The sequence below is a fragment of the Rhizobium sp. YJ-22 genome (genome assembly GCF_029601685.1).
In the GTDB taxonomy this organism is placed as follows: domain Bacteria; phylum Pseudomonadota; class Alphaproteobacteria; order Rhizobiales; family Rhizobiaceae; genus Metarhizobium.
In genome coordinates, this window is the sequence record NZ_JARRIR010000002.1 from 99616 (window position 1) to 210224 (window position 110609).

At 62.9% G+C, this 110609-nt stretch carries 115 protein-coding genes, 1 tRNA gene, 1 other RNA gene and 1 riboswitch (2 of these 118 only partly in view); of the genes, 42 read left to right on the forward strand and 75 right to left on the reverse strand.

Annotation, left to right across the window (positions count from 1 at the left end; translation table 11 throughout):
* Window positions 1–4, forward strand: the final stretch of a protein-coding gene (locus P7F60_RS05040) for a fumarylacetoacetate hydrolase family protein (RefSeq protein WP_277916622.1). It extends 692 nt beyond the left edge of the window; only the last 4 of its 696 coding nucleotides appear in the window; the start codon falls outside the window, past its left edge; the stop codon is at window positions 2–4.
* A gap of 9 nt (window positions 5–13) precedes the next feature.
* Entirely contained in the window at window positions 14–565 is a 552-nt protein-coding gene (locus tag P7F60_RS05045) for a gamma carbonic anhydrase family protein (RefSeq protein WP_277916623.1), read from the forward strand.
* A gap of 77 nt (window positions 566–642) precedes the next feature.
* Here P7F60_RS05045 and P7F60_RS05050 read toward each other — a convergent pair whose 3' ends face one another.
* The 3 genes from P7F60_RS05050 to znuC are packed head-to-tail and all read right to left on the reverse strand — an operon-like array spanning window position 643 to window position 2748.
* Window positions 643–1041, reverse strand: a complete 399-nt coding sequence (locus P7F60_RS05050) for a Fur family transcriptional regulator (protein ID WP_277916624.1) — start codon at window positions 1039–1041, stop codon at window positions 643–645.
* Window positions 1038–1850, reverse strand: coding sequence for a metal ABC transporter permease (locus P7F60_RS05055; protein WP_277917183.1), 813 nt, complete (start codon window positions 1848–1850; stop codon window positions 1038–1040). The genes P7F60_RS05050 and P7F60_RS05055 overlap by 4 nt, the downstream gene beginning before the upstream one ends.
* Window positions 1843–2748 (reverse strand): zinc ABC transporter ATP-binding protein ZnuC, encoded by a 906-nt coding sequence (gene znuC, locus P7F60_RS05060; protein ID WP_277916625.1) that lies wholly within the window; start codon window positions 2746–2748, stop codon window positions 1843–1845. Before znuC ends, P7F60_RS05055 begins: the two co-directional genes overlap by 8 nt.
* A 101-nt stretch (window positions 2749–2849) precedes the next feature.
* Here znuC and P7F60_RS05065 point away from each other — a divergent pair, with 101 nt between their 5' ends.
* Window positions 2850–3788, forward strand: a complete 939-nt coding sequence (locus tag P7F60_RS05065) for a zinc ABC transporter substrate-binding protein (protein ID WP_277916626.1) — start codon at window positions 2850–2852, stop codon at window positions 3786–3788.
* A gap of 56 nt (window positions 3789–3844) precedes the next feature.
* On the opposite strand, the gene P7F60_RS05070 is transcribed toward P7F60_RS05065, so the two are convergent.
* The 9 genes from P7F60_RS05070 to P7F60_RS05110 form a co-directional block, all read right to left on the reverse strand.
* Window positions 3845–4156 (reverse strand): RcnB family protein, encoded by a 312-nt coding sequence (locus P7F60_RS05070; RefSeq protein ID WP_277916627.1) that lies wholly within the window; start codon window positions 4154–4156, stop codon window positions 3845–3847.
* 199 nt (window positions 4157–4355) lie between these two features.
* Window positions 4356–5390 carry an L-glyceraldehyde 3-phosphate reductase gene (mgrA, locus tag P7F60_RS05075; RefSeq protein WP_277916628.1) on the reverse strand — a complete coding sequence of 345 codons (1035 nt, stop codon included), beginning with the start codon at window positions 5388–5390 and terminating at the stop codon, window positions 4356–4358.
* A 127-nt stretch (window positions 5391–5517) separates the two neighbouring features.
* Window positions 5518–6651 carry a Gfo/Idh/MocA family oxidoreductase gene (locus P7F60_RS05080; protein ID WP_277916629.1) on the reverse strand — a complete coding sequence of 378 codons (1134 nt, stop codon included), beginning with the start codon at window positions 6649–6651 and terminating at the stop codon, window positions 5518–5520.
* A gap of 13 nt (window positions 6652–6664) precedes the next feature.
* A complete protein-coding gene (locus tag P7F60_RS05085) occupies window positions 6665–7426 on the reverse strand; it encodes a sugar phosphate isomerase/epimerase (RefSeq protein ID WP_277916630.1) in 762 nt (253 codons plus the stop codon).
* 56 nt (window positions 7427–7482) lie between these two features.
* Entirely contained in the window at window positions 7483–9927 is a 2445-nt protein-coding gene (locus tag P7F60_RS05090; protein WP_277916631.1) for a glycoside hydrolase family 2 protein, read from the reverse strand.
* 10 nt (window positions 9928–9937) lie between these two features.
* The gene (locus P7F60_RS05095) at window positions 9938–11023 is read right to left on the reverse strand and encodes an ABC transporter ATP-binding protein (RefSeq protein ID WP_277916632.1); all 1086 of its coding nucleotides are present in this window, start codon (window positions 11021–11023) and stop codon (window positions 9938–9940) included.
* 5 nt (window positions 11024–11028) lie between these two features.
* The gene (locus tag P7F60_RS05100; protein WP_277917184.1) at window positions 11029–11856 is read right to left on the reverse strand and encodes a carbohydrate ABC transporter permease; all 828 of its coding nucleotides are present in this window, start codon (window positions 11854–11856) and stop codon (window positions 11029–11031) included.
* A gap of 91 nt (window positions 11857–11947) precedes the next feature.
* Entirely contained in the window at window positions 11948–12850 is a 903-nt protein-coding gene (locus tag P7F60_RS05105; protein WP_277916633.1) for a sugar ABC transporter permease, read from the reverse strand.
* Between the two features lie 387 nt (window positions 12851–13237).
* Entirely contained in the window at window positions 13238–14473 is a 1236-nt protein-coding gene (locus tag P7F60_RS05110; RefSeq protein ID WP_277916634.1) for an ABC transporter substrate-binding protein, read from the reverse strand.
* A 435-nt stretch (window positions 14474–14908) separates the two neighbouring features.
* Between P7F60_RS05110 and P7F60_RS05115 the strand changes: the two genes are divergently transcribed.
* Window positions 14909–15940 (forward strand): LacI family transcriptional regulator, encoded by a 1032-nt coding sequence (locus P7F60_RS05115; RefSeq protein WP_277916635.1) that lies wholly within the window; start codon window positions 14909–14911, stop codon window positions 15938–15940.
* 72 nt (window positions 15941–16012) lie between these two features.
* Here the strand turns inward: P7F60_RS05115 and gndA are convergent, their stop codons facing one another.
* Window positions 16013–17449 carry an NADP-dependent phosphogluconate dehydrogenase gene (gndA, locus tag P7F60_RS05120; protein WP_277916636.1) on the reverse strand — a complete coding sequence of 479 codons (1437 nt, stop codon included), beginning with the start codon at window positions 17447–17449 and terminating at the stop codon, window positions 16013–16015.
* A 134-nt stretch (window positions 17450–17583) separates the two neighbouring features.
* On the opposite strand from gndA, the gene P7F60_RS05125 reads away from it, so the two are divergent.
* Window positions 17584–17994 carry an SRPBCC family protein gene (locus P7F60_RS05125; RefSeq protein WP_277916637.1) on the forward strand — a complete coding sequence of 137 codons (411 nt, stop codon included), beginning with the start codon at window positions 17584–17586 and terminating at the stop codon, window positions 17992–17994.
* A 3-nt stretch (window positions 17995–17997) separates the two neighbouring features.
* Here the strand turns inward: P7F60_RS05125 and P7F60_RS05130 are convergent, their stop codons facing one another.
* From P7F60_RS05130 to P7F60_RS05205, 16 genes are all read right to left on the reverse strand, one after another.
* On the reverse strand, window positions 17998–18699 hold the full coding sequence (locus P7F60_RS05130) for a PAS domain-containing protein (RefSeq protein ID WP_277916638.1): 702 nt from the start codon (window positions 18697–18699) through the stop codon (window positions 17998–18000).
* Between the two features lie 258 nt (window positions 18700–18957).
* Complete coding sequence (locus P7F60_RS05135; protein ID WP_277916639.1) at window positions 18958–19680, reverse strand: PAS domain-containing protein; 723 nt, start codon at window positions 19678–19680, stop codon at window positions 18958–18960.
* A gap of 231 nt (window positions 19681–19911) precedes the next feature.
* A complete protein-coding gene (locus P7F60_RS05140; RefSeq protein ID WP_277916640.1) occupies window positions 19912–20841 on the reverse strand; it encodes a lipid A biosynthesis lauroyl acyltransferase in 930 nt (309 codons plus the stop codon).
* A 4-nt stretch (window positions 20842–20845) separates the two neighbouring features.
* Window positions 20846–21874, reverse strand: a complete 1029-nt coding sequence (locus P7F60_RS05145) for a zinc-binding dehydrogenase (RefSeq protein ID WP_277916641.1) — start codon at window positions 21872–21874, stop codon at window positions 20846–20848.
* 52 nt (window positions 21875–21926) lie between these two features.
* Entirely contained in the window at window positions 21927–23213 is a 1287-nt protein-coding gene (locus tag P7F60_RS05150) for a beta-ketoacyl-ACP synthase (protein ID WP_277916642.1), read from the reverse strand.
* 14 nt (window positions 23214–23227) lie between these two features.
* On the reverse strand, window positions 23228–24430 hold the full coding sequence (locus P7F60_RS05155; protein WP_277916643.1) for a beta-ketoacyl-ACP synthase: 1203 nt from the start codon (window positions 24428–24430) through the stop codon (window positions 23228–23230).
* 126 nt (window positions 24431–24556) lie between these two features.
* Window positions 24557–25033 carry a 3-hydroxyacyl-ACP dehydratase FabZ family protein gene (locus P7F60_RS05160; protein WP_277916644.1) on the reverse strand — a complete coding sequence of 159 codons (477 nt, stop codon included), beginning with the start codon at window positions 25031–25033 and terminating at the stop codon, window positions 24557–24559.
* Window positions 25034–25050: 17 nt separating this feature from the next.
* Entirely contained in the window at window positions 25051–25329 is a 279-nt protein-coding gene (locus P7F60_RS05165) for an acyl carrier protein (protein WP_277916645.1), read from the reverse strand.
* Window positions 25330–25511: 182 nt separating this feature from the next.
* On the reverse strand, window positions 25512–25940 hold the full coding sequence (locus P7F60_RS05170) for a L,D-transpeptidase (protein WP_277916646.1): 429 nt from the start codon (window positions 25938–25940) through the stop codon (window positions 25512–25514).
* 146 nt (window positions 25941–26086) lie between these two features.
* Window positions 26087–26326 carry a hypothetical protein gene (locus P7F60_RS05175; RefSeq protein WP_277916647.1) on the reverse strand — a complete coding sequence of 80 codons (240 nt, stop codon included), beginning with the start codon at window positions 26324–26326 and terminating at the stop codon, window positions 26087–26089.
* Between the two features lie 83 nt (window positions 26327–26409).
* On the reverse strand, window positions 26410–27390 hold the full coding sequence (gene cbiB, locus P7F60_RS05180; RefSeq protein WP_277916648.1) for an adenosylcobinamide-phosphate synthase CbiB: 981 nt from the start codon (window positions 27388–27390) through the stop codon (window positions 26410–26412).
* Between the two features lie 100 nt (window positions 27391–27490).
* Window positions 27491–28489, reverse strand: coding sequence for a threonine-phosphate decarboxylase CobD (gene cobD, locus P7F60_RS05185; protein WP_277916649.1), 999 nt, complete (start codon window positions 28487–28489; stop codon window positions 27491–27493).
* Window positions 28486–29790 (reverse strand): cobyrinate a,c-diamide synthase, encoded by a 1305-nt coding sequence (locus P7F60_RS05190; protein ID WP_277916650.1) that lies wholly within the window; start codon window positions 29788–29790, stop codon window positions 28486–28488. The genes cobD and P7F60_RS05190 overlap by 4 nt, the downstream gene beginning before the upstream one ends.
* Complete coding sequence (gene cobA / locus P7F60_RS05195) at window positions 29787–30626, reverse strand: uroporphyrinogen-III C-methyltransferase (protein WP_277916651.1); 840 nt, start codon at window positions 30624–30626, stop codon at window positions 29787–29789. The genes P7F60_RS05190 and cobA overlap by 4 nt, the downstream gene beginning before the upstream one ends.
* Before the next feature lie 250 nt (window positions 30627–30876).
* The gene (locus P7F60_RS05200; protein WP_277916652.1) at window positions 30877–31839 is read right to left on the reverse strand and encodes a nucleoside hydrolase; all 963 of its coding nucleotides are present in this window, start codon (window positions 31837–31839) and stop codon (window positions 30877–30879) included.
* 101 nt (window positions 31840–31940) lie between these two features.
* Window positions 31941–32360, reverse strand: a complete 420-nt coding sequence (locus tag P7F60_RS05205) for a cobalamin biosynthesis protein (protein WP_277916653.1) — start codon at window positions 32358–32360, stop codon at window positions 31941–31943.
* Between the two features lie 128 nt (window positions 32361–32488).
* Between P7F60_RS05205 and P7F60_RS05210 the strand changes: the two genes are divergently transcribed.
* A complete protein-coding gene (locus P7F60_RS05210) occupies window positions 32489–33274 on the forward strand; it encodes a TSUP family transporter (protein ID WP_277916654.1) in 786 nt (261 codons plus the stop codon).
* On the opposite strand, the gene P7F60_RS05215 is transcribed toward P7F60_RS05210, so the two are convergent.
* From P7F60_RS05215 to P7F60_RS05245, 7 genes are all read right to left on the reverse strand, one after another.
* On the reverse strand, window positions 33271–33696 hold the full coding sequence (locus P7F60_RS05215) for an EamA family transporter (protein ID WP_277916655.1): 426 nt from the start codon (window positions 33694–33696) through the stop codon (window positions 33271–33273). The genes P7F60_RS05210 and P7F60_RS05215 overlap by 4 nt on opposite strands.
* A complete protein-coding gene (gene cobO, locus P7F60_RS05220) occupies window positions 33696–34325 on the reverse strand; it encodes a cob(I)yrinic acid a,c-diamide adenosyltransferase (RefSeq protein ID WP_277916656.1) in 630 nt (209 codons plus the stop codon). Before cobO ends, P7F60_RS05215 begins: the two co-directional genes overlap by 1 nt.
* A 79-nt stretch (window positions 34326–34404) precedes the next feature.
* A complete protein-coding gene (cobN, locus tag P7F60_RS05225; RefSeq protein ID WP_277916657.1) occupies window positions 34405–38166 on the reverse strand; it encodes a cobaltochelatase subunit CobN in 3762 nt (1253 codons plus the stop codon).
* A gap of 13 nt (window positions 38167–38179) precedes the next feature.
* The gene (gene cobW / locus P7F60_RS05230; RefSeq protein WP_277916658.1) at window positions 38180–39223 is read right to left on the reverse strand and encodes a cobalamin biosynthesis protein CobW; all 1044 of its coding nucleotides are present in this window, start codon (window positions 39221–39223) and stop codon (window positions 38180–38182) included.
* A gap of 4 nt (window positions 39224–39227) precedes the next feature.
* Complete coding sequence (gene cobU, locus P7F60_RS05235) at window positions 39228–39767, reverse strand: bifunctional adenosylcobinamide kinase/adenosylcobinamide-phosphate guanylyltransferase (RefSeq protein ID WP_277916659.1); 540 nt, start codon at window positions 39765–39767, stop codon at window positions 39228–39230.
* A 4-nt stretch (window positions 39768–39771) separates the two neighbouring features.
* The gene (locus P7F60_RS05240; protein ID WP_277916660.1) at window positions 39772–39927 is read right to left on the reverse strand and encodes a hypothetical protein; all 156 of its coding nucleotides are present in this window, start codon (window positions 39925–39927) and stop codon (window positions 39772–39774) included.
* 53 nt (window positions 39928–39980) lie between these two features.
* A riboswitch (cobalamin riboswitch) is annotated at window positions 39981–40343 on the reverse strand.
* A gap of 64 nt (window positions 40344–40407) precedes the next feature.
* Window positions 40408–41862 carry a cobyric acid synthase gene (locus P7F60_RS05245; RefSeq protein WP_277916661.1) on the reverse strand — a complete coding sequence of 485 codons (1455 nt, stop codon included), beginning with the start codon at window positions 41860–41862 and terminating at the stop codon, window positions 40408–40410.
* Window positions 41863–42105: 243 nt separating this feature from the next.
* Between P7F60_RS05245 and P7F60_RS05250 the strand changes: the two genes are divergently transcribed.
* Window positions 42106–42249, forward strand: coding sequence for a hypothetical protein (locus tag P7F60_RS05250; RefSeq protein WP_277916662.1), 144 nt, complete (start codon window positions 42106–42108; stop codon window positions 42247–42249).
* A 291-nt stretch (window positions 42250–42540) separates the two neighbouring features.
* Here P7F60_RS05250 and P7F60_RS05255 read toward each other — a convergent pair whose 3' ends face one another.
* A complete protein-coding gene (locus P7F60_RS05255; protein WP_277916663.1) occupies window positions 42541–42909 on the reverse strand; it encodes a hypothetical protein in 369 nt (122 codons plus the stop codon).
* Window positions 42910–43027: 118 nt separating this feature from the next.
* Here P7F60_RS05255 and P7F60_RS05260 point away from each other — a divergent pair, with 118 nt between their 5' ends.
* The 6 genes from P7F60_RS05260 (at window position 43028) to P7F60_RS05285 (ending at window position 49584) form a co-directional block, all read left to right on the forward strand.
* The gene (locus P7F60_RS05260) at window positions 43028–44023 is read left to right on the forward strand and encodes an ABC transporter substrate-binding protein (RefSeq protein ID WP_277916664.1); all 996 of its coding nucleotides are present in this window, start codon (window positions 43028–43030) and stop codon (window positions 44021–44023) included.
* 230 nt (window positions 44024–44253) lie between these two features.
* Window positions 44254–45165 carry a proline/glycine betaine ABC transporter permease gene (locus tag P7F60_RS05265; RefSeq protein WP_277916665.1) on the forward strand — a complete coding sequence of 304 codons (912 nt, stop codon included), beginning with the start codon at window positions 44254–44256 and terminating at the stop codon, window positions 45163–45165.
* The gene (locus P7F60_RS05270) at window positions 45158–46204 is read left to right on the forward strand and encodes a glycine betaine/L-proline ABC transporter ATP-binding protein (protein WP_277916666.1); all 1047 of its coding nucleotides are present in this window, start codon (window positions 45158–45160) and stop codon (window positions 46202–46204) included. Before P7F60_RS05265 ends, P7F60_RS05270 begins: the two co-directional genes overlap by 8 nt.
* Window positions 46205–46340: 136 nt before the next feature.
* A complete protein-coding gene (gene bmt / locus P7F60_RS05275) occupies window positions 46341–47357 on the forward strand; it encodes a betaine--homocysteine S-methyltransferase (protein ID WP_277916667.1) in 1017 nt (338 codons plus the stop codon).
* A gap of 81 nt (window positions 47358–47438) precedes the next feature.
* Window positions 47439–49172, forward strand: coding sequence for a hypothetical protein (locus P7F60_RS05280; protein WP_277916668.1), 1734 nt, complete (start codon window positions 47439–47441; stop codon window positions 49170–49172).
* 22 nt (window positions 49173–49194) lie between these two features.
* On the forward strand, window positions 49195–49584 hold the full coding sequence (locus P7F60_RS05285) for a hypothetical protein (RefSeq protein ID WP_277916669.1): 390 nt from the start codon (window positions 49195–49197) through the stop codon (window positions 49582–49584).
* Window position 49585: 1 nt separating this feature from the next.
* Here the strand turns inward: P7F60_RS05285 and P7F60_RS05290 are convergent, their stop codons facing one another.
* The 3 genes from P7F60_RS05290 to P7F60_RS05300 all read right to left on the reverse strand — a co-directional run bounded on the left by P7F60_RS05290 (window position 49586) and on the right by P7F60_RS05300 (window position 52831).
* Window positions 49586–50275 (reverse strand): phosphodiester glycosidase family protein, encoded by a 690-nt coding sequence (locus tag P7F60_RS05290; RefSeq protein WP_277916670.1) that lies wholly within the window; start codon window positions 50273–50275, stop codon window positions 49586–49588.
* Between the two features lie 199 nt (window positions 50276–50474).
* The gene (locus P7F60_RS05295) at window positions 50475–51152 is read right to left on the reverse strand and encodes a ferredoxin (protein ID WP_277916671.1); all 678 of its coding nucleotides are present in this window, start codon (window positions 51150–51152) and stop codon (window positions 50475–50477) included.
* A 101-nt stretch (window positions 51153–51253) separates the two neighbouring features.
* Window positions 51254–52831, reverse strand: coding sequence for a trimethylamine methyltransferase family protein (locus P7F60_RS05300; RefSeq protein ID WP_277916672.1), 1578 nt, complete (start codon window positions 52829–52831; stop codon window positions 51254–51256).
* Between the two features lie 372 nt (window positions 52832–53203).
* Here P7F60_RS05300 and P7F60_RS05305 point away from each other — a divergent pair, with 372 nt between their 5' ends.
* Complete coding sequence (locus tag P7F60_RS05305; protein ID WP_277916673.1) at window positions 53204–53905, forward strand: B12-binding domain-containing protein; 702 nt, start codon at window positions 53204–53206, stop codon at window positions 53903–53905.
* Window positions 53906–53959: 54 nt separating this feature from the next.
* On the opposite strand, the gene P7F60_RS05310 is transcribed toward P7F60_RS05305, so the two are convergent.
* Complete coding sequence (locus P7F60_RS05310) at window positions 53960–54121, reverse strand: entericidin (RefSeq protein ID WP_277916674.1); 162 nt, start codon at window positions 54119–54121, stop codon at window positions 53960–53962.
* 16 nt (window positions 54122–54137) lie between these two features.
* On the opposite strand from P7F60_RS05310, the gene P7F60_RS05315 reads away from it, so the two are divergent.
* From P7F60_RS05315 to P7F60_RS05350, 8 genes are all read left to right on the forward strand, one after another.
* A complete protein-coding gene (locus P7F60_RS05315; RefSeq protein WP_277916675.1) occupies window positions 54138–54794 on the forward strand; it encodes a DUF1638 domain-containing protein in 657 nt (218 codons plus the stop codon).
* Between the two features lie 89 nt (window positions 54795–54883).
* The gene (locus tag P7F60_RS05320; RefSeq protein ID WP_277916676.1) at window positions 54884–55672 is read left to right on the forward strand and encodes a formyl transferase; all 789 of its coding nucleotides are present in this window, start codon (window positions 54884–54886) and stop codon (window positions 55670–55672) included.
* 99 nt (window positions 55673–55771) lie between these two features.
* Entirely contained in the window at window positions 55772–56074 is a 303-nt protein-coding gene (locus tag P7F60_RS05325) for a virulence factor (protein WP_277916677.1), read from the forward strand.
* The gene (locus P7F60_RS05330; protein ID WP_277916678.1) at window positions 56067–56645 is read left to right on the forward strand and encodes a methylenetetrahydrofolate reductase C-terminal domain-containing protein; all 579 of its coding nucleotides are present in this window, start codon (window positions 56067–56069) and stop codon (window positions 56643–56645) included. The genes P7F60_RS05325 and P7F60_RS05330 overlap by 8 nt, the downstream gene beginning before the upstream one ends.
* Window positions 56645–57736, forward strand: coding sequence for a methylenetetrahydrofolate reductase (locus P7F60_RS05335; protein WP_277916679.1), 1092 nt, complete (start codon window positions 56645–56647; stop codon window positions 57734–57736). Before P7F60_RS05330 ends, P7F60_RS05335 begins: the two co-directional genes overlap by 1 nt.
* A gap of 97 nt (window positions 57737–57833) precedes the next feature.
* Window positions 57834–58802: a methyltetrahydrofolate cobalamin methyltransferase gene (locus tag P7F60_RS05340; protein ID WP_277916680.1), complete on the forward strand. Its 969-nt coding sequence runs from the start codon at window positions 57834–57836 to the stop codon at window positions 58800–58802.
* Window position 58803: 1 nt separating this feature from the next.
* Complete coding sequence (locus P7F60_RS05345; protein WP_277916681.1) at window positions 58804–59127, forward strand: hypothetical protein; 324 nt, start codon at window positions 58804–58806, stop codon at window positions 59125–59127.
* Window positions 59128–59183: 56 nt separating this feature from the next.
* Window positions 59184–61226, forward strand: coding sequence for an ASKHA domain-containing protein (locus P7F60_RS05350; RefSeq protein ID WP_277916682.1), 2043 nt, complete (start codon window positions 59184–59186; stop codon window positions 61224–61226).
* 149 nt (window positions 61227–61375) lie between these two features.
* On the opposite strand, the gene P7F60_RS05355 is transcribed toward P7F60_RS05350, so the two are convergent.
* Window positions 61376–62785, reverse strand: coding sequence for a PLP-dependent aminotransferase family protein (locus tag P7F60_RS05355; protein WP_277916683.1), 1410 nt, complete (start codon window positions 62783–62785; stop codon window positions 61376–61378).
* A gap of 65 nt (window positions 62786–62850) precedes the next feature.
* Here P7F60_RS05355 and P7F60_RS05360 point away from each other — a divergent pair, with 65 nt between their 5' ends.
* A complete protein-coding gene (locus tag P7F60_RS05360) occupies window positions 62851–63576 on the forward strand; it encodes a pyridoxamine 5'-phosphate oxidase family protein (RefSeq protein WP_277916684.1) in 726 nt (241 codons plus the stop codon).
* 6 nt (window positions 63577–63582) lie between these two features.
* Here the strand turns inward: P7F60_RS05360 and P7F60_RS05365 are convergent, their stop codons facing one another.
* On the reverse strand, window positions 63583–64521 hold the full coding sequence (locus P7F60_RS05365; protein WP_277916685.1) for a LysR family transcriptional regulator: 939 nt from the start codon (window positions 64519–64521) through the stop codon (window positions 63583–63585).
* Between the two features lie 78 nt (window positions 64522–64599).
* On the opposite strand from P7F60_RS05365, the gene P7F60_RS05370 reads away from it, so the two are divergent.
* The 3 genes from P7F60_RS05370 to P7F60_RS05380 all read left to right on the forward strand — a co-directional run bounded on the left by P7F60_RS05370 (window position 64600) and on the right by P7F60_RS05380 (window position 66420).
* Complete coding sequence (locus tag P7F60_RS05370; RefSeq protein ID WP_277916686.1) at window positions 64600–64806, forward strand: hypothetical protein; 207 nt, start codon at window positions 64600–64602, stop codon at window positions 64804–64806.
* 108 nt (window positions 64807–64914) lie between these two features.
* Window positions 64915–65127 carry a hypothetical protein gene (locus tag P7F60_RS05375; RefSeq protein ID WP_277916687.1) on the forward strand — a complete coding sequence of 71 codons (213 nt, stop codon included), beginning with the start codon at window positions 64915–64917 and terminating at the stop codon, window positions 65125–65127.
* Window positions 65128–65385: 258 nt separating this feature from the next.
* On the forward strand, window positions 65386–66420 hold the full coding sequence (locus P7F60_RS05380) for a GlxA family transcriptional regulator (protein WP_277916688.1): 1035 nt from the start codon (window positions 65386–65388) through the stop codon (window positions 66418–66420).
* Between the two features lie 46 nt (window positions 66421–66466).
* On the opposite strand, the gene P7F60_RS05385 is transcribed toward P7F60_RS05380, so the two are convergent.
* The 7 genes from P7F60_RS05385 to P7F60_RS05415 form a co-directional block, all read right to left on the reverse strand.
* Window positions 66467–67297 carry a response regulator gene (locus P7F60_RS05385; RefSeq protein WP_277916689.1) on the reverse strand — a complete coding sequence of 277 codons (831 nt, stop codon included), beginning with the start codon at window positions 67295–67297 and terminating at the stop codon, window positions 66467–66469.
* 175 nt (window positions 67298–67472) lie between these two features.
* Window positions 67473–67736 carry a hypothetical protein gene (locus tag P7F60_RS05390; RefSeq protein WP_277916690.1) on the reverse strand — a complete coding sequence of 88 codons (264 nt, stop codon included), beginning with the start codon at window positions 67734–67736 and terminating at the stop codon, window positions 67473–67475.
* Between the two features lie 169 nt (window positions 67737–67905).
* Window positions 67906–70473 (reverse strand): mechanosensitive ion channel family protein, encoded by a 2568-nt coding sequence (locus tag P7F60_RS05395; RefSeq protein ID WP_277916691.1) that lies wholly within the window; start codon window positions 70471–70473, stop codon window positions 67906–67908.
* Window positions 70474–70600: 127 nt separating this feature from the next.
* Entirely contained in the window at window positions 70601–71155 is a 555-nt protein-coding gene (locus P7F60_RS05400) for a DUF924 family protein (protein WP_277916692.1), read from the reverse strand.
* Window positions 71156–71167: 12 nt separating this feature from the next.
* Window positions 71168–72205 carry a histidine kinase dimerization/phosphoacceptor domain -containing protein gene (locus P7F60_RS05405; protein WP_277916693.1) on the reverse strand — a complete coding sequence of 346 codons (1038 nt, stop codon included), beginning with the start codon at window positions 72203–72205 and terminating at the stop codon, window positions 71168–71170.
* The gene (locus P7F60_RS05410; protein ID WP_277916694.1) at window positions 72205–72642 is read right to left on the reverse strand and encodes a response regulator; all 438 of its coding nucleotides are present in this window, start codon (window positions 72640–72642) and stop codon (window positions 72205–72207) included. The genes P7F60_RS05405 and P7F60_RS05410 overlap by 1 nt, the downstream gene beginning before the upstream one ends.
* Window positions 72639–74150: a CHASE3 domain-containing protein gene (locus P7F60_RS05415; protein WP_277916695.1), complete on the reverse strand. Its 1512-nt coding sequence runs from the start codon at window positions 74148–74150 to the stop codon at window positions 72639–72641. The genes P7F60_RS05410 and P7F60_RS05415 overlap by 4 nt, the downstream gene beginning before the upstream one ends.
* Window positions 74151–74413: 263 nt before the next feature.
* Here P7F60_RS05415 and P7F60_RS05420 point away from each other — a divergent pair, with 263 nt between their 5' ends.
* Window positions 74414–74656 (forward strand): DUF982 domain-containing protein, encoded by a 243-nt coding sequence (locus P7F60_RS05420; RefSeq protein ID WP_277916696.1) that lies wholly within the window; start codon window positions 74414–74416, stop codon window positions 74654–74656.
* Between the two features lie 489 nt (window positions 74657–75145).
* On the opposite strand, the gene P7F60_RS05425 is transcribed toward P7F60_RS05420, so the two are convergent.
* The 4 genes from P7F60_RS05425 to P7F60_RS05440 all read right to left on the reverse strand — a co-directional run bounded on the left by P7F60_RS05425 (window position 75146) and on the right by P7F60_RS05440 (window position 78229).
* Window positions 75146–75221: transfer RNA gene (locus tag P7F60_RS05425), tRNA-Lys, on the reverse strand.
* 186 nt (window positions 75222–75407) lie between these two features.
* Window positions 75408–76319 carry a PhzF family phenazine biosynthesis protein gene (locus P7F60_RS05430; RefSeq protein WP_277916697.1) on the reverse strand — a complete coding sequence of 304 codons (912 nt, stop codon included), beginning with the start codon at window positions 76317–76319 and terminating at the stop codon, window positions 75408–75410.
* A 54-nt stretch (window positions 76320–76373) separates the two neighbouring features.
* Complete coding sequence (locus P7F60_RS05435) at window positions 76374–77126, reverse strand: NUDIX hydrolase (protein WP_277916698.1); 753 nt, start codon at window positions 77124–77126, stop codon at window positions 76374–76376.
* Window positions 77123–78229 (reverse strand): endonuclease/exonuclease/phosphatase family protein, encoded by a 1107-nt coding sequence (locus P7F60_RS05440; RefSeq protein ID WP_277916699.1) that lies wholly within the window; start codon window positions 78227–78229, stop codon window positions 77123–77125. Before P7F60_RS05440 ends, P7F60_RS05435 begins: the two co-directional genes overlap by 4 nt.
* 385 nt (window positions 78230–78614) lie before the next feature.
* Between P7F60_RS05440 and P7F60_RS05445 the strand changes: the two genes are divergently transcribed.
* Complete coding sequence (locus P7F60_RS05445; protein ID WP_277916700.1) at window positions 78615–78989, forward strand: DUF4189 domain-containing protein; 375 nt, start codon at window positions 78615–78617, stop codon at window positions 78987–78989.
* 31 nt (window positions 78990–79020) lie between these two features.
* Here the strand turns inward: P7F60_RS05445 and P7F60_RS05450 are convergent, their stop codons facing one another.
* On the reverse strand, window positions 79021–80250 hold the full coding sequence (locus P7F60_RS05450; protein WP_277916701.1) for a PLP-dependent aminotransferase family protein: 1230 nt from the start codon (window positions 80248–80250) through the stop codon (window positions 79021–79023).
* A 304-nt stretch (window positions 80251–80554) separates the two neighbouring features.
* Between P7F60_RS05450 and P7F60_RS05455 the strand changes: the two genes are divergently transcribed.
* Window positions 80555–81061, forward strand: a complete 507-nt coding sequence (locus P7F60_RS05455) for a thermonuclease family protein (protein WP_277916702.1) — start codon at window positions 80555–80557, stop codon at window positions 81059–81061.
* A 57-nt stretch (window positions 81062–81118) separates the two neighbouring features.
* On the opposite strand, the gene ilvC is transcribed toward P7F60_RS05455, so the two are convergent.
* Window positions 81119–82138 carry a ketol-acid reductoisomerase gene (ilvC, locus tag P7F60_RS05460; RefSeq protein WP_277916703.1) on the reverse strand — a complete coding sequence of 340 codons (1020 nt, stop codon included), beginning with the start codon at window positions 82136–82138 and terminating at the stop codon, window positions 81119–81121.
* A gap of 50 nt (window positions 82139–82188) precedes the next feature.
* On the reverse strand, window positions 82189–82842 hold the full coding sequence (locus tag P7F60_RS05465) for a TetR/AcrR family transcriptional regulator (RefSeq protein ID WP_277916704.1): 654 nt from the start codon (window positions 82840–82842) through the stop codon (window positions 82189–82191).
* Window positions 82843–83064: 222 nt separating this feature from the next.
* On the opposite strand from P7F60_RS05465, the gene P7F60_RS05470 reads away from it, so the two are divergent.
* A complete protein-coding gene (locus P7F60_RS05470) occupies window positions 83065–83376 on the forward strand; it encodes a hypothetical protein (RefSeq protein ID WP_277916705.1) in 312 nt (103 codons plus the stop codon).
* Between the two features lie 19 nt (window positions 83377–83395).
* Here the strand turns inward: P7F60_RS05470 and P7F60_RS05475 are convergent, their stop codons facing one another.
* A complete protein-coding gene (locus P7F60_RS05475) occupies window positions 83396–84256 on the reverse strand; it encodes a LysR family transcriptional regulator (protein WP_277916706.1) in 861 nt (286 codons plus the stop codon).
* 164 nt (window positions 84257–84420) lie between these two features.
* On the opposite strand from P7F60_RS05475, the gene P7F60_RS05480 reads away from it, so the two are divergent.
* Window positions 84421–84636: a hypothetical protein gene (locus P7F60_RS05480; RefSeq protein ID WP_277916707.1), complete on the forward strand. Its 216-nt coding sequence runs from the start codon at window positions 84421–84423 to the stop codon at window positions 84634–84636.
* A gap of 5 nt (window positions 84637–84641) precedes the next feature.
* On the opposite strand, the gene P7F60_RS05485 is transcribed toward P7F60_RS05480, so the two are convergent.
* Window positions 84642–85061, reverse strand: coding sequence for a helix-turn-helix domain-containing protein (locus P7F60_RS05485; protein WP_277916708.1), 420 nt, complete (start codon window positions 85059–85061; stop codon window positions 84642–84644).
* Window positions 85062–85258: 197 nt separating this feature from the next.
* Between P7F60_RS05485 and P7F60_RS05490 the strand changes: the two genes are divergently transcribed.
* Window positions 85259–86149: an SDR family oxidoreductase gene (locus tag P7F60_RS05490; RefSeq protein ID WP_277916709.1), complete on the forward strand. Its 891-nt coding sequence runs from the start codon at window positions 85259–85261 to the stop codon at window positions 86147–86149.
* 6 nt (window positions 86150–86155) lie between these two features.
* Here the strand turns inward: P7F60_RS05490 and P7F60_RS05495 are convergent, their stop codons facing one another.
* Complete coding sequence (locus P7F60_RS05495; RefSeq protein ID WP_277916710.1) at window positions 86156–86908, reverse strand: pyridoxine 5'-phosphate synthase; 753 nt, start codon at window positions 86906–86908, stop codon at window positions 86156–86158.
* Between the two features lie 237 nt (window positions 86909–87145).
* Between P7F60_RS05495 and P7F60_RS05500 the strand changes: the two genes are divergently transcribed.
* On the forward strand, window positions 87146–88312 hold the full coding sequence (locus tag P7F60_RS05500; RefSeq protein ID WP_277916711.1) for a hypothetical protein: 1167 nt from the start codon (window positions 87146–87148) through the stop codon (window positions 88310–88312).
* 308 nt (window positions 88313–88620) lie between these two features.
* Entirely contained in the window at window positions 88621–89328 is a 708-nt protein-coding gene (locus tag P7F60_RS05505) for a MerR family transcriptional regulator (protein WP_277916712.1), read from the forward strand.
* Between the two features lie 4 nt (window positions 89329–89332).
* Here the strand turns inward: P7F60_RS05505 and P7F60_RS05510 are convergent, their stop codons facing one another.
* The 5 genes from P7F60_RS05510 to P7F60_RS05530 all read right to left on the reverse strand — a co-directional run bounded on the left by P7F60_RS05510 (window position 89333) and on the right by P7F60_RS05530 (window position 92880).
* Window positions 89333–90460 (reverse strand): ATP-dependent RecD-like DNA helicase, encoded by a 1128-nt coding sequence (locus P7F60_RS05510; RefSeq protein ID WP_277916713.1) that lies wholly within the window; start codon window positions 90458–90460, stop codon window positions 89333–89335.
* Between the two features lie 59 nt (window positions 90461–90519).
* Window positions 90520–90873 (reverse strand): nitrile hydratase accessory protein, encoded by a 354-nt coding sequence (locus P7F60_RS05515; protein ID WP_277916714.1) that lies wholly within the window; start codon window positions 90871–90873, stop codon window positions 90520–90522.
* 70 nt (window positions 90874–90943) lie between these two features.
* Window positions 90944–91603, reverse strand: a complete 660-nt coding sequence (nthB, locus tag P7F60_RS05520) for a nitrile hydratase subunit beta (protein ID WP_277916715.1) — start codon at window positions 91601–91603, stop codon at window positions 90944–90946.
* Window positions 91600–92256: a nitrile hydratase subunit alpha gene (nthA, locus tag P7F60_RS05525; RefSeq protein ID WP_277916716.1), complete on the reverse strand. Its 657-nt coding sequence runs from the start codon at window positions 92254–92256 to the stop codon at window positions 91600–91602. The genes nthB and nthA overlap by 4 nt, the downstream gene beginning before the upstream one ends.
* 30 nt (window positions 92257–92286) lie before the next feature.
* Entirely contained in the window at window positions 92287–92880 is a 594-nt protein-coding gene (locus tag P7F60_RS05530) for a LysE family translocator (protein WP_277916717.1), read from the reverse strand.
* Between the two features lie 118 nt (window positions 92881–92998).
* Between P7F60_RS05530 and P7F60_RS05535 the strand changes: the two genes are divergently transcribed.
* On the forward strand, window positions 92999–93844 hold the full coding sequence (locus P7F60_RS05535) for an aldo/keto reductase (protein ID WP_277916718.1): 846 nt from the start codon (window positions 92999–93001) through the stop codon (window positions 93842–93844).
* Between the two features lie 36 nt (window positions 93845–93880).
* Here the strand turns inward: P7F60_RS05535 and ilvN are convergent, their stop codons facing one another.
* Both ilvN and P7F60_RS05545 read right to left on the reverse strand, forming a co-directional pair.
* On the reverse strand, window positions 93881–94453 hold the full coding sequence (gene ilvN / locus P7F60_RS05540; protein WP_277916719.1) for an acetolactate synthase small subunit: 573 nt from the start codon (window positions 94451–94453) through the stop codon (window positions 93881–93883).
* An 81-nt stretch (window positions 94454–94534) separates the two neighbouring features.
* Window positions 94535–96313: an acetolactate synthase 3 large subunit gene (locus P7F60_RS05545; protein WP_277916720.1), complete on the reverse strand. Its 1779-nt coding sequence runs from the start codon at window positions 96311–96313 to the stop codon at window positions 94535–94537.
* A 379-nt stretch (window positions 96314–96692) separates the two neighbouring features.
* Here P7F60_RS05545 and P7F60_RS05550 point away from each other — a divergent pair, with 379 nt between their 5' ends.
* Window positions 96693–98759: a DUF87 domain-containing protein gene (locus P7F60_RS05550; RefSeq protein ID WP_277916721.1), complete on the forward strand. Its 2067-nt coding sequence runs from the start codon at window positions 96693–96695 to the stop codon at window positions 98757–98759.
* Between the two features lie 55 nt (window positions 98760–98814).
* Here the strand turns inward: P7F60_RS05550 and miaA are convergent, their stop codons facing one another.
* Window positions 98815–99714: a tRNA (adenosine(37)-N6)-dimethylallyltransferase MiaA gene (gene miaA, locus P7F60_RS05555; protein WP_277917185.1), complete on the reverse strand. Its 900-nt coding sequence runs from the start codon at window positions 99712–99714 to the stop codon at window positions 98815–98817.
* A 1-nt stretch (window position 99715) separates the two neighbouring features.
* On the opposite strand from miaA, the gene serB reads away from it, so the two are divergent.
* Window positions 99716–100606, forward strand: a complete 891-nt coding sequence (serB, locus tag P7F60_RS05560) for a phosphoserine phosphatase SerB (protein WP_277916722.1) — start codon at window positions 99716–99718, stop codon at window positions 100604–100606.
* Between the two features lie 6 nt (window positions 100607–100612).
* Window positions 100613–101194 carry a GNAT family N-acetyltransferase gene (locus P7F60_RS05565; protein WP_277916723.1) on the forward strand — a complete coding sequence of 194 codons (582 nt, stop codon included), beginning with the start codon at window positions 100613–100615 and terminating at the stop codon, window positions 101192–101194.
* A 9-nt stretch (window positions 101195–101203) separates the two neighbouring features.
* On the opposite strand, the gene P7F60_RS05570 is transcribed toward P7F60_RS05565, so the two are convergent.
* The 6 genes from P7F60_RS05570 to P7F60_RS05595 all read right to left on the reverse strand — a co-directional run bounded on the left by P7F60_RS05570 (window position 101204) and on the right by P7F60_RS05595 (window position 106955).
* The gene (locus P7F60_RS05570) at window positions 101204–102760 is read right to left on the reverse strand and encodes a Do family serine endopeptidase (protein WP_277916724.1); all 1557 of its coding nucleotides are present in this window, start codon (window positions 102758–102760) and stop codon (window positions 101204–101206) included.
* 274 nt (window positions 102761–103034) lie between these two features.
* The gene (locus P7F60_RS05575) at window positions 103035–103973 is read right to left on the reverse strand and encodes a protease modulator HflC (RefSeq protein WP_277916725.1); all 939 of its coding nucleotides are present in this window, start codon (window positions 103971–103973) and stop codon (window positions 103035–103037) included.
* A complete protein-coding gene (hflK, locus tag P7F60_RS05580) occupies window positions 103973–105067 on the reverse strand; it encodes an FtsH protease activity modulator HflK (RefSeq protein ID WP_277916726.1) in 1095 nt (364 codons plus the stop codon). The genes P7F60_RS05575 and hflK overlap by 1 nt, the downstream gene beginning before the upstream one ends.
* A gap of 133 nt (window positions 105068–105200) precedes the next feature.
* Entirely contained in the window at window positions 105201–105731 is a 531-nt protein-coding gene (locus P7F60_RS05585) for a dihydrofolate reductase (RefSeq protein WP_277916727.1), read from the reverse strand.
* Window positions 105728–106522, reverse strand: a complete 795-nt coding sequence (locus tag P7F60_RS05590) for a thymidylate synthase (RefSeq protein WP_277916728.1) — start codon at window positions 106520–106522, stop codon at window positions 105728–105730. The genes P7F60_RS05585 and P7F60_RS05590 overlap by 4 nt, the downstream gene beginning before the upstream one ends.
* Before the next feature lie 121 nt (window positions 106523–106643).
* Entirely contained in the window at window positions 106644–106955 is a 312-nt protein-coding gene (locus P7F60_RS05595) for a DUF2853 family protein (protein ID WP_277916729.1), read from the reverse strand.
* Window positions 106956–107054: 99 nt separating this feature from the next.
* Between P7F60_RS05595 and ssrA the strand changes: the two genes are divergently transcribed.
* The 4 genes from ssrA to P7F60_RS05615 all read left to right on the forward strand — a co-directional run bounded on the left by ssrA (window position 107055) and on the right by P7F60_RS05615 (window position 108544).
* Window positions 107055–107430: a transfer-messenger RNA gene (gene ssrA / locus P7F60_RS05600) on the forward strand.
* A 118-nt stretch (window positions 107431–107548) separates the two neighbouring features.
* Window positions 107549–108049 carry an SspB family protein gene (locus tag P7F60_RS05605; RefSeq protein WP_277916730.1) on the forward strand — a complete coding sequence of 167 codons (501 nt, stop codon included), beginning with the start codon at window positions 107549–107551 and terminating at the stop codon, window positions 108047–108049.
* An 18-nt stretch (window positions 108050–108067) separates the two neighbouring features.
* Entirely contained in the window at window positions 108068–108265 is a 198-nt protein-coding gene (locus tag P7F60_RS05610) for a DUF4169 family protein (RefSeq protein WP_277916731.1), read from the forward strand.
* Between the two features lie 54 nt (window positions 108266–108319).
* Window positions 108320–108544 (forward strand): ribbon-helix-helix domain-containing protein, encoded by a 225-nt coding sequence (locus P7F60_RS05615; protein ID WP_277916732.1) that lies wholly within the window; start codon window positions 108320–108322, stop codon window positions 108542–108544.
* On the opposite strand, the gene P7F60_RS05620 is transcribed toward P7F60_RS05615, so the two are convergent.
* On the reverse strand, window positions 108538–110609 hold the 3' portion of the coding sequence (locus tag P7F60_RS05620) for an AsmA-like C-terminal region-containing protein (RefSeq protein ID WP_277916733.1). 1720 nt of this gene lie beyond the right edge of the window; only the last 2072 of its 3792 coding nucleotides appear in the window; the start codon falls outside the window, past its right edge; it ends in the stop codon at window positions 108538–108540. The genes P7F60_RS05615 and P7F60_RS05620 overlap by 7 nt on opposite strands.

Consider the following 110609-nt stretch of genomic DNA (forward strand, 5'->3'; position numbering starts at 1 on the left):
TTGAGGAACCGTCATGCCGCTTTACTCGCTCGATAAACTGACGCCGAAAACGCCTGCACACGACCGTTACTGGGTCGCGCCCGATGCCCATGTCATCGGTCAGGTGGAGATCGGCGACGAGGTCGGCATCTGGTTCGGCGCGGTCCTGCGCGGCGACAACGAGCCGATCCGCCTCGGCGACGGCACCAATGTCCAGGAAGGCGTGATGATCCACACCGACCCCGGCCATCCGGTCACCATCGGCAAGGGCTGTACGCTCGGCCACCATGCCATCATTCATGGCTGCACCATCGGCGACAATTCGCTGGTCGGCATGGGCGCAACGGTGCTGAACGGCGCGAAAATCGGCAATAACTGCCTCATCGGCGCCAATGCGCTGGTGACCGAGGGCAAAGAATTTCCCGACAATTCACTGATCGTCGGTTCTCCCGCCCGCGCCATCCGCACGCTCGACGACAAGGGCGTCGAAGGGCTGAAGCGCTCGGCGGCCAGCTACATCGCCAACTGGCGTCGCTTCGCCGGTGGCCTCAAACGTATTGATGAGGGCATAATCCAACCGGAGTGAAACGAGGGTCGACAAGATTATGTTTCAGACAAAAGAGCTTGGAGCGCCGATCTGATTGAAGCAGGTCGAACAGCGTTCTACGCCGCACAGGCCGCGCATAGTCCGCGAATTTCGATCGTCGTCTTTTCCGGCTTGAACCGGCGCGCCTTGGTAAAGGCTTCCAGGCGATGATCGACCTCGTGGTCGTGAAACTCGTCGACATGGCCGCAGCTATTGCAGATGGCGAAAGCCACCGTGCCGTGGCGGCAGCAGCTTTCGGCCGGATGGGCGCAGGCAACGAAGGCGTTCAGGCTTTCCAGCCGGTGGACCAGTCCGAATTCCAGCAACTTGTCGAGCGCGCGATAGACCTGCAACGGTGCGCGAAACCCTTGGTCGCGCAGCTTGTCGAGGATGGTATAGGCGCTGACCGGCTGCTCCGAACGACGCAGCACATCGAAGACGAGGCCCTGGTTTTTCGTCAGTTGCGGCAAGTTCATCGTAAACCTCCTTCCGCCTCGCCGTGCCGCCGGAGCGGCACGAGGCTGAACACGAACAAGACAAGTGCGGCGACGACGATGGACGGGCCGGACGGCGTATCGAAATGCAGCGAGCCGAACAGCCCGCCGATAACGGCGACTGCACCGATCACCGATGCCAGCACCGCCATGATTTCCGGCGTAGACGAAAAGCGCCGCGCCGTCGCCGCCGGAATGATCAGCAGCGAGGTGATCAGCATGATGCCGACGATCTTCATGGCAATGGCGATCACCAGCGCCATCAGCAGCATGAAAAACAGCCGGGCCCGCTCGGGCCGCAAGCTTTCGGCTTCCGCCAGATCGGGATTGACCGTCGAGGCCAGGAGCGGTCGCCACAGATAGACGATGGCGAACAGCACCAGGATGCCACCACCCCAGATCAGGTCGATATCCTGCTCCGTCACTGCCAGAATGTCGCCGAACAGGAAGGAGACGAGATCGATCCGCACCCAGGTCATGAAGGCAACCATGACGAGGCCGATCGCCAGCGTCGCATGCGAGAGAATGCCCAGCAGCGCATCCGCCGACAGCCCGCCCCGCCGCTGCAACAGCATGAGCAGCACGGATACGGCAGCGGCGACGAGGAAGACGCTGAGGATCAGATTGAACTGCATCAGCAGCGACAGCGCCACGCCCAGCAAAGCCGAATGCGCCATGGTATCACCGAAATAGGCCATTCGCCGCCAGACGATGAAGCAGCCGAGCGGCCCGGTGGTCAACGCGAGCCCGACGCCGGCGATCAGCGCGCGCAGGAAGAAATCGTCAAGCACGGCCCGCCCCCAGCTTCGCATCCGCCGGCGCAGGATGGTGGTGGTTATGGCCATGATCGTGGGCGCAATCCGGTCCATGCACATGGCCGTGCTCATGATGATGATGCCCGTCCTCGGGATGGCAATGATCGGTGATCGAGCCGTCGGCATGCTGCACCCGCCCATCCGGCAGATGGGTATGGTCGTGATGGTGGCTGTAGACCGCCAGTGTCTCGGCCGCGCGCGCTCCAAAGAGGCGGCGGTATTCGGCGCTGCGGCTGACCGCCTGCGGCGTGCCACGACAGCAGACATGGCCGTTCAGGCAGATGACGGTATCCGTCTCTGCCATCACCACATGCAGGTCGTGGGAAATCAGCAGAATGCCGCAGCCGGTGGAATTGCGAATCGACTTGATGAGATCGTAAAGCGCAATCTCGCCGGAAAAATCGACGCCCTGCACCGGCTCGTCGAGCACCAGCAGATCCGGCTTGCGGGCGACTGCGCGAGCCAGCAGCGCCCGCTGGAATTCGCCGCCGGAGAGATGCTGCACCTCCGCCTTGGCCAGATGCGCGATACCGACCGCATCGAGCGCAGAAGCAATCTCCCGCTCTGGCAAGGACCCCGTCAGCGTCATCAGCCGGCGCACGGTCAGCGGCAGCGTCCAGTCGACAGTGATCTTTTGCGGCACATAACCGACCTTCAGCCCAGCCTTGCGCTCCACCCGGCCCTCGTCCGGCTTCAATACGCCGATAGCCGCCTTGGCGCTGGTGGATTTGCCCGAGCCGTTCGGCCCAATCAGCGTCACGATCTCCCCCGGTAAGACGCCAAAATCGACGCCGCGCACCAGCCAGCGACCATTGCGGCGCACGCCGACATCATGCAGCGAAACAAGCGGACGGGCAGCGGTGGCATTCAGCATGAATTTTTTCCGGAACACTGTTGCAGGATGCTATGGCACACGTTATAGCATAACGCAATTGATGTAATAACATTACAAATCTCTTCAAGTGGAGATACCAGATGAAAGTTGCAGGATTGCACCTCCTCGCCACCACCGCATGGCTGCTTGCCGGTGCTGCCCATGCCGAGACGCCAAAGGTGGTGGCGTCGATCAAGCCGATCCACTCGCTGGTCGCGGCGATCATGAAAGGCGTCGGTGAGCCGGGGCTGATCGTCGAGGGCGCAAACTCGCCACATACCTTCAACATGAAGCCTTCCAGCGCCAAAAAGCTGCAGGATGCCGATCTCGTCTTCTGGGTCGGCCACGGGCTGGAAGCCTTCCTCGAAAAGCCGTTGGAGGCGCTCGGCAACAAGGCGACCGTGGTCGAACTGGACGACGCCCCCGGCCTGACCAAATTGAAATTCCGCGAAGGCGGCGCCTTCGAACCGCATGACGACGGCGATGCCGACGAGGCGGCCGAGGGGCATCACCACGACGAGGGCGAATTTGACATGCACCTCTGGCTCGATCCCGCCAATGCCAAGGCGATGGCGGCCGAGATCGAAAAGACGCTGGTCAAGGCCGATCCCCACAATGCCCAGACTTACGCCGCCAATGCCAAGGCCTTGGACGAAAAGCTCGACGCCCTCGACAAGGAACTGGCGGCCAGCGTCGCGCCGATCAAGGACAAGCCCTTCATCGTCTTCCACGACGCCTATCAATATTTTGAAAACCGCTACCACATCCGCGTCGCCGGCTCGATCACCGTCAGCCCGGAAACCCTGCCCGGCGCCGACCGCATCTCGCAAATCCACAAAAAGGTCACCGAACTCGGCGCCACCTGTGTCTTCTCCGAACCGCAATTCGAACCGAAATTGATCAACGTCGTCCTCGAAGGCACGCCGGCCAAAGCCGGCACCCTCGACCCCGAAGCCGCAACCCTGACCGAAGGTCCTAACCTCTATTTCGACCTGATGCGCGGGATCGCGACATCGCTGACGGATTGCCTGAAGGGGTAAAACGCAAAGGGAGGGCGCACGGATGCGCCCTCCCTTGTTCAACAATGTCCGGCGAATTACCGCGCGGCCGCGAGGCCGACGATCAGGCCGGTGGCGGCGCTGATCAGCAGGAACTGGTTGTCGACGCGCACCCATTGTTCGCCCCGGCGCGGCTGCGACAGGCGATAGCGGCGATAATCGCGGGCGTTGACGATATTGCGGCGCTCGGCGCGCGACAGGCGGGCGCCCCGGTCCCAACGGTGCTTGTGAATGACGACAGGCCTGTCGAAGCGCTTTTCGATCACCTTATGACGAAACTGGTCGGCCGAGGCGGCCAGCGGCGTAGCGAGAAACGAAGCGGCGACAAGAGCGGCAAGAAGCTTTTTCATCGGGGTATCCTTTCCTGTGAAGACACCCTGACCTTATCGCCGCAGATATGAACCGAAGATGAAACGGAAAATTACATTTCCGTAATGATTTCCGCCGCTTAAAGCAGGAAATTCAGACGGTGATTTCGCTAAAATGCTAAGCTTTTCATAGCAATAACAGGAGGCGGCAAAGGCGCCGCCTCCTGTTCGGACAGAAAACTCAACCGTCGAGTTCGGCCGATTTCGTCCAGAGGTTGACGTCAGCCTCGCGGGCATAGAGATCGATTTCCGAAAGCTCGGCATCGGTGAAATCGGGATTGTCGAGCGCACGCACGCAATCGACGATCTGCGCGGCGCGGCTGGCGCCGATCAGGGCAGAGGTGACGCGACCGCCGCGCAGCACCCAGGCGAGCGCTAGCTGCGCCAGCGTCTGGCCGCGCTTTTCGGCAATTTCGTTGAGCTTGCGGACATTCTCGATCACGGAAGGGCGAATGGAATCGCGCTTGAGGAAATGATTCTGCGCCGCACGGCTGTCTTCGGGCACGCCGTTCAGATATTTCGAAGTCAGCATGCCCTGCGCCAAGGGCGTGAAGACGATGGAACCCATGCCGAGTTCGTCGAGCGTGTCCAGAAGGCCGTCCTCTTCGATCCAGCGGTTGAGCATGGAATAGCTCGGCTGGTGGATGACGCAGGGCGTTCCCAACGCCTTCAAAATCGCGGCAGCCTCACGGGTGCGGTGCGAATTATAGGAGGAAATGCCGACATAAAGCGCCCGGCCGGAGCGGACGATATGATCCAGCGCGCCGCAGGTTTCCTCCAGCGGCGTATCCGGGTCGAAGCGGTGCGAATAGAAGATATCGACATAGTCGAGACCCATGCGCTTCAGGCTCTGGTCGCAGGAGGCGATCAGGTATTTGCGGCTGCCCCATTCGCCGTAAGGGCCGGGCCACATGTCGTAACCGGCCTTGGAAGAGATGATCAGCTCGTCGCGCAGGCCGGCGAAATCGCTGCGCAGGATCTCGCCGAAGGCGGTTTCGGCGCTGCCGGGCGGCGGGCCGTAATTGTTGGCGAGGTCGAAATGGGTTATGCCGAGGTCGAAGGCGGTGCGGCACATCTCGACCTTGCGCTGGTGCGGCGTGTCCTCGCCGAAATTATGCCAGAGGCCGAGCGAAATCGCCGGCAGCTTCAGGCCGGAGCGTCCCACCCGATTGTATTTCATCTTGCTGTATCGATCGTCAGCCGGGGTCCAGCTCATAGGAAAATCCTCTTTATTGAAATGCGCGGGCAGTTTTTCTTATCGCATTTCCGAACGGAAAACCGGTATCCACTTTTCCTGGAAATGCTTTAGCACCGCCCGCGCGGGACCATACCCGAAGGCGGGCTTACTTCAAGAGCGCCCGCGCCTCTTCGATACCGAGCGCCGCCGGCTGGGTGCAGGTCGTCGAAAGCGCGACGAAGCGGCGTTCCTCACCGGATTTGAGGATCGAGGTCATGACATCGACGGCATGCAGCGCCCGGTCGAGCGAGCAGCGGGCATCGCGCCCCTCGATCAGCGCCATCGCCATATCGGCGAGGCCCGCCGTGCGGTAATTGGCGACCATGGCATGCGGATGCTCCTGGTTGTCGATGCCGAAGGGATGGTCCCAGCCTTCCAGCGCCCGGATATCCTTGTCGCGGCCGCTGACTTCCACCGGCCCGCCGAAGAAATTCGGATCGGGCACGTAGATCGAGCCTTCCGTGCCGTAAAGCTCCATATTGGCATGGCGATGCGACCAGACATCCCAGCTTGCCGAGAGCGTCACCGTCGCACCGCTTTCGAATTCCAGCAGCGCCTGCACCGTCGTCGGCGTCTTCACCTCGATTGTCTCGCCGCTGCGCGGCTGGCTGGAGATGGTGCGGGTGGCGGTGGCCATCGAGGTCATGGCGCCGACGCGCTTCACCGGGCCGATGAGGTTGATGAGATTGGCGATGTAATACGGCCCCATGTCGAGGATCGGGCCGCCGCCGGGCAGGAAGAAGAAATCGGGATTGGGATGCCACATCTCCATACCCGGCCCCATGACATAGCAGGCGCCGGAGGTGATGCGGCCAATGCCGCCTCTGTCGATGTAATCGCGGGCAAGCTGGTGCGCGCCGCCGAGGAAGGTATCCGGCGCGCAGCCCACCGAAAGGCCCTTTTCGCGGGCGATGCGGCGTAGTTCCTCGCCCTCTTCCAGCGAAAGCACCAGCGGCTTTTCGGAATAGACATGCTTGCCGGCTTCGAGGATCGCCCTGGAAACAGCGTAGTGCGCAGCCGGGATCGTCAGGTTGACGATGACGTCGATCTCGTCATCGGCGAGCAGTTCCTCGACGGTCTCGGCGCGCACGTTGAATTCTGCGGCCTTCGCCTCAGCCGCATTGACATTGATGTCGGCGCAGGCGCGCACCTCGATGCCCTTGAACAGCGGCGCGAGCGAGAAATAGGTGGTGGAGATATTGCCGCATCCGAGGATGCCGACGCCAAGTTCTCTGGTCATGGGTCAGGTCCGTTCAATAGGTCTTGAGCGATGCGATCGAGCGGCGCACCAGGCGGCCGAGATCGTTCGGATTGTCGTGTTCGACGATGAAATGGCGGGCGGGCGTGTTGCGCATCACCGGCAACAGCTTGTCCCACGGCACGGTGCCGTGGCCGACATCGGCCCAGCCGTCCTCATCGGTGTTTTCGCCAGCGGGGGCGATGTCCTTGACGTGGACGGACGTGATACGCGGGCCATATTTTTCGATCCACATGAAAGGATCGGCCTTGCCGCGCACCACCCAGGCGATATCCGCCTCCCAGCTCAGCGACGGGCCGCCGGCGAAAATCTGGTCGAGCGGCATGGAGCCGTCTTCGAGCGGGAAGAACTCGAAATCATGGTTGTGCCAGCCGAAATCGAAGCCGGCCTCGCGGATCGGCTTGCCAGCCTTTTCCAGCCGGGCGCCAAGCGCATGCCAGCCTGCGACATCGGTCGGGCGCTCTTCCGGCATCAGCCAGGGGCAATAGACCGAGCGCATGCCGAGCGTGCGGGCAATCGCCAGCGCCCGCTGCGGATCGTTTTCGAGAAGCTCGATGCTGAAATGCCCGGTCGGCATGGAAAGCCCCCGGGCATCCAGCTCCGCCTTCAGGGCGTCAAGCCCAGCCTGGTCGAGATCGCCGTAAACGCCGGCAAAGCCTTCGACCTGTTTGTAGCCGGCATCGGCGAGCAGCGCGTAGACGTCGGAATAGGGCGGATAGTTGCGGGCGCTGTAAAGCTGGAAACTGAAATCGGTCATCTCTTGTCCTCCTGCGGCCGGCGGCCGCGCTGTTTGCTGTGGTGTTTCGCCGGGCCTCAGGCCTGGGCGAGATGAAGATCGGTCACGCGAAACTGCGGAACCGCGCCGGGCGGCAGGGCCGCCGTCGGCGTGAAGCGGATGCGGCGGCTTTCGCCGCCGGCGAGGTCGAAAAGATTATCGGCATAGCGGCCGTCGGTTTCGCTCTCGATCATCACGAACAATGCAAGGCCTTCGGCTGTGACGGCGATTTCCCATTGACCGTCCTCGGCGGCGGTCACGGAATGCGTCAGGCCTGACGGTTTCAGGTCCAGCGCCTTGTAGGTATCGGGCACGATATGGCCCTCGCCCGCCATGCCGTTGGAAGCCGTGAAGCGCCAGGCGAGTACCGATTGCGGCGGCACCTCGCTACGCGGAATCTCGAAGAGCTTTTCCGCGCGGTCGGGGCTGCATGGCCCGGAAAGGCGATGCAGCGGAGTTCGTTCACCGGTCAGCGATAGCAGGAAAAACTCCGCCTCGATCCCGACCGCATCGGCGGTATCGTTGACCGCCGACACCGCGAATGCCTCCCCCTCTGGAATGACGGCCAGCGTCACCGGCTGGAAGAAGCGCCGCGCCAGATAGTGCATTGCCTTCCAGCGCCCGCCATGATCGAGGCTCGCCCAGGAGGCGACCGGCCATGTGTCGTTGAGCTGCCAGTAGAGCGTGCCCATGCAATGCGGTTTGAGCGAGCGCCAGTAATCCACCGCCGTGCGGATCGCCAGCGCCTGCTGCACCTGGCTGAGATAGACGAAGCCGGCAAAGCTGGTGGGAAAGCGGAAATAACGGAACATCGTGCCGGCGATGCGTTCGTTGCCGCCGACATTCTTCTGGTGCAGCTCCATGACCGGCGAGGCGATATTGAGATCGCCCTCGCCCGCGAAGGAGCGGATCACCGGCAGCGAGGTATAGGACTGGAAGCCGAATTCCGAGCAGAAGCGCGGGCGTACGGAGCGGTATTCGTCGAAGGACTTGTTCTCGTGCCAGACGGACCAGTAATGCATGTCGCCGGAACCGTCCGCATGCCAGGCATCGCCGTAATCGAGATAGCCGGAGGCCGGGCTCGACGGCCACCAGAGGCCATCCGGCGCGGCCTTCTTCATCTGCTGCTCGATCACCCGGTTCAGCCGGTCATAGGCGACGAGATAGCGGTCGCGATTGGTGCGCGATTCCGGAAACCAGGTGAGCGCGCCCACCAGCTCGTTATCGCCGCACCACAGCGTTATCGAGGGATGGCTTGATAGCCGCTTGACTTGATACTCGACCTCATGGGCGACATTTTCGAGGAAATCCTCGGTGCAGGGATAAAGGTTGCAGGCGAACATGAAATCCTGCCAGACCATCAGCCCCATGCGGTCGCAGAGATCGTAGAACCAGTCCTGCTCGTAAAAGCCGCCGCCCCAGACGCGGATCATGTTCATATGCGCATCGACGGCCGATTGCAGCAGCGCTTCCGTCCGCTCCGGCGAGCTGCGTGAAAACAGGGCGTCGGCCGGTATCCAGTTGGCGCCGCGGCAGAAGATTTCGCGGCCGTTGACGCGGAAAGCGAAGCGGCTGCCCGCCGCATCCGGCGTCGTTAGCAGCTCGACCTGCCTCAGGCCGATGCGTTTCGTCACACGCTCCGAAGGCACCTCGACGGACAGCATGTACAACACCTGCTCGCCGCTGCCGACCGGCCACCACAGCCGCGGCGAATCGAGGTGGAAAAGATGCGTGACGGTGTTTTCGCCCGGCCGCATGCCGCAATCGAGCCTGAGCGCCTCGTCGCCGAAGGCGAGATGCAGCGGCACGATGCAGGGGTCGGCCGCATGCAGCGTCACCGTCACCTCGACATCAACGCTGCCGTCGTCGTTGTGATGCTGGCGCGTCGTCACATGCTCGATGCGGGCATCGTCCAGCCGCTTCAGCGCAATCGTGCCATAGAGGCCGAGAGGGGCGAGCGCGATGTTCCAGTCCCAGCCGAAATGGCATTGCGGCTTGCGCAGCATGTTGCCGTTGGGGATCGGCGAATTGCCGGTCGAATAGGGCACGTAGAAAGGCTGCGCCGCCTGCCGCTCGGCACCGGCCCTGATCGACGAATGAATGACGATCCGCAGGCTGTTAGGCCCGATCTTAAGGGCTTTCGAGACGTCGGGGCGAAAGCGGCGGAAACAGTTGTCGGCCGAGAGCACCTCGATGTCGTTGACGAAGACGGTGGCGACCGTATCGAGGTAGTCGATATCGAGATACCAGCGGCCGGAGGCGTCGGTCAGCTCGAATTCGCGTTCGAGCACCCAGTCCTCATGCGCCACCCATTGCACCAGCTCTTCGTTTCGCCCGGCATAGGGATCGGGAATGATGCCCGCCTGCTGCAGGGCGGAATGAACGTCGCCGGGAATGGAGATCGCCGTGGAGTGACTCCCGTCGGCAGTCGCCACCTGCCAGCAGCCGGCGAGATCAAGCATATCGTCCTGCACGTCGGCCATCATCGCCTCCTCAGATCCGCAATTCTGTTTCGGCATCGAACAACGAGGCGAGCGACGGATCGAAACCGAGCCGCACCTTGCTTCCCGCCGCAAACCGCCGCGCGCCGTTGACGCGCACCGAAATCGTCTGTCCCGCATATTTCAGCCAAAGCAGGTTGTCGGCACCCATTGGCTCCTCGATATCGACCACCGCCTCATGTCGTTCGGCCGTCTCGCCATTGACGGCGATATGTTCCGGCCGCACGCCGAGAACCGCCCTGCGCCCCGGCTGCAACGGTTCCGCCGCCCTGTAACCCTCAAGCGAAAACCGCACAGTGTTGGACACGAAGATCGGCCCGGTATCGGAGGCCGCGATCTCACCCTTCAAAAAGTTCATGGAGGGCGAGCCGATGAAGCCGGCGACGAACAGATTGCGCGGCGCGTTGTAGATCGTATCAGGGCTGTCGAGCTGCTGGATGACGCCGTTCTTCATGATGGCAATGCGATCAGCCAGCGTCATCGCCTCGATCTGGTCGTGGGTGACATAAATCATCGTATTCTTCAGCGACTGGTGCAGCCGTTTGATTTCGACGCGCAGCTCCGAGCGCAGCTTGGCATCGAGGTTCGACAAGGGTTCATCGAACAGGAAGACATCGACATCGCGCACCAGCGCCCGGCCGATAGCGACGCGCTGGCGCTGGCCGCCGGAAAGCTCGGCCGGCTTGCGTTTCAAGAGCGGCTGGATTTGCAGGATCTCGGCGGCGCGGGCGATGCGCTTGTCGATATCGGCCTGCGGCAGCTTGGCGACCTTGAGCCCGAAGGACAGGTTCTTTTCCACCGACATCTGCGGATAGAGCGCATAGGACTGGAACACCATGCCGATGCCACGATCCTTGGGTTCCTCCCAGGTGACGTTGCGGTCCTTGATGAAGATCTGCCCCTCGCTGATTTCCAGCAGCCCGGCGATGCAGTTCAGCAGCGTGGACTTGCCGCAGCCGGAAGAGCCGAGCAGCACCAGGAACTCACCGTCGTGGATATCCAGATTGAGATTGCGCAGCACGCTGACGGCGCCGAAATTCAGCGATAAGTCCTTGATGGAAACGCTGGTATTGGTCATGGGGATCACCCTTTCACGGCGCCGGCGGCGATGCCGCGCACGAACAGACGGCCGGAGACGAAATAGACGATGAGGGGAACGGCGCCGGTCAGGATGGTGGCGGCCATGTTGACGTTGTATTCCTTCACGCCCTGCACCGAATTGACGATGTTGTTGAGCTGCACGGTCATCGGGTAATATTCCGGCCGGGTGAACACGACGCCGAACAGGAAGTCGTTCCAGATGCCGGTGATCTGCAGGATCATCGCCACGACGAAGATCGGCAGCGACATCGGCGCCATGATGCGCAGATAGATCGCCCAGAAGCCGGCCCCGTCGATGCGCGCCGCCTTGAACAATTCCTCCGGCAGGCCGGCGAAATAATTGCGGAACAAGAGCGTCAGGATCGGCATGCCGAAGATGGTGTGGACGATGATCAGACCGGTCAGCGTGCCGTAGATGCCGAGTTCCCGCAACACGATGACGATGGGATAGATCATCACCTGATAGGGAATGAAGGCGCCGACGATCAGGATGGTGAAGAACACCTCCGATCCCTTGAAGCGCCAGTTGGCCAGCGCGTAGCCGTTGACCGATGCGACCGCGATCGAGATCAGCGTCGAGGGAATGGTGATCAGCACCGAATTCCAGAAACCGCGCGACAACCCGTCACAATTGAGGCCGGTGCAGGCCTGTGACCAGGCTTTCACCCAGGGCTCGAAGGTGATTTCCAGCGGCGGCGAGAAGATATTGCCGAGCCGCACCTCCGGCATACCCTTGAGCGAGGTGACGACCATCACATAGAGCGGGATGAGGTAATAGATCGCCGCGACCAGCAACGTGCCGTACAGCATGATATTGCGCGGCGAGAGCACGCGGCGCGGCTTGCGGCCGGCAGGACCGGGTTGCAACCGCGAGGCGGATGCGGCGATAAGTGAGGACCGATCAGACACGCTTGCGCCCTCCGCCGAATTCCAGATATGCCCAGGGAACGATGATGATGGCGACCGTGATCAGCATCATGGTCGAGGCGGCAAAGCCCTGCCCCAGGTTCTGGGCGAGGAACATGTAATCGTAGACATATTTCGCCGGCACTTCTGAGGCGATGCCCGGCCCGCCGCTGGTCTGGGCGACGACGAGGTCGTAGACCTTGACGATCCCGGAGGCGATGATGACAAGCGTGGTGACGAAGACGCCGCGCATCATCGGCACGATGATGAACAGGTAAGTCTTCCACGCCGGAATGCCATCGACCCGCGCCGCCTTCCAGATATCCTCGTCAATGCCGCGCAATCCCGCCAGCATCAGGCACATGACCAGCCCCGTGCCCTGCCAGAGAGCGGCGATCAGCACACCATAGATGACGATGCTCGACGTATAGAGCGGATCGAAGGTGAAGGTGCTCCAACCGAGCGAGCGCACCACCGACTGCACCCCGAATTCCGGATTGAGGATCCACTGCCACACAAGCCCGGTGACGATGAAGGACAGCGCGAAGGGATAAAGGAAGATCGTGCGAAACGTGTTTTCGAAGCGGATCTTCTGGTCCATCAGCACCGCCAGCAGAAAGCCGATGCCGAGGCTGAAGATCAGCGAAAACACGCCGTAGATCGCCAGATTCTGGATCGACACGATCCAGCGCGGCGCGGCCCAGAGACGCTCATACTGGTCGAAGCCGACAAAGCTCAGGCGCGGCAGCAATTTGGAATTGGTGAAGGAATAGACCACCGTCCAGACCGTTCCCCCTAAGAAAATGACGAGCGCCGTCAGGATCATGGGGATGGAAGCGATCTTTGCCGGTATGTTGCGCAGCAACCGGGAGGGCCTGCGCGCGGCGCGCGAGTCCATATGTAGGTCTCCTGTCTTTGAAGGTGGCGCAGGAAGCGCGGATGAGATTTCAACCGCGATCCGTCTCGCAAACACCTTTCCCGTAACCGGCTAGGCAATCGAATATGGAATGGGACCTTGTCCCAAGCCCCGCCCTCCCTGTGTGAGGGAGACAGGCAAGCGATAGCGGGATGAGGAGGATGTCGAAGGCAAGAAGGCCAGGCATTCCATGCGCTTCGCATCCCCCTCATTCGGCCTGTCGGCCACTTTCTCCCCAAGGGGAGAAGGGGTTTTCAGCGCCCGACGTGCCTCATATTCCATTGCCATGCCGTAACCGGCAGAGGCTGGGCCAAGAAGAAAACAAACCTTCCGCCTCTTGGCCCAAACACCCCTACGTTTCCGGTCCGATCAATCCGCCGAAGCGATGATATCGACGAAGCGCTTCTGCGCGTCCGCGACCGTCATCGACGGATTGGCGAAGAATTCGGAGAACAGGTCTTCCTTCTGCTTCTGGCTGTCGGCCGAAAGAAGCTGGTCGGTCCACTGGATGACCTCACCCTTCTTGAGGATTTCGAGGCCCTTGCGCATGCAGTCGTTGGCGGTGGCAAGGTCGACGTCCCCGCGCACCGGCAGCGAGCCCTTCTTGAGATTGAAGGCAACCTGCGTTGCCGGCGCCAGCAGCGTCGAGGCCAGCACTTCCTGCGCCTTGGACTTGGCTTCGTCCTTCAGCAGCGGGAAGTAGAAGGCGTCGCCGCCAGTGGCGATGACTTCGGTGACGCCGAGACCCGGAAGGCAGGTATAATCGGTGCCGGCCTTCTTGCCGGCCAGCGCGAATTCGCCCTGCGCCCAGTCGCCCATGATCTGGCCGCCGGCCTTGCCGGTGATGACCATGTTGGTCGCCTGGTTCCAGTCCTGGACATTGGTGCCCTTGGACATGCGGCGCGCATCCTCGGCGGCTTTAAAGACCTTGGCGATCTCGGGACCAGCCGCCGCTTCAGCATTCTTTTCGCCGAACACCTTCAGGAAGGTATCCTTGCCGCCGATGGCGAGCATCAGCACGTCGAAGGCGCCCGACGCCTGCCACGGCTGGCCGCCGATGGCGAGCGGTACGATGCCGGCCTTTTCGAGCGCCGGTGCGGCAGCGACGAACTCATCCCAGTTCTTCGGCACGTCGACGTCGGCCTTCTTGAAGGCGTCGTTCGACAGCCACAGCCACTGCCAGGAATGGATATTGACCGGCGCGCAATAGATCTTGCCGTCGATGGTGCAGGAATCCAGCAGGCTTGCCGGCTTGACGATGTCCTTCCACTTCTCCTTGGTGGCGACGTCCGTCAGGTCGCGCATCAACCCTGCCTGCACCAGCTCCTCCGCCTGGCGGCCGTGGTTGAATTGCGTGGCGCCCATGGGATCGCCGCCGGTGATGCGGCTGATCATGATCGGGCGCGCCGTGCCGCCGGAGCCGGCGATGGCGCCATCCACCCAATGATTGCCGGTGGCGTCGAAGGCCTTGGCCAGCTCGGCGACGGCCGCGGCCTCGCCGCCCGAGGTCCACCAATGGGTGACTTCCAGATCGGTCGCGCTCGCCCCTCCGGCAAGCAGGGCCACGGATGCGGCAAAAGCAGCAGTCAGCAAACGTTGTGTCACGAGTTCCTCCCTCACTGTAACGTTTCCGTAAAAAAGTTATCGCAAACGAAACCTTTCTGCAACAGCCAACCGCCGCGAAATTCACAGGCGCTCAAAATGCAATCATAAGACGCATTTTGAAATGGTGAAAATTCATCCCAAATAGATGCAAAAGCGTTGGATTTGTCAAATTTCCTGCAATAACCACGCCAACTTAATCGAATTTCCTGGCTCGTAGGCCTTCAACTTCGCACCTGCAACCCTCCGTCGCCCCTCGCCTGTGGATACCGGCACGTCTATTTAAAATTGTCGGCGCGCCGCCGTTCTTTTCTGTTTTCCAAACGAGCGAGAAACTGTATCGTTTCAGTAAGCGGGATGATGCGGAGGAGACGCTTTTCTTCGGCTCCCGCTTGAGGCAGTGCAAACGTGGAAGACGGCAACGGGAACGGCAGGCCCATGGACAGCGAGAAAAAACGCGGCGGCGGGGAGAACCCGGGACCGGAGCGCCCGACCCTGAAGACGATTGCCTTCATGACCGGCCTCGGCGTGACCACGGTGTCACGGGCGCTGAAGGACGCGCCCGATATCGGCGCGGAAACCAAGGAGCGGGTGCGCATGGTGGCGCGCCAGCTCGGCTACCAGCCAAACCGCGCCGGCGTGCGCCTGCGCACCGGCAAGACCAATGTCATCGCGCTGGTGCTGTCCATCGACGAGGAGATCATGGGCTTTACCAGCCAGATGGTCTTCGGCATTTCAGAGGTGCTGAACGGCACGCCCTATCACCTGGTCGTCACGCCGCATTCGCACAATCGCGACCCGATGGTGCCGGTGCGTTATATCCTCGACACCGGTTCGGCCGATGGCGTCATCATCTCGCGCATCGAGCCGGACGATGCGCGCGTGCGCCTCATGCATGAGCGCAACATGCCCTTCGCCACCCATGGCCGCAGCGATATGGGCATCGTCCATCCCTATCACGATTTCGACAACGAGGCTTTCGCCTACCAGGCGGTGCGCCATCTGGTGGAGCGCGGGCGCCGGCGCATCGCGCTGTTGCAGCCGCCGAGTCGCCTCTCCTTCTACACCCATACCCGCATCGGCTTTCAGACCGGCCTGCATGATTTCGGTGCCGAGGAAGTGCCGCTGCGCGTCACTATCGACACGGCGCTCAACGAGATCCGCGATGCGGTCGAGATGCTGATGCGCTCGCCGAACCCGCCTGACGGCATCGTCTCCTCGGCCGGCAGCGGCGCCATCGCCATCAATGCCGGCATCGAGGCGGCCGGCAAGCGGCTGGGCGTCGATATCGACATGGTCTCGAAACAATCCTCGGCGATCCTCAACTGGATCCGCCCGGAAATCATCACCATCGACGAAGACGTGCGCCTCGCCGGCAAGGAACTGGCCAAGGCCGTCATCGCCCGCATCGAGGGCCGCCCGCCCGAGGAACTGCAAAGCCTTAGCGGCCCCGAATGGCCGCAGTCCTGAAGCAGCTCTTTCGAAACGAAAAAGCCCGCCGCGAAATTCTCGCGGCGGGCTTTTTCAATCCATGGAAAAATCTCAGCGCTCAGCGCCGGCGCCACTGCCCCAGGGGCCATGATGGGAATCGGCGCCGTCGAGGCGGTCGAAACCATGGGCGCCGAAGAAATCGCGCTGCGCCTGGACGAGGTTCGCCGTGCCGCGGCCGCGACGATAGGCATCGAAATAACCCAGCGCCGAGGCCAGCGCCGGCACCGGCAGGCCGCCGAGCACCGCATAGGAGACGGCGCGGCGCAGCGCCCCATCGGTTTCCTTGACCATCGCCGAGAAGGCCGGCGTCACGATCAGGTTGGCGACATGCGGGTCTTTGGTGAAGGCCGAGGTGATCTCATCGAGGAACTGCGAACGGATGATGCAGCCGGCGCGCCAGATCTTGGCAATGGTCGGCATCGGCAGGTTCCAGTTGAACTCCTTCGAGGCAGCGGCCATGACCGCGAAGCCTTGCGCATAAGCGCCGATCTTCGCGGCCAGCAGCGCGCTTTCGAGATCGGCGATGAAGGCCTTGCGGTCGGCAATGGCCGGCGGGGTCGCGGCCGGCAGGCCGAGGATCTTTTCGGCCGCTTCACGCTCGCTTTTCTGCGAAGACAGGATGCGCGCCGCGACGGCCGCCTCGATGGCGGTTGCCGCGACACCCATGTTCTGCGCCTCGATCACCGACCATTTGCCGGTGCCCTTCTGGCCGGCCTGGTCGAGGATCATGTCGACCATCGGCCCGCCGGAGATCGGGTCGCTGGCGCGCAGCACCTTCTCGGTGATCTCGATCAGGTAGGAATTCAGCCGGCCCTTGTTCCACGCACCAAAAACGTCGGCGATTTCGACGGCGCTCATCTTCAACCCGTCGCGCAGGATGCCGTAGATTTCGGCGATCATCTGCATGTCGGCATATTCGATGCCGTTATGGATCGTCTTGACGAAATGGCCGGCACCGTTTTCGCCGAGCCAGTCGACGCAGGGCTCGCCATTATACTTGGCGGCAATCGAGGTCAGCACCGGCTTGACGCGCTCCCAGCTTTCCTCGGTGCCACCGACCATGATCGACGGACCATGGCGCGCGCCCTCCTCGCCGCCGGAAACGCCCATGCCGATAAAGGTCAGGCCGCTGTCTTTCAGAGTGTCGAAGCGGCGCATCGTATCGCGGAAATTGGCATTGCCCGCGTCGATCATGATGTCGCCCTTCGAGAGATAGGGCTTCAAATGCTCCATCTGCTGGTCGACGGCGTCGCCTGCCTTGATCATGATGATGATCGGCCGCGGCGGACGAATCGCCGCAACGAATTCCTCGATCGTCTTGCAGGGAATGATCTGGCTGCGCAGATCGCCGGCGCTGGCAACGAACTCGTCGGTCTTCTCCGGCGTCCGGTTGAAAACGGCGATCTTGTTGCCCTTCTCCGCGATGTTGAGCGCGAGATTCGAGCCCATCACACCGAGCCCGATCAATCCGATTTCTGCTTGTTCCACGACGGCCTCCGGTCAATATAGTATGGCTTCACATTGCCCGTTGTTGTGGCATCCAAATCCGCTATCGGCAAGGCGCAATGGTTCAAACCGATTGAATTTCACAATTTGCCGATCAAATCTTCAGGAGCAAGGTGATGTCGACATATCCGGCCCACATCGTCCATCTCTCCATCGACCGCCCATGGAACGAGGTTTATCGCTTTGCAGCCGATCCCCTGAGGATGCCGCGCTGGGCGACCGGTCTCGGCGCCGGCATCCGGCGGAGCGGCGAAGACTGGGTGGTGGATGGCGGACCGATCGGCGAGGTGCGGGTGCGTTTCGCCATCGACAACGCCTTCGGCGTCATAGACCATGCCGTGACGCTGCCGGACGGGACAATGGTTCACAACGCCTTGCGCATCGTCCCGAACGGCGACGGCGCGGAAGCGATGTTCATGCTTCTGAAGTTGCCCGGCACTGACGATACCGCCTTCGAGGCCGATGCGCGCAATGTGATGGCCGATCTGAAACGGCTGAAGGAATTGCTGGAAGCCGGCGCGAACTGATACTCAACTCGCCAGCGACCGCGTCTCGTTGACGACCAGCAGCGCGCCGAGTATGCCGTCGCCTTCCCCGCGCAGCGGCGTCGTCCGTCCGATGACCAGCAAGCCGCCATTCTTACTGACCGTATAGCAAAAACAGCGCTCCTCGCCCCGGAAACACAGGGCCAGATCGTCGCGCAGCCCGCTCTCGAAACATTCCTCGCCGACGATCTCGGCGATATGACAGCCGACGAGTTCGACCGGCTTGCATCGGAAAGGTTTCGCATACGCCCGGTTGGCATAGAGAACCCGGCAATCGCAGGTCAGCACCGCGACCCGTTCGGAAAGGCTGTCGAGCAGCATGTCGCTGAACAACCGCCCCGGCGCGATCGCATTCGGCACGCCGGCCGCTGCCGACGCATGCGCGCCATTTTCTTCAGCGTGGTAACGGTCGATGAGAGTCGACAGTGCGTTCGCATGGCGAAGCACGCTGGCCCTGTCCTCCGCCTCCTCCCGGATCAGCGTGTTGACAAAACCCAATTGCCGGCGGATTCCGGCCGATGTCTCCGCCCGGTGGTCCACAATGGCATGGATCAGCGGTTCGATCTCGCGGTCCAGAATGGCGACTAGCGCGTCGTCACCGAGGAAAACGGCGCGCCGCAACTGCGCCGTCTTCGTATCGAAAGCCTCCAAAAGCGACAAAAGCTCCATTTCGGCTTTCTCAGGCATGGGTAGCACTCAAGTTATGCACGGCGACGTAGAAGACGTGCTGCACTTTCGATCCGGCGATGACGTCATCCATAACCAATCGAGTCTTTAGCGACAAGTATTGAGGGAACAGGCAACTGTGCCAAAATTGCACAATGTCAATTTTGGCACAACAAAACCCCTGAAAACCTTGGGGCCTTCGTTGCGGAATTACAAAATCGGGACAACCCGTATGGGAAAAATCGGCTTTTCCATGTGACCCGGGCTGTCAGCGCCGCATCAGGCGGCGCGATTCCCCGGCTGGCGACGGTCGGCGATCTCTTCCATCAGCACCAGTGCGCCGATCACCCGTGAGGACGGCGAGCGATAGGGCGACAGGCGGCACCGCAGCACGCGCGTTCGCTCACCGACTGCTTCGGCAAAGGTATAGTCGACGGTCTCGCCGAGGAAGGTATTGTCCAGCCTCTCCTTGAAACCCTGCGAGAAACGGTGCAGACCGATGACTTCGCCGATATGCACGCCGTTTAGTTCCTCCGGCCGCCGGTCCCAACTGCGCGCATCGTTTTCATTGCAGTAGAGATAGCGATAATCGGTGGAAATCACGCAGACACGATTCGGCAGGCGATCCAGCATGGTGATGTCGAGCAGGCCGCGTTCGGCACGGCTGCGAGAGGTCACCGTTACCGGCGCGGCGTCCACGACATGATGGTAAAGATCGCTGATCGGGCGCGGGCGCAGATGACGCTCGACAATGCGTTGCAGATTGTCGGCATGGCGCAGCACGCAGGAGCGATCTTCGGCCTCGACCTTCAGCAATTCGATGGCAAGGCCCACTTGCATCTGCACTTCGATGGCGTTGGTCGCCTTATGCTCGAAAATCGCCTCCAGCAAGGATTCAACATCCCGATCGATTCCGCCCAGCATCTGCTCGTCGCCAGCGGCGACGGCGCGCTTCAAACGCGCATACCGGGTCCAAAAAAGATCGATCAAGTCCTTCAACATCGGCTCTCCTGCCTATTTCCCGCAACGCCCCACAAGCGTCCGAACTTCAACGCGCACGCATGTCCAGACGGGCCCTACCCTCAAGGCACCCGCTTGCGACATCCCATCCGCGCGACGGGAGCGACACTCTAAGACACGCGCGACCGCGTTCAATTGCAGGATATTGCAGGCTCAAACTTGGGCGAAGCTGGGCGGTTTTGCCCAGATATGAGCAATTGACCAAACAAACCGTCAGAGCGTGTGCTTGATGTTCCAGCGATCATGATACCACAACCATTGGTCGGGGTATTCCCGCACCCAGGCCTCGACCCGATCGTTGAGAAGCTGGGCGGTGGCCGTCACGTCGAGACGCCCCTTTTCGTCGCGCGGCAGCGTGATCGCGGGTTCCAGTTCCAGCCGGTAGCGGTTGCCGGGCAGGCGGATGCAGCGGGCGGGATAGACCTCGCAGCCGAACTGCCGCACCAGCTTGGCGAGCAGCGGATTGGTCTGTACCGGCTGCCCGAAGAACCGCGTCTCGACGCCGCGCGTGAATTTCTGGTCGACAAGCACGCCGACGCTGCCGCCCGCCTCCAGCGTCCGCGCCAGCGCAAAGGACGAGCCGGCATGCGACGGCACCAGATGGCCCATGCGGGCAGCGCGGAACTGAAACACCTTTTCGGCGATATATGGATTGTTCGGCGGCCGGAACAACACGGTCACGTCGACGCCGAAGGCAGCGCCGGCCACCGGCAGCAGCTCGAAATTCGCCGTATGCGCCGTGAAGACGATGAAGGGTCGCGGATTGTCGCGCAGATCCATGAAGATCGGAATGCCCGAGACCTCGACACGGCCCGGCTTGTCCTGTGCCGGATCGAAATCGAAAAGCTGGTCGAGGAAGACATATTCCGCCGCCAGCCGCCCCATATTGCCCCAGCTATTGAGGGCAATGGTTTCGATTTCCGCCTCGGATTTCTCCGGAAAGGCATTGCGCAGGTTGCGCAACATCAGCTTGTGGCGGCGCAGGCGCGGCCCGATGGCCCGCGTCAGCCGGTCGGCGAAATTGATCGCCGTATCGGCCGGCAGCAGTTTCAGGATGTTGAGAAACCCGAAGGCGAGCTGCGCCACCAGCCATTGCCGGAAGTTGCGAAAGCCCAGGACGAGCCGGGTGATGACCATCCGCACTGAATCAGTCCATCCGCAGAATGATCTTGCCGAAAATCTGGCGGCTTTCCATGCGCTCCAACGCCCGGCCGATATCCTCGAAGCTGACTTCGGTGTCGATGACCGAATGCACAAGGCCGCGTGCCATCTTCTGCATGGCATCTGCCATGTTTTCCATGCGGCAACCGAAGGAGCCGAGCAGCTTCAGTTGCTGCTGGAACAGCATCATCAGGTTGAGGTCGGTTGATACGCCAGACGTCGAGCCGCAGGTGACTAGGCGGCCGCCGCGCTTCAGGCAGAGCATCGAGCCCGCCCAGGTGTCCTTGCCGACATGTTCGAAGACGACGTCGACGCCCTTCTTCTTCGTCAGCTTGCGCACCACGCCCTCGAAACGATCCGTGCGATAATTGATGACGTGATCGGCGCCCAGCGCCCTGGCCTTCTCGATCTTGTCGTCGGAGCCGACGGTCGTGATGACCGTGCAGCCCATCTTGTGGGCAAGCTGAATCGCCGCCGTGCCGATACCCGAACCGCCGGCATGGACGAGGATCGTCTCGCCGGGCTCCAGCTTGGCATTGTCGAACAGCATATGCTCGACGGTGCCGAAGGTCACCGGCGCAAGTGCGGCATCGATGGCCGAGACGCCGGGCGGGGCCGGAACCAGCAGGCGGGCCGGCAGGTTGACCTTCTCCTGGGCGAAACCATCGAGATGGAAACCATGGACGCCGCCGACATGTTCGCAGAGATTGTCGCGGCCTTCACGGCAGGGACGGCAGAGGCCGCAGGTGCGCGCGCCATAGATCGAGACGAGCTGTCCGGGCAGCACATTGGCGACGCCGGGGCCGAGAGTTTCGACCACGCCGGAGGCCTCCGCACCGATGACCAGCGGCATCTTGCGCTTGGCGAACGCCATGCCGCGCCAGCCCCAGACGTCGATATGGTTGAGCGCCACTGCCTTGACGCGCAGCGTCACCTCTCCGGGACCGGGCGCTTCCGGCTCGGGCAGGTCGACGGTTTCAAGCCGGCGGTCTTCGATCAGTTGCAGCGCGCGCATATCATATCCCCCGCGCCCGAGGCGCATTCACAAAATTTCGAGTTGCCGGCAATTAAGCCGGTTCAAGCGTCATGACAAGGCTGGCATTCTGTCCGCCGAAGCCGAAGGAGTTGGACAGAACTGCGCGAACCTGCGCCTCCCGCTTCACATTCGGCACCACATCGAGCGCAATCGCCGGATCGGGGTTACTGTAGTTGATGGTCGGCGGCAGGGTGCCGGTCAGCATGGTCTGCAGCGAGAACACCGCCTCGACCGCGCCGGCCGCCGTCAGCGTATGGCCGATCATCGACTTGTTGGACGAGACCGGGATGGAGGACAGCTTGTCGCCGAAGACGGCGAGCATCGCGCCATATTCCATCTTGTCGTTTTCCGGCGTCGAAGTGCCGTGGGCGTTGACGTAACCAATATCATCCTCGCCAAGCCCCGCATCGGCGAGCGCCGCGCGGATCGTGGCAATTGCCGGGCCGCCATCCGGCGAGGAGCGGGTGCGGTGGAAATGATCGGCCTTTTCGCCGCAGCCGGTCATGATGCCGAGCACCTTGGCGCCGCGCGAAATGGCCGCTTCCAGCGACTCCAGCACCAGCGTCGCGGCACCCTCGGCGATGACGAAGCCGTCGCGATCCTTGCTGAACGGTTTGGAGGCCTTTTCCGGCGGATCGTTCTGGGTCGAAAGCGCAGAGAGCAGCGAAAAACGGATCAGAGCCTCGGCGCTGACCGACCCGTCGGTCGCGACCGTCAAGGCGCGCTCGGTGCGACCCTGGCGGATCGCCTCGACCCCGAGCTGGATGGCGGTGGCGCCCGAGGCGCAGGCGGTCGACAGCGTCACCGGTAGGCCGCGCGTGCCGAACTTGTCGGCGAGGCGCTCGGAAATCGAGCCGAACTGCGCCGCTTCCATGAACACCGGATCGGGCCGCTCGCGCATGGCGGCGAGGAAACGGTCATAGGCGTCACCCTCTCGCACCGCCGGCGGCGCGCGGTCGGCCAGCGCAAAACGGTCGCTCCATTCCGGCTCGACCGGCGGGGCGGCCAGGAACAGCGGTCCGTCGAAATCGCCGGAAATGCCGGCTTGCGCCAACGCCTCGATGGTCGTTTCGCGAGCGAAGGCAAAGGAGCGCTCGACGGAATTGCTGCGCGGCGGATCGATGAAATCCACGGTGCCGCTGATGCGTGTCGAAAGCCCCTCGGTCGGGAAACGGGTGATGGCATGAATGCCGGACGTGCCCGATGTCAGCGCCGCCCAGTTGTCGGCAAGCCCTTGACCGAGCGAGGTAATGACGCCCATGCCGGTGACGGCGACGATCGGACGACCCAGATGATCCTTGAAGCTGGAATTGGCCATGACCGGCAGTTCCTTCATGCGTTGGCGCGCAGAAGGGCCATGCCTTCGCCGCGCGTATAACCGACCGTGGTGACCAGGGCCTGCTGTGCCGCCCCGCTCATCGCCCTTTCGCCTTCGGCATTGAACACCGGAACGGCCGCACCCGCATCGACGGCAAGCGCCGCAAGCGCGAGCCCCAGCGGAAACTGCGCTTCCATGCCATGCCCGGCCACACCGCCATAGCCACGCAGGGCCGCCTTCGGAAACGCGCCTTCGAGAAACGCCTTTTCGCGGGCGGCGAGATCGTGCAGGCCGCTGCTGCCGGAGAAGACCACAAGATCGGAAACGCCCTCGCCGGCCATCGCCGCCATGCGCCCGAGCCGTTTTTCAAGGCGGCCCTCGTCACGACTGCCGCGATCACCTTCTATGGCGTCGACAATCGCATAGATATGGGCGCCCCGCGCCTGCGCATGTTCGCGCGATTCGAGCACCAGGAAGGCGCCGACCGAGCCCATGACCATGCCGCCGCCGGCACTGTCCTCGCGCGACCACAAAGGTTGCCAGTCACCGGTCAGATGGGCGCGGATGCCCTCGACCAGCAGGATGATATCCGCGCGCTCGGCGACAAAGGCGCCACCGACCAGCGTATGTGTCGACTGCCCGGCGGAAATGCGCGCAAAAGCGGTTTCGATGGCGGAAATGCCGGCGGCTTCCTCGCCCATGAAGGTGCGCGACGAGCCCGTCACCTTGTGAACGATGGAGATATTGCCGGCCATCAGGTTGGAAAGCTGGGCGAGGAACAGCGTCGGTCGCAGTTCGGTCTTCAGTTTCTCGTTGAGCATGACCTCGCGGTCGTTGCGCTTCAGGCTCTCGTCGACGATCATCGAATCGACGGCGATATCGCGCTCGCCGCCACCGGCGGCGACGATCATGTCCATCGTGCCGCAAAGCTCGGCATCGTCCTTCAGCCCGGCATCGTCGAGCGCAAGTCCGGCGGCGAAAACGCCGAGGCGCTGCCAGTTTTCCATCTGCCGCTGATCGCCGCGCTTCGGGATCTGCGCCGACCAGTCGATCTCCGGCATCGGATGGATGGGATAAGGCTTGAATTTTTCCGTTTCGAGAACCGCTTGCGGTCTCTCCTCAGACGTCAAAAGCGCCAGATGCGGCGCTTTTCCGACCCCGAGCGATGTGACGATGCCGACGCCGGTGACGACGACATCCCTATCCGACCTGCTCATGCGCTCAGTCCCCTGTGCCTGACAGCGCCGCGCGTCATCGATGGTGCGCGCTGGACGCTGCGATAAATCAAATTGAGTCGTTCAGGCTGCGTAACCTATCCCCGAATCGTCCGGCATTCGAAGGAATTATGCAGTCGCGGCGGCCATGGCCCGAAGAAGCCCGACATCTTCGGCCCGCTTACGCACGATATCGCCGATCGGCACCTTGTCGAATGGAAGCGTGCGCAGCTTCAATTGCGCATCGCAGATCTTGCCGGAGGCAGCCGATATCCTCGCCTTGGTCACGGCAAAACCCGATCCGTCATGCTCCAGGTGCGCCTCGATCTCCAGTTCGGCGCCGGGCTCGACGAAATTGCGGATCTTGGCGCCATCGACCGACATCAGCAGGGGCATGGCCGAAAAACCGTTACGGGCGAGCACCAGAAAACCGGAGGCCTGAGCCATTGTTTCGATCAGCAACACGCCGGGAACAAGCGGCATGCCGGGAAAATGTCCTTCGAAGACCGGACTTGCGTCCGGCACCTTCGAACGCGCCGTAAGCCGGTCCGCCTCCGCAGAGACGGACTCGACGGCATCGATCATCTGAAAATATTCGAGCAGCATCGAACGAATCCCGGCTTTTAAGCCTTGGCGGCCCGCAATTCGTCGATCTTCGCACAGAGGTTCTTGAGAACGAAGTATTCCTCGGTGGAAACTTTGCCCTCGTTGACATCCTGCGTCCACTTTTCCAGCGGAATCTTGATGCCGAATTCCTTGTCGATGGCGAAGACGATATCGAGGAAGTCGAGGCTGTCGATGCCCAGGTCATCGATCGTATGGCTTTCCGGGGTAATCGACTCGCGATCGATCTCGCTCGTCTCCGCGATAATATCGGCAACCTTGTCAAATGTAGCAGTCACGCCAACAACCTCATAAATGTCTGATCTCAATCTTCCTCATAGCAAAGATCGCCGAAAAGCCAATGGCAAGATGGTGCAATGCGGCACCACCCGGCGGGATTCGCAATCCTTGCGCCCTTCCATGACGCCGTGGACACGGCGAAAACAAGGCGGAGCCGAAGAGAATAGCGGTGGAGCCCCCCCTATTGAGCGATGACGATACGGGTATTGCCGAGGCCGTTGGCCGTTGCCATCGCGAAGAATTGCGCGGCATTGTCCGGATGCAGGCGCACGCAGCCATGCGAAGCCGGGCGCCCCAGCCGCTTCAGGTCGAAAGTGGCGTGGACGGCATAGCCACCGTTGAAGAAGATCGCATACGGCATCGGCGCGTTGTCGTATTTGCGCGAGCGGTGGTTGCGAGAAGCCCATTTGGCGCTGTAGCTGCCGGTCGGCGTCACATAGCCCTGACGAGCGGTCGAGACCTTCCAGCGATATTTGACGATGCCGTTCTGCGTCACGGTCATCGTCTGGCTCGACAGATTGACCTTGGCCACCAGATTGGCGGCATTCGATCCGACGGCTGCAAATTGTACGGCCAAAAACGTCGCCGCGGCTGCAATAAGTATTCTCATACTCGCCCCTTTTTACGCATGTCACAAGTTTTGTGGCCAAGAATTGACAGTGAAAGCGAGAATAAGGCGAAAAGAATGATGTTCGATTAAGTGCAAGAGTAATCAGAAAAGGAAGAAGAATGGTTAATAAACTGTCTCGTCCGACGCTATGCCCGCCGGCCGCTTCGTCTGCCGAAGAAATGAGAAAGGATAAACACCAGAATCAACACCGGCCAGACAATGGACAGCGCCACACCCAGCACTTTCCAGCGATCCCATGGGGCGTCGCTCCTGATGATTTCGAGCATTGTTTCCAGGAGGCAAAGCATGACGATCAGGCCATAAGCCATCAGAAGAACGATATGGACCAGATTGGCCACACCGTATGATATGATATCCGTTGACATAGCACCCCCGCCTTCACCCTTTTGGTATCGCATGGACGGGTGGCCTGCTTCATCACCCAAACGGGTGGCGCCGCGGAGATTTTTTAAACGACGAGCAGAATGACGAAGGCGACAAGTGCGATGGCGGCAAGTGCCGAGCAGGCATGCTTGAAGACGGCGACACCGGCTTCGATATCGAAGACGGACGCATCCTGTCGGCCAGCCGCATTCATCATCGGCTCGCGCACCTGCACGCCACCATAAACGCGCGGGCCGGCAAGCGCGAGATCGAGCGCGCCCGCCATCGCCGCCTCCGGCCAGCCGGAATTCGGCGAGCGATGCAGGCCGTGATCGCGCAGACCGAGGTCGATCGCAGCCCGCGCCGCAGCGCTTCCGCGATGAACCCAGGCGCCGGCGGCAATCAGCAGCATCGACAGGCGCGCGGCCGGCCAGTTGGCGAGATCGTCGAGCCTGGCCGCGGCCCAGCCGAAATCAGCGTATTTTTCCGAGAGATGGCCGATCATCGAATCGGCGGTGTTGAGCATCTTGTAGGCCAGCAGCCCCGGCAGGCCGAGCGCCGCATACCAGAAGGCGGGCGCGACGACGCCATCGGAAAAATTCTCCGCCAGGCTTTCCAGCGCCGCCCGGGAAATGCCGGCTTCGTCCAGCGTTTCCGGATCGCGCCCGACGATCATGCTGACGGCGCGACGCCCTCCCGAAAGACCCTCGCGCTTCAAACCCTCCGCCACGGCCAGCACATGATCGGACAGGCTTTTCTGCGCGAAAAAGACAGCGGCGATCGCCACCTCAATAAGGATGCCGAGCGGCCCGAGGCCCGCCAGCAGCAGATGCAGGCCGCAGCCGAAGGCGACGCTCAGGACCAGAAGCACGGCAATGGCGATGACGCCGTTGCGCCGCCGCTGCGCCGGCGGCAGGGCACGGCGGTTGAGGCGCGTATCGGCAAAGGCGATGGCCTTGCCGAACAGCACCACCGGATGCGGAACGTGCCGCCACAGCGCCGGGGGATCGCCGACGATGCGGTCGAGCAGCAGCGCCAGAAGCAGGATGAGAAAATGTTCGGTCATCGGGAAAATCCGGCTAGAGCAATTCCTGCAAAAGTGAAAACCGGTTTCCGTCCGGAATTGCGAAAAGGCGAAAGAGATAAAGCATTGGAGGTGACCCTTGTCACCGGAAATGCTTTAGCGCTTCGGCCAGGCGGCGGTCGCCCGCCGCATCCGGCGCCAGCCCGAAACGCAGCCATGTCGGCTCGTAATCGAATTTACGCACCAGGATGTGCGCCCGGCAAAGATGCTCGTGCAGCCGCCCGGCAGCCGCATCCTCGACCAGCGCGAACAGCGATGCCCCGCCGCGTACCCTCAGCCCGGCCTCGGCGAGGACATCGAGCAGGCCACGCTTGCGCGCCGCGATTGCCGCGCGCAACGGCGCGGGATCGGCCTCCAGCAACGATGCCGCCACCGACAGCGCCGGGCCGGAGACCGCCCAGGGACCGAGCCAGCTTTCCAAGCGCGCCAGCAGACCGGCGTTCGCAACGACGAAGCCAAGGCGCACGCCAGCCATGCCGAAAAACTTGCCGAAGGAACGGAAGACGATCAAGCCATCTTGCGCGCCGGCCTGGCCCACCAGCGAGCCCATCGCCTCGCCATCGCAGAAGGCTTCGTCCACGACCAGAAAGCCGCCCCGCGCCGCCATCCGCCCCGCGAGCTCCAGCAGGGTTTCGGAAGCATGGACCCGTCCATCGGGATTGTTGGGATTGACGACGACGGCGAGCTTATGTTGCGGGCCAATGTCGTCCAGCGTGGCGACGGCATCGACCGGATGCCCGGCAAGCGTGAAGGCGCGGGCATATTCGCCATAGGTCGGCGACAGGATCGCAACCGGCGCGGCCGGGGAAACGAGGCGCGGCAGCAACTGGATGACCGATTGCGTGCCGGGGACGGCAAGCGGCATCACAGGCCCGCTGCCGTAATAGCCCGCCGCAGCGGCTTGCGCCCTCTCCACAAGATAACGATCCGGAAGGCGATGCCAGGCGCGCGGTTCGATGGCCGGCAAATCCGGCGGGCATGGATTGATTCCGGTGGAGAGATCGAGCCAATCCTCCACCCGCCCGCCATGCAGCGCGGCGGCGGCGGTGATGCCGCCGCCATGGATAATGGCGCCGCTCATGCCGCCTCGCCCGCGAGGTCGATCAGATGCATGAACGAGCCGGAGACCGTACCGCGTCGGAGCCCGACCGTGCCGAGATCGACGCCGACCGCATCGCGTGCTGCAAACAGCCGGTCTGCTTCGCCTTCGGAAACGATGGTTGCATAGTGAAATTCATGCGCCCGCATCGGCTCGGTGAAGCAACTGCCCGGCAGCGGCCGCACTATGCGGTAGCCGAGATGCCGGCGGCGGGTGGCAAAGGACGTCACGAGCGGCAATAGGCCGAGCATGCGGTGACTCCTGCCTTCCGCATCGATGACCGCCTCCCCCAGCGTCATGTAGCCGCCGCACTCGCCGAAAATCCGCGCGCCGCGCTCCGCGGCGGCCCGCATGCCGTTACGGAACGTTTCCGCTACGGCAAGCTTTTCGCCATGCAGTTCGGGATAGCCGCCCGGCAGGTAGACCGCATCGGCATCCACCGCCGGCGCCTCGTCGGAAAGCGGCGAAAACAGCGTGATATCAGCGCCCGCCATGCGCCAGCCGGCCAACAGATGCTCGTAGCGAAAGGCATAGGCCATATCGCTGGCCACGGCGATTCGCTGCCCCAACGGCGGCAGGCGCGCAGGGCTGTTGCGCAAATCCGCCGCGCGCGGCGCACCGGCGACCTGGATCAGCGCTTCCAGATCCATCCGCTGCGAGACGGCCGCCGCAGCGCGGTCGATAAACTCTTCCAGGCCCGCATGTTCGCCGGCCTGCACGAGGCCCAGATGCCGCTCCGGCAAGGCAAGCCCGGCATCGGCGCGCAGCACGGCCAGAACCGGCACCCCGACAGGGGTAAGCGCATCGCGCAGCATCATCTCATGCCGGTCGCTGCCGACCCGGTTGAGGATGACGCCGACAACACGGATATCGTCGCGAAACCGTGCATATCCACTGACCAGCGCCGCCACCGATTGCGACATGCGGGCGCAATCGACCACCAGCACGACGGCGAGATCCAGCGCCGCCGCCAGATCGGCCGGCGCGCCGGAACCATCGGCGGCACCGTCGAACAGGCCCATCATCGCCTCGATCACCAGCATCCGCCCCGCTCCATGCAAGCCGGCATTCGCGAGTAGCAATTCCTGCCGCATGCCCCAGGGATCGAAATTCAGGCAGGGCGCGCCGCTGGCGGCGGCATGAAAGGCGGGATCGATGTAATCGGGCCCGGCCTTGCCGGGCGCGACGGCAAGGCCGCGCCGGCTCAACGCCCGCAACAGGCCGAGCGTCACCGTCGTCTTGCCGGCGCCCGAGGACGGGGCGGCGATCAGCAGTCCGCTCATGCGGTCTCCCTTCGCCCTTGCGCGAAAGGATCGGGCAGCAATTGCCGGCCGTCGAGCGCGCCGAGCCAATCGAGCGACGGGCGCAGCCGCACCACCTGGCCGACGACGACGATGGCCGGCGGCTCGATGCCGGCGGCCTCGACATCCGACTCGGCCCGGCCGAGCGTCGTTTCCAGCACCGTCTGCTGCGGCGTCGCGGCATTGCAGACAAAGGCCATGGGTTCGTCGGCGGAGCGGCCGGCGGCGATAAGGTTGGCGGCGATCTGGCCGATATGCTTCATCGCCATATACATGACGATGACGGGCGAGCCCCGGCCGATGGCTTCCCAGTCGATCCGGTCGGGCACGATACCGGACGAATCATGGCCGGTGAGGAAGGTGACGCTGTGGTTGATCTCGCGATGCGTCGCGGGAATGCCGGCATAGGCAAGGCCACCGATGCCGGCGGTGATCCCCGGCACGATACGGAAGGGGATGCCATGCTCGACCAGCGTCAAGGCCTCTTCGCCGCCACGCCCGAAAACGAAGGGATCGCCGCCTTTCAACCGCAACACCCGATTTCCCGCGCGCGCCAGTTCCACCAGCCTGAGCGAAATATCGCGCTGGCGAGCGGAGGGCTTGCCGCCACGTTTCCCGGCATATTCCAGCGCAGCACCCGGGCGCACGAATTTCAGGCAATCCTCATTGACCAGCGCATCATGGACGATGACATCGGCCTGCCCAAGCGCCTTCACCGCCAGCAGCGTCAGAAGCCCGGGATCGCCGGGGCCAGCGCCCGCCAGCCAGACCGAGCCCGGAGCCAAATCCGGCAGAGAGGAAAAAACGTGTTCAAACATTGCATTGCCCTGGAACAATCCCGACGTCGGAATTGCGATAAACTGAAAGCGCATGAAGCGGGAGTGTCAATCTAGCAGCAAACGGACGGAACCATAAGCCGGCTTGCGATGCGCGGTTTTCCGCAGGCGACAGTGAAATGTCTTGAATCGGCCTGTGAACGTCCCGATTCGAATCCTGAGAAACAGCCGCCATGGCCTTTGAAAGATTCGACAATCGCCATGGGGCGGCCACCGCCCCATGGCGTCGGCATCAGAGCCGTTTACCGTCCACCAGCGCGGCGCGAATGACGTTCAGCACGCCTTCGGGCTGGACATCGATGCAGACAAGCTGGCTCGGCAGCCCGTCCCAGGCGCTCGGGCCGAAATGACGGTCTTCCGCCTTCTGAATCGTCTGGCCATCGGCGATACCACCGCAGACCACCCGCACGCCGCCGCTGCGGGTGGCGAACAGCTCCGGCGCGACGACATAGACGCCGGCGCAGCTATCATGCACCGCCATGCCCTCGCGTCCGGCGCGATCCTTGTAGAAATCGATATAGAACTGCGAGATATTCGCGAGCAGCTTGATATCGGCGCGGCCCGAGGCCGCCATCCCGGCCAGGAAGTCGCGGGTCATCATCGTCTTCATGGTCACGTCGAGACCAACGATCACCACCTTCCATGGCGCTGTGAATACCAGATCGGCCGCTTCCGGATCGCCATGGATATTGGCTTCGGCGGCGGGCGTCACATTGCCAGAGACATCGAAGGCGCCGCCCATGACCACGACCTGTCTGACGAGGCCGATGATGTCGGGATCCTCCCGTAGCGCGAGCGCCAGATTGGTCATGCGCCCGACCGCCACCAGCGTCACCTCGCCCGGATGGGCGCGCACGGTGTCGATGATGAAGCGATGCGCCGAACGGCCGTCTTCTGGCAGGTCGATGGTTTCGGGCACACCGATATTGCCCAAGCCGTCATCGCCATGGATGAAGGTCGGCCAGCCGATGTCCTGCCGGTCAGGGTCGATCGTCTGGCTGGCCCCGCGCGCTACCGGTGCCGAAATGCCCCATTCGCGCTTCAGGAACAGTGCATTGCGGGTGGTCGTGTCGATCGAGGCATTGCCGAACACAGTGGTGATGCCGATCAGGTCGATATCGGGGTGGCGATGCAGAAACAGCAGCGCCATGGCATCGTCGACGCCGGGATCGGTATCGTAGATAACCTTATGCATAAATTATCCTCTTGTTCTTCTTGTTGGATTCTTCGCGAAACAGCTTTCGGCCAAAAGCCGGAACACCGACACAATAGTGCCTGCGCGTCGATCCGCAATCGTCACGTGCCGGAATCGACAAGCGCGATCGCCGCAGTCAGCCCACCCGAGCCAATCTTCGGCAACGCCAGCCGCGCGGACGGCCCGGCCGCGGCAAGCGCCGCCGCCTCCGCCACGCCATGGCAGCCGACGGCGCGAAACACGTTTTCCGAAGGATTGGCAAGGCGCGGCGTTTCGCGCTCCAGCGTTCCCGCATCGAAATACACCGCGCGGACACCGAGCCGCGCGGCGACGGCATCGATAACGCCCGATTCGGCGCGCCGGTCGAGCGACGCGACGGCCGACAGCCGCCCCGCCATCATCCCGGCCCGCGCCAGCGCTTCGCCGGCCAGGCTCAGCAACTCCTCAGTTGTCGCCGAGGAGCGGCAGCCGAGCCCGAGAATGGCGCGGCCCGGCGGCGCGGATGCGGAAAAATCAGTCATGGCGTCCTGCTTCGTTGGCATCGCTCCCTTGACGGGAGCGGATGGAATTGCCCATGAGGATGACCTGTCTTGTCACGATTGCAAGATGGGCAGGCCATGATTCGCCGCCCTCTCCCAGGACTTCCGCCTTGCTCGACCTCAGCTTCCAGATCCTCGCCTTCCTGTTCCTGGCCGCCTTCGTCGCCGGCTTCATCGATTCGATTGCCGGTGGTGGGGGGTTGATCACGGTGCCGGCTATGCTGATCGCCGGCCTGCCGCCCTTGGAAACGCTGGGCACCAACAAGCTGCAATCGCTGTTCGGCTCTGCCTCGGCCAGCATCGCCTATGCCCGCAGGGGCCATGTGAAGCTTTCCGAACAGGTGCCAATGGCGCTGATGTCGGCATTGGGCGCCGCCGGCGGTGCTATTCTCGCGACGATCATCCCGGCGGATACGCTGGAAGCGATCCTGCCCTTCCTGCTGGTCGCTATCGCGCTTTATTTCGCGGTGAAGCCGAACCTGCACGACGAGGATCGCCATCGCCGCATCACGCCATTCCTGTTCGGCCTGACCTTCGTTCCGGCGGTCGGTTTTTACGACGGGCTGTTTGGCCCCGGGGCCGGCTCCTTCTTCATGCTGTCCTTCGTCACCATGGCCGGCTTCGGCGTGCTGAAGGCCACGGCGCACACGAAATTCCTGAATTTCGGCTCGAATATCGGTGCCTTCACCGTTTTCGTGCTGAATGGCGTGGTGCTGTGGAAGGTCGGCATCGTCATGGGGTTCGGCCAGTTCCTCGGCGCGCAGGCCGGCTCGCGACTGGCGATGCGCAGCGGCGCGAAAATCATCAAGCCGCTGCTGGTGATCACCTGCGTGGCGCTGGCGTTGAAGCTGCTCTCGGACCCGGCACATCCGCTGCGGATCTGGCTCGGTTTCTAGAAGATGGCGAGGATGATGGCCCCCGCCGCGATCATCCCGACCGCAAACCAGTGCAGCAGCGACAGTTTTTCGCCAAGAAAGACCACTCCGAAAATCGCGACCAGCACGATGGACAGCTTGTCGACCGGGGCGACGCGGGCGGCGTCCCCCAGCTTCAGCGCCCGGAAATAGGCGGCCCAGGAAGCGCCCGTCGCAAGGCCGGAGAGGCCGAGAAACAGCCAGGACCGGCCGGAAATCGACATAGGTGATTGCCACTGCCCGGTGATGACGACGATAACCGAGAGCACCACAAGGATAATGCAGGTGCGGATCAAGGTCGCCAGATCGGAGGGCACGCCGGCGACGCCGACCTTGGCGAATACAGCCGTCAACGCCGCAAAGGCGGCCGAAAGCAGCGCCCAGAAGGCCCAGCCCTGCACCATCAGAATTCGACGCCGGCCTGCGCCTTGATGCCCGAGCGGAAGGGATGCTTGAGCAGTTCCATTTCGGTGGCAAGGTCGGCGATCTCGATCAGTTCCTCCTTGGCGTTGCGACCGGTGAGGACGACATGGGTCATGTAGGGCTTGTGTTCCCTCAGGAAGGAAATCACCTCGTTGACGTCGAGATAATCGTAGCGCAGCGCGATGTTGATCTCGTCGAGCAGCACCATGGAATTGCGCTCGTCGAGAATCAATTCCTTTGCCTTTTCCCAGGCGGCCTGCGCGGTGGCGACATCGCGGCCGCGATCCTGCGTTTCCCAGGTAAAGCCCTCGCCCATGGTGTGGAATTCGCAGAGATCGGCGAAATGCCGGTCGATCAGGTCGCGCTCGCCGGTCGCCATCGCGCCCTTGATGAACTGCACGACGGCGCAATGCTTGCCATGGGCGATATGGCGGAAGATCATGCCGAAGGCGGCGGAAGACTTGCCCTTGCCCTTGCCGGTATGAACGACGATCAGACCCTTCTCGTCGGTCTTGGTCGCCATGATCTTTTCGCGCGCGGCCTTTTTCTTGGCCATCTTCTCGGCGTGGCGGGCGTCGTCCTTGCCGGTTTCGATTGTGTCTTCGCTCATCGTCTCTCTTCCCTCGTCATTCAAGCCTGCCGTACTCATTTAGAAGAGCGGCGGCTTCTTCTCTTTGTCCCGGCGCAAATCAGGATACCGGGTTCGCGCTCTGCCGCGACGGCTGCAGCGAAAAACGGGCGGAGTTGGAGCGCGGTGTCCACAGGCCGCGATCCATCGCCTCCGTCAGCTTCGCCTTGATATCCTCAAGCGCATGCGGATTCTTCTCTTCCAGAAAATCGCGCACCGCCTCGTCCATCACATAGGCGTCGTAGATCGCCTCGAAATGATGGTTGCCGACCATGCCGGTGGTGGCGGCATAAGCGAAGAGGAAATCGACGGTCGCCGCCATCTCCGCCCCGCCCTTGTAGCCATGGCGCATCACGCCGGCGATCCATTTCGGATTAACGGCGCGGGCGCGCACCACCCGGCCGATTTCCTCTTCGAGCGAACGCACCACCGGCTTTTCCGGCCGCGAATGGTCGTTGTGATAGACTGGTAGCGCCTTGCCCGACAGCAGTTCGGCAGCAGCGAACATGCCGCCCTCGAACTGGTAATAATCGTCGCTGTCGAGAATATCATGCTCGCGATTGTCTTGATTGTGGACCACGGCCTCGATGGAGCGCAGCCGCTCCTCGAACAATCCGCGCGCCGCATGGCCCTCTTCATCGGCGCCATAGGCATAGCCGCCCCAGACAAGATAGGCTTCGGCAAGATCAGCCCGCTGCCGCCAACCCTTGTCGTCGATCAACGCCTGCAACCCCGCCCCGTAAGCGCCGGGCTTGGAACCGAAAACGCGGTAGCCGGCGCGGCGCGAAGCCGCCTTGGTATCCAATCCTTCGGCAATCAACCGCGCCGTCTCGCCTTTCATGCGCCGGGCGATGGGATTGTCGAATGCATCCTCGTCCAGAGCGCCGACGGCGCGGATCGCCTTGTCGAACAAAGCGATCTGTTCCGGGAAGGCATCGCGGAAGAAACCGGAAATGCGCAGCGTCACATCGACACGCGGCCGGCCGAGCATCGCCTGCGGAATGATCTCGAAACCGGTGACACGGCGCGAGGCCATGTCCCAGAGCGGCTTGACGCCGATCAGCGCCAGCGCCTGGGCAATATCGTCGCCGCCGGTGCGCATGTTGGAGGTGCCCCAGGCAGTGAGGCCAAAACTCTGCGGCCAGTCGCCGTGATCCTGCACATAGCGGCGGACCAGCAATTCGGCCGACTTGCGCCCCAGCTCATAGGCCGCCGGCGTCGGCACGGCGCGGCTGTCGACGGAATAGAAATTGCGCCCCGTGGGCAAGACATCCGGCCGCCCGCGCGTCGGCGCGCCGGAGGGTCCGGGGGCGACGAAACGGCCGGCAAGCCCGGCCATCAGCCCGGCGATTTCCGCCTGCCCCGACGCCATCACCGCCGGCTTCAGCCGCGCCTCGATTTCGGCGAGCACGGCTTGCGTATGCGCCCATTCCGCCGGGCAAGCCGCCTCGCCCGAAACCAGCCGCATCGCCAGCAATTCGATGCGCTCGACGGTATCGCCATTCGAGCGCCAAGGGTCGTCGCTGACCTCGGCCAACACCGGCTGCCGTGGTCCACCCCACGCGGCGCCCATATCGCAATCCAAGGGATCGAACAATACGCCATCGGCCGCCAACCCGGCATCCTCGGCAATCGCCCGCTGCAGGCTGCGGTCACCGCCTTCGCCGAGACCGCGCGGCACGCGGGCCAGCGCCACCGTCAAGTCGGTCAGCATCCGGCCGGAAGGGGAAACGCCGAAAATGTGCAAGCCGTCGCGGATCTGCATTTCCTTGAGATCGCAGAGATAGGCGTCGAGCTTTTCCAGCGCCTTGTCTTCCGATTCGCCCTTCTCGATGCCGGCGTCACGGTCGAGGCCGATATAGGCGACGAGATCGAGGATCTGCTTGCGCAGCAGCCGCAGCCGGCGCGGATCGCCACCCGAAGCCTCGTAATATTCATCGACCAGCGCTTCCAGGTCCTTGAGCGGCCCATAGCTCTCCGCCCGCGTCAGCGGCGGCGTCAGGTGGCCGATGATGACGGCACCGCTGCGGCGCTTGGCTTGGCTGCCCTCACCTGGATCATTGACGATGAAAGGATAGAGGTGCGGCGTCGGGCCGAACACGGCTTCGGGATAGCAGGTCTCCGACAACGCCAGCGCCTTGCCCGGCAGCCATTCCATATTGCCATGCTTGCCCATATGCACGATGGCATGGGCGCCGAAGACCTGGCGGATATAGGCATAAAAGGCGAAGTAACCGTGCGGCGGCACGAGATCGGGAGAGTGGTAACTTTCCTTGGGATCGATCTGGTAACCGCGCGCCGGCTGGATGCCGACCAGCGTCTCGCCGAGCTTCATCAGCGACAGGGCAAAACCATCGCCGATGAAGAACGGATCGGCCTCCGGCCTACCCCAGTGCGCCGTCACTTCATCCTGAATCGAAACAGGAAGAGACGCGAAGAACGCCTTGTATTGACTCAGGGAAAGCGTTTCACGGATGACGCGGCCGTCATGGGCGGCATTGGTCGGGCCTTCCATCAGCCGGGCGATCAGCGTATCGCCATCCTCAGGCAGATCGGCGACGGCATAGCCCGCCGCCGCCATCGCCTTCAGCGCCTCGACCGTGCCGGCCGGCGTATCGAGGCCGACACCATTGCCGAGACGACCATCGCGATTGGGATAATTGGCGAGCACGATGGCGATGCGGCGCTCCGCCGCCTCCAGCCGCCGCAGCCGCGCCCAATTGGCCGCCAGCCGCGCAACGAATCCCATGCGCCCCGCATCCGGCTGGTGCGAAACGATATTGGCCTGCACCTTCTCATCGAAACGCAGCGCCGCCTTGAACGAAACGGCGCGAGAGAGAACGCGCCCATCAACCTCCGGCAGCGACACGTTCATGCCAAGATCGCGCGCCGAAAGCCCCTGCGAGGATGCCTCCCACGCCTCACGTGACGAGGCGGAAAAGATCGCCTGCAACACGACGGCGTCGCTGGCCTCCAGCACCGTCGGCTTGCGGGCGGCACCGGGCGCGGAAATGGCAAAGCCTGTCGTATTGACCACCACATCCGGCGATAGTTCGCGGAAGATTGCACCAACCGCCTCGATGCAATCGGCATCTTTAAAGCTATAGGCAAAGACCGGCAGCGGCCTCAAACCCTCGGACCGCAAGGCCTCAATCATCGCCGCGACTGGACGCGTCTCGCCGCTCGGCACCAGCGCGCGATAGAAAGAGATCGCCGCAATCGGCGCATCCGCCGCCAGCCCGACTTCCTGTTGCCATTCCTCGATCGACACCACACCCCGCCCCGGCCACCAGATGCCGGCCTTGGCGAGCGGCGCGGCCGCACCCGGCTTGTCGCCGCCGGAAACGAGCGCCCCGGCATAATCGAGGAAGGCGCGGTAATTCTCCGCGCCACCTTCGATCAGATAGGCCCAGAGCGCATTGAGGTCATCGGCCGCAACCGTCGAGAACGGCGCAATCCCCGGATCGGCCTTGGAATCGCCGGGAAGCACGGCAATCAGCGCACCGGTCGATTGCGCGCAGGCGTGCAACGCCTCCAGCGCATATTGGAAATAGCTTGCCCCACCCAGCGCCCGCACGACGATCAGCTTCGCATGCCGCGCCGTGCGCTCGACATAGGTATCGACCGACATCGGATGCTTGAGGCTGATCAGGCTTGCGACGCGCAGGCTGGGACCATCGGGCGATGCGGCATGGGCGGCGGCAATCGCCGCCATCTCGGTATCCGCCGCCGACAGGAACAGGATGTCGCCCGGCGACTGGCCGAGGTCTATGGCCTCGTCGCCTTCCGAAATCGAGCCCTTTTGCGCCAGCAGCAGATGCATGAGAAAGGCCTCCTTACGCCAGGGCCGCGATGGCGTCGCGGACGGCGGCTTCGTCCATGTCATGCAGGCCGATGACGACGAGGCGGGTGGCGCGGGGCTCGCCCGACGTCCAGGCGCGGTCGAAATACTGATCGATGCGGCTGCCGACGGCCTGGATCTGCAAACGCATCGGCTTGGCCGGCACGTCGACGAAACCCTTGAGGCGCAGGATGTCATGTTCCGCGATCACGCCCTTCAGCTTCTCGACGAAACCGGCGGGATCGGCGACCGGGCCGAGTTCGACGACAAAGCTGTCGAATTCGTCATGGCTGTGCTCCTCGCCGCTTTCATGCTCCAGCTCGTGATGCGACTTGCGGGCTTCGAGATCGCTCTCGGTGCCGACGCCGAGACCGAGCAGCACGGCGCTCGGCACATCGCCGTTCTTCGCCGCGATCATCGTCGGCTTGCGAGCGATGCGCGAGGCGACTTCGGCCTTGACGCTTTCGAGACCGGCGGCGTCGATCAGGTCGCTCTTGTTGAGCACGATCAGATCGGCGCAGGTGAGCTGGTCCTCGAACAGTTCCTCGATCGGGCTTTCGTGGTCGAGCGATTCGTCCTGAACGCGGGCGGCGTCGACCTTGTCGTGATCGTCGGCAAAGCGGCCGGCGGCGACGGCGGCGCTATCGACCACCGTCACGACGCCGTCCACCGTCACCTGGGTGCGGATATCCGGCCAGTTGAAGGCGGCGACCAGCGGCTGCGGCAAGGCAAGGCCGGAGGTTTCGATGACGATATGATCCGGGCGATTCTCACGCTCCAGCAGCTTGGTCATGGTCGGGATGAAATCGTCGGCGACGGTGCAGCAGATGCAGCCATTGGTCAGTTCGATGATGTCGTCCTCGGTGCAGGCTTCCGCGCCACAGCCCTTGAGCACGTCGCCATCGACGCCGAGATCGCCGAATTCATTGATGATCAGCGCGATTTTCCTGCCGCCTGCGTTGGAGAGCAGGTTGCGGATCATCGTCGTCTTGCCGGCGCCGAGAAAGCCGGTAATGACGGTTGCCGGAATCTTCTGCATGAATTTATCCCTTCATTTTCAGCGGCAGTCCCGCCGCGATAAAATAGACCTCGTCGGCTTTCGCCGCGATTTTCTGGTGCAGACGGCCGGCATGGTCGCGAAATTCGCGCGCCATGCGGTTTTCCGGCACGATGCCGAGACCGACTTCATTGGAAACGAGAATCAACCGGCCTTTGACGGACCCAAGCATATCGGCCAGCGCATCTCCGGCCGCGTCGATATCGTGGCTTTCCATCATCAGGTTGGTGATCCACAGCGTCAGGCAATCGACGAGCAGCACACGGTCGGCCGCATTGGCGGCGGTAATGCTGCCGATCAGATCCAGCGGCTCCTCATGCGTCGTCCAGCCATCGCCGGCGCGATCCTCTTTATGTTTGGCGATGCGGGTACGCATCTCGTCATCGAAGGCGCGGCCGGTGGCGATGTAGTGGCGCGCGAGCCCACTCTCGATGGCGCTGGCCTCGGCAAAACGCGACTTGCCCGAACGCGCGCCGCCAAGCACGAGAACAGTTCGGGGGGATGTCTGGAGGTCGCCGGATTGCATGGGTTCAGATCGCCCCGGCAGGCGCCAGAGCATTTCCAGCAAAAGTGCGAAGCGGTTTTGCGTCCGCAAATGCGGTACGATAAAGAGACGGGATGTTTTCGCGTTTCGAAGAAAAGCGGAAGCGCCCCAAGCCCGGACGGGCCGATACGATCGTTGCCATGACAACCTCCGTGCTGGCGCGGGGTGGATTCCCCGAAATGGGTCGCGCCTGATGGGCGTCCCGACCGGCACGGCAGGTCTCCTGGCTCGCGGCGCTCGGCAAAAATGCCGGCGGGACATGCTCGCCTTCCCGGATGACACTGGCAAAAGGCGGACGATTCGTAGATAAGGAGGCGTCCAGCCCGGTTGATTGCAGCGCCATTTCCAGTGGCTTTTCGATGGATGCCCCGTCCGCCCTGGAGCCTGCACCATCGCGAGCCGTCAGGACAAGATGCGTCCGCCGATGCATGTCCCTGACCGCTCTACAGTCGCGGGGTCGGCTGCGATTGAAACGCCCGGATTGGGTCCGTCCCGTCGCATTCCCTTTTCATTTCTCTCCGCTTTCGCGAAGGGAAAACCATGCTTGTTGTAAGCGGGATTTAAGCACTCCGACACTCCAAGTCAATTGCGCCCCTCGCCGCCGCCTGTCGCAAACGCGCCATCATCCGAGAAGCTGCGCCAGCCAATTCCGGTCGAGCAGGTTTTCCAGTTCCGCCGCCACCTCGTCCAGCGCCGTATCGACGCGCTGGCGGTAGCTTTCGCGTGAGCCGGTGATGCCGAAACTTTCCAGCAGCCGGGCCCGATAGGCATCGCTGCCGAACAGCCCATGCAGATAGGTTCCGGCCACCCGCCCGTCGCCGGAGATCGCCCCGTCCGGCCGTCCGTCGATGGTCACGAACGGTCGGGCGCAATCATTGCCGGAGGTGACGCCGAGATGGATTTCATAGCCTGACAGCGCGACGTCGTAAGGCACCGACCAGGCCGCGCTGTTGCACACCGTCTTTTCCGGCGCCATTTCCGTCTCGATGTCGAGCAGGCCAAGCCCCTCGATTTCGGTCGTGCTGCCTTCGATCCCGAGCGGATCGTAGACTTTCCGGCCAAGCATCTGGTAACCGCCGCAGAGACCGATGACTCGTCCGCCCCGACGCACATGCCGCTCCAGATCACGATCCCAGCCCTGCGCGCGAAAATCGGCAAGGTCGCCGATGGTCGATTTCGAGCCGGGCAACACCACAAGGCCGGCATCGCCCGGCAGCGCCTCGCCCGGCCGGACGAACACCAGATCGACCTCCGGCTCGGCCGCCAGCGGATCGAGATCGTCGAAATTGGCGATCCGCGCCAGCATCGGCACCGCGACCTTCAAGGCGCCGCTTCCCGAGCGCGACAGCCGTTCCAGCACCACCGAATCCTCCGCAGGCAATCTTACCGCCGCCTTCAGCCACGGAACGACGCCGAAACAGGGCCAGCCGGTAAAGCCCTCGACTGCCTTGATGCCGTCATCGAACAGGCTGACGTCGCCCCGGAACTTGTTGATGATATAGCCCGATATCATCCGCCGGTCCTCCTCCGGCAGGATGGTATGGGTGCCGACCAGCGAGGCGATAACGCCGCCGCGATCGATATCGCCGACCAGCACCACCGGCACGCCGGCACGCGTCGCAAATCCCATATTGGCGATATCGCCGGCCCGCAGGTTGATTTCCGCCGGCGATCCCGCCCCCTCGACGATGACCAGATCGGCTTGCTTCCCGACGATGGAAAAGCTCTCCAGCACGGCATCCAGCAATTGCGGTTTCAGTCGCTGGTAATCGCGCCCGCGCGCCTGCCCCCAGACCTTGCCCTGCAACACGATCTGGCTGCCGACATCCGATTGCGGCTTGAGCAGCACCGGGTTCATATGGACGGAAGACGGCATGCGCGCCGCCCATGCCTGTAGCCATTGTGCCCGGCCGATCTCGCCGCCGTCGTCGGAAACGGCGGCGTTGTTGGACATGTTCTGCGGCTTGAACGGCGCGACCTTCAGCCCCCGGTTGGCGGCAAGGCGGCACAGACCGGCCACCAATACCGTTTTTCCGACATCCGACCCCGTTCCCTGCAGCATGATCGCCCGTGCCATCGGCCGCCTTTCCCTTTTCCCCGACGGGCCATACGCCCTTATGTTCCAGTGGTTTTGCCGCGAATTCGCCGCAATTGCCAGGGGCATTTGTGCGTCGCGAAAAGCGTCCATTCGCAAAACGCAAAAATATGTCTTTTTGCGACATTCCGCGACGACTTTGATCGTTGCGAAACCCAGGCCCCACGCCTATATATCCACTCAGTTCAAACGAACAGCCAGAGCCCTGGCACCAAGGACAAACCGATGCTCTACATCTTCAAGAAGAAGAACGCCGTCCAGATCGCCTGGGGCTCGACCGCTCCGCGCAACGAACTCGATACCCGCCTGCAGCAGCTCGACACCACGTTCGGCGCGCTCGGCTTCATCCGTACCCGCAACGCCGGCTGAGCCGGACAGGCGCCAGGCGCAGCCACGGCAGCGCACCGGCGTTTTTGACACATTTTGGCAAATGCAAACAACCGCCATGCGCGACAGCGCGTGGCGGTTTTGTTTTATGCTTGGAAGATAGGTGACCGGGAGGTGCGAAAGTCGCGTGGAACCGATCCTTCCACGCGACTTGCCAAACAACGGCCGCCTTAAAAAACACACACAAAGGCGCGCTTGCCTCCGATACGCACTACCTGATCCGGAGGTTTGTGACTGTACTCGCGTCACAGCCAGACATTTAGCCAAACATCCTTACCGGTCGGTTATCAAGGTCTTAATCAATGGTGAATTTTCATTTTTTCGCAAAAAAACGAAAAAAATCTTCGTATGAAGATTCGGCGCGGACAGGATAGAATTCGTCTCAATCGAGCGTGCGTCTGAGCCATAAAAATATCTCAGGCCAATCATAAGAAAAAAATGGGGCAAAAATTGCCAGAAACGGCCGCGGCACCCGCCTATTTTATGCGCAGGCGCCCCGCCTTTTGGCCAGACCGTCGACATGCGTCGCGAACAGGCGGTTGATTTCTGCAATGAAAGCCGTAGGGTTACGCCCAGCCGGTGAAAAATTGCCCAGATAAAAAACGGAACACGCCGGCACAACGCCTGATCGGTTGCCTGCATGGAGGGCTCCCGTCGCGCGGCGCACAACCTCGCTCCTAGAGTGGCCGGGATGCTCGCAGTGATCCGGTCCATTGTCGAACGAAAACACTGCATCACAAGACTGGGAGGTCTTAAGATTATGAAGAAGCTGATCGCTTCAACTTTCCTCGCCGGTGGTCTGTTCGCGCTCGCCGGCACGGCTCATGCCGATTGCGGCGACGTCTCGATCGCGGAAATGAACTGGGCCTCCGCCGGCGTGGCAGCCCATGTGGACAAGATGATCCTGGAGAACGGCTACGGCTGCAAGGTGACGCTGGTCGCCGGCGACACCATGCCGACCTTCACCTCGATGAACGAGAAGTCCGAACCGGACATGGCCCCGGAATTCTGGGTCAACTCGGTGCGGACCGCGCTCGATGCGGCGATTGCCGAAGGCCGCATCATCCAGGCTGCGCCGCTGCTCAGCGACGGCGGCGTCGAAGGCTGGTGGATTCCGAAATTCCTCGCAGACGCCCATCCGGATATCAAGACGGTGCAGGATGCTCTGAAGCATCCGGAGCTGTTCCCGGCGCCGGAAGATCCGTCCAAGGCCGCCGTCATCAACTGCCCGTCCGGCTGGAACTGCCAGGTGTCGACCGCCAACCTCTACAAGGCGCTCAACGCCGAGAAGGACGGCTTCCAGCTCGTCGATAGCGGTTCGGCCGCCGGCCTCGACGGCTCGATCGCCAACGCCTTCGAGAAGAAGACCGGTTGGCTCGGCTACTACTGGGCGCCGACCGCCATCCTCGGCAAATATGAGATGACCAAGCTTAGCTTCGGCGTCGAGCACGACAAGAAGGAATGGGATGCCTGCACTGCGGTTCCCGATTGCGCCAATCCGAAGGTCAACGCCTACCCGACCTCCGACGTCTACACCATCGTGACCAAGCAGTTCTCCGAAAAGGCGGGCGTAGCGATGGATTACGTCAAGACGCGCAAGTGGGACAACCAGACGGTCGGCAAGGTTCTCGCCTGGATGACCGACAACCAGGGCACGAACGAGGACGCCGCCAAGTATTTCCTGCAGACCTATCCCGACATGTGGACCAAGTGGGTCGCGCCGGATGTCGCCGAAAAGGTGAAGGCAGCCCTCTGACGGCGGGATGACCGGTTTCCGGTCGATACGCCAGCCTTTTGCCCGGCCGCCCGTTGCGGCCGGGGTTTCTCCACCCTTTCCCCCCGAGGCGGCGAAGGGCATATCGTGGGAGATGTGCAACCATAAGGTCGCAAACAGACCGGAGTCCTGCACATCGATCCTTCAAGAATGCGTCGCCAAGCGTGCGCATCTCAAGACCGGCAGCAAAGCCGGCGAACAAAGGGGAACAAATGGCAATACAATGCACCATACTGCCCGACCTTCTCTGTAATTTTCCGGCCATCGGCGATACGTCGATCCGTGCGGCGCGCAAGACGATCGATGACGGCTTCCGCAATCTGGTTCGCGCCAACAGCGACCTCATCTCCGTCGTCGTGCGTCCATTGCAACTGTTCCTGAATTTTCTGGAAGACCTCTTCGTCTCCACTCCGTGGATCGTGGTCCTGCTGATCATGATGGCGATCGTCTATGCAGCCAGCCGCAATATCCGCATCACCCTCGGCACCGCGGTGTCGATGATGCTGATCGGCGCGGTCGGCCTATGGAACGACACGATGGTGACGCTGGCGATCGTCACGGTCGCGACCCTGATCGCCATCCTGGTCGGCCTGCCGATCGGCATTCTCATGGCGCGCTCCGACCGGCTGCAAAGCATCGTCAACCCGATCCTCGACGTGATGCAGACCATGCCGAGCTTCGTCTACCTCATTCCGGTCGTCGTCATCTTCGGTATCGGCAAGGTGCCGGGCCTGATCGCCGTGGTCATCTATGCCGTCCCGCCGATGATTCGCCTGACAAATCTCGGCATAAGGCTCGTCGACAAGGAAGTTCTGGAGGCGGCCGACGCCTTCGGCTCGTCCAGCCGCCAAAAGCTGCGCAACGTGCAGATACCCCTGGCGCTGCCGACGATCATGGCCGGCATCAATCAGACGATCATGATGTCGCTCGCCATGGTGGTCGTCGCCTCGATGGTCGGCGTCGGCGGCCTCGGCAAGAACGTCCTGCAGGCCATCAACAATCAGTTCTTCACGATCGGGTTCCTGAACGGCTTTGCGCTCGTCGTCATCGCCATCATCTTCGATCGCACCAGCCAGGCTTTCGGCCGGCGCCTGCAAAAACACTCGGAGGTCATACATGGCTAGTCACGGCATCGAGGTCAAAAACCTCTACAAGATTTTCGGACCGCGTGGGCGCGATTACATCGACGCCGTCAAGGGCGGCCTGAGCAAGCAGGAACTGAACGAAAAATACGGCCATGTGCTCGGCCTGCAGGATATCAACGTCTCGATGCCGGGCGGCGGCATCACGGTCGTCATGGGCCTGTCCGGTTCGGGCAAGTCGACGCTGATCCGCCACATCAACCGCCTGATCGATCCCACTGCCGGCGAAGTGCTCTATGACGGTGTCGACGTCTGCCGGATGAACGAGAACGACCTGCGCGCCTTCCGCCGCCACAAGACGGCGATGGTGTTCCAGAAATTCGCGCTGCTGCCGCATCGCACCGTGCTCGACAACGCCGTCTACGGCCTGGAAATCCAGGGCGTCGACCGCAATGAAAGCGTCAAGCGCGCCAGCCAGTGGATCGAACGCGTCGGCCTCAGGGGCTTCGAGCGGCATTATCCAAACCAGCTTTCGGGCGGCATGCAGCAGCGCGTCGGCCTGGCCCGGGCGCTGACCAACGATGCCGACATCCTGCTGATGGACGAAGCCTATTCGGCGCTCGATCCGCTGATCCGCGTCGACATGCAGACGGTCCTGCTCGAACTGCAGAAGGAGCTGAAGAAGACCGTCGTCTTCATCACCCACGATCTCGATGAGGCCCTGCGGCTCGGCGACACCATCGCCATCCTGCGTGATGGCCGCGTCGTCCAGCAGGGCACCGGCCAGCAGATCGTGCTGACACCGGCCGACGAATACATCACCGCCTTCGTCAAGGAGGTGAACCGCGGCCGCGTCATCCAGGCCAAGACGGTGATGAAACCGCTCGCCGGAACGCCCGAGGGCATGCCGATCCCGCATGACATGATCCTGGAAACCGTCGCCAAGTCCCTGACGGAGAACGGACAGACCCAGGCGCATGTTGTCGATGCCGCCGGCCAGCCCATCGGACGCATCGACCTGCCGATCGTCATCACCGCCATGGTGACGCCGACCAGCCACCTGCAGCAACAGGCGGCCTGACGCCGGGCTCCATCTTTCGCTATCTGCCGAGACGCCGCCCACCGGGCGGCGTTTTGCCGTTGGTTCCACATCGATAGTTGCAATGATATAAAGATATGTTTATATCTTTCTGAAATTCAGTTCGAGAGGATAAACGATGACCGCGACCGCCAACCCGCTTCAGGAGCTTCTCGCCGAGAAAGGTGTGCTGCTCGCAGATGGCGCCACCGGCACCAACCTGTTCGCCATGGGGCTGGAAGCGGGCGAAGCGCCGGAACTCTGGCTGGAGAGTCAGCCGGAAAAGATCGTCAAGCTGCATCAGGATTTCGTCGATGCCGGCGCGGACATCATCCTCACCAACAGCTTTGGCGGCACCCGCCACCGGCTGAAGCTGCACCATGCGGCCGACCGCGTCTTCGAACTCAACAAAAAGGCCGCTCAAATCGCCCGCGAGGTCGCCGACAAGGCGGGCCGCCGGGTGATCGTCGCCGGCTCGGTCGGACCGACCGGTGAACTGCTGCAGCCGCTCGGCGCGCTGACCTATGACGAGGCGGTCGCCGCCTTTGCCGAACAGATCGAGGGCCTGAAGGCCGGCGGCGCAGAAATCGCCTGGATCGAAACCATGTCCGCGCCGGAGGAAATCCGCGCGGCGGCGGAAGCTGCCGTCAAGGTCGGCCTGCCCTATATCTATACCGGCTCGTTCGACACCGCCGGCAAGACGATGATGGGCCTAGCGCCGAAGGATATCCACGGTGTCGCCGGCGATATCGGCAGCGGCCCGCTGGCCGTCGGCGCCAATTGCGGCGTCGGCGCTTCGGATATTCTCGCCAGCCTGCTCGACATGACCGAAGCCGACTCGGCGGCAACCGTCATCGTCAAGGGCAATTGCGGCATTCCCGAATTCCGCGGCTCCGAGATCCATTACTCCGGCACACCGCCGCTGATGGCCACCTATGCGCGGCTTGCCCGCGACGCCGGCGCAAAGATCATCGGCGGTTGCTGCGGCACATCCTGCAGCCATCTGGCCGCGATGCGCGAGGCGCTCGACACCTACACGCCCTCGCCGCGCCCAACACTTGCCGAGATCGTCGAAAAGATCGGCCCCTTGCGCAACAAGACGGCCAACGAAACACCCGCGGCCGCCCCGCGCGAACGCGGTCGCCGTCGCGGATAAGGCTGGAGAGGTTCCGGCGGTCAGTCCTGCGTCAGCCTCGCCCGTTAAAGGGGAAGGAACGCAACGGACCGCCGAAACCGCATGTCAAAAACCCTGCAATCCGCCCTGAAAAGCTACAAGAGCGGAAACTACCGCAAGACGCTGATCGAACTGGCGCCGGCGTTGCGCGCTCCCTCCGTTCCCGTCGAGTTCCTGCTGATTGCCGCGCAATGCTGCACACGAACCGAAAAACTCGCCGAGGCGGCGCGTTATTATGCCCGTGCCGCAGAGCTGAAACAGGGGCGCGACGTGCTTCTGCTGCGCACGCTGGCGGCCCGCACCGCCATGCAGGCCGGGGATATGGAAACGGCCCTGACGAACGCCCGGCTGGCCGCGCGTGGCGGCCCTTTCGATCCGGAAGCCGAAAGCACCTATCGGCGGCTGCAACGTATGATGCTCTGCCTGCCTGAAATGGAGGCCGAGCAAGACGCCTTCCTCGCACGCCTGCAAGCCGGCGACCCGGTCTACCTGGGATTGGAAGCGCCGATGGAAAACATCATGTGGTGCGACGACGAAGCAATCACCAGCCGTGTCACCTTCATCAGCGGCGGCGAGGCGTTCACGCCGCAATCGCAGGCGCAACGGCGCGCCCTGCCGCATGTCTGGAACGACAAGCTGCGCATCGGCTACCTGTCCAACGATTATTGCGACCAACATGCCACCATGATGCTGTTCCAGGGCGTCATTTTCGCGCATGATCCGGAAAAATACGAGGTCTATCACTTCTGCCATACGCCGGCGGACGTGATTTCCGCCGATATGGGCAACCGCCAGGCATATCCCGGATTGATTCCCATCGGTCACCTCGACGACGAGACCGCCGAAGCGCGCATCCGCGCCTGCAACATAGACATCCTCGTCGACCTGAAGGGCCATTCGAAGGATACCCGCACCAGCCTGATCAATCGCGGACTGGCGCCGGTCCAGGTGTCGTGGCTCGGCTTTCCAGGTTCCGGCACCGGTATCGATTGCGACTATTTCATCGGCGATGCCATCGTGACGCCGGACGGGTCGAAGCCTTTCTATCACGAGAAACTGTGCCGCCTGCCGGAAACCTATCAACCCAACGACAATCGCTTCCGCGCCTTGCCGCCTCCGGCCAGCCGCGCAAGCCTCGGCTTGCCGGAAACCGCCTTCGTGCTCGCCTCATTCAACACCGTGCGCAAGATCACGCCGGAAACGGCGCGCCTCTGGGCGCGGGTCTTGCAGGCCATCCCCGACAGTATCCTCTGGATGATCTGCGAGGAAGGCCAGCCCAGGCGAAATTTCACCGCCTATATGCAAGGCCTCGGCATCGATCCTGCCCGCATCGTCTTTACCGGGCGCGCCTCCCATGCCGCGCATATGGCCCGCCTTCAGGCCGCCGATCTCGGGCTCGATACCTTCCCCTGCAACGGCCATACCACCACGTCGGACAAGCTGTGGGCCGGGCTCCCCGTGGTGACGAAGAAGGGACGCAGCTTTGCCTCGCGCGTTTCCGAAAGCCTGCTCGGCGCGCTCGGCCTTTCGGAACTGGTGGCGGAAGATGAAGACGGCCTTGTCGCGCTCTGCCGGGCGCTGGCGGAGGATCGCTCGCGCTTGGCTGTCATTCGCGAAAAGATCGCCGCCAATCGCTTTACCCATCCCCTGTTCGACACCGAGCGCTTCACCCGCCATCTCGAACGCGCCTATGAAATGATGGCCGAACGTGGCCGGGCCGGATTAGCGCCCGATCATATCGACGTGCCGCCCTTGCCGCCACGCGACGGCTCATTCGAACCCGCAGACCGCAATTGACGTGACGACAGGAGTTTTGCCGATGTCCATTTTCCAGCCACGCCCCGCCATCTCCGCCACGCCCGCGGCATCCGCCGGCTTTGCCGATCGCGATGGCGTCGCCCGGAACCTTACCGGCTTCACCGAGGCGGACAAGGCGACGTTGGTGGCCGGCATGGAGCATCCGCAGCGCGACGAAAGCCTGCTCGGCGGCCTCGAACTGTTTCTCGACAACGCCTCGAAGGCACATTTCCTCAACACGCTGAAGCTGGAAAAATGCGGCGAATGGCTGGGCGAGGCTGCGCCGGATCGCCTGCAGATTCGCCTTAACGAAATCGCTCGCCAGAGCCAGCATCCTGCCTTCGCCGCCTTCCGCACCGGCCTCGCCCGTTCCGGCGGGCTGGAGCGCGCCTACCCGAAGTCGAAGCTCTGATTTAACCGGGACGCGTCTCGACCACGGCGAAGATCGGCCCCATCGGGAACAGCCGGTCCTCGCGCCCTGCCTCGGGAATGTAGAGGCTGGAAATCGTACCGTCGAGAAACAGCGCGTTGTCGCAAGCCATGATGTCGCGAAACAGCGTCGCGAAATCGTGGAATCGCACCGGGCCTTTCGAGACCACCGCATGGACCTTGCCGTCGCGATCGACGCCGACGCCATTGCGGATGTTCAGGCTGTCGCTCTTCGGCAGGAAGGCGGGGTGGATTTTTCCGTCAATCACCAGCATCGGCCCCGATTGCGTCGCATACCAGGGCTTAAGCCCGGCGGCGAGATAGGCCTTGGTTTCCATGACACCCGCCTTGCCGCGGTCCATGTAGAAGATGCCGTTCGGCAGCAGATGGAAATTGCCGTAGCCGCCGCCGGTCACCGCCTTCTGGCGCTCGATGCCGTTTTCGACATAGAGCCCGACCGGTGCGAGATCGGCATGATACATGCCGGCATTCATGGCGAAGAGCACACGGGTGCGATCCACCGCGACATCGTCGAGCATCGGCCGGAAGGCGCCATAGGGTTTGCCGGCGTAATTGCTGTGATAGAGCCGCAGTTCCTGCATCGCCGGATCGAAGGTGCAGACGAGATAGGTGTCGCCAAGATGCTCGACGTCACGGCAGAAATCAGCTGCCATGGCTTTTCCTGAAAACAGCAGCGCGGCGGAAGCGGCCATCAGCCTGATCCAGTAACGCAAACGCTTTGGCCTCCCGCCGATTCGATCCTGGAGCATTTCCGGGAAAATGGACACCGGTTTCCATCCGGAAATGAGACAAAACAAAGAGTTAGAGCGCTTTCGCGATTCGAGGAAAAGCGGAAATGCTCTAAACCCGTTTCTACAAGCCGAGTGCGGCCATATGAAAGCGCAATTGCGCTGCCGGATAGCGATAGTCGACGCCCACCGGGCAGGCCGCCCGCGCCAGACACCCGCCTGCGAGGCAACCCGCCTGTCCCGTCGCCAGATGTCGGCGACAGGCCGCGACATCGAAGCGCGCTGCGGACACCGCGCCGACAGGACAGGTCGTGAGGCAAGGCTTTTCGAGACAGGTGTCGCAAGGATGCGCGCCCGATATCGCCGGAACCTGCGGCAGCGGTTCGGCAAAAGCCAGCGCCGCGCGATATCCATGCCACAGGCCGTAGACCGGATGGATCAGGATGCCCAGGGGCGAAGCCCGCAATCCCTCGGCGCGCATCGCCCATTGCTGGAAAGGTTGCCAGGGCGGATCGGAGGGAAAGAAGGCCTGCGCCCCGATGCTTTCCGCCAACGGCCGGATCAAAAGCTTCGACCAGGTATCGAGCGGATCGGCGGCATCGGGATTGTTCGCCCGCCAGGCGGAAAAGGCCGGCCAGAGCGACCCCCCGGCATTGCCGAGCAGCACGGCGCCGGCCGCGCACCCGCCCTTTTTTAGCTCCGGCCCGTCGCCTTCGTCGAAATGCACGACGCCGCGCAAAAAAAGACCGTGCGGCGCAAGCGCCGCACGGATGACGGTCAGGATATCGCCGGAGCCGCTCACCGCGGCCCCCTGTATTGATAATGCGGCCGCCAGACTTCCTTCTGGACGAAATCGGCGACGCTTCTCGCGCCGCCTTGCTCCCTGGCGGCCTCGGGCTCTCTTCAGGTGAAGGCGTCCGGCATGGAATCCTTGCGCTGCTGGATGAAATCAAGCAGGGCCTGATCGAGGGCGGGATCAAGCGCCGGCGCCTCATAGCTTTCCAGCCAGCTCCGGCAGAGCGCGTTGGCGCGCTGCTCGATGCGCTTTTCGCCTTCCACTTCCCACTGCTCGAAGGAATTGTTGTCGGCGAGCGGCGAGCGATAGAAAGCGGTCTGGAAGTTCGCCTGGGTGTGCGAGCAGCCGAGATAATGGCTGCCGGGGCCGACTTCGCGGATGGCGTCCATGGCCTGAGCCTCCTCGGAGAAATCGATGCCCTGGGCCATCTTCTGCATCATGCCGAGCTGATCCTGGTCGATCATGAACTTCTCGTAGGAGGAGATCAGGCCGCCTTCGAGCCAGCCGGCGGCATGCAGCACGAAATTGGTGCCGGCCAGCAGCGTCATGTTCAAGGTCGACGCCGATTCATGGGCCGCCTGCGCATCGGGAACCTTCGAGCCGCAGAGCGAGCCGCCGGTACGGAACGGCAGGCCGAGACGGCGTGCAAGATGCGCGGCGCCATAGGAAACCAACGACGGTTCCGGCGTGCCGAAGGTCGGCGCGCCCGACTGCATCGAGATCGAGGCGGCGAAGGTGCCGAACAGCACCGGCGCCCCCTTGCGGATAAGCTGGGTGAAAGAAGCGCCGGCCAGGACTTCGGCCAGAATCTGCGTCAGCGTGCCGACGATGGTCACCGGGCTCATCGCGCCCGACAGGATGAAGGGCGAGACGACCGATGCCTGGTTATGCCGGGCATAGACCTTCAGCGCGCCGAGCATGGTCTCGTCGAACACCATCGGCGAGTTGGCGTTGATCAGGTTCAGCGTCACGCAGTTGTTCTCGACGAAATCGTCGCCGAACACGAGCTTGGCCATGGCGATGGTGTCTTCGGCGCGTTCCGGCGCGGTCACCGAGCCCATGAACGGCTTGTCGGAATATTTGATATGGCTGTAGATCATATCGAGGTGACGCTTGTTCACCGGAATGTCGACCGGCTCGCAGACCGTGCCGCCCGAGGAATGCATCGACGGCGCCATGTAGGCGAGCTTCACGAAGTTGCGGAAATCCTCGATAGTGGCATAACGGCGGTTGCCGTCGAGGTCGCGCACGAAGGGCGGGCCGTAGACCGGCGCGAAGACGGTGGCGTTGCCGCCGATGCGCACGCTGCGCTCCGGGTTGCGGGCATGCCAGGTGAATTCCTTGGGCGCGGTCTTCAAAAGCTCGCGGCAGAGGCCGCGCGGGAAATGCACGCGCTCGCCCTTGACGTCGGCGCCGGCCTGACGCCACAGCTCCAGCGCCTCGGCGTCGTCGCGGAATTCGATGCCGATTTCCTCGAGAACGGTATCGGCATTGCGCTCGATGATCTGCAGGCCCTCTTCGTCCAGCACCTCATAGACGGGAATCTTGCGCTGGATATAGGGAAGCGACGGGCCGGGGCCGCCACCGGTGCGCGATGCGCGGCGTGCGGCAGCACCCCGGCCCTCGCGGGTGCGGCGACCGCCGCCCTCGTTCGACGTTGCCGCCTGTTCAGTCATTTCATCCATGATGCTTCCTCACTCTCGCGCAAGCTTGCGCTGGACCTTATAGCACTATGCTATCCGATTTCGCAGATGGAACATTCCTCAATGCGCCACGGATTTGCGCAAGGCAGACATGGCGCCTGCATCGTCACGATATCTTCCGGTATCGCCAAGCCCCTGCCGAATCTCGATTATTGCCCGCAAATCCCGGCATGGCGCCTTTCCGGCACCCGAATGCGAATCGCGTCGCAATCGCGATCCGACGTCGCGTCCGTCGCTTTTTCCGCCACATCACGTCGCTTTCGAAAACAGGTTCGCGGCGATTGAGGTTTAACACTGGATGAGGCAAGGTCGCGAAGCGCGAATTGCAACGAATCCTAGCAGCGGGAACCCATCATGTCAGACGACGAAATCATCCTCGCAGACCTTTCCGACGACGAACTCGTGCAACAGATGCACGACGACCTCTATGACGGCCTCAAGGAGGAGATCGAGGAGGCGACGAATATCCTGCTCTCGCGCGGCTGGGCACCTTATGATGTGCTGACCGAAGCGCTGGTCGAGGGCATGCGCATCGTCGGCATCGATTTCCGCGACGGCATCCTGTTCGTGCCGGAAGTTCTGCTTTCGGCCAATGCGATGAAGGCCGGGATGTCCATCCTGCGCCCGCTCCTGGCGGCGACCGGTGCGCCAAAACTCGGCAAGATGGTGATCGGCACCGTCAAGGGCGACATCCACGACATCGGCAAGAACCTCGTCGGCATGATGATGGAAGGCGCCGGCTTCGATGTCGTCGATCTCGGTATCAACAATCCGGTCGAGAACTATCTCGATGCGCTGGAGCGCGAGCAGCCGGATATCCTCGGCATGTCGGCCCTGCTGACCACGACGATGCCCTACATGAAGGTCGTCATCGACACCATGAAGGAAAAGGGTCTGCGCGACGACTACGTCGTTCTCGTCGGCGGCGCGCCGCTGAACGAAGAATTCGGCAAGGCTGTCGGTGCAGATGCCTATTGTCGCGATGCGGCGATCGCGGTCGAAACCGCCAAGGAATTCGTCCGCCGCAAGCATAACCAGATGAGCGGCGCGAACTGAGCTTTGGAAGAAAGGTCCGGCGGCGCGTTGACACGCCGCCGCCGGACACCCACCTTAATACTTGGCAGCCTTCTCGACGCTGCGGCCGGCATCCTGCGTCGCGTTGACCGCATTGGCGGTATCCCTGCCGACACCACGGATCGTATTGCCGCACGACGTCAGCAGCGCGAGACCGAAGCAGCAAAGAACGATTTTCGAGATATTACGCAGCGCCATTGGTGGGCCCCTTCTGATGGAAACAGATCAAACAAAAGAATTCGCCATTGCGAATTCAGCAAATAAACCCACAAGTGGCGAAAAAGTTCACGTGATCGCCTGCGGAGCCATCGCCCGCGAAATCCTGGCCGTTTCGAAGCTCAACGAACTCGATCATATCGAGCTGACCTGTCTTCCCGCCATTTGGCACGCCCATCCCCAGAAGATCGCCCCCGGCCTCGAAGCCGCGATCGCCGAAGCGCGCGCCGCAGGCGCGTCGCGTATCTTCATCGGCTATGCCGATTGCGGAACCGGCGGCGACATCGACCGCCTCTGCGCGCGCGAAGGCGTCGAGCGCCTCTCGGGGCCGCACTGTTACTCTTTCTTCACCGGCAACGCGGAATTTTCCGCGACCTGGGAAGACGATGTCACCGCCTTCTACCTCACCGATTTCCTCGCCAGGCAGTTCGAGGCCTTCGTCATCCAGCCGCTCGGCCTCGACCGGCATCCGCAGTTGAAGGACATGTATTTCGGCAATTATACCAAGCTGATCTACCTGTCGCAGATCGAGGACGAGGCGCTGCAGGTCAAGGCGCGCGAAGCGGCCGACTATCTCGGTCTCACCTATGAATACCGCCACACCGGTTATGGCGATCTCGAAACCGAACTCCTGGCCGCAAGCAAAGGCTCATGACGCGAATGTGAGCGCGGCATCGCCGGATTTACCGTATTGCGCCCCCGCTGATAAAGGCATTCTTTAATTTCCTTGCCAAAGATGGTGGCATGGACACCCACCCCGCCCCCTCCGCAGACCGGCGCGTCGTCGTCATGACGGCCGGTGGCACGAATCCGCAGGCTGTCATCAACGCCCTCGCCGCCCGCTTTCCCGAACTGGTCGTGATTCGGGAACAGCCGGAGTCCAAATCGACGCTGGTTAGGCGCCGTGCCCGCCGCGTCGGTTGGATCGCGGCTCTGGGCCAGCTGGCGACCATGGTCGCATCGCGGCTGGGCAAATCGGCGTTGAGGCGGCGCACACAGCAAATTCTCGCCGAACACGGCCTTTCGGCCGAACCGAATACCGCCGTCGAAACCGTCCATGTGCCTTCGCTGAACGATCCCACCTGCCATGCCGCCGTGGCGCGGCTGCAGCCGGCGGTGATCCTCACCGTTTCCTGTCGGCTGCTGTCGCGGCAGACGCTGTCGAGAATTTCCTGCCCGATCGTCAACCTGCATGCCGGCATCAACCCGATGTATCGCGGCCAGGCAGGCGGGTATTGGGCGCTGGCCAAGGGCGACCCTGGAAATTTCGGCGCAACGCTGCATCTCGTCGACGCCGGCGTCGATACCGGCGACACGCTCTACGAGGTGCGCACCGCCCCCGAAAAGGGCGATTCGATGCTGACCTATCCGCTGCTGCTGACCGCTGCCGCCATGCCCCTGACCCTGCGCGCCGTCGAGGATGCGCTCGAGGGACGCCTTTCGCCGCACAAGGCCGAAGGCACCTCCGCCATGCACGATAATCCGACGATCTGGACATGGATCTGGAACGGCATCGCAAAAGGCCTGTGGTAATTTTTTGCGACGTCGTATTTGATCTTGTGCGACGTCGTGCCGAGCCAAGTCAACGCCGCGCGGCGCGTGCAATGTGCGCCAAAGAGGAGTTCTCAGGGCATGGCCGACCGCATCGTCGTTTTCTGGCGGGATATTCCCGCCCAGGTCATCATCAAGCAGGGGCGCAAATCCGCCAAGCGCGAATTGTCGCTGCGGTTCACCGAGGCGATCGACATGGCCGCGATGCGCACGGGCGCGGCCGAATCCGGCGATTATCTCGCAGAATGGCGCAAGGCCGATCCGGTGCCGGTTTCCGACGATCTCGAAGCCGAGGCCGACAAGGCCGTGGCCGAGCTCGAAGAGGCCTATGACCGCGAACGCCTTGTCGCGCTCGTCAAGGCCGGGGGCAAGGAGAATGGCTGATCCCAAGCCCGGCAACGCCGCCCCTGCCAAGAAAGCCGCCACCGGCGCCTATACGCCGGCCGGCGTCTCACCCAACCGGCGCGGCCGACATACCTATACGATCCGCCTCTGGGCGGTGCGTCATTCGCGCTTCTTCGAATGGTTCTACAACCGTTTTGCGAATGTGTTTCTGCTGCTGCATCCCCTGTGGAAAACGTTGGGCTACAGCCGCGTCGAAAAGCCGATCACCTTCGTAGAGCGTCATGTGAAGGGGTTCCTGTTCGACTGTCGCATGTGCGGCCAGTGCGCACTGTCCTCCACCGGCATGTCCTGCCCGATGAACTGTCCAAAGCAGCTTCGCAACGGTCCCTGCGGCGGTGTGCGCGCCAACGGCAATTGCGAGGTGGAACCGGATATGCCCTGCGTCTGGGTGCAGGCCTGGAAAGGCTCGCAGAACATGACCGGCGGGCAGAAGATCATGAACGTGCAGAAGCCGGTGAACCAGTCGTTGCGCGAAACCTCGTCCTGGCTGCGCGTCACCGCCGAGGCCGCAGCCGAGCGTGAAGCCGCCGCCAACAAGGAAATGAAGTGATGAGCCCCGATATCAATCCGCACGATCCCGGCGCGCCGCTCGATCCGTTGCCCGGCCATTCCTCGCGGGGCCGTCTGGAGCGCGTGCTGCGGCGCGGAGAATTCGCCGTCACCACTGAGCTCAACCCGCCCGACAGCGCCAATCCGGAAGACGTCTATGAGCGCGCCGCCGTCTTCAACGGCTGGGTGGACGGCATCAACGCCGTCGATGCCTCCGGCGCCAACTGCCACATGTCCTCCGTCGGCATCTGCGCCCTGCTGACGCGCATGGGTTATGCGCCGATCATGCAGATCGCCTGCCGCGACAAGAACCGCATCGCCATCCAGGGCGACGTGCTCGGCGCCTCGGCGATGGGCGTGCAGAACATCATGTGCCTGACCGGCGACGGCGTGCAGGCCGGCGACCAGCCGGGCGCCAAGCCGGTCTTCGATCTCGATTGCATGTCGCTGCTCGAAACCGTGCGCATCATGCGCGACAACGGTAAGTTCCTGTCCGGACGCAAACTGTCGACGCCGCCGCATGTCTTCCTCGGCGCGGCGATCAACCCCTTCGCCCCGCCTTACGATTTCCGCCCCTATCGCCTGGCCAAGAAGATCGAGGCCGGCGCGCAATTCGTCCAGAGCCAGTATTGCTTCGACGTGCCGATGTTCCGCACCTACATGGACAAGGTGCGCGAACTCGGCCTTCACGAAAAGGTCTTCATCCTCTGCGGCGTCGGCCCGCTGGCCTCGGCCAAGACCGCGCGCTGGATCCGCGCCAACGTTCCGGGCATCCATATTCCGGACGCTATCATCGCCCGGCTGGAAGGCGCGCAGGACCAGAAGAAGGAAGGCAAGCAGATCTGCATCGACATCATCAATGAGGTCAAGGAGATCCAGGGCGTTGCCGGCGTTCACGTCATGGCCTACCGCCAGGAAGAATATGTCGCCGAGATCGTCCATGAGTCGGGCGTGCTCAAGGGCCGCCAGCCTTGGAAGCCGGAAATGAACCCGACCGACGCCCTGGTCGCCGCCCGCATGAACGCGATGCGCGAAGGCGCCGAGCAAAACCAGCAGCAGCTCGCCGGCATCGCTGCGCAGCATCCGCACTAAACAGTCATCAATAGGGGCCGGTGGGGAGCCGGCCTTGTAACACACAACCCGTCAGGCTAGACCTTCCCTGACCTTCGCGCGCCTTAAAGGACGTCACATGACCCGCACCATCGTTGCCTCCGCCACCCGGGAAATCATCATCGGTTTCGACCAGCCCTTCTGCGTCATCGGCGAACGCATCAACCCGACCGGCCGCAAGAAGCTGGCCGCCGAAATGCAGGCCGGCAATTTCGAAACCGTCATCAAGGACGCGCTGGAACAAGCCGCCGCCGGCGCCACCATGCTCGACATCAATGCCGGCGTCACCTCGGTGAACCCGAACGAGACCGAGCCGGGTCTGCTCGTCCAGACGCTCGAAATCGTCCAGGGCCTCGTCGACCTGCCGCTCGCCATCGACTCGTCGGTCACCGCCGCCATCGAGGCCGGCCTGAAGGTCGCCAAGGGCCGGCCGCTGGTCAACTCGGTCACCGGCGAGGAAGAAAAGCTCGAAGCCATTCTGCCGCTGGTCAAGAAATACGACGTTCCGGTCGTCGCCATCTCCAACGACGAAACCGGCATTTCCATGGATCCGGACGTGCGTTTCGCCGTCGCCAAGAAGATCGTCGAGCGCGCCATGGACCATGGCATCAAGCCGCATGACATCGTCGTCGACCCCTTGGTCATGCCGATCGGCGCTCTCGGCGATGCCGGCCGCCAGGTCTTCGCCCTGCTGCGCCGCCTGCGCGAGGAGTTGAAGGTCAACACCACCTGCGGCCTCTCCAACATCTCCTTCGGCCTGCCGCATCGCCACGGCATCAATGCCGGCTTCATCCCGATGGTCATCGGCGCCGGCATGACCTCGGCGATCATGAACCCCTGCCGCCCGCAGGAAATGGAAGCCGTGCGCGCCGCAAACGTGCTGAACGGCACCGATGCCAACTGCACCAACTGGATCATGACCTATCGCGATCACAAGCCGGCCGAAGGCGGCGCGGCTGCGGCAGCTCCTTCGGCGGCACCTGCCGCTGGCGGCGGTCGTCGCGGCGGCCGCGCGGCCCGCGCCGGTGCCGGCGCTTCGCGAGAATGACATGAGCGGCGGGCGCAGACTTCGTCGCGACGCCTTCAGCCTGTGGCTGGAGGCACCGCTCGTCATCGCCATGCGTTGCCATGAGATGCAGATGGCGGCGCTGACGGGGTCGACACAGGACACCGCCGAGATGACCCGTATGGTCACCGAAAAAATGGCTGCCGCGGCGGAAAGCGTCGTGGCGGCCAATTTTGCGATGGCAAAGGCCATGATGACGGCAGCCTCGCCCGATGTCGCCGCCCGCGCCGTATCCGCGGCCGCGCTGAAACCCTATGGCAAGCGCGTGCGCCGCAATATGCGCCGCCTCTCAGCTCCAAAAAGCTGACCCCGCCCGAAAGACGTCCGATGCGCTACGAAAGCTCGCCCGAGAAAGAGACCCACATGACCGAAGCCGCCGAAAAAGACGCCCTCGTTCTCTTCATGCCCTCGGGCAAGCGCGGCCGCTTTCCGCTCGGCATGCCGGTGCTGGATGCGGCCCGCAAGCTCGGCGTCTATGTCGAAAGCGTCTGCGGCGGCCGCGCCACCTGCGGGCGCTGTCAGATCTCGGTGCAGGAAGGCAATTTCGCCAAGCACCAGATCGTCTCCTCCAACGACCATCTCTCGCCCGTCGGCGCCAAGGAGGAGCGCTACGACAAGGTGCGTGGCCTGCCGGAAGGACGCCGCCTCTCCTGCTCGGCGCTGATCCAGGGCGACCTCGTCATCGACGTGCCGCAGGATACGGTCGTCAATGCGCAAGTTGTGCGCAAGGCCGCCACCGACCGCGTCATCGAGCGCAACGCCGCCGTGCAGCTATGCTATGTCGAGGTTGACGAGCCCGACATGCACAAGCCGCTCGGCGATCTCGACCGCATGAAGGCGATCCTGGAAAAGGATTGGGGCTGGAAAAACCTTCTGATCGCCCCGCATATCGTGCCCGAGGTGCAATCCACCCTGCGCAAGGGCAATTGGGGCGTGACCGCCGCCATCCATCGCGACATGGACAGTTCGCGGCCCTTCATCGTCAGCCTTTGGCCGGGCCTCAAGAACGAGGCCTACGGCATCGCCTGCGATATCGGCTCGACCACCATCGCCATGCATCTGGTGTCGCTGCTCTCGGGCCGCATCGTCGCCTCCTCCGGCACCTCCAACCCGCAGATCCGCTTCGGCGAGGATCTGATGAGCCGCGTCTCTTATGTGATGATGAACCCGGACGGGCGCGAGGCGATGACATCAGCGGTGCGCGAGGCAGTCAACATGCTGATCGGCAAGGTCTGCGCCGAGGGTGGCGTCGACCGCCACGACATCCTCGACCTCGTCTTCGTCGCCAACCCGATCATGCACCACCTGTTCCTCGGCATCGACCCGACCGAGCTTGGCCAGGCGCCCTTCGCGCTCGCCGTGTCCGGTGCCATGCAATACTGGGCGCATGAGCTGGATATCGACGTCAACCGCGGCGCCCGCACCTATCTGCTGCCCTGCATCGCCGGCCATGTCGGCGCCGATGCAGCCGGCGCGACGCTGGCGGAAGGCCCCTATCGCCAGGACGGCATGATGCTGCTCGTCGATGTCGGCACCAATGCCGAAATCGTGCTCGGCAACAGGGCGCGCGTCGTCGCCGCCTCCTCGCCGACCGGCCCGGCCTTCGAAGGTGCTGAAATCTCCTCCGGCCAGCGCGCAGCACCCGGCGCCATCGAGCGTGTGCGCATCGATCCCGCGACGCTGGAGCCGCGTTTCCGCGTCATCGGCGTCGACAAGTGGTCCGACGAAGAGGGATTCGAAGAGGCCGCCGCCACGGTCGGCGTCACCGGCATTTGCGGCTCGGCCATCATCGAGGTGGTTGCGGAAATGTATCTCTCCGGCATCATTTCCGAAGACGGCGTCGTCGACGGTTCGTTGATGGAAAAGAGCCCGCGCATCATCCAGAACGGCCGCACCTTCTCCTATCTGCTGCGCGACGGCGAGCCGCGCATCACCGTGACCCAGAACGACGTGCGCGCCATCCAGCTCGCCAAGGCCGCCCTTTATGCCGGCATCAAGCTCTTGATGGAAAAGCAGGGTGTCGAGAAGGTCGATACCATCCGCTTCGCCGGCGCCTTCGGCTCGTTCATCGATCCGAAATACGCCATGGTGCTCGGCCTGATCCCGGATTGCGACCTCGCCGAAGTCAAGGCCGTCGGCAATGCCGCCGGCACCGGCGCGCTGATGGCCCTGCTCAATCGCGGCCATCGCCGCGAGATCGAGGAGATGGTCAAGAAGATCGAGAAGATCGAGACGGCGCTGGAATCCAACTTCCAGCAGCTCTTCGTCAACGCCATGGCCATGCCCAACAAGGTCGATGCCTTCCCCGAACTCGCCAAGGTCGTCACCTTGCCGGAACGCAAGGTGACCTCCGATGACGGCGGCGAGGGCGGCGGCCGTCGCCGCCGGCGCAGCCGGGGCGAATAACCCCGATCTGCCCCCACCCTAACCCTCTTCCTGCGCGCGGGGAGAGAGAGCTTGCCCCACGAACGGTCTTTGTTTGAGAAAGCCAATGCAGCGTTCCCTTCTCCCTGTCAGAACGGGGAGAAGGTGCCGACAGGCGGTTGAGGGGCGACCTAAAACCGCAACGTCGCCGCAAACCGCCGCGCCGCACCGGCCAGCACCTCCGGCTCGAACCCGGAAAAGCCGATCACCAGCCCCTGCCGCTGCTCCGCGCCGATATACATCGGCGACAACGCCCGCACGCCGAAACCGACATCGGCGGCGCGCGCTGGAAACGCCTTGTCCCCAACGCCCTCCGGCAGCGAGGCCACCAGATGCAGGCCTTGGTCAGGCGGGGCAATGGTCAGGCCGCTACCGGCCAGCGCCTCCACCAGACTGTCTCGCGCCTGTCTTGCCCGGCGCCGCGCCCGGCGGATATGGGCGGAGAAATGCCCCTCGCGCAGCAATTCGGCAATGGCGCTTTCGGCGAGCGTCGAGGGAAAACGGTCGATCATTTGCCGCGTGGTAAGCAACGGTTCGATCAGCGCCTGCGGGGCCACCAGATAACCGATGCGGAATCCCGGCATCAGCACCTTTGAAAACGTGCCGACATAGATCACCCGCTCATGGGCGTCGATACCCTGCAGGGCGGCCAGCGGCGGGCCGGCGAAACGGTATTCGCTGTCGTAATCGTCCTCGATGACATAGGCGCCGCTCTGCCGCGCCCAGTCGATCAGCGCCACGCGCCGCGCCATCGACAGGGTGACGCCGAGCGGAAACTGATGCGAAGGCGTGATGTAGACGGCGCGCGCCTGCGGCGACCGCGCGATCCCGTCCTCGACATCCATGCCCTGCCCGTCGACGCGGATGCCGGAAATCGCCGCCCCCGCCGTCTCGAAGGCAAGGCGCGCCATGGTGTAACATGGATTTTCCAGCCAGACCGGATCGCCCGGCTTCAGCAGCGTGCGGATGATGAGATCGAGCGCCGCCTGCGTGCCGGCGGTGACGATCACCTGATCGGCCGTGCAGCGCACGCCGCGCGCGGTACGCAGGTAAGCGGCGATCTCATGGCGCAAATCTTCGCCGCCGGCCGGCTCGGCATAGTGGTAATGGCGCGGTGTCGGCTGCGCCAGATGCCGGTTCAGAAGCGTTCGGAAGATGGAAATGGTCCGCTCGTCCGCCGCCGAGCAGCCGAGTTCCCCCGGCAGCGGTCCCGCCTCGTTGCGTCGTGGCCGCTGTGGCTCCGGGACGCCGGCTGCGGTCAGCGGCACCGTGCGCGCCACATAGGTGCCTGCTCCCATGCGCGCTTCGGCAAAGCCATCGGCGATCAGCATCTCATAGGCAGCGACCGCCGCTCCCCGCGAAAGGCCGAAGCGTTTGGCCAGATCGCGCGTCGTCGGAAGCTTGGCGCCGGTCGGCAGGGCCGCCGTCTCGATCAGCCGGCGGATTTCGCGATACAGCGCCACCCGGCGCGGCCCCGCCTGCGGCAGGACCGGCACGGCCAGCGACCAGTCGGACAGATTGGTTCGAAAACTCTTCGTCATATTGGACCTATGGTGAACCAATCGGAAGGCGTAGCTCTACGCCCGATCATCCCAAGGAGACAAGCATGGACGCCCGTTCGCCGCAAAATTCATATCCCGTCACTCCGACCAACAAGGTCAAACGCATGCATGAGCGCGGCTCCTACGACCGCGAGGCGGTCTATGCCATCCTCGATTCCGCCTTCCTCTGTCATGTCGCCTATGTCATCGACGGCCAGCCCTATTGCACGCCCACCATCCACTGGCGCGAGGGCGACTGGCTCTACTGGCACGGCTCCGCCGCCAGCCGGATGCTGAAGAACCAGAAACAGGCCGCGCCGGTCTGCCTGACGGTGTCGCATCTCGACGGGCTCGTGCTCGCCCGTTCCGGCTTCAACCATTCGGCCAATTACCGCTCCGCCATGTGCTTCGGCACGGCGGCGATCGTCGAGGCGCCGGAAGAGAAGCAGAAGGCGCTCAAAGGCATCATCGAACGCTTCTATCCCGGCCGCGCCGCCGAACTGCGCGAAAACACGGCACAGGAGGAAAAGGCGACGACGGTCATCGGCATGCGCATCGAGCAGGCCTCCGCCAAATCACGCGCCAAGCAGGTCGGCGACGACGAGGAGGATTTCGGCATCGCCGCCTGGGCGGGCGTCATCCCGGTCAGCACGGTCATCGGTGCGCCGCAAACCAGCCCGAACCTGCCTGAAGGCGTCACCTTCCCGGCCCATCTGGCGCCCTATCGCGAGGGACGAAGGCTGGACGACGCGCTGGCAGAGTGCCAGCAAGCTTATGAAGTCGGAGCGTAAGCCCGCTCAGGCCGCAAGACCGACGATCTCCGAGAAGGCGGAACGGACGCTGTCGGCGACCGCATCGATGGTCTCGCTGGCCTCGCCGCCTCTGAGCAGCCGCACCTCGAAGCTGCCGAGATCCGGCAAGCCATGGGCGGCGCCCAACGCCGCCATGTCGGCGGTGAGATAGCTGCGTGGCAGCGGCGCGATCGCCAGGTCGGCGATGACGGCGGCGCGCTGCGCCATGGTATGCGCCGAGAGATAGGCGATGCGATAGGGCCGCTTGCTCCGGTCGAGAACGGACAGAGCGTCGGCGCGCCAGCAGCAGCCGTCCTCCCAGAGCGACATCGGCAGCGGGTCGCGCAGATAGGCGGTGCCGCATTTCGCGCCGGCCCAGACGAGCTGGTCGGTATGCACCACCTCGCCTTCGCTGCTACGCGCGCCCGGCGCGACGTTGACGAGCGCGAGATCCAGCCGTTGTTCCTGAAGCCGCCGGCGCAGGTTGCTTGACGTATCGACGGTGACGTCGACCATGATCAGCGGATAGATTTCGGCAAAACGCTTGAGGATCGAAGGCATGTGGCGCTCGCCGATATCGTCGGGGGCGCCGAGCCGCACATGGCCCTGCATGTCCGGCATGCGGAAGCGCGAGACAGCCTCGTTCGACAGCGCGACCATCCGCCGGGCATAGCCGATCAGGATCTCGCCGCTCTGGGTCAGCGACACCGAGCGGGCATCGCGCAGGAACAGCGTGGCGCCGAGCTGCTCCTCCAATTTCTTGATCTGCATGGAGACGGCCGAGGGCGTGCGCAGCACGGCATCGGCCGCGGTGGAAAAATTGCCGGTCTCGGCGATCGCCACAAAGGTTCTCAGCACATCGATATCCAGAAGCGGCAGGGATTGGCGCAGGGGTAGGTTCATCGTCCTATCCTTCAATTTTACTGATCTAAAGAACGATATCATTTCGTTTGATTGATAGTCAAGAGAGAGCGATCCTGTGACCCAAGCCGCAGAATGCAACGCGGCGGAAAGGAGCCACGCATGACCGTCCAATCGTTTCACCGCATCCTCGACCGCCTCGACACGATGGCCGACCGCCTCTCCGGCACACGCCGCCGTACGCTGAGAAAGGTTCGCGCCGAGATCGCCCGCTATCCGGCGAACGTCCAGGCCGATCTTGGCTGGCCGCCGGTTATCGACGATAGCCTACCTGCGGAATACATCATGAAAATTGATCGCATGAATTAGTCCAATTCATTTGATTGATGTAAAGGACAAGCGCATAAAGACGATGAAGGGTCGCGACCCTCCGGATCGTCTTATTTTCCACAGGGAAGCACCGGAAGGAAACCTGACATGATACCGATTTCATCCTCCTTCTCCGGCACGTCCGGTTCATCATTGCCGGCGCCGCTTGGCCGCGTCGCCCGCCTGACGCGTCGCCTTCAGGATGCCTGGACGCGCAACCGCACCGAACGCGCTCTCGAGGGCCTGCCCTTCGATATGCGCAAGGATATCGGCTGGCCCGCGTCCGACATCGACGCCCCTAAGGCGAAGCGCTTGCCATGATGCGGCATCGCCCGCCACGCATCCGGGCGGAAACCCTCCCGAGCCCGTCCGGATCGCGGCGACGATATCGCCCCGCTTCGTTTCGACATCAATAAGTTGTGCTTAGCATCGCACTTCGGTGCCGTGTTTTGCAACTCTTGTGTCGCAAAACTGCTTATCGTATGGCGCATTCGCGCTTCACAAGGTAAAGGATCCGTGTCAGTGTCGCTTTTAGGCCAATGAGCCGGCGGACAAATGCTTGTCCCGCAACCCCGAGGCATGGATATCGCCCCGATGAGCAAAGCGCCCACGAAAAAACGATCCCTCGTTTTCTTTCTCGTACCGCATTTCACCATGCTCCCCTTTTCCGCCGCGATCGAGACGCTTCGCATCGCCAACCGGATGCTGGGTTATTCCGCCTATACCTGGCGGCTGGCTTCGGTGGATGGAGAAAAGGTCTATTCCTCCAGCGGCATCGGCATCGAGGTGAATTCGTCGCTTGCCGACGAGCGCCGCAATCTCGGCGGCGAAAACCGGCCGAACATGGTCCTGGTCTGTTCCGGCATCTATGTCGAGGAATACAACAACAAGTCCGTCAATGCCTATCTGCGCGAGACCTACAATCGCGGCGTCGCGGTCGGCAGCCTCTGTACGGGCGCGCATGTCCTGGCCCAGGCCGGACTGCTGAACGGCAAGCGCTGCGCCATTCATTGGGAAAACCTGCCCGGCTTTTCCGAAGCTTTCCCGCAGGCCGAGGTCTATGCCGATCTCTACGAAATCGACAGCAATATCTATACCTGCGCCGGCGGCACCTCGTCGCTGGACATGATGCTGAACCTGATCGGCCAGGATTTCGGCGAAAGCCTCGTCAACCGCGTCTGCGAACAGGCATTGACCGATCGCGTCCGCTCGCCGCACGACCGTCAGCGCCTTCCCTTGCGCGCCCGCCTCGGCGTGCAGAATTCCAAGGTTCTGTCGATTATCGAATTGATGGAAAGCAATCTGGCCGAGCCGCTGTCGCTTTTGGAAATTGCCGACGATGCGGGCCTGTCGCGTCGCCAGATCGAGCGCCTCTTCCGCCAGGAAATGGGCCGTTCGCCGGCGCGTTACTATCTCGAAATCCGTCTCGACCGCGCCAGGCACCTGCTGGTGCAATCGTCGATGCCGGTGGTCGAGGTGGCGGTTGCCTGCGGCTTCGTCTCGGCCTCGCATTTCTCGAAGTGTTATCGCGAACTCTACAATCGTTCGCCGCAGCAGGAGCGCGCCGAGCGCAAGCTGAACATTTCCACCAACCGCACCGGCGTCGTCGTCTGACGACCCGGAAACGATAAAGGCCGGCGAGACGCCGGCCTTTGTCGTTTCATCCGGCCATCGCCGGTGTGCGCGCATTGCGGATCTGCACCAGCGTGTCGAGGTTCTGGTTGACACGGCAGTAGAATTCCTCGTCGATGAACGGCCGCAGCATGAAATCATTGCCGCCCGCCTTCAGGAACCGCGCCGAGAGCAGCCGGTCGGTGGAAGAGGAGACGCCAATGATGCGCAACGCGTGCGAGCCGATGGTGGAGCGGATGCGGCGCGTCAGTTCGAAACCGTCGATGTCGGGCATGTTGTAATCGGTGACCATCAGGCCGATATCGGGATTGGCATTGAGGATCTGCAGCGCCTTGGCGCCGCTGTCGGCGACGCTGACGCGGAAATTGTAGCGTTTCAGGCGCGTCGAGAGCAGCGCACGCGCCGTCGGGCTGTCGTCGACGATCAGCACATGGTGGCGCTCGTTGGTCAGGAAGCGGCAGACCGCCTCCGCCAGCATCTCGACCGCGAAGACATTGTCCTTGATGATATAGTCGACGATGTCCTTGGCGAGGATCTGGTCGCGCACCTTCTGCTGGAAGCTGCTGGTGAAGACGATGGTCGGGATCGACAGGTCGAGCAGGTAATCCAGCGCCTCGCCATTTTCGGCGCCGGGCAGGTTGATGTTGGAGATCGCCAGCGCCACCGGCTGCGACGAGGTCTCGTAAGCATCCTGCAGGTCGGTGAAATTGCGGCAGATATCGACCTTGATGCCGAACAGTTCGTCCAGCCGCTTGCTGATCATCGAGGTGAAGACGTTCGAATCCTCGGCAACAACGATCCGGGACTGCGCAAGCGACGCGCCGGAATAAAGCATCCCGGAAATACCTAGAAACGACATGGACGGCCTTCTGATGAAATGGCGTGTGACACCATAACCGTTAGGCCATAGAATTTTCAAAAATGTTAATCGGCGCATGAAGCGTCCCATTTCGGCGCAATGCGATGCCGTCAGGGTAAGAACATGCGCCCGCGGCAGTTTTACACGCCGCCCCGGCCGGAATACTCAAGACGACTTATTTTATGACAGCCGAACCGTCGATGATCTCGACCGTCTCGCCCCCGTCGAGCGCGATGCGGTCGCCGTTCGGCAGGGTAACGAAGCAACCGGAGGCGCACAGGCTTTCCGACATGCCGGCATCCAGCGCGACGTCGATGCGGCTGCCGTTTTCGACCACCACCAGCACGACCGTATCCGCCCCCTTGTTGGTGACGGTCGCGGCATGGCCGATGCCCGTCAACGCCAGGAATACGGCAAGCAAAGAGAAAACGCGTTTCATACCCCATCGGCTTGGCAGCCGCCCCTTTCGCAGCCCGTCCCGCGACGGCTGGCGATCCACCCCAGCCTAACTGCAGGCGAGGCGTTTGCCTACTGTCTACGGCGAAAGAACTGAATGACGACTGAATGGCGTCTTCATGTCCGGTATAGCGTCTTCCTGCGTGTATGGTTCAGCCGCCAGCCTTGCCGGTCTGGGCGTTGACCACGATGGAAGTCTTGCCGTCCTTGGCCGGCTGCGGCCCCGGCGGCTCGGAGACCGCCTCTTCGGGTTTCGCTTCCTCGACCGGCACATCCGTTTTGAAGGGCATGCCGAGCCCTTCGGCGCGGAAACGTTCGTAAATGGCGAGCCGGAGGTCGTTGCGCACGCTGCCGCCATTGACGATATCGGCGAGATAGGCGCGCAACTCGAAGGTCATGGTCGTCTCGCCGAAGGCGCTGAACACGGCCATGGGCGATGGATTGCGCAACACCTTGGGATGGCTTTCGGCGATCTCGGTCAGCAGTTCCATGATGCGGCGCGGATCGCTGTCGTAATTGACGACGACGGAAATATCGGCCCGGCCGAGCTTGTTGCGATGCGTCCAGTTGCCGACGGAGGCGTTGATGAACAGCGAATTCGGCACCATGATCGACTGGCGCTGAAATGTCTCGATCTCGGTTGCGCGCACCGAGATGCGCTTGACGAAACCTTCCGTGGTGCCGGTCACCACCCAATCGCCGACCTTGAAAGGCCGTTCCACCAGCAGGATCAGGCCGGAGACGAAGTTGGAGACGATGTTCTGGAGACCGAAACCGACGCCGAGAGACAGGGCACCGGCCACCAGCGCGAAGCTGGAAAGATCGATGCCGGCCGCCGACACGCCGAACAGCGCGGCCATGGCGATGCCGAGATAACCGATGCCGGTCTTGACCGAGTTGCGCACGCCGGTATCGACCTGCGAGCGTTCCATGACATTGTTGTCCAGCCACTTCTGCAGCCAGCGGGTAATCAGGAAACCGAGCGCGAAGATCAGTACGCCGCCGACGATGCCGAACAGCGAGATGGTCATGCTGCCGATGCGGATTTCCGTGAACAGCCGGAAGGCCCATTGCTCGAGGTCGCCGGTCTTGAAGCCCCAGGAGAGCAGGATCAACGGCACGCCGGTCACCAGTGCCACCGCATAGATGCCGAGCCCGGCGGCAAGGCCGATCTGGTCGAGCGCGACGGGGCCAAGCCCGCGCTTTTCCTGCAAGGCACGGCCGAGCTTGGTCTCGGCGAAGGAATTGCGCTTGGAAACCGCCTTGCCGGAAAGGAAACCGATATACATGGTCGCAACCACGGCGCCCGTCAGGATGATCTGGCTCGCCAGAAACCGCGCCAGGCCGACATAGCCGGTCAGGCAGGCGAAGATCAGGCCGATGCCGATGATCCGCAGCGCGACGCCGAGAATGCGCGGCCAGGGCCGACCTCGCGCCTCCGGATCGCCGTTTTCCGCCAGCACCGGCCGGAAGAAGGAAATGACGACCAGCAACACGCCGACGATGAATGAGGTCGTAAAACTCTTGGCGACGGTCAGGATGACCGGTGAGCCAAGCCCGGCGCTGACCGCGTTCAGAACATAGTCCAGCGCGCTGACCATCGCCATCGCCATGATTGCCCAGCACAGATCCCGTGCGCCGGAATTGGAGACGCGGACCAGCCGCCAGTCGTGCCGCGTTGGCGAAAACACCGAGAAGGCCAGCTTCCAGACGAAGTAGACCACGCCGACGAAACCGAGGACGGAGGCGATGATAGGGGCGACATCGCTGCGCAGGATATTGAAATTCTCAAGAAAGAAGAACGAGGTGACCAGGAATGCGCCGAGCGAGATCGTCTGCACCGTCGTCGACCAGAAGGCCACCGACAGGCGGGTGATATAGGGTGGGTCGACGATGCCCTCGTCGCGACGGATATAATGGCCGAACAGGCGATAGCCTCCGGCCAGGAACACCAGCGCCGCCGTCAGCGACAGCAGAACGGCCGAAAGCAATGGTAGTTGCTTGTAGCGCAGACCGAACTTGATCCAGCTTCGGAACACATTGTCGAGGCTGGAAAGCTCTTTGACGAAGGCGGTCCCCGCGACGTTGAACATCTCCACCGACACGTCCGAACGCCTGAACAGGGTTTCGGTGAACAGCTTGCGCCGCATCTCGGTGATCTGGTTCGATAGATTGGTACCGGCAATCGACAGGTCTTCCGCCTCACCCGTCAGTGCATTGATCAGCGAGCGTTCGCTCGTCAGTTGCTTGCGCTCCTGCGCGACGATATCGGCTTCCGGCGGCTGGCCTTCGCCGGGGGGATCGCCGAGTTCCGTCAGGCGATTCTTGATCGCGTCGAAGCGCGGGCGCAGGCCGACCGGCACGGCGAGGATGGAACGGGTCGCGTCATCCGCCTGCGCCTTCAGGTCGACCAGCTTCTGGTCGTCCGTCGCGGCCTTGTCGACGGCGTCGCTCAGCCTGTCGATGCGCTTGCGGGCGGCGCCGAGATCGTCCTTACCCTTGGCGATCACCTGGTTGAGCGAATCGTCGGGCGCAGCATCTCCGGCGGGCGGGGTCGCCGGCGCGGCAGGCGGCGTCGGAACTGCCGCAGGCTGGGCGGCGGCAGGCACCGGCGCGGCGGGCGCAGGCGCCTGGTCCTGTGCGGCGCTTAGGCCGGCCGCCAGACAAAGGCAGATGGCAACGAGCACCCATTTTCCGATCAAGCCCCTGAATGTGCCCACGCCGCCGTCCTTACCCGCATGTCATGACATTACCGGCTCCCTTCCCTAAAGAAAAGAAGGGCGAGATGAAGGCAGTCGCCAAAGTAACCCTTTGTTTTGCCGGATCTCCGCCGTCGGCACGGCTTGTTCAGAAGCCGGCGCCGGGCGTTTGCAGATAGGCCTGTTCTTCGGCCGTCGAGTCCCGGCCGAGAATGGCATTGCGATGCGGAAAGCGGCCAAAACGGCGGATCACGTCGCGATGACGCACGGCATAGTCATGGTAATTCGCGTCATCCAGCGCCTCGAACAGCGCCACGGACAGGTCCTGATCGGCCAGATCCTCCGAATGCTCGAAAGGCAGATAAAGGAAGCAACAGTGGTCCTTGCCGAGCTGCCGTTCGGCACCGGCTTCCAGCGCCAGTCGCGCCTCGCGCCGCGCCAGCCCGTCGGTGGCGAAGGCCAGCGGCGTGCCGCGATAGATGTTGCGCGGAAACTGGTCGAGCGCGACGATGCAGGCCAGCCGCGCCTGCGGGGTTTCCCGCCACGCCGGGCCGATGCCGGCGGCAAGCGAAAGATGCAGTTCGCGAAACCGCCGGGCGATCTTGCCGTCCAGATCGGCGCCGCCGCGAAACCAGTCCTCCGGCGTCAGTTCCCCGAACCAGAAGGCCAGCACGTCCTCCGGACCCAGTTCCTGTTGCGACATGATGTTTCCTCCTTATTCCACCGCGAATTCGAAGACGGCGCGCGAACCCTGCGCATAAGCCGGATCGTATTCGATCCGGCTGTCGAGGCTGGAGGCCATCGCCGACATGATCTTTGTGCCGAGCCCGGTGCCCTTGACGGGATCGCCATCGGCAAAGCCGCGCCCGTCGTCCTCGACGGTGATGCGGATGCGCGTTCCTTCCGGTCGTATGACCCGCACGCGGATTTCTCCGCCGTCCCCCTCCTCATAGGCATATTTGAACGAATTGGTCACCAGTTCGGAAATGATCAGACCAACCGTGATCACCTTGTCGGTCGTGAGGGTCAGGGCCACCGCATCCAGCGTCACCCGATGCGGCCGCCGCTCGTCATGCATCGAGCTTTCCAGCTCGGACAGCAGGCTGGAAAGGTAATCGGTGAAATCCACCTGCCCGACCCTGGCGCTGGTATAGAGCCGGCGATGCACGCTGCCGATGGCATTGATGCGCATCTGGGTTTCCTGCAGGGCGTCGACCGCCGCCTTGTCCTTGGTCACGGAGGCCTGCATGCGCACCAGCGCGCCAACCAGGCCGAGGCTGTTGGCGACGCGGTGGTTGACCTCGGTCAGCAGCAGTTCGGCGCGATCGCGCTCCTGGCGGATCACCTCCTGCGCCTCGGCGGCTTCACGGCGATAGCGCGCCCGCTCCAGCCCCTGCTCCAGAGCCACCGCCAGCAAGTCGACATAGTCGGAGGTGGCGTTCTTGATGACGTAGTCGTCGGCACCCGCCTTCAGGGCGGAGACGGCAACGCCGGTGTCGCTGGATCCGGTGACGTAGATGACCGGAATATGCCCGACCTCCTCCAGGATGACGCGCAGCAGATCGAGCCCCAGTTCGCCGCCGAGGAAATGATCCAGCGCCACGGCATCGATATCGCCCGCGCGCAGCCGCGTCAGGCCAGCAAGGCCGTCATGGGCGATATGCACCTGGTAACCCCGACGTTCGAGATTGCGCCGCACCAGCGCGCAAAGCGTATCGTCGTCGTCGATATAGAGAATTCTGATCGGGTTCATCACGCTTCCGCTTCCGGAATCTTCATCACCGACACGAACATGCCGAGTTGCTGGATGGCTTGCACAAACTTGTCGTATTGCAATGGCTTGGTCACGTAGACATTGGCGCCGAGATCGTAGGAGCGGCGGATTTCGCATGGATCGTCGGTGGTGGTCAGGACGATCACCATCGCCCGTTTCAGCACCGGATCGGCCTTGACGCGTTCGAGGATGTCGAGGCCGCTCATGTCTGGCAGGTTTAGGTCGAGCAGGATCAGCAATTGCATCCCGCGCAGCGGCTCCCCGTCGCCGAAAAGGTAGGCCAGCGCGTCGCCGCCGGTGGCAAACGGCACGATCTCGTTGATCACCCCGGCGCGGCGGATGTTGCGCTCGATCAGCCGCGCATGGCCTTCGTCGTCCTCGATCATCACGATGCGCACGGCGTCGGCATTGTTCATTTCGCGTCTTCCTTCTGCTCGCGCCCCAGATCGGCAGCCAGCGTGACGGTGAACACTGTTCCTTCGCCAAGCGTCGACTGCACCTTCACATCGCCGCCGAGCCGCCGCGCCAGAGCCCGCACATGCGCCAGCCCGACACCGTCACCCGGCTGGTCCTGGAGCCCGGAGCGGCGGAACAGCTCGAAAATCCGCTCCAGATCCTTTTCCGCGATACCGCGGCCATTGTCGCGGATCTCGAGGTGAACCGCTAGCCCATCCAGCCAGCCGCGAATCGCAATGCGACCCTTGCGGGACGAATCGGTGTATTTCACCGCATTTTCGAGAAGGTTGCCGAGGATCTGCTGCAAGGCAAGCCGGTCGGTGACGACGGGCGGCAGCGCACCGGAAATTTCGGCCTCGATGCCGCGTTCCTGCATCTGATGGCGCAGGCTGTCGAGGCTCTCGCGCACCAGCGAGCCAACAGAGACATATTCGGCATGCAACGAACGCGTGCCCGCCCGCGCCAGCACGAGGATCTGGTTGATCAGCAGGTCCATGCGCCGCGTGGAAGAACGGATGAAGCCGAGCGCCTCCGGTATCTCCTCCTCGACCGCCAGGCGCGCAGCGCGAGCGTCGCCGTCGTCCCGACCCGGCTGGCGTTCCAGCCATTCGCGAAAAATTCGGGCCGAACGGTCCAGTTCCTCGGTGAATCCCATGATGTTGACCAGCGGCGCGCGCAGGTCGTGGCCGACGATATAGGCATAGCTCTGCACCTCGGCATTGACACGCTGCAGGTGCTCGGTGCGGACGGCCACCTTTTCCTCCAGCGTTTCGTTGATGCGCGACAGCGCCTCCTGTGCGCCTTCCAGCGCCACGGCATGGCTCACCAGGCGATGCAGCACCGCCCCGACGATGATCGCCAGTAGGCCGGCGCTGACGGCGATGAACGCCGTCAGCCACGAGGTGATCGTGTCCAGCGTCGCAACGCGCGCCTTGGCATTGCCGGTTCCCAGCCTCTCGATGTCGGACATGACGAGGCGGATGCGGTCCATCAGTTCCTTGCCGCGTCGGGTCTCGACCACGGCGAGCGCCGCCTGCGCATTGCCGCGCTTGTAGAGCTCGACGGTGCTGTCGAGTTCGGCGAGCTTGTCGCGCACAAGCCCATCCAGCTCGGCGATGCGCGCATGCGCCATGCCGATATCGTCGAGTTGGTCCTCCAGGGAGAGAAATCTGCTTTCCGCCGCCGAACGAGCCCGCAGATAGGGTTCGAGATAGCTTTCGTCGCCGGTCAGCAGGTAGCCGCGCTGGCCTGTCTCGGCATCCTGCAAGGCGCCGAACACCTGCACGGAACGGGCGTGCAGCCGCACGGCGGCCAGCGCCTCATTGGCATCGCGCGAGGCTTCGCGGGCAAAGAACAGCGAGGCCGCGACCATGGCAGCAAGCAAGGCGATGCCACCGACCAGCGCCATCGGGATCGAGCGGCGCATGGAGCGCCAGAAGGGAGCAAGGGGCGTGAATATTCGACGCAACGATCCATCCGCATGACAAAACCCGTCGAACCACGCCGGTTCCGGAAAAGCCTCTCCCGCGCCCGCGAGGCGGTCGCCTATCCCCCGCGACGCGCAACGTGGCTCGAAACGCATAACACGGATTCAGGTTCCGTCCGAACACGAAAATATGGATGGTTACAGGCGTAAATTGTGGTGGCCAAGCCGCGCATTCGATGCTTAAATCCAGTGTCAACGGTGCTGTCGGCCCCGCCGGCATCATTGGAGGATGACGGGAGGATTGCATGAAGACTGTGACCTGGGGCCAGCCCCTTGAAGTCGATTTCGTCTATGCCGGCGTGCGCGCCATCGGCGGCCCCGCCGAAGCCCTGAACTGCTTGAACCATTTGTGGCCGGATCGCCGCGGCCCGCGCTATGTCGCTGCCCGCAGCGTCTGCCGCGCCGCCATCGATGGTCGCAAGAGTGTTGAACAGGCGCGCGAAGTCTTCCGGACCGCCCTCGAGGAAGCCCACCTCAAGCTGCATTGAAACCGCAGGCCAGCTTCCGGCAGCGGACGCCAGCGTTGTCGGGACCAGGTGATGCACCGGGAGAAATGACATTGTCGCGGCAATGCCCGCTCTCAAGAAGAACATCGATTTCCGTTGAAAATCTCTTGTTTCCGGGGGAACAGAGCTCTGGCTCCATCGCTGCGATGATGCCTTCATCGAGCAATCGAGGAAGGAAAAACGATGTTCGGGTCTTTTTTGGGAGTTCTACTCTGCGCCGCTGCCGTCGCCCTGTTCTTCGGCCCCCCGCCCCGCTGGCCGCAGGATGAGGAATGGTAAACTCCGCCATCCAGACGAATGGGATCGCCGCCGTGGTCCCATTCGCGAATCAGACATCCGGCCTCACGGACATGCCGTCGCCCTCTGGAACACACCGAATCTAAAACGAAGGAAAAGCCAAAAAGCCCAGCATCGAAGCGAGCTGAATTTCTTCAGGTCGAACTTTAGAAGTTTCTGCCAAGCTATTGAAAGTGGTGGGTGATGTAGGGCTCGAACCTACGACCCGCTGATTAAGAGTCAGCTGCTCTACCAACTGAGCTAATCACCCGTCCGCCCCGTTTCCGGTGGCGTGAGAGGGCGTATAAAGGGGATTCCCCACCTTGTCTAGCGCCCCTCCGCAAAAAACCGAAAATTGTGAAAGTTTTTTTTTCAGAGTGCCCGGCCTCGGCTGTTACTGCTCGTATTTTTCGGCATGAACAGGCATGAAAACAAGAAGATAAGCCTCCAAAAAAATTCAGAGATTCAGCGTGCCGCTGGCAAGCCGCACGGCCTGACCGCCGATGCGGGCACCGGAAATGTCCTGAGCCTCCACATCGATATGCAGATGGATGAAGGACGGGCGGCCCATTTCGACGCCCTGCTCGACGATCATCGCGTGATGCCCGTCCGGCAGCGCATCGAAATGGCGGATCGCGCCCGAAAGGGCCGCCACGGCCGCACCGGTGGCCGGATCCTCCGCAATGCCCATGTCGGGGGAAAACATGCGCGCATGGAATTTGGCCTGATGGTTCACGCCGCCGCGGCAATAGACATAGGCCGAGGTCAAGCGTCCCTCGCAGAAGGGCGCGGTGCGCTCCCACAGACCGGTGTCGAAATCCACCTTGGTGGCCGCGTTGAGGTCGTGGACCGGGATCATCAGGAAGGGCACGCCGGCGCTCCAGATCGACGGAACATGGTTCTCGAATCCGATCTCGCGGATGCTGAGGCCCAGCGCATCCGCCAGCCCCTGGCGGTCGAGCGGCATGGCGATCTCGGCCGATTTGCGCGGCAGGTCGAATTCGGCAAAGCCCGCTTTGCCCTCGCGCAGCTTGACCGCACAGCGGACCGGCCCGACATTTTCCTCCAGCACGGAGACCAGATCGAGCGTGCCGTCGCCGTGCTCGCGCTCGGCCAGCGCAATGGCCGCGCCGACCGTCGGATGCCCGGCGAACGGCAATTCCCGCGCCGGCGTGAAGATGCGCACGCGCGCCGCATGGCCGGGGCTTTCCGGCGCCGACAGGAACACCGTTTCCGACAGGTTCATCTCGGCGGCGATGCGCTGCATCGTGTCATCCGCCAGGCCATCTCCATCGAACACCACCGCCAGCGGGTTGCCCGCCAGTTTCGTATCGGTGAAGACATCGTAGATGCTGTAGGCACGCGTCACGCTATTCTCCTCGGTATCAGCCTCGTGCCACCAAGGTGCAACAAGCGCTTGGGGTCACGCAACACCCTTTCTGCCCCCATCAACCGCTTCGAAGAATTGTCGAAGGATCGGCAGCATCATTTGGCTATAGGGATGGGCCGTCGGATCTGCCGATCGGATCGCTACCGCCGCATCGATTTCTTTCTCGTGGTCGATCGCCATATGCCGGCCAATGGCGGCCAGCAGTTCCTCGGCCGTCCGCTCGAAGCGGAAGTAGCGGTAGAGCGTCACGCGGCGACCGCGATGCAGCCCGTACCACCCGGAGGCAGGCTCGGCCTCGGAAAGATCGAGCCCGGTTTCCTCCAGCACCTCACGGCGCAGATTGCCGGAGAGATCGCAGCGGTCGCCGACGATGTCGTTGGCATCCAGCGAGCCGGCGGCGCAATAGACCAGCCCGGCATTGGCCGTCTGCGGCCCCATGCGGATGGCGATGACGGCGCCATCGCTGGAGATCGGGATCGCCCAGCCGAAAATATGCACGCCGCGCAACGGCGTTTTCTGCTTGCGCCACCACAGGAAAGAGGAGAGCGGCATCAGATGCCCTTCCGCCTGAAGCGCGCCGCCGGCAAGCCGCACCCGGTCGAAAAACACCATGCGGCCATCGAACAGCGCCGGATTGGCGGCGATTTCATCACGCCAGTTTTCCGCCGCAGCGGCCGATTCGGCCGCATGAAAGGGATGATCGTCCGGCATCACCACGAGATCGATGGATTGCAGCGGAAACACCTGCATTTCCGCCGGCCCGTTTTCGGGAAACAGCCCGCTCATGCCAGATCGAGCGTCATGACGACGGGGCAATGGTCGGACGCCTTCGGCCGGTCCCAGCCGATGCGCGGATAGCGCTCCACCGCCTGCCCCGGCGGAAAGAGGGTGCGGAACGGCTGACCGGCGCGAACGATCTCAGGAATGCGGCCGGCATTGGTTTCGGCCAGATGCGGCGACAGCAGGATATAATCGAGCTGGCACAGATGCTGCTCGGCCGGCCCGCGCGAATGATAGAGCGTCCAGCGATCCATGATGTCTCGGCGGCGCATCGGGTTTTCGACGAAGCCGTCATGGGTCAGCACGTCGAGGCTGCTTTTCGGCTCACTGGCCGGCACGAAACGATAGCCATTGCGGCGGTCGCCTTCAATGATGATGCGCTCCTGGTAGTCGTTGAAATCGCCGCAGATGGCGAAGCGTTTGCGCGCGGTGTTGCCGACGCCGAATCGCTGCTCGACGATCTGGCGCACGGCCTGCGCTTCCGCCATGCGGATCGGCATGGTCGCTTCGCGCCCGTCCGCGCCTTCGCGGCCCGGCCCCATGGATTTGAAATGCACCACGTAGAGCGTCAGCGCCTCGCCGCCGATGCGCAGGTCGAGTTCCAGGCAGTCGCGCTTGAAAATCTTCTCTTCGGGATTGGCCGACAGGACGATGCCGGCGCCGGGCTTCAACTCGCGATAGGTCATGCCGGCATGGCTCTTGATGTCGACCAGCTCGATACGCTCGCCATCCAGCGTCTCCTCTCGCATCAGCACGGCAACGTCGATGCCCCGGGTGTCATTGCCCTCGACCAGGAATTTCTGGCGATAGCCATTGCCGACCATGCGATAGAGATAGCCGTATTCGAAGGCATGCAGGGCCGCCATGTCGTCCACCTCCTGCAGGCAAAGGATATCGGCATCCGCATCGGCGATCGCCAGGGCGGAGTGCTGGCGGGTGTCGTCGGTGGAGGAAATCATCCGCGCCTCCTCCAGCCGCTTGTACTGCTCCTCCCCCTGCACCGAAAACAGCCTGATCACCCGATCCTGCCGCAACTGGTTTCGAAAGCCGGTGAAATCGAAACGCGTCATCAGGTTTTCGACATTGAAGGTTGCGAGGCGCAGGGACATGCATGACTTCCGGTTCGAGCTTTGCCGCAGACTAGAGCATGTCGCGCAAAAGTGTGCAGCAGTTTTGCGAGAACGACATGCGAAAAACAAAAATCGAAACCGCGAAGAGCGAATCTGAAAGATCGCGACGCGCTTTGGAGCATTTCCAGGAAAAGTGGATACCGGTTTACCGTCTGGAAATGCGAAAAAACAATGAGGTAGAGTGTTTTCGCGTTCGAAGAAAAGCGGAAACGCTCTACCGCAAGGCGCGCAAAAGCAAATTCCAAATGTCAAAAAAAGTCCGGAAACTGGTAAGCCGTATATATTTTTTTATATCCGGCAAACGGTTAGCGTCGGCGGGTGCAACCTCCGCCGTCCCACGGACGCGCCAACCCCGGAAAAAACCATGCCTTCGATCAAGCCCCTGTCCGTGCTTGCCTTCGCCGCCGGTCTCGTGGCCGCCGTGCTGCCTGCTATTGCCCATGCGAGCGACAGCTTTGGCGCCATCGCCTATTCGCGGGAGACAGGGTCACTCGGCTGGTCCTACGATCACCCCTCGCGCCGCGCGGCCGAGCGCACCGCCATGAACAATTGCGGCGAGAGCGATTGCGAGGTTCTGTGGTTCAAGAATGCCTGCGGCGCCATCGCCGCCGGGCCGGATGGCTGGGGCTCCGGCTGGGGCAACAACCGCCGCCGCGCCGAGCGCGAGGCGGTCAATAGCTGCGCCAGCTATTCCGATGACTGCTCGGTCATCCGCTGGCAGTGCTCCGGCGCGCGTTGAGACGAAAAAGGGGCCTCGCGGCCCCTTCACCTTATGCGGCCGCCTGCTGCATCTCGCCGGCGATCAGCGTGCCGAGACGACGGATGCCCTCGTCGATCATTTGGTCGTTGGCGCAGGAGAAGCTGAGGCGCAGCGTATTGGCGCCGGAGCCATCGGCGAAGAAGGCCTTGCCCGGCACGAAGGCGACCTTGACCGTCTCAAGCGATTTCGCCAGAAGTGCGGCGCCATCCATGCCTTCTGGCAACGCCACCCAGATGAACATACCGCCTTCCGGTTTCGTCCAATGCGTTCCCTCCGGCATGTATTTCGTCAGGGCCGCCAGCATGGCGTCGCGCCGCTGCCGATAGGCGGCGTGGATCTTGGACACCTGGGCCTCGAAATGGCGCGAGGCGACATGGGCGATGGCGATCTGGTTGATGGTCGAGGAATGCAGGTCGGCGGCCTGCTTCATCAGCACCAGCTTGCGGATGACGGTGGAATTGGCAACGATGTAGCCGACGCGCAGGCCCGGCGCCAAAGTCTTGGAAAAGCTGCCGCAATAGATGGTGCGCGTCGCCTCGATGCCGCCCTTGCGGGCGATTTCCAGCGCCATGATCGGCGGGATGCTCTCGCCGTCATACCGCAGCGACTGGTAGGCGGCATCCTCGATCAGGGCGATATCCAGATCGTCGGCGAGATCGATGGCGCGCTCGCGCGCCGCGCGGTCGAAGGTCTCGCCGGTCGGATTGGAGAATTCCGCCGTGAGATAGGCGAATTTGACGCGCCCGCCGGTCTTTGCCGCTGCCGCGCGATAGGACTCCGGCGTGCGGTTCCCGTTCAGCGTCAACTGGTCGTAGGCCGGCTCATAGGCGTTGAAGGCCTGCAGCGCGCCGAGATAGGTCGGCCAGGTGACGAGCGCGGTATCGCCCGGCGACAGGAACAGTTTTCCGAGATAATCCAGCCCCTGCTGCGAGCCGGAGACGATGAAGACATTCTCGGCGCCGCAGGCGATGCCGAGCTTGCCCATCTCGCCGGCCAGCCATTCGCGCAACGGCTTGTAGCCCTCGCTGACCGAATACTGCAGGGCGGCATTGACCGTGCCGTCGCTAAAAATGTCGGCATAGGCCGCCTTGAATTCTTCGTCCGGAAACAGCGCGGGATCGGGAATGCCGCCGGCAAAGGAGATGATCTCCGGCTGGTCGAGCAGTTTCAGCAATTCGCGGATTTCCGATGCGCGCATCCGCGAGGAACGCGTGGCGAAGATATGGTCCCAATCCAGCATGGTCTTTCCTCCGTTTGTCGTTTTCGACAGAGGACCACGGACGGAAATTTATGTCAACAATGCTGACCTATCTCCGAGAAAGAATTCGCCGTTACGCAAACATCGCCGCCCGGATGTGCATTCCTTAAAATTGTCGCGAATTGTTTTTGAGAATTTTTAGAGACAATACCTATGGTTGCTTATGGTCGAGATTATACAATGGAAATATGCGAGCCGGCATAAAAGAAACAGCCAGAAGCGCTTCGCAGCCCTCATAAGCTGTATTGTTGCCACCGCTTTCATAGGCGGAGCAGTGGCGGAGACCATGCTGCGGGACGCAAGCTTAGGCGAAGGATTGCATCGCACCTTCAATCATCTGGCAAACACGCTCCTACCATCATCGAATCCTGTGAAAATCGTCAGCGAAAATGTGCCAATCTTCGAGATCGATCCCGTCGAAACATCCATACCGGCGCAAAACTTCCACAGCAACTGGGAGCGTTGCGGAAAAGGCAAGCGGGTAACTTGTGTGGTTGATGGCGACACGGTCTGGCTCGACGGCGAAAAGATCCGCGTCGCCGATATCGATACACCCGAGATCACCAATCCGAAATGCCGTTCCGAACGGGAACGCGGCGAGCGAGCCGCCAACAGATTGGTATCGCTCCTGAATCAAGGGGCAATCCGCATCGAAGGATCGGGTGATCGGGACAAAGACAAATACGGCAGATTGCTTCGGACCATCGCCGTCAACGGGCGCGGAGTTGGAGATATTTTAATCCGCGAAGAACTGGCACGCCCATGGACAGGACAACGGCGCCCTTGGTGCTGACCCCGCTTAAAGTGAAAAGGGCCGAAGCGAATGCTCCGGCCCTCTCGTTCAAAGAGCTTAGTTGACCGCCTTGTCGACCAGCTTGTTCTTGCCGATCCAGGGCATCATGCCGCGCAGCTTGGCGCCGACTTCTTCGATCTGGTGGGCGTCGTTATTGCGGCGGATGCCCTTGAAGCGGGCCGCGCCGGCCTTCCATTCCTGCATCCAGTCCGAGGTGAACTTGCCAGTCTGGATGTCCTTGAGGACGCGCTTCATCTCGGCCTTGGTGTCGGCGGTGATGATGCGCGGGCCGGTGACGTATTCGCCCCACTCGGCGGTGTTGGAGATCGAGTAGTTCATGTTGGCGATGCCGCCTTCATAGATCAGGTCGACGATCAGCTTCACTTCGTGCAGGCATTCGAAATAGGCCATTTCCGGGGCGTAACCGGCTTCGACCAGCGTTTCGAAACCGGCGCGGATCAGCTCGACCAGACCGCCGCAGAGAACGACCTGTTCGCCGAAGAGGTCGGTTTCGCACTCTTCCTTGAAGTTGGTTTCGATAATGCCCGAACGGCCGCCGCCGACGCCGCAGGCGTAGGAGAGAGCGAGTTCGAGGGCGTTGCCCGAAGCGTTCTGGTGAACGGCAACGAGGCAGGGAACGCCGCCGCCCTTCTGGTATTCGCCGCGAACGGTGTGGCCAGGGCCCTTCGGCGCGATCATGACGACGTCGAGCGAAGCCTTCGGCTCGATCAGGCCGAAGTGAACGTTGAGGCCGTGGGCAAACGCGATGGCGGCGCCGTCACGGATGTTGCCGGCGATTTCGTTCTTATAGATGTCGGCCTGGAGTTCGTCCGGGGTCGCCATCATCAGCAGGTCGGCCCACTTGGCGGCTTCGGCAACGGTCATGACCTTGAAGCCGTCGGCTTCGGCCTTCTTCACGGTCGGCGAACCGGCCTTGAGGGCGATGACGACGCCGGTGGCGCCGGAATCCTTCAGGTTCAGCGCGTGGGCGCGACCCTGCGAGCCGTAGCCGACGATGGCGACGTTCTTCGACTTGATGAGGTTGAGATCGGCATCACGATCGTAATAGACGCGCATTTCGAATGTCCTTCCCTTGTGCTTGTCTGTATGTCTGTATCCGAGCGGCGTCAGACGGGCGCCAGGCCCGCCTCCGCCAAAGTTTTTGCCGTGCCGTGCAGCGTCAGGAAGGCGCGCACAGCCTTTTCCGCGCGCTGGGTGAAATCGCCCTGCGGGCGCTCCCCGAGCAGCATGCGGACATGCATATCCGAAACGATCAGCCCGTAAAGGGTGCGATAGGCTTCTTCCCCATCGTCGAAGGTCAAGAGCCCGGCGCGGCGGCCGGCATCGATCAGCGCACGGGCGCGGCGATCGATCTGGCGACGGCCATGCTCCAGCAGCAATTCGCCGAGCTTGGAGCCGTCGCGGCTCGATTGGCTGACCGCGAGACGATTGAGCGCCAGCGAGACGTCGCCGGAGAGGACTTCGAGCAGATCCTTGGCGAACATCACCAGATGCTCACGCAGGCTTGCGACATTCAGCCGCTCGCCGTCACGCTCGAAAGTGCGCACCTTGCTGGCCTGGAAGGCGATCATCGCCGCGATCAGGCCGTCGCGATCGCCGAACCATTTGTAGAGGCTTTCCTTGGAGCAGTTGGCGGCACGCGCCACCCCCGCCGTCGTCAGCGCCTTCTCGCCGCCATCGACGAGCAGCCGCAACGCCTGGCCCAGAACAGCGTTCTGGCGCGGCGAGAATTCCGGCGCTGTCAGCGGATCGGACGACACGTTTGCTTCCTCCAAGACATGTACCGTACGGTACGGTTCGTGGGTTTATGCCGCAGCCACGCCCCCGCGTCAAGCCGGTTTTGCGGCTTTTTGGCCGAAGATGGAAACGGGGGAAGCCGGCCTTGCCACGCTTGCGAAAACCTGTGCAATCCGCAATCCTGCCGCCGGCTTGGCCGCAGCCCGAGTCCTTCTGCCTGGAGCCCTGCCGAACGGAGCATTTCCATGAGATTTATCGTCCTGTCGCTTTGCATTCTGGGGCTGGGCGCCGGAACGGGTTTTGCCGCCGGCGCAAGGCAGCCGCCCTATGTCGGGCGCTGGGACTGCGGCGTCGGCGTCTTCACCTTCACCGCCGATACCTATGATCCCGGTGACGGGCCGCTGAAGATCGACAGGATCCAGCAGCAGGACGGCGATTACCATTTCATGTTCGAGGACGGTTACGGCTTCTGGGTTTCCGGCGTCACCACCACCCGCATGGGCTGGCTTTCCGATGCCAGCGGCGACGCCTTCGATTGCAAGCGCATCGGGCGATAGGCGATTTTCACATGCCCGCTCAGTGTGGTGCCGTCAGGCGGAAGGCGTCGCGAATGGCATCGGCCATGCCCTGCACGACGCGGTCATGTCCGCGCGAACCGATGACCATCACCACATTCGACTGGTCGATGGCCGGATAGCCGTCGGCCACGGTCAATTCGCGGCAGCCCTCGGGAATGCAACTGCGCGAAAGCGGCGCAATCGCCAGCCCGGACGTGACGGCCGCGCCGAGCCCCGTCGGATTGTCGCTGACATAGGCGATGCGATAGGGAACGTTGCCCTGCTCCAGCCCGGCCAGCGCCGTCGAGCGAAACCAGCTTTCCGAGGCATACATGGCGACCGGCAACGGCGAGCGATGATGCGTTTCATGCAGCGACGACGTCGCCCAGACGGTCGGATCGCTCATCAGCACCTCGTGATGGGTATTGCCCGCATGTTCGAACACGACGGCAAGGTCCAGTTCGCCGCGCGCCATCGCCGCGGTATTGGCGCGGGAATTGCCGTAACGCACCGTCACCTCGACATCGGGATGCTGCAGATCGAAACTGCCGAGCAGCTTCGGCAGAACCGAATGGCCGTATTCCTCGGGAATGCCGATGCGCACCAGACCGCGCAATTGCGGCGTCGACAGCGCCGCCGCCGTCTCGTCCAGCAGCGAAACCACGCGTCGGGCATAAGAGAGAAGCTGCCGCCCCTTCGGCGTCAGCGCCACCCCCCGTGAGCCGCGTTCGAACAGGGCGTCGCCGATGGTCTCCTCCAGCTTACGCATCTGGACGCTGATGGCCGATTGCGTGCGCCCGGCAGTATCGGCGGCGCGGGTGAAATTACCCGTTTCGGCCACCGTCAGGAAGGTCCGCAACAGATCGCTCTCCAGCTTCATAGCACCCCTCGCCAGCCATGAACGAATTCTATTGCTGATATTCTTTCTATTCGTTTGTGAAATGTCAACCGTTGAAGTCAAATGGGAATCAGAGCGGAGGTGGCACGAATTCCAGGTGGCCTCGCCGCTTCCACTCCTGACAACAGGCTCTTATGGAGGAATAGATGGAACGGATGCGCAAGCAGGGCGGCCTGCTGGCGGCGCTTGCCGCATTGCCTGAATTTCTGCTTCGCCGGCGGCTGGAACGAAGCCGCGCCGAAGCCTTGAAGGCGCTGATCGGCCGTAACGACAATCATCTTCTCGACGATATCGGCATGGGCGACATCGACCGTCCCGCGGCCTTCCCGCCGACGACGAACCGCAAACCCTGGATGCTCTGAACCGCTCAGCCATTCTCGCGGTCGTAGCGCTCGCGCGCCGCCTTGACGGCGGCGTGGTTGGCCTCGGCCCAGTTCAGCAACTGCGACAGAGGTTCATACAGTGCCCGGCCGAGATCGGTCATGCGATATTCGACGCTCGGCGGCTTGGTCGGAAACACCTCACGCTCAATATAGCCGTCACGCTGCAATTCGCGCAGCGTCTGCGTCAGCATGCGCTGGGAAATATCCGGGATCATCCGCCGCAATTCCCCGAAGCGATAGGGCCGCTGCGACAGCGCATCGATCAGCAGCGTCGACCATTTGCCGCCGATCTGGTTCAGCATGTCCCGCACAGGACAATTGCCGAAATCCAACCCTCTCAGATCGACATTGCGCGCCGGGACTGCCGCAGGCGACGATTGGGGCTTCAATGGGACGACGGCCATGCATGGTTCCCTTTTGGTAACGTAGGGTGCAAAAACTGCCTTCTTTACAGCGCGCAGTCAATTCCTAATCTAGTGCTGGTCTCTTTTTGAGACCGCCGGAGCTTGTCTGGGAAATCTGGAAACGGTTTTCCCGAGGGACAGACGGAAAAGGAAATTGAGCGGAATTCTCCGCCGAACCGAAGGTCAGGACAGAACCCATGAGCCATACGATTCTCGTCACCGGAGCCGCCGGCCATCTCGGCCGCGCCGTCGTCGGTCACCTGCTCGACACGCAGAAGGTCGATGCCGCCCACATCGTCGCCGCCAGCCGCGATCCGGCCAAGCTTGCCGACCTCGCCGCCCGTGGCGTTGCCATCCGCAAGGGGGATTTCGACGATGCCGCCTCGCTGGAATCAGCCTTTGCCGGCATCGACCGGCTGCTGATCGTCTCCACCGATGCGCTCGCCGTTCCCGGCCAGCGCCTGACGCAGCACAAGACGGCGATCGCCGCAGCTGTAAAGGCCGGGGTCAAGCACCTGTTCTATACCTCCATGCCCAAGCCCGACGATTCGCTGGTCAGCTTCGCGCCGGATCACCTCGGCACCGAAGAGGCGGTAAAGGCGAGCGGCCTTGCCTATACTATTTTGCGCGACGCCTGGTATCACGACAACCTGCTGCATTCGCTGCCGCACAATCTCTCGACCGGCACATGGTACAGCGCGAGCGGCGACGGCCGCATCGCCACCATCGCCCGCGACGATTGCGCCAGGGCGATTGCCGCTGCCCTCGCTTCGCCGACGACACCCGGCGACGCCACCTACACGCTGACCGGCCCGGCCGCGATCACAACGGACGAGATCGCCGCCATCGCGGCCGAAGTCGCCGGCAAGCCGCTGAAGGTCGTGCGTGTCAGCGACGAGCAACTCGCCGCCGGCCTGAAGGGCGCGGGCATTCCGGATTTCTTCGCGACCGTGCTGGTCAGCGCCGACGCCAATACCCGCACCGGCCGCTTCGACATCGTCACGGACGATTTCGAAAAGCTAACGGGCGACAAGCCGCAATCGCTTAAGGACTTTTTGAGCGTCCACAAGGCGGCGTTGACCGCCTGAAAACGATCAGACGGCCTCGCCGCAGGCGCGACGGAAGCGACGCACGGCTTCCGCCATGCCGAATTCCAGCGCCTCGGCCGTCAGGCCGTGGCCGATGGAGACTTCCGCAATAAAAGGAATGTGCCGCAGCAGCAGCGGCAGGTTCCCCACGGTAAGATCGTGACCGGCATTGACGCCCAGCCCGATGGCATGGGCGGCCTCTGCCGTGCCCTTCAACCCCTCGATCTCGCGCAACGCCCGGGCCGGATCGTCATAGCAGCCGCCATAGGGGCCGGTGTAGAGTTCAATGCGGTCCGCACCGGTCTCGCGGGCAATGGCGACGGCCTCGCCATCGCCGTCACCGTCGGCGAACAGGGAGACGCGGCACCCCCTCGCCTTCAGCCGGCCGACGACGTCGGTCAGAAAGGACTGGTGGCGGCGGAAATCCCAGCCATGATCGGAGGTCGCCTGCGACGGATCGTCCGGCACCAGCGTCACCTGCTCTGGGGCGGCGGCTTCGCAAAGCGCAATGAACTCGCCGGTCGGGTAGCCCTCGATGTTGAATTCGACGGCCGGAAACTCGTCGTCGATCAGCGCCCGCAGCACCGGTAGGTCGGAAAAGCGGATATGGCGCTGGTCGGGGCGCGGATGCACCGTCAGGCCATAGGCGCCCGCCTGCAGCGCGATGCGGCCGAGCCCCTCGACGCTCGGCCAGGGCAGATCGCGCCGGTTGCGCAGCATGGCGATGGCATTGAGGTTCACGGAAAGCTTGGTGGGCATCGCGGATCGTCCCGAATTGAAGAGCGCAAGTGCCTGTTTCATAGGACATTCATAACGCAAATGCCAACGCCTTTGATGCATGGATGCATCTGCCGGCGTGATGGGACGGCAATCCACATACACAGCCCGCATATAAGGAGTTTATTGCCTAAATAACCAGATCCGGTGTAGTCGGTCTTTAATCCGCCTTGCTGTCGGCCCATATTGACCTTCAGCCTGGCCCGATTGAAGGACAAGATGAGCGAAACGCACAGCATTGACGAAGCGCTGGTTCTGACCAGCCTCCAGAAAATTCTGGACAGCGAGACCTTTTCCCGTTCCGAGCGGCTGAGGGCATTCCTTGATTACGTCGTGCGCAAGGAGCGTGAAGGGCTGGCGCATCAGCTCAAAGGCTATTCCATCGGCGTCGACGTCTTTGCCCGCAACGAAAGCTTCGATCCCGGCGGCGATCCGCTGGTGCGCGTCCAGGCCGGCAAGCTGCGCAAGCTGCTGCGCCAGTATTACGAAACCGAGGGCAGCGACGATGCCATTCGCATCGAGATCCCCGTCGGCGGCTATGTGCCGGTCTACGCGCCGCAATCCCAGCCGACCGCGACAACCGCCGCGCCGGACATGCCGGCGGACGCCGGCATTCCCGCCGCCGCCGCCATTGCGGCCAGCGCGCCGCCTTCCTTCTGGAGCCGGTTTCGCCTCGCCTCTACCGGGCTGCTCGCCTTGACGGTTCTGAACATCACGGCGCTCGGCCTGCATGCCACCAGCCGCTACCTCATTCCCGCCGGCACGGCCGACAGTACCGGCCCGGCCGGCTTCACCCGCACCGCTTCCGCCCTGCCGCGCATCGCCATCCGCAATGATTTCGGCAGCTCGGCGCTGGCCGCCTCCCTGGCCGATTCCATGCGCATTGCGCTCGGCCAGCTTGCCTTTGTCGAACTGGTCGAGGACTTCGACCGCGCCAACCGCATTGCCCGCCAGCCGGACACGCTGGACTTCACCCTGTCGATCGCCCGCAGCGAACAGCCGGGCCAGTTGAACGTGCAGCTTCGCCACAATGCCTCGGGCGATATTTTCCACGAGGAAAGCATTCCGGAGGCCGACCTGCATCTGGTCAGCGAGCGCACCTTCGCGGCCAGCGCCTTTGCCGGCCGCCGCCTGTCGATGAACGGCCAGCTTTATGCCTTCGCCGACCAGAACGCGCTTTCCAGCAACCTGATGCGCTGCCTGACGGCGACCAACGAATATCGCCTGCACAAGTCGCGCCAGACCTTCGAGACCGCCTGGAGCTGCCAATCGCAACTGATTCCCGCCAAGGAACCCGACCGTCTGGTCAGCGAGCCGCACCACCTGATCTCCATGGCCCGCGAGGCTGAAGCCGATCTGGAACGCCGGAACCGTGCCGGCGCGTGAAATCGCGCAACAGTAGCGAAAATCTCGATATCGCAGCCAAATTCAATCCATAGACGCGCTCTCATGATGGGACTGGGCGCGATAAACCACCTGTGACTTTTTGGACTTACAATTCCCCCGATTAACGTTAACGTAAACTTAACATCGCAAGCGGCAATCCATGACAGGTTGATGCGGCGAGGTGGCGCATTGGCGCCGCTGCATTCGCCGTTACCCGGATGATGTCGAATTTGCCATCGCCCAGACGCATTTCCGCGAAAAGCGGATACCGGTTCGGAAATGCTGGGAAACAAGAGTCAAGGGATACCATGTCCGAGGGTGCGAAGCTGGTTACATCTGCAGCGGCAGCGCCGGTTGCAGCCGGTCTGACGTTGCGTTTTCTTCCCGTCGTCGATCTGCCGGCGAATTTGCCGGCCGATCCGTCAGAACATCCCATTGCCATTGCCGATATGGCCAATGCCTTCGGCGTCACCCATCGAACCCTGCATTTCTACGAGGAAAAGGGCCTGATTTCCGCCGACCGCATCGGCCCGATGCGCATCTACGGCCATGACAGCATCGTGCAGATGGCGGTCATCAACACCTGCCGCGAAGTCGGCATGCCGATCGCCGTCATCCAGGAACTGATGGAGGAACTGGACGGCGCCGCCTCGCAGGACGAGGCCGATGCGATCTTCCACAATGCGCTGGCGATCCGCAAGCGGGAACTGGTCTCCAGCCTTTCGACCATTCACCGGCAGATGCAGAAGGTGATCGGCCTGCTGGACGGCGACGCCATCCGCGTCGATCTCGGCCCCGGCATCAACGACGACCGCCAGCCCGCCTTCAGCGATGCCGAGCGCCACTGCCTCGAACTGATGGCCGAGGCCCAAGGTCCGGGCCGTATCGCCCAGGCGATGGGCATGGAGGTGGAAGCCGTGCAGGCCATGGAAAATGCCATCATCGCCAAATTCAGCGCCAACAACCGCTTTCAGGCCGTCGCCAAGGCCGCCCTGATCGGCTTGGTCAAAAGCTGAAGCTTTAGCGAACGATGGTCAGTGAGTCGGCAGCGCGGGTGATGCCCGTGTAAAGCCAGCGCTCGCGGCTGTCACGAAACGCCCAGCTTTCATCGAACAGCACGACGTTATTCCACTGCGAGCCCTGCGCCTTGTGAACGGTCAGCGCATAACCGTAGTCGAAGTCGTCGTAGCGCTTCTTGGTCGACCACGGGATTTCCGTATCCGGCTCCTCGAAGGCGGCCTTCAACAGCTTGATCTTGGCGGCACCCCGGTCCATGTCGTCGTCCTCGGGGCGGATCATCAGGTTGATGCCGGGCTTGACCGTTTCCTTGGACGAACTCATCACCTGCCAGAGTGAGCCATTCAGCAGGCCCTTGGCGGGGTCGTTGCGCAGGCAGACCAGCTTGTCGCCGGATTGCGGATATTGCGCCGAAAACCCCTTCAACTCACGCAGGCGCTGGTTGTAGCGCCGGCGGGTACGGTTGGTGCCGACCAGCACCTGGTCGGCATCGAGCACCAGCGACTGCGTCACCTCGTTCTTGGAGATGACCCGCGCCTTGCCATACTCGCCATAGGGGATTTCCTTGCCCTCGCGCACATCCATGGCGATCTGGATGATCGGATTGTCCTGTGCCTGGCGGTGAATGTCGGTCAGCAAGTAATCCGGGTCCTGATCGGTGAAGAAACCGCCGCCGCTGACCGGCGGCAATTGGCCGGGATCACCGAGCACCAGGATCGGCGTGCCGAAACTCATCAGATCCTTGCCAAGCTGCTCGTCAACCATCGAGCATTCGTCGATGACGATCAGCGCCGCTTTGGCGACCGGGCTCTGGCGATTGATGGAGAACATCGGCGCGATCGAGGTCTTGCCGGTCTCTTCATCCGCCACCTCTTCCTCGCCGCGCGGGCGATAGATCAGCGAATGGATGGTTTTCGCGTTGCTGGCGCCACGCGTGCGCAGCACCTGCGCCGCCTTGCCGGTAAAGGCGGCGAACAGCACCTCGCCATCGACATGCTCGGCAAAATAGCGCGCCAGCGTCGTCTTGCCAGTGCCGGCATAACCGAACAGACGGAAAACAGGCTGCCGGCCTTCCTTCAGCCAGCGCGAAACGGCTTTCAGGGCCTCATCTTGTTGCGGAGCGAACTGCATGGCCCGACTTGGCAGGATTCGCCGCTTTTAAGCAAGCCCAAAAGAACGAAGTGGCAACATTATACTGCTGTAGACTGCGGGTCGTTGGCAAGCTCGATCGGCCGGCCATGCGGCGTCGCCTCGGCCGCCCGCTGCCAGCTTGCCGAAAGCGTTGCGATCGCCGCCTCGTCGGCAACGCCGCAGCGGACCAGAAGATCGGACAGCGCCGCCACCCAGCACTCGTAATAATCGCTTCCGTCCACGGCCCGGCCGGGACGATGCACCTCGCGCGACAGGGTTTCCGCCCAGTCGGCCCAGGTAAAAACACCGCGCTCATGCAGATGCACGGTCAGCGCGAAAGCATCCGCCGCCCAGGGCTCGGGAAAGACCGGATCGCCTTCGCGCGAAAGGGGCAGGCCTGGCGAGGCCGCCAAAGCATTTCCAGGACAAGTGGATACCGGTTTTCCGTCCGGAAATGCCTTCGAACACTCTGACGAGACGGTTTCACACGAGCTCAAGATAACTCTCCCAGGCATCGATGGAGATGGTCAGGCCGGGTGCGGCGCTCTCACCCCAGATCTCCGCCGCGTCGAAAACGACGGTATAGACCCATTGCGGGTTCTCGCCCTTGCCATGGGCATTGTCGTCGGGAAAGACGAAGCTGCCCTGCACCGTCTCGACCGTGCCGATCTTGCCGCGCGCATAGCGTGGCAGGCGGGTATGGCCGGCGGGGTGGAAATTGCGGGTGCGCACCCGCGCGCCGGGTGCAAAGCGCGGATCGGCATCCACCGGCCGGTCGCAAGGACCGCCCCTGGCCAGCACGCCGGCTACGTTTTCGGCAGTCAACACCCGCTTCGGCCGGGTGCCAGGCGTTGGTGCAGCGCCGTCGAACAGCTCGGCATGGGTCGCGAAGCCGTGCCGCTCCAGCAGCGCATCGAGGGCGCGGATCCAGATCTCGTAATAACTGGCCGAAAGATAATCGGCCGGCGGAATGCTTTCGCGCGCATGGCGGCTTTCGTCAAGGTTCCAGTGGCCCATGGCGCCGCAGGAGAGCGTCAAACCCAGCGCCCGCTTTTCCCAATCGCCGTGGAAGTAAGGTTCGTTCGGTTCCGGAGCGACGGTGCCGAAACCCATCTGTCCGCCAAGATCGTGCGGCCCGTTCATCGCGCCGCCTCCGGCTGGAGAGCCAGCGCCTCCGGCGAAAGAGCAAGGCCGGTGCCGATCATCGAATCGCGGGTGACGAGCGCGGCAAGCGCCGCCTCGTCCAGCCTCTCCGTCCCGGCCGGACGCTCCGGCACCACGAGATAACGCAGTTCGGCAGTCGAGTCCCAGACGCGGATGCGGGTGTCTTCCGGCAGCGTGACCCCGAATTCGGCGAGCACGCCGCGCGGATCCATGACGGCGCGCGAGCGATAGGCCGGCGCCTTGTACCACACCGGCGGCAGGCCGAGCACCGACCACGGATAACAGGAGCACAGCGTGCAGACCACGAGATTATGCTCATCCGGCGCATTGAACACCGCGCGCATATGCTCGCCCTGCCGGCCGGAAAAACCGAGGCTGGCGATGGCCGCCGTCGCATCGCGCGTCAGCCAGTCGCGGAATTCCGCATCGACCCAGGCTTTCGCCACCACCTGCGCGCCGTTGCGCGGGCCGACCTTGGTCTCGTAGGTCTCGACGATGGCGTCGATGGCAGCGGGATCGATCAGGCCCTTGGCGGTCAGCAGCGTTTCCAGCGCCTTCACCCGCGCCTGCATGTCGGAATAGTGGTTGTCGTGGTGATGGTCGTGATCGTCATGATGATGGTGATCGCTCATCGCCCTCTCCTTGAATCGTGTCCGCGCCAGTTAACGCAACATCGGCCACAGGCTCAAGACCAGCAGCACCGCCATGGTGATGTTGAACCATTTCAGCCGCACCGGATCGGACAGCCAGTCGCGCAAGGCCGAGCCGAAACCGGCCCAGGTCGAAACGCTCGGCACGTTGACCAGCACGAAGATGACACCGACCACCAGCACGGTGGAAAAATACTGCCGCGTGTCGGTATAGGTGGCAATCGCGGTGACGGCCATCACCCATGCCTTGGGATTGACCCACTGGAAGGCGGCGGCGCCGAGAAAGGTCATCGGCTTCGCCCCCGCCTGCCCCTCGGCCAGCGCGCGCGAGGTGGCGATTTTCCAGGCGATCCAGACGAGATAGGCACCGCCGGCGAATTTCAGCACCGTATAGAGCAGCGGCACGGTCTTCAGCAGCGCACCCAGCCCGAAGCCGACGCCGATCAGCAGTACGAAGAAACCGGCTCCGATGCCCAGCATATGCGGGATCGTACGGCGAAAGCCGAAATTCACTCCCGAGGCGAACAGCATCATATTGTTCGGCCCCGGCGTGATCGATGTCGTCAGCGCAAATACCAGAAGCGCCAGCAAGGTATCCAGCGGCATCCCATCCTCCCCGAAATCGCGCCAAATTAGGGGAGCAGGCTTTTTCCGGCCAGAGACAAATTGTCAGGGTGACAACGGACGCCTATCTTCCCCCGACACACGATCCGGGAGACGCCCCATGCACGAACCGATCCCCACCCTCACTCTTCCTTCCGGCGCAAACGTGCCACGGCTCGGACAGGGCACCTGGGGCATGGGCGAGAACGCCGTCGCCGAAGCCGGCGAGATCGACGCCTTGCGCCACGGCATCTCGCTCGGCATGACGCTGGTCGATACGGCGGAAATGTATGCCGAGGGCGGCGCCGAGATCGTCACCGGAAAGGCCATCGCCGGAATGCGTGAAAACATCTTCCTCGTCTCCAAGGTCTATCCCTGGAATGCCAGCCGCAAGGGCACGATCGAGGCCTGCGAGCGCAGCCTGAAGCGGCTCGGCGCCGATCGCATCGATCTTTATCTGCTGCATTGGCGCGGCGAACATCCGCTTTCCGATACGGTCGCCGCCTTCGAAACCTTGAAGCGCGACGGCAGGATCGGTGCCTGGGGCGTCTCGAATTTCGACACAGACGATATGCGGGAACTGCTGTCGGTGCCGGACGGGAAAAATTGCGCCGCCAACCAGGTGCTCTACAATCTCGGCCGGCGCGGCATCGAATTCGACCTGCTGCCTTTCTGCCGTGAACACACTATCCCGATCATGGCCTATTCGCCGATCGAGCAGGGCCGGCTGCTCACCCATCCGCGATTGATCGACATCGCCAAGGCCTATCAGGCGACGCCGGCGCAGGTGGCGCTGTCCTTCGTTCTGCGCCAGCCGGGCATCATCGCCATTCCGAAAAGCAGCAACCCGCATCGCATTGCCGAAAACCGCGACGCCACCGACCTGCACATCACCGAAGACGACTGGAAAGATCTCGACGCCGCCTTCCCGCCCCCGAAACGAAAAACGGCGCTGGCCATGCTCTGACCCGCGCCGTTCTCAAGCATTGTGATGGCAGGGAAATTACATCCCCTGCGACCCACGGTTCATGGCGGCGATGCCGGTGCGGCAGACTTCGGCCAGGCCGAGCGGCTTCACGATGGCGAGGAACTGGTCGATCTTGGAGGACTTGCCGGTCAGCTCGAAGATGAAATGGCCGACCGTGGCGTCGATCACCTTGGCATGAAAGGCATCGGCGAGCCGCAGGACTTCGGCGCGATGCTCGCCCTCGCCGACGACCTTGACAAGCGCCACTTCGCGCTCGATCGGCCGTTCCTGGCCGAGTTCGCGGGCGCGCACCGTCAGATCGACGACGCGGTGAACCGGAACGATGCGTTCGAGCTGCGCCTTGATCTGCTCCAGCACCACCGGCGTGCCGCTGGTGACGATGGTGATGCGCGACAGGTGCGCCTCATGCTCGGTCTCGGAAACCGTCAGGCTTTCGATGTTGTAGCCGCGCCCGGAAAACAGGCCGATGACGCGGGCGAGCACGCCCGGCTCGTTGTCGACCAGAACCGACAGCGTATGGCGCTCGGCCTTGGCGGTTTCTGTCGCAATGAAATAGGCGGAGCCCGTGGGTTGAAGGTGTGCGTTCATGATTGATGTTCCGCTCGTTATCCTGTGAAGCAAAGACGAACGCGGCGCCCGGAGAGTTCAGGGGCGCCGCGTGTCTGACGATCAAACCAGTTGCCGACCCTTGGCGTCGATGGCGTTGGCCACGGCCTCGTCGGTCGCCTCGTCGGGAAGGAGCATTTCGTTATGCGCCTTGCCCGAGGGGATCATCGGGAAGCAGTTGGCAAGGTTGGCGACGCGGCAATCGAAGATGACCGGGCGCTTGACCTCGATCATCTCGGCGATCTTGTCGTCCAGCTCGCGCGGGTTGTCGCAATACATGCCGACCGCGCCATAGGCTTCCGCCAGCTTGACGAAATCGGGCATGGCCTCGGTATAGGAGTTCGACAGGCGGTTGCCGTGCAGCAACTGCTGCCACTGGCGCACCATGCCCATGTACTGGTTGTTGAGGATGAAGATCTTGACCGGCAGGCCGTACTGGATCGCCGTCGACATTTCCTGGATGCACATCTGGATCGAGGCATCGCCGGCGATGTCGATGACCAGCGCGTCCGGATGCGCCACCTGCACGCCGAGCGCTGCCGGCAGGCCGTACCCCATGGTGCCGAGGCCACCCGAGGTCAGCCAGTGCAACGGCTGCTCGAAGCCGAAGAACTGCGCCGCCCACATCTGATGCTGGCCGACTTCCGTAGTGATATAGGTATCGCGTCCCTTGGAATGCTCATACAGCCGCTGGATGGCGTATTGCGGCATGATGACGTCCTGGCTCGGCGTATAGGCGAAGGAATTGCGCGCCCGCCAGCGGGCGATATCGCTCCACCAGTCCGACAGTTCGGTCTTGGCCGGCTTCTTCGGCAGCGCCCGCCACAGGCGGACCATGTCTTCGAGAACGCTGGCCGCATCGCCGGTGATGCCGATGTCGACGCGGACGTTCTTGTTGATCGAGGACGGATCGACGTCGATATGGATCTTCTTCGAATTCGGCGAGAAGGCGTTGAGGCGGCCGGTGATGCGGTCGTCAAAACGGGCGCCGACGCAGATCATCACGTCGCAATCATGCATCGCCATGTTGGCTTCGTAGGAGCCATGCATGCCCAGCATTCCGAGCCAGTTCTTGCCCGAGGCCGGATAGCAGCCGAGCCCCATCAGGGTCGAGGTGATCGGGAAATCGGTGAGCTCGATGATCTCGCGCAGCAGCTTGGTGGCTTCCGGGCCGGCATTGACGACGCCGCCGCCGGTATAGAAGACCGGACGGCGCGCGCTCGCCATCAGCTCGACGGCGGCCTGGATCTTCTTCAGATCGCCTTGGATCTTTGGCTGATAGCTCTTCTGCTCGATGTAGTCGGACGGCGGCTCGTAGGTGCCGGTCGCGAACTGGACGTCCTTGGGAATGTCGATGACGACGGGACCGGGACGGCCGGTCTGGGCGACGCGGAACGCCTCGTGGATGACGCGCGCCAGCTCGTTGACGTCCTTCACCAGCCAGTTGTGCTTGGTGCAGGGCCGGGTGATGCCGACCGTGTCGCATTCCTGGAAGGCATCGGAACCGATGAGGGTCGTCGGAACCTGGCCCGTGATGCAGACCAGCGGAACCGAATCCATCAGCGCATCCTGCAACGGCGTGACCGCATTGGTGGCGCCGGGACCGGAGGTAACCAGCATGACGCCGACCTTGCCGGTGGAGCGGGCATAACCTTCGGCCGCATGGCCGGCGCCTTGCTCGTGGCGCACGAGGATATGCTGGATGTCGTCCTGCTGGAAGATTTCGTCATAGATCGGCAGCACGGCGCCGCCCGGATAACCGAAGATGTGCTCGACCCCGTTGTCCTTCAGCGCCTTGAGAACGATCTCCGCGCCCGTCATCTGGTTTTCTGTGCCCGTCATGCTCTGTTCCGTTCGTGTGCTGCTTGTCTCGGGTTCTGGAAGAAAAATGGACATAAAAAAAGGCCCCTGAGGAGCCTGTTTAACGCGCATGGGTGGCTAACGCCGGGTGGTTACACCACCCTGCCCATGCGCGTTCCCACCACAATAAGGATGCCAAAAGTTTTCATGGGCGCGATTGATAGACAGAAAGTATCGCCGCGTCAACGAAAATAGAGCAAAAATTACCCTTTTCGCGCCACCGGACAGGGTCCTTGGGCCGATCCGGCGTTACACCAGTTGTTAATTGCAGAGCCTTAAGATGAGGGAACCATGATGGTTTTCGATGGGCGGCATGGGAGGCCCGGCCAGGGCATCCGGCAGCCACGGCACGGAGTCGATATTGCTCAACAACGATCTGCAGTCCGCGGGGAAAGCCGGAGAAACCGACCGGCGCGACGCGCTGACGCCCGGCAACCGTTTCCTTGGCCGAGTTGTTGCCTGTAACGGCGCCCGCGCAACCATCGCCGCGATCGCCGAGGACGGCAATACCGATCTCACCGAACTATGGTCCGTCGGCCGTCTGATCTCGATTTCCGTTCCGCCGAACCGCGTCGTGGCGCTGGCCTATTCGATGGAGACCGGCGCCGATCACTGGATCGAGCGTCAGGACAACCAGTTCCGCATCGAGGTGGAGCTGCTCGGCGAGGTCCAGATCTTCCCCGATGGCCGCGAGCATTTCTCGACCGGCATCTCCCGCTATCCCTATCTCGGCGCCATCGCCCACCGCATCCGTTCCTCCGACCTGATGCGCATCTACGATACCGGCAAGACCGATACCTGCGTCGTCGGCAAGCTGACCCAGGACGAAAGCATCGACGCCACCATCCACATTCCCTCGATGCTGTCGAAGCATTTCGCGGTCGTGGGCTCGACCGGTGTCGGCAAGTCGACGGCGGTATCGCTGCTGCTGCACCGCGCCATCCGCTCCGATCCGCGCCTGCGCGTGCTGATCCTCGATCCGCACAACGAATTCGCTGCCGCCTTTCCCGATCATGCGGTGGTCATCGATACGGAATCGCTCGATCTCCCCTTCTGGCTGATGCGGCTGGACGAATTCGCCGAGGTTGTCTTTCGCGGCCGCCCGCCGGTCGCCGAAGAGATGGATATGCTGCGCGATATCATCCCCGAGGCCAAGAAGGCGTTTCGCGGCACCGACTCGCCGCTGGTGCGCCGGCAGGGCGATAAGAATTCCTACACGGCGGATACGCCGGTGCCCTATCGCATGGCCGATCTCCTCGCCCTGATCGACGAGCGCATCGGCAAGCTGGAAGGCCGCAGTGAGAAACCGGCGTTGCGCTCGCTGAAGGTCCGCATCCTCTCGGCAATCAACGACCCACGCTATCATTTCATGTTTTCCAGCAACACGATCACCGACACGATCCTGGAAACGGTGGCCCATATCTTCCGCATTCCCGGCGACAGCAGGCCGATCTGCACGTTCCAGCTCGCCGGCATTCCCTCTGAGGTGGTCAATTCGGTGGCCTCCGTGCTCTGCCGCCTCGCCTTCGAACTCGCCATGTGGAGCAACGGCGCCATCCACATGCTGGTCGTCTGCGAGGAAGCGCACCGCTACGTGCCGGCCGATCCCAATCTCGGCTTCTTCCCGACCCGCCAGGCGATCGCCCGCATCGCCAAGGAAGGCCGCAAATACGGCGCTTCGCTCGGCATCATCACCCAGCGCCCCGGTGAACTCGACCAGACCATCCTGTCGCAATGCTCGACGCTGTTCGCCATGCGGCTGTCCAACGACCGCGACCAGGACATCATCCGCTCGGCCATCCCCAATTCCTCGATCTCGACGACCAATTTCATCTCCTCGATCGGCAATGGCGAAGCCATCGCCTTCGGTGAGGCGATTGCCGTGCCGATGCGCATGCGCTTCACCCGCGTCGAACAGGATCGCCTGCCGAAAGCCAGCACCGCCGCCAACAAGGCGGGAGACGAAACGCCTGAGACGGTCGATCTGCGCATGGTGGTCAACCGCATGCGCGCCGCCGGCGTGCAGGACACGTCCGGACAGTTCACCCTGTCGGGCGCCGAACGCGAAGCCTTCGACATGGCGACAGAAGACGGTTTCGACGGCTTTTCGCGCACGCCCTCCCATGCGCCGGCGCTGGCCGAATCCGTTCATGAAGCGCAAAAACCCTACGATTCCTCAATGCTGCCACGCGCCACAGCCGCGGCACCCGCAAGACCCGAGCCGGTACAGCCCCGGCCGGAGCCGCCGGGCCGGGAACCGATATCACGCGAGCCGTTGCGCAGCAGCGCCTTCGGCGCCGAGCCGCCGCGTTACGTCCCACCGCAGCCACCGGCTCCACCAAGCGGCCCCGTGCCGCGTCGCGAGCCCGGCTCGTTGCGTGACAGCATCCTGAAAAAACCGCTGAGCAGCCTTTACCGCAAGGACTGAACATCACGGAAGGCGGCGCCGGCTTTCGCGCGAAAACACTTCGGCCGGACGGTGCTTAACCGGCCCCGTCGAGCCGCACCCAGCTTTCGTCCATCTGGTTGCGAAACCAGGTCATCTGCCGCTTGGCATATTGCCGTGTCGCGGCCGCGCCCTGTTCGCGCACGCGCTCTGCATCCAGCTCTCCTGAAAGCATGGCGGCAATCTGCGATACGCCGATGGCCTTCATCACCGGCATCTGCGGCGAAAGTTCTTGGGCCAGCAGCGCCTGCACTTCCTCCACCGCGCCGGAGTCCAGCATCTGCTCGAAGCGGCGGCCGATGCGGCCATGCAACAGGCTGCGCTCCGGCAACACGACATATTTTTCTGCTCTCTCCGGATCGATGACAAGCGGGCCGGTGCGGTTCTGGAAATCGGTGATCGACCGGCCGGTGGCGTCGAGAATTTCCAGCGCCCGCACGATACGCTGGCCATCCTGCCGATTGAGCTGCGCGGCGGCGGCGCCATCGCGCGCCGCAAGCAGGTCATGCAGCCGCTCCGGCCCTTCCGCGGCCAGCCGCCCGCGCCAGCCTTCGCGAATGGCCACGTCGACCCCGGGCATTTCCGAGAGCCCGCCGGTCAGCGCCTTGAAATACAACCCGGTGCCGCCAACGAAGACCGGCAGTTTTCCTTCAGCTTTGAGACGCGGCAGCAATTCGGTGACGTCGCGCAGCCACGCCCCGGTCGAATAGGCGGCGCCTGCCGGCACATGGCCGTAGAGCAGATGCGGTATCCCTTCCATCTCCGCCTCGGAGGGCCGCGCCGTCAGCACCCGCAGCGTATCGTAGACCTGCATGCTGTCGGCATTGACGACCACGCCGTTTCTTTCGCGCGCCAGCTTCACCGCCAATGCGGACTTGCCGCTGGCGGTCGGGCCGGTTATCAGGATCGCGTCCTGTCGGTCGAGAAGGTTTTCCATCATGGCGTTCGTTGCCACGCTTATAGCCAATCCGTCAAACCCCATTCTAACCCCGGAGCTTGCGGAAAAAGCGGCGGGCGCGGTCACAGCAAGCGGCCTCTACTGGCTGGCCGACGGCATCGCCTGCGATATCGTGCTCAAGGACGGTGTAGAGGCACAGGCCGCCGAGATGGCGCTGCGCAACGAAATCGGCACGCTTGCCGTCGACGTCGCCGTGCAGAATGCCGAGACCCGCCGCAAGCGCTTCTTGATCGCCGACATGGATTCGACCATGATCGGCCAGGAATGTATCGACGAGCTGGCCGCCGAAGTCGGCCTTAAGGACAAGGTCGCGGCGATCACTGCCCGCGCCATGAACGGCGAGATCGCCTTCGAACCGGCCCTGCGCGAACGCGTCGGCCTCTTGAAGGGTCTGCCCCTCGGCGTCATCGACGAAGTGATCGCCAGGCGCATCACGCTCACCCCTGGCGGCATCGAACTGGTCCGCACCATGAAATCCAAGGGCTATTACACCGCGCTGGTCTCCGGCGGCTTCACCCTGTTCACCGGTCCGGTCGCTGCAAGGATCGGCTTTGACGAAAACCGCGCCAACATCCTCGAAGCCGAAGGCGACGCGCTCGCCGGCACGGTCGCCGAGCCGATCCTCGGCAAGCAGGCCAAGGTCGATGCCCTCAACGACATCGCCACCCGGCTCGGCATCACGGCGGAAGATGCGATTGCCGTCGGCGACGGCGCCAACGATCTCGGCATGCTGGGAATCGCCGGCACCGGTGTCGCCCTGCACGCCAAGCCGGTCGTCGCCCAGCAGGCGCAGATCCGCATCGACCACGGCGACCTGACGGCGCTGCTCTACCTACAGGGCTATCGCAAGCACGAATTCGTCGCCGGCTGAGCGACCATGACGCCCGCCCCGCTCATCGAAACCGCACGTCTTCGACTGCGCGATTGGTCCGAGGGCGATCGCGACCTGTTCCATGAGATCAATGCCGACCGCAAGGTCATGGAATATTTTCCCTTCCGTCGCACCCGCGCCGAGTCGGACGCCCTGTTCGACCGGCTGCGGGCAACAATTCTCGAAGACGGCCTCGGCTTCCACGCCGTGGCGCTGAAGAACAATGACGAGGCCATCGGCTTCTGCGGCCTGGCCAAGGCCGGCGTCGAACCGGTCCTGCCCGCCGGCACTGTCGAGATCGGCTGGCGTCTCGCCACCCGCTTCTGGGGCCACGGCTACATCATCGAAGCCGCCGGCGCCCTGCTCGACCACGGTTTCGCAACGCTGCAACTCCCCGAAATCGTCTCCTTCGCCGTCGCCGCCAATCGCCGTTCGGTAGCGGTCATGGAGCGCATAGGGCTGCGCCGCGATACGGCGCGCGATTTCGACCATCCCCGCGTTCCGGACGACCGGCTGGATTTGAAGCGGCATGTGCTCTATGCCATCGGCAGAGACGAATGGAAGGAACGGCAAAGTCGCCGCTCCTGAACCAGCACCTCATTCCATCGGCAGCGCTACGAACCGCAGATCGCCATTGGCACTGGCAATCATCAGGTTGATGTTCCGCCGCCCCTCGGTCTTCAGTTCCTTGACCTTGTCGGCGACAGCGCCGGGCGAGGTCATGAAGGTCTGGGCCGCCTCGACGATGACTTCGCCCTTCTTCAGCCCTTTCTCCGCCGCGACCGAGCCGGCCGCAACATCGGTGATCAGGATGCCCTCGACCGATTCGGCGATGCCGAAATTCTTGCGATCGTCGGGCGAGATCGCGCCGAGCGTAATGCCGAGCACGCTGGCCGGCGTCTGGTCCTCTTCGCCCGGCGTCGCCTGCTCCTCCTCGTCGCCGTCGTCGTCGGGGGTGGCATCCTCATTGCCTTCGGGGGCAATGATATCGGGATCGCTGCCGGATTTGGCGTTCGCATCGGCCGTGTCGTCCAGCCGGCCGAGCGTCACCTGCAATGTCTGCTCCTTGCCGTCGCGCATGACGACGACCTCGACAGCCTTGCCGACAGGGCTTTCGGCGACGACGCGCAGCAGGTCACGCATTTCGCCGACGTCCTTGCCGTCGAATTTCAGGATGACGTCACCGGTCTTGATCGGCCCGTTTTCCACCGGCCCGCCCTTGACGATGCCGGCGACGAGCGCGCCCCGTGCCCGATCGAGGCCAAGGCTTCCGACCAGATCGTCGGTGACCGGCTGGATACGCACGCCGAGCCAGCCACGCCGTGTCTCGCCGAATTCGATGAGCTGTTTGACGACGTTCTCGGCCAGTTCCGTCGGCACGGCGAAGCCGATGCCGATCGAACCGCCGGAGGGCGAAATGATCGCGGTGTTGATGCCGATCACCTCGCCTTTCATGTTGAACAGCGGACCGCCGGAATTGCCCTTGTTGATCGCCGCATCCGTCTGGATGAAGTTGTCATAGGGGCCGGCATTGATGTTGCGCCCGCGCGCCGAAATGATGCCGACCGTTACCGAGCCGCCGAGGCCGAAGGGATTGCCGATCGCCATCACCCAGTCGCCGATGCGCATGACGCGGGAATCGCCGAATTTCACCGCCTTCAGCGGCGCCTTCGGCTCGACCTTCAGCACGGACAGGTCGGTCTTGGTATCGGTGCCGACCAGCCGCGCCTTCAGCTTCGAGCCGCTCGGGAACACCACCTCGATATCGTCGGCGCCCTCGATGACGTGGTTGTTGGTGACGATGAAGCCGGAGGGGTCGATGACGAAGCCGGAGCCAAGCGAATTGACTCGATGCGCGCCGCCGTCGCCTTTCTCGCCCTTGAAAAAATCGTCGAAGAACTCCTGAAAGGGCGAGCCTTGCGGGATGCGCGGCGCGGGTCCTTCGTCGCCCTTGTCCTTGACGTTTTGCGAGGTGGCGATGTTGACGACCGAACCGAGCAGCTGATCGGCAAGATCGGCGACCGAGGCCGGGCCATTGGGCGGCGGCAGGGCTTGCGCGCGCAAAGGCGCGCTGCCCAGCGATACGGCCAGAAGCGTGGCGGCCGAAAGCAGGGCCATGGTGCGTTTCAGGGGTATCGATGCGGTCAGCGCCATCAGGCTTCCTCGAATAGTGTCTGTCTTCAGCATCGCGACAAGGCGCGGCAAAGCGTTAAGATTCCTGCCTGAAACGGCATTGTGCGGCCGGCCGGCATGATTTGCGCACACCATAGTGCAATTCCGGGAAAAGTGCGTAGCGGTTTCCAGCGCCGGCATACAAAACACCGTGTCCCGCCGGAAATCATCCCCGGTTAAATGGCGTTTTCGGGGCGGCGCGATCCGTTACGAAAAAGGGGAGCCGAAACCGGCTCCCCTGAACATATGTCTTCGCTCAATTCGCCGGCTGGGCAGCGGCAGGCGCCGGGGGAGCTGGCGGCGCAGGCTGCGCCGCCGGTCCATCGGCATTCCTGAAGAAGCGGAAGAATTCCGACGTCGGCGACAGCACCAGCGTCGTGTCCTGGCTGGCGAGCGACGCCGCATAGGCGCTCATCGAGCGATAGAACTCGAAGAAGCCGGGATCGCGGTTGAAGGCCTCGCCGAAGATGCGGTTGCGCTCGGCATCGCCCTGACCTCGCAGGATTTCGGCATCGCGCTGCGCCTCGGCGATCAGTTCGACCACCTGGCGATCGGCGATGGCGCGACGGCGCTGGCCTTCCTCGTTACCGCGGGCGCGGATCAGCTCGGCTTCCGCCAGACGCTCGGCCTTCATGCGCTCGTAGGTCTGCTGCGAGACTTCCTGCGTCAGGTCGGTGCGGCGGATGCGGACATCCTCGATTCGCAGGCCCAGCGATTCGGCATCGGGGCGCAGATCGTCGCCGACCTCGCCCATCATCGAGGCGCGCGCGTCCGAAAGCGCCGCCTCGAAACCGCGCAGACCGTAAACCCGGCGCAGCGAAGCGTCGAGACGGGTGCGCAGGCGCGATTCGGCCGCCTCGCGGTCACCCGATACCGTCTCGCGGAAGCGCCGCGCATCGGTGATCTTGTAGACCACGAAGGCATCGACTTCATAGAACTTGCCGCCCGAGACCTGCACGCGGATATTGTCGAGGTCGAAGCGCAGCGCCTGGTCGGAAAGATACTGCACCCGGTCGGCGTCCATGAAGGCGAAGGGCAGCTTGAAATACAGGCCCGGCGCGGTCTTGACGTCCTTGATCTGGCCGAAACGGACGACAATCGCCTGCTCGCGCTCGTTGACGACGAAAACAGAGGAATAGACGACCAGCAGCAGCGCCACGACGCCGATGAAGATGGCGGGAATACGGTTCGACATTACTGCGCCCCCTTCGCCTGGGTCTGCGAACGGCCAAGCTCGTTCAGCGGCAGATAGGGCACGACGCCCGGCTGCTCGTCGAGGATGACCTTCTTGGAGGCCTTCAGAACGTTTTCCATGGTTTCGAGGAAGATGCGCTTGCGGGTCACTTCCGGCGCCTTGGAATACTGGTCGTAGATGGCGATGAAACGCTGTGCCTCACCTTCCGCTTCCTTCACCACGCGGTCCTTGTAGGCGGCGGCTTCTTCGCGATTCTGCGCCGCCTGGCCGCGAGCCTGGCCGAGCTTCTGGTTGGCATACTGGTTGGCTTCCTCGACGAAGCGGTCTTCGTCCTGCTCGGCGCGCTGCACTTCGTCGAAGGCATCCGCAACCTCGCGCGGCGGCGCCGCATCCTCGATCGCCACCGCATTGACCGAAATGCCGGAACCGTAATGGTCCATGGTCGTCTGGATGGTGTTCTTGACGTCGGCGGCGATCTGCTGACGATTGTCGCGGAAGATGTCCTGCGCCGGGCGCCGGCCGACCACCTCGCGCATGGCGCTTTCGGCAACCTGCTGCAGGGTTTCGGTCGGGCTTTCCAGATTGAAGAGGTAGGCGCGCGGATCGGAAACGGTGAACAGCACGGAGAACTGCACGTTGACGATGTTCTGGTCGCCCGAAAGCATCAGCCCGGCCGTGGAGGAAGACGATGCCTTGGAGCCGATATTCTGCTGCTGCTCGGTGACCTTCACGATCTCGACCGTTTCCAGCGGCCAGAAATGGAAGTGCAGGCCGGGCATGGAGATCTCGTCCTTGGGCTTGCCGAAGCGCAACTCGACGCCGCGCTCATCCGGCTGCACGGTGTAGATCGACTGGATCAGCCAGAAGACCGCCACCACCAGGAGAATAATCGCCACGACGCCGCCATTGAAACCACCGGGAACGACATTCCTGAGCTGGTCCTGACCGCGCCGGATGATGTCTTCCAGATCCGGCGGCCCGCCGTTTCCGCCGCCACCGCCGCGCGGGCGGTTCGGCCCCTGCCCCCATGGCCCCTGATTATTGCCGCCGCCGCCCCAAGGGCCGCCGCCGCCATTCTGATTGCTCCAGGGCATCAAAACCTCTTCTCAAAGATTGCACCGCATCGGCCGAGCGGCGATGCGTTTCCCAACCCTTATAGGTACCACGCCAGCGCCTTTCAACGCAGCCACCGGAACTTGGCGGCAATTAACGGAAAATAGTTGATTTTCAAGCGCCGCGCCTTTGATAGACCGCAAAACGGCTGGCATAGGTATCCCGCTCGCCAGCCGGCACGATCTCTTCCGAAACCTTGTGCCACAAGGCCGGGTCGATTGCGGGAAACCGCGTATCGCCCTCGACCTCGGCCGCGACATGGGTCACGTAGAGCACATCGGCGCTGTCGATCGATTGCGCATAGATATTGCCGCCGCCGATGATCGCCACCTCCCCAGCCCCGTCGCGCATCGCAAGCGTTCCGCCCCGCTCCAGCGCGGTGGCGATGTCATGCACCACCTCGACGCCCTCGAAACGGTAGCCGGGATCGCGGGTGACGACGATGTTCGGTCGGCCCGGCAGCGGACGGCCGATCGATTCCAGCGTCTTGCGGCCCATGATGACCGGCTTGCCGAGGGTCAGCGCCTTGAAGCGCTTGAGGTCGGTCGAAAGCTTCCACGGCAGGTCGCCGTCGCGCCCGATGACGCCGTTTTCCGAAACGGCGACGACGATGCTGATCTCGGGCCGCTTCTCCGTTCCGCTCATACCGCCACCGGCGCGCGGATAGCGGAATCGGCATGGTAGCCTTCCAGCGTAAAGTCCTCATAGGTAAAGGAAAACAGATCCTTCACATCCGGATTTATGCGCATCACCGGCAGCTTGTGCGGCTCACGCGAAAGCTGCAGCTTCGCCTGCTCGAAATGATTGCTGTAGATGTGGGCATCGCCGAAGGTATGGACGAAATCGCCGGGCTTCAGCCCTGTTACCTGCGCCACCATCATCGTCAACAGCGCGTAAGACGCGATGTTGAACGGCACGCCGAGGAAGATGTCGGCGGAGCGCTGGTAGAGCTGGCAGGAGAGCTTCCCGTCGGCGACATAGAACTGGAACAGGCAATGGCAGGGCGGCAGCGCCATCTCGTCGACTTCGGCCGGGTTCCAGGCGGAAACGATGTGGCGGCGCGAATTGGGGTTGGTCTTGATACTTTCCAACAGATTGGCGATCTGGTCGATCTGGCGCCCGTCCGGGGCCGGCCAGGAACGCCATTGCGCGCCATAGACCGGACCGAGGTCACCGTTCTCGTCGGCCCATTCGTCCCAGATGGAAACACCGTTTTCCTTGAGATAAGCGATATTGGTGTCGCCCTTCAGGAACCACAGGAGCTCATGGATGATCGAGCGCAGGTGCAGCTTCTTGGTGGTCAGCACCGGAAAGCCGTCAGCGAGATCGAACCGCATCTGGTATCCGAAGACGGAGCGCGTGCCGGTGCCGGTACGGTCGCCGCGATCGGAACCGTTTTCCATCACATGCCGGAGGAAATCGAGATATTGCTTCATGATTGGCGCGCCGCGTTTCGAGTCTGGGCCGCGAGTTTACTCCCACGCGCCACCCGATCCAACCGGTGAATGCCGCTATCCCCGGCTTTTGCCGGGAATAGCCTTTCGCCCCTTGAAAGGCTCAGAGGGAGTCGAGCTTGCCCAGTTCCTTGGCGACCAGGTAATAGAAGGTGACGCGCGACTTGGAACGGTCGCCGGCCATGGCCTTGGCGGTGGCTTCGATGGCCTTGTCGGCGGCGTCGCCACCGACGCCGAGCTTCTTCTCGCACCACTTTTCCTTGACGCGGGCGAGTTCGGACGGGTCGGAGGCTGAGACCAGCGACGAATCGCGATTGCGCAGGGCGATGCCGAGATGGCGGACGATCTTCTGGACCGCCGCCTCGTCGGCGCCAGCGTCGTATTTCTTCACGTCTGCGAGATAGTCGGTCGTCATGTCCTGTCCTTCCTCCGTCCGGAGCGCTTGAGGTTGCTACCGCCGCGAGAATGGGTCAAGCGTCTCGCCCCGTCAAGCACTGACAAAATCATCCTCCGCCCCCTTTCATTACCGCTCGGAAAGACCTATATGACGAGGTGCCGGTCTTCGGATCGGCTATGGCAATAAACGGTCGGTGTAATAAACCTATTGGACCCGGGGGCGGTACCCGGCGCCTCCACCAGGAACCGGCGGCCCCTTTTTCGGGAAGGCCGGCTGCTGATGGGGGCGAAACAGGATCGACAAGGGCGTAAAGATCGAACTTTTGCTCGGCATGATACCGCCGTTATCGGGTCACAAGTGTAGTTGCAAACGACAACAACGCTAAGGGTTATGCTCTCGCTGCCTAATGGCGGTGCGGGAAACCCGACCTAAGTCCTTACGGTTAGCCCCGTAAGGCGGGGTCCGAAGGCACCTGGCAACAGAAGCCTTCACCTTCTCTGTCCGCCGGAAATTATGTATTATGGCCGCAATCGTGCCGAAGGGGTTCCCCATCGCGGCTCGACATGGCATATAGCCTTGAATTCACGAGGAATACAGAAAGACAGGACAAGATGGGGCAGGACCACATCCGTTACGACATTCTGGCGCAGGATGCCCTTCGCGGTGTCATCCGCAAGGTTTTGGCCGAAGTGGCTGCGACCGGGCGCCTGCCGGGCGACCATCATTTCTTCATCACCTTTCTGACCGGCGCGCCGGGCGTGCGCATTTCCCAGCACCTGAAGGCCAAGTATGCCGAGCAGATGACGATCGTCATCCAGCACCAGTTCTGGGACATGAAGGTGACCGACGTCGGTTTCGAGATCGGCCTGTCTTTCTCGGACACGCCGGAAAAGCTGGTCATCCCCTACAACGCCATCCGTGGCTTCTATGACCCCTCGGTGAATTTCGAACTGGAATTCGATGTGCCGCTGGTCGAGGAAGAGGATGCGGGCTCTGCCGAGATCACCGCCTATCCCGTCGCGACGGAAGAAGCCAAGGCCAAGCCCGAGACGGACGAGGAGAAGAAGCCCGGCTCCGTCGTCTCGCTCGATTCCTTCCGCAAGAAGCAGTAAGCGAAAGGCGGGCGTGTCTTGGCCGGCGATGTCGTCAACCTCCGCCAATTCCGCAAGCAGAAGGACCGGCAGGACAAGGACCGGAAAGCCGAGCAGAACCGCCTGCAATACGGCCGCACCAAGGCCGAAAAAAACCTGACCAATGCCCTGAACGAGAAGGCCGAAAAGCAGCTCGATCAGGGCAGGCTGGAACGGACGCCGCCCGAAGACGATTGACCCGGTGGCGCAGGCTTACGCGTCATCCGCTCCTCCTCGCGGGTCCAATCCCTGATGATCCGAAAACATTCCATCACCCTGCACGGCCACCGCACCAGCTTCACGCTGGAAGATGCGTTCTGGGACGAGTTGAAAGGCATCGCCGCGACACGACGCATGCCGCTGGCCAGATTGCTTGCCGAAATCGATGACGGCCGCGCCGAGGACAGCAACCTGTCTTCGGCGCTACGCGTCCATGTGCTGCACTGGCTGAAGCGCCAGGCCCAGGCCGATCACTGAATTTTCGGCAGGACGTCGAAATTGAGGGGCGGCGTGTTGCCGTTCGCACCGCCGGAACCGGCATCGGGCGTGGCCGCCGGCGCCTGCTGCTGCAACTTCTGCTGTTCCTGAAGGCGGCGCTCGGCCTCCGCCTTTTCCTGGGCTGCCTTTGCCAGGGCCTCGCGGCGCAGGCGCTCGGCCTCCCGCGCCAGTTGCCGCAGGCGGATTTCCTCGGCCCGGCGCATCTGCTCTTCCGCTGCCGCGCGCTCGCGCGCCGCCTGGCGTTCGTCGGCACGGTATTTGTAGAGCGCGACTTCGCGGCGCAGCCGCTGCTTTTCCAGCACGTTCGATTGCAGCCGCTCGACGCGGCGGCGCTCACGCTCGAAGGCGCGCAGCGACAGGAACCCGGTGAGATCGGCGGCATCGATGGTGCGCTGTGGCGCGGCGATGGGGCCGGCATAATTCAGGGTGATGCCCGGCTCGGCCCCCGACAGCGCCTCCGCGCCCGGATTGAAGGCGACGGCCACACCCGCCTGCAGGCTCTCGCCGGCAAGATCGATTGCCGCATCCGCCGATAGCTGCGCCTGATCGGTCGCGACCGCGACATTCTGGGCTCTGACGATGCCGGAGGTGAGGTTGAACGGCACGACGAAGGGCGGCAGTTCCGTCTCGCCCTGGTCGAGCGCGGCAATCGCCGGCGGCAAGACGCGCTCCTGCGTCAGTTCGCCCTGCATGGCATCGACCGCGGGAATGAGCATCGGCAGCACCGCGAGATTCAGTCCGTTGATCTTGGTGCCGTTGAAACCGAGTTCGCCGGAGCCGCTGGCCGAGCCGAACAGATCGGCGACCGACTTGCCGGTGGCTTCCGCCGACATTTCCAGCCGGAATTTTCCGCTCGCCACGGGGCTGCCGGCATATTGCCAGACGATGGCCGCCGTATCGCCATCGGCCACCGTAAGCTGGGTTTGCAGGAAGCCGTTGCCATTGGCATTGCCGAGCGACAGGCGGCCGCTGAGCTTACCACCGCTCCAGTTGCCCTGAATATCGTCAAGCGTCACCTGCTCGCCATTGAAGCCGAGATTGGCGGTGAAATCCCGGATCGGTCCGAACAGGCCGGGCGAGACCGACTGCACCGCGACCTTGGCGGCGATGCTGAGACCGCCGACCAGCTTCGGCAGCGGCGTCGCCGCATACCGGCTGGTCGCGGCGTCGACGAGCGGGCCATAGACCAGTTCAGCCAGAGTGCCCAGATCGGCGGTGGCAAGCTTGAGATCGGCCGAGGCAGTGAACGACGGCGCGTCGCGCGTCACCGACACGCCGCCATTGATGGTATTGCCGCCAGCAGAAATCGCGAGATTCTGGAAGTCCACCTTGGCGGCATCGATGGCGAGGTCCGCAGTCGCCTTCAATGGCAGGCCGGTGCCGATCTGCGGCAGCGGCAGAGCGTTCATGATCAGATAGGGCTCGATATCGGCGCTTTCGAGCGTCAGCTTCATCTGCCCGGCAAGGAAATTCGCAGCCGAGAGATCCACCTTGCCGCCAGCGCTGAACGCAGTCTGCTGGGTGTTGAAGGTGACGGTCGTATCGGCCGAGGTCCCGTCGTCGCTCTTGACGCGTACGGCCAGCACGCCGTTGCTGTCGGCCTCCAGCGGCAGCGGCTCGAAGCCGGCCTGGCCGAACAGGATCGAGGTCACGGGGTTTTCCAGTGTCGCATCGAAGCCGATGGCGCTGGTCTTGCTCATCAGATCGGCAAGGCGGAAATCGAGGTTGACGCGGCTGCCATTGGTGACGCCAGCCATCTTGACGCTCAGGCCGCTACCGTCGTCGCCGCCGAGCGCCAGCGTCAGCTTCAGGTCGGAATTGGCAAACCAGGCGGCATTGCGCACCAGCCGGTCGATGGCCGGATGCGGCGGCAGGTGCTGGCGCAGCATCGTCAGGAACGGCCCGGGATCGAAAGCCTGGAAGGTCATCCGCCCCGTGCCCGTATATTTGGCAAGCGTGCCCTCCGCTCGGCCGATCGCCGTCAGCGCCGCGCCCGCCAGATTGCCGACCGTCAGCCGCTCCAGCGACAAGGCGCCATCGGCAA

What these genes read in the sequence shown, in the direction of transcription:
- P7F60_RS05495 (WP_277916710.1), bottom strand. Translation starts at nt 86,908, where the DNA reads ATGCCCACCAAGCTTTCCGTGAACCTCAATGCCATCGCCATGCTGCGC.
- P7F60_RS05330 (WP_277916678.1), top strand. Translation starts at nt 56,067, where the DNA reads ATGGCTGATCCCAAGCCCGGCAACGCCGCCCCTGCCAAGAAAGCCGCC.
- P7F60_RS05045 (WP_277916623.1), top strand. Translation starts at nt 14, where the DNA reads ATGCCGCTTTACTCGCTCGATAAACTGACGCCGAAAACGCCTGCACAC.
- P7F60_RS05470 (WP_277916705.1), top strand. Translation starts at nt 83,065, where the DNA reads ATGAGATTTATCGTCCTGTCGCTTTGCATTCTGGGGCTGGGCGCCGGA.
- P7F60_RS05475 (WP_277916706.1), bottom strand. Translation starts at nt 84,256, where the DNA reads ATGAAGCTGGAGAGCGATCTGTTGCGGACCTTCCTGACGGTGGCCGAA.
- P7F60_RS05340 (WP_277916680.1), top strand. Translation starts at nt 57,834, where the DNA reads ATGACCCGCACCATCGTTGCCTCCGCCACCCGGGAAATCATCATCGGT.
- P7F60_RS05535 (WP_277916718.1), top strand. Translation starts at nt 92,999, where the DNA reads ATGCACGAACCGATCCCCACCCTCACTCTTCCTTCCGGCGCAAACGTG.
- P7F60_RS05245 (WP_277916661.1), bottom strand. Translation starts at nt 41,862, where the DNA reads ATGGCACGGGCGATCATGCTGCAGGGAACGGGGTCGGATGTCGGAAAA.
- cobU (WP_277916659.1), bottom strand. Translation starts at nt 39,767, where the DNA reads ATGCAATCCGGCGACCTCCAGACATCCCCCCGAACTGTTCTCGTGCTT.
- P7F60_RS05390 (WP_277916690.1), bottom strand. Translation starts at nt 67,736, where the DNA reads ATGAAACGCGTTTTCTCTTTGCTTGCCGTATTCCTGGCGTTGACGGGC.
- P7F60_RS05605 (WP_277916730.1), top strand. Translation starts at nt 107,549, where the DNA reads ATGGGGCAGGACCACATCCGTTACGACATTCTGGCGCAGGATGCCCTT.
- P7F60_RS05500 (WP_277916711.1), top strand. Translation starts at nt 87,146, where the DNA reads ATGAGCGAAACGCACAGCATTGACGAAGCGCTGGTTCTGACCAGCCTC.
- P7F60_RS05190 (WP_277916650.1), bottom strand. Translation starts at nt 29,790, where the DNA reads ATGAGCGGACTGCTGATCGCCGCCCCGTCCTCGGGCGCCGGCAAGACG.
- P7F60_RS05480 (WP_277916707.1), top strand. Translation starts at nt 84,421, where the DNA reads ATGGAACGGATGCGCAAGCAGGGCGGCCTGCTGGCGGCGCTTGCCGCA.
- P7F60_RS05345 (WP_277916681.1), top strand. Translation starts at nt 58,804, where the DNA reads ATGAGCGGCGGGCGCAGACTTCGTCGCGACGCCTTCAGCCTGTGGCTG.
- P7F60_RS05135 (WP_277916639.1), bottom strand. Translation starts at nt 19,680, where the DNA reads ATGTTGAAGGACTTGATCGATCTTTTTTGGACCCGGTATGCGCGTTTG.
- P7F60_RS05155 (WP_277916643.1), bottom strand. Translation starts at nt 24,430, where the DNA reads ATGAGCAGGTCGGATAGGGATGTCGTCGTCACCGGCGTCGGCATCGTC.
- P7F60_RS05615 (WP_277916732.1), top strand. Translation starts at nt 108,320, where the DNA reads ATGATCCGAAAACATTCCATCACCCTGCACGGCCACCGCACCAGCTTC.
- P7F60_RS05595 (WP_277916729.1), bottom strand. Translation starts at nt 106,955, where the DNA reads ATGACGACCGACTATCTCGCAGACGTGAAGAAATACGACGCTGGCGCC.
- P7F60_RS05205 (WP_277916653.1), bottom strand. Translation starts at nt 32,360, where the DNA reads ATGACTGATTTTTCCGCATCCGCGCCGCCGGGCCGCGCCATTCTCGGG.
- P7F60_RS05150 (WP_277916642.1), bottom strand. Translation starts at nt 23,213, where the DNA reads ATGGCCAATTCCAGCTTCAAGGATCATCTGGGTCGTCCGATCGTCGCC.
- P7F60_RS05405 (WP_277916693.1), bottom strand. Translation starts at nt 72,205, where the DNA reads ATGAACCCGATCAGAATTCTCTATATCGACGACGACGATACGCTTTGC.
- P7F60_RS05125 (WP_277916637.1), top strand. Translation starts at nt 17,584, where the DNA reads ATGTCGACATATCCGGCCCACATCGTCCATCTCTCCATCGACCGCCCA.
- P7F60_RS05265 (WP_277916665.1), top strand. Translation starts at nt 44,254, where the DNA reads ATGGCAATACAATGCACCATACTGCCCGACCTTCTCTGTAATTTTCCG.
- P7F60_RS05375 (WP_277916687.1), top strand. Translation starts at nt 64,915, where the DNA reads ATGATACCGATTTCATCCTCCTTCTCCGGCACGTCCGGTTCATCATTG.
- P7F60_RS05170 (WP_277916646.1), bottom strand. Translation starts at nt 25,940, where the DNA reads ATGAGAATACTTATTGCAGCCGCGGCGACGTTTTTGGCCGTACAATTT.
- P7F60_RS05090 (WP_277916631.1), bottom strand. Translation starts at nt 9,927, where the DNA reads ATGGCCGACGTGCAGGACGATATGCTTGATCTCGCCGGCTGCTGGCAG.
- P7F60_RS05435 (WP_277916698.1), bottom strand. Translation starts at nt 77,126, where the DNA reads ATGAGCGGGCTGTTTCCCGAAAACGGGCCGGCGGAAATGCAGGTGTTT.
- P7F60_RS05335 (WP_277916679.1), top strand. Translation starts at nt 56,645, where the DNA reads ATGAGCCCCGATATCAATCCGCACGATCCCGGCGCGCCGCTCGATCCG.
- ilvN (WP_277916719.1), bottom strand. Translation starts at nt 94,453, where the DNA reads ATGAACGCACACCTTCAACCCACGGGCTCCGCCTATTTCATTGCGACA.
- P7F60_RS05085 (WP_277916630.1), bottom strand. Translation starts at nt 7,426, where the DNA reads ATGACCGATTTCAGTTTCCAGCTTTACAGCGCCCGCAACTATCCGCCC.
- P7F60_RS05570 (WP_277916724.1), bottom strand. Translation starts at nt 102,760, where the DNA reads ATGGCGCTGACCGCATCGATACCCCTGAAACGCACCATGGCCCTGCTT.
- P7F60_RS05200 (WP_277916652.1), bottom strand. Translation starts at nt 31,839, where the DNA reads ATGCATAAGGTTATCTACGATACCGATCCCGGCGTCGACGATGCCATG.
- P7F60_RS05315 (WP_277916675.1), top strand. Translation starts at nt 54,138, where the DNA reads ATGGAAACAGATCAAACAAAAGAATTCGCCATTGCGAATTCAGCAAAT.
- P7F60_RS05130 (WP_277916638.1), bottom strand. Translation starts at nt 18,699, where the DNA reads ATGCCTGAGAAAGCCGAAATGGAGCTTTTGTCGCTTTTGGAGGCTTTC.
- P7F60_RS05260 (WP_277916664.1), top strand. Translation starts at nt 43,028, where the DNA reads ATGAAGAAGCTGATCGCTTCAACTTTCCTCGCCGGTGGTCTGTTCGCG.
- P7F60_RS05445 (WP_277916700.1), top strand. Translation starts at nt 78,615, where the DNA reads ATGCCTTCGATCAAGCCCCTGTCCGTGCTTGCCTTCGCCGCCGGTCTC.
- P7F60_RS05385 (WP_277916689.1), bottom strand. Translation starts at nt 67,297, where the DNA reads ATGTCGTTTCTAGGTATTTCCGGGATGCTTTATTCCGGCGCGTCGCTT.
- P7F60_RS05420 (WP_277916696.1), top strand. Translation starts at nt 74,414, where the DNA reads ATGAAGACTGTGACCTGGGGCCAGCCCCTTGAAGTCGATTTCGTCTAT.
- P7F60_RS05575 (WP_277916725.1), bottom strand. Translation starts at nt 103,973, where the DNA reads ATGTCGAACCGTATTCCCGCCATCTTCATCGGCGTCGTGGCGCTGCTG.
- P7F60_RS05070 (WP_277916627.1), bottom strand. Translation starts at nt 4,156, where the DNA reads ATGAAAAAGCTTCTTGCCGCTCTTGTCGCCGCTTCGTTTCTCGCTACG.
- P7F60_RS05510 (WP_277916713.1), bottom strand. Translation starts at nt 90,460, where the DNA reads ATGCAGTTCGCTCCGCAACAAGATGAGGCCCTGAAAGCCGTTTCGCGC.
- P7F60_RS05115 (WP_277916635.1), top strand. Translation starts at nt 14,909, where the DNA reads ATGGACAGCGAGAAAAAACGCGGCGGCGGGGAGAACCCGGGACCGGAG.
- cobD (WP_277916649.1), bottom strand. Translation starts at nt 28,489, where the DNA reads ATGAGCGGCGCCATTATCCATGGCGGCGGCATCACCGCCGCCGCCGCG.
- P7F60_RS05145 (WP_277916641.1), bottom strand. Translation starts at nt 21,874, where the DNA reads ATGCGCGCGCTGCAACTGATCGAAGACCGCCGGCTTGAAACCGTCGAC.
- P7F60_RS05450 (WP_277916701.1), bottom strand. Translation starts at nt 80,250, where the DNA reads ATGCTGGATTGGGACCATATCTTCGCCACGCGTTCCTCGCGGATGCGC.
- P7F60_RS05505 (WP_277916712.1), top strand. Translation starts at nt 88,621, where the DNA reads ATGTCCGAGGGTGCGAAGCTGGTTACATCTGCAGCGGCAGCGCCGGTT.
- P7F60_RS05105 (WP_277916633.1), bottom strand. Translation starts at nt 12,850, where the DNA reads ATGGACTCGCGCGCCGCGCGCAGGCCCTCCCGGTTGCTGCGCAACATA.
- P7F60_RS05485 (WP_277916708.1), bottom strand. Translation starts at nt 85,061, where the DNA reads ATGGCCGTCGTCCCATTGAAGCCCCAATCGTCGCCTGCGGCAGTCCCG.
- cobO (WP_277916656.1), bottom strand. Translation starts at nt 34,325, where the DNA reads ATGAGCGAAGACACAATCGAAACCGGCAAGGACGACGCCCGCCACGCC.
- P7F60_RS05095 (WP_277916632.1), bottom strand. Translation starts at nt 11,023, where the DNA reads ATGACCAATACCAGCGTTTCCATCAAGGACTTATCGCTGAATTTCGGC.
- nthB (WP_277916715.1), bottom strand. Translation starts at nt 91,603, where the DNA reads ATGAACGGGCCGCACGATCTTGGCGGACAGATGGGTTTCGGCACCGTC.
- P7F60_RS05360 (WP_277916684.1), top strand. Translation starts at nt 62,851, where the DNA reads ATGGACGCCCGTTCGCCGCAAAATTCATATCCCGTCACTCCGACCAAC.
- P7F60_RS05350 (WP_277916682.1), top strand. Translation starts at nt 59,184, where the DNA reads ATGACCGAAGCCGCCGAAAAAGACGCCCTCGTTCTCTTCATGCCCTCG.
- serB (WP_277916722.1), top strand. Translation starts at nt 99,716, where the DNA reads ATGGCGTTCGTTGCCACGCTTATAGCCAATCCGTCAAACCCCATTCTA.
- P7F60_RS05280 (WP_277916668.1), top strand. Translation starts at nt 47,439, where the DNA reads ATGTCAAAAACCCTGCAATCCGCCCTGAAAAGCTACAAGAGCGGAAAC.
- P7F60_RS05365 (WP_277916685.1), bottom strand. Translation starts at nt 64,521, where the DNA reads ATGATATCGTTCTTTAGATCAGTAAAATTGAAGGATAGGACGATGAAC.
- P7F60_RS05305 (WP_277916673.1), top strand. Translation starts at nt 53,204, where the DNA reads ATGTCAGACGACGAAATCATCCTCGCAGACCTTTCCGACGACGAACTC.
- P7F60_RS05240 (WP_277916660.1), bottom strand. Translation starts at nt 39,927, where the DNA reads ATGGCAACGATCGTATCGGCCCGTCCGGGCTTGGGGCGCTTCCGCTTT.
- bmt (WP_277916667.1), top strand. Translation starts at nt 46,341, where the DNA reads ATGACCGCGACCGCCAACCCGCTTCAGGAGCTTCTCGCCGAGAAAGGT.
- P7F60_RS05380 (WP_277916688.1), top strand. Translation starts at nt 65,386, where the DNA reads ATGGATATCGCCCCGATGAGCAAAGCGCCCACGAAAAAACGATCCCTC.
- P7F60_RS05455 (WP_277916702.1), top strand. Translation starts at nt 80,555, where the DNA reads ATGCTGCGGGACGCAAGCTTAGGCGAAGGATTGCATCGCACCTTCAAT.
- P7F60_RS05400 (WP_277916692.1), bottom strand. Translation starts at nt 71,155, where the DNA reads ATGTCGCAACAGGAACTGGGTCCGGAGGACGTGCTGGCCTTCTGGTTC.
- P7F60_RS05590 (WP_277916728.1), bottom strand. Translation starts at nt 106,522, where the DNA reads ATGAAGCAATATCTCGATTTCCTCCGGCATGTGATGGAAAACGGTTCC.
- P7F60_RS05325 (WP_277916677.1), top strand. Translation starts at nt 55,772, where the DNA reads ATGGCCGACCGCATCGTCGTTTTCTGGCGGGATATTCCCGCCCAGGTC.
- P7F60_RS05320 (WP_277916676.1), top strand. Translation starts at nt 54,884, where the DNA reads ATGGACACCCACCCCGCCCCCTCCGCAGACCGGCGCGTCGTCGTCATG.
- P7F60_RS05300 (WP_277916672.1), bottom strand. Translation starts at nt 52,831, where the DNA reads ATGGATGAAATGACTGAACAGGCGGCAACGTCGAACGAGGGCGGCGGT.
- miaA (WP_277917185.1), bottom strand. Translation starts at nt 99,714, where the DNA reads ATGGAAAACCTTCTCGACCGACAGGACGCGATCCTGATAACCGGCCCG.
- P7F60_RS05490 (WP_277916709.1), top strand. Translation starts at nt 85,259, where the DNA reads ATGAGCCATACGATTCTCGTCACCGGAGCCGCCGGCCATCTCGGCCGC.
- cobN (WP_277916657.1), bottom strand. Translation starts at nt 38,166, where the DNA reads ATGCATCTGCTGCTGGCGCAAAAGGGCTCGATTTCGGAAGGCGACGAG.
- cbiB (WP_277916648.1), bottom strand. Translation starts at nt 27,390, where the DNA reads ATGACCGAACATTTTCTCATCCTGCTTCTGGCGCTGCTGCTCGACCGC.
- P7F60_RS05310 (WP_277916674.1), bottom strand. Translation starts at nt 54,121, where the DNA reads ATGGCGCTGCGTAATATCTCGAAAATCGTTCTTTGCTGCTTCGGTCTC.
- P7F60_RS05065 (WP_277916626.1), top strand. Translation starts at nt 2,850, where the DNA reads ATGAAAGTTGCAGGATTGCACCTCCTCGCCACCACCGCATGGCTGCTT.
- P7F60_RS05565 (WP_277916723.1), top strand. Translation starts at nt 100,613, where the DNA reads ATGACGCCCGCCCCGCTCATCGAAACCGCACGTCTTCGACTGCGCGAT.
- P7F60_RS05160 (WP_277916644.1), bottom strand. Translation starts at nt 25,033, where the DNA reads ATGCTGCTCGAATATTTTCAGATGATCGATGCCGTCGAGTCCGTCTCT.
- P7F60_RS05585 (WP_277916727.1), bottom strand. Translation starts at nt 105,731, where the DNA reads ATGAGCGGAACGGAGAAGCGGCCCGAGATCAGCATCGTCGTCGCCGTT.
- P7F60_RS05250 (WP_277916662.1), top strand. Translation starts at nt 42,106, where the DNA reads ATGCTCTACATCTTCAAGAAGAAGAACGCCGTCCAGATCGCCTGGGGC.
- P7F60_RS05370 (WP_277916686.1), top strand. Translation starts at nt 64,600, where the DNA reads ATGACCGTCCAATCGTTTCACCGCATCCTCGACCGCCTCGACACGATG.
- P7F60_RS05175 (WP_277916647.1), bottom strand. Translation starts at nt 26,326, where the DNA reads ATGTCAACGGATATCATATCATACGGTGTGGCCAATCTGGTCCATATC.
- P7F60_RS05410 (WP_277916694.1), bottom strand. Translation starts at nt 72,642, where the DNA reads ATGAACAATGCCGACGCCGTGCGCATCGTGATGATCGAGGACGACGAA.
- P7F60_RS05355 (WP_277916683.1), bottom strand. Translation starts at nt 62,785, where the DNA reads ATGACGAAGAGTTTTCGAACCAATCTGTCCGACTGGTCGCTGGCCGTG.
- znuC (WP_277916625.1), bottom strand. Translation starts at nt 2,748, where the DNA reads ATGCTGAATGCCACCGCTGCCCGTCCGCTTGTTTCGCTGCATGATGTC.
- P7F60_RS05270 (WP_277916666.1), top strand. Translation starts at nt 45,158, where the DNA reads ATGGCTAGTCACGGCATCGAGGTCAAAAACCTCTACAAGATTTTCGGA.
- hflK (WP_277916726.1), bottom strand. Translation starts at nt 105,067, where the DNA reads ATGCCCTGGAGCAATCAGAATGGCGGCGGCGGCCCTTGGGGCGGCGGC.
- P7F60_RS05440 (WP_277916699.1), bottom strand. Translation starts at nt 78,229, where the DNA reads ATGTCCCTGCGCCTCGCAACCTTCAATGTCGAAAACCTGATGACGCGT.
- nthA (WP_277916716.1), bottom strand. Translation starts at nt 92,256, where the DNA reads ATGAGCGATCACCATCATCATGACGATCACGACCATCACCACGACAAC.
- P7F60_RS05080 (WP_277916629.1), bottom strand. Translation starts at nt 6,651, where the DNA reads ATGACCAGAGAACTTGGCGTCGGCATCCTCGGATGCGGCAATATCTCC.
- P7F60_RS05290 (WP_277916670.1), bottom strand. Translation starts at nt 50,275, where the DNA reads ATGGCAGCTGATTTCTGCCGTGACGTCGAGCATCTTGGCGACACCTAT.
- P7F60_RS05050 (WP_277916624.1), bottom strand. Translation starts at nt 1,041, where the DNA reads ATGAACTTGCCGCAACTGACGAAAAACCAGGGCCTCGTCTTCGATGTG.
- P7F60_RS05530 (WP_277916717.1), bottom strand. Translation starts at nt 92,880, where the DNA reads ATGCCGCTGGATACCTTGCTGGCGCTTCTGGTATTTGCGCTGACGACA.
- cobW (WP_277916658.1), bottom strand. Translation starts at nt 39,223, where the DNA reads ATGCAGAAGATTCCGGCAACCGTCATTACCGGCTTTCTCGGCGCCGGC.
- P7F60_RS05285 (WP_277916669.1), top strand. Translation starts at nt 49,195, where the DNA reads ATGTCCATTTTCCAGCCACGCCCCGCCATCTCCGCCACGCCCGCGGCA.
- ilvC (WP_277916703.1), bottom strand. Translation starts at nt 82,138, where the DNA reads ATGCGCGTCTATTACGATCGTGATGCCGATCTCAACCTCATCAAGTCG.
- cobA (WP_277916651.1), bottom strand. Translation starts at nt 30,626, where the DNA reads ATGTTTGAACACGTTTTTTCCTCTCTGCCGGATTTGGCTCCGGGCTCG.
- P7F60_RS05215 (WP_277916655.1), bottom strand. Translation starts at nt 33,696, where the DNA reads ATGGTGCAGGGCTGGGCCTTCTGGGCGCTGCTTTCGGCCGCCTTTGCG.
- P7F60_RS05100 (WP_277917184.1), bottom strand. Translation starts at nt 11,856, where the DNA reads ATGCTGTACGGCACGTTGCTGGTCGCGGCGATCTATTACCTCATCCCG.
- mgrA (WP_277916628.1), bottom strand. Translation starts at nt 5,390, where the DNA reads ATGAGCTGGACCCCGGCTGACGATCGATACAGCAAGATGAAATACAAT.
- P7F60_RS05255 (WP_277916663.1), bottom strand. Translation starts at nt 42,909, where the DNA reads ATGCAGGCAACCGATCAGGCGTTGTGCCGGCGTGTTCCGTTTTTTATC.
- P7F60_RS05545 (WP_277916720.1), bottom strand. Translation starts at nt 96,313, where the DNA reads ATGACGGGCACAGAAAACCAGATGACGGGCGCGGAGATCGTTCTCAAG.